This is a genomic window from Paraferrimonas haliotis, from assembly GCF_002282895.1.
In the GTDB taxonomy this organism is placed as follows: Bacteria; Pseudomonadota; Gammaproteobacteria; order Enterobacterales; family Shewanellaceae; genus Paraferrimonas; species Paraferrimonas haliotis.
Map to the genome: position 1 here is coordinate 56,783 of NZ_NRRB01000003.1, position 115,343 is coordinate 172,125.

The window sequence follows — 115,343 nt, forward strand, 5'->3', positions numbered from 1 at the left end:
GACACTGACTTCCTGAGTTTCTTCCTTGTTCGTCGTGCAATTGCAGCTACGACAAACTGAAAACCAACAGCATTCGGAGATATTATTTTTTGATCTGGGTGACCGAAATCAAGTGATAGTGGCTTTCTAATACCGAAATCCAAAGCATCGATGATAAGCTCTTTGGATCTCGCGTCTAGGGGAGCGTTCTCTGCTCGACTTTTAACTTCCGAAAGCAGACTAACGATAGCATCCTCACAATTCTCAATCCGTTTTACTGTTGACAACCTCCAAGACTCCCGAAGCAGATCTTCGTCAAATAGAATAGATAATTTGTGTATTAAAACGTATCTCAAGGGAGTCCAATATGTATCCCATTTGACAGCATCGTTTAACCCAGCATCAAAAACGGCATCGAAGAATATAACTAAGGCATAATCGAGTTTTTCTATAAAATAGTAGTCAAAATCGAACTTCATTTTTTTCTGGATTTTAATCAATAACGGAGCAATTTTTACCAAACCACCTATACCCAATATATTTGCATGAATTAGGTCATCATCGATTATATCTCGAATAGCATTGTGTTCGACGATACAAAGAGCATCTACGTTAGTAACGCTAGAAATTAGACCGTAGCTAAGCCTTGGTTGACTTTCATCAAATAAATTATTCCCAGTATTACCCGATTCATCAATGTGGAAAAACATACACTACCTATTCTGCCTAACGCCTTAAGAAGGGGCTGCCGGTTAGGCAGTCCCGCTTGCTTAACTTGTTATAGGGTAACACACGCATATTTCAGGATGGTAGTTATGAGCCAATAGCGTAGATTTGTTACTTGCTTGCAGAAAACGGGGAAAGAGGCCCGTATTGATCAGGTAGTACCTTAACTCCTGATTCTGCGAAATCAGCAAAGCCTTGTTGAACTTTAGATAAATACGGTTCAAACGTTGGTTTTAATTTAAATTTCAGAAACATCTTTCTAATTGGCGATGGGAACTTATGAAGTAAATCAGCCTGAATGCTAACTCTTAAGTTACTCTGCTGATCACTTACTGGAATAATACGAAATTTTACGGTGAGCTGTGGCTTGCCCTGCTTACTAACAAGTAGAATAAATCCCTCACCTGAAACCCATTCCAGAACTTCCCGTTTATACTCAAGGCCGCTGTAATATATCACGCTGTCATTGCACTCGACACCATCCCACTGTTCGGTAGGGTTTTCTTTTACAAAGGGGTGAAAGTAAACAAGGGCCGAGGGGCAAGATAAGATTTCCCAAGCCTTATCGGCTGGTACGGAGATCAGTTTCTCCGCAACTAAGTCTTCTTCGAGATCTAACATTTTTTGGAAAACATAGGGTGAGATCCAAATTGATCACTCTGCACCTGCTTACCCGTTTCTGCATAATAGGCAAACCCTTCAAGTATCTGAAAGAGGTACTGACTGAAAACAGGCTTCATTTTGAATTTGATCAAGAACCATCGAATCGGAAAAGGCCAACTTTTTATAAACTCAACACGACCAGTAATTCTCAAGGTACAGTGATTCTCATCTATAGGGATAATACGCCAGATTGCCTTATTCTCACGTTTGCCATTTTCTGTGACCTTAAGGTCATAGCCTTCACCTTCAAGCCAATTAACCACTTCGCGAGTAAATTCAAATCCACTGTTGTATAGCAAGTGATCTTTAGATCCCACTCCGTTCCAGCTCTCAGCCGTGTTAGTCTTTATGAAAGGGTGCCAGTGCATAAGTCCTTCGGGTGTAGATATAATCTCCCATGCTTTTTCTGGAGAAACAGCTATGGTCTTCTCTACATAAAATCCTTCATCGAAAGCAATCATAGGTTTAATCTTTAAATCTCCGCTTTGGGTTATGGCGAACTAGCCTTACCCTATAACGCCTCAAACACCGGCTTGGTGAAGTTGGCGGCTTTTTTGGAACAAAAAAGGTGACAGCTTTACCAAGTCCGCGTGCTTTGACTTGTTACATTTTTTACTCAATTAGTGGCACCCAATTACCGGAAACTAGCTTCTCTAGTTTACCCCATTGTGGATTGCCGGTATTTCTACCAACTACCCTTACTGGCTCAATCCTATCGCCTTGGCAGAACTCCATTGGATTTGAAATTTCTTGCCAATCTCCTGGCTTCACCCCGTAATCTTCTTCTGCGATTTCATAGACTATTTCCACTGAATCTTGAAGATAGTCAGCAGTTGCTGAAGAATCATGTTCATTGTCGTACTCGAAAATGTAAACACCGTCTTCACACTCGTAAAGCATGATACGTTTTACTTCTTCGTTATTTGATACCTTAGCGATCTTTCTCATACTGATAGAATGTAACAGCTTATTATATTGAATTCTTTGTAAAGTCCGTCGCGTTGGGTCGATTTTCCCACGTAACTTCCTCTACCCCTTAGTAAAAAGCCGCTTGGCTCTCTTTTATCTGCCCATATTTCATGAGCCTTGGTTGTTGTAAATGAGGTGGCTTGGCAGTTAACGCTGCTTAAGCGTTAAGAAACATCCCATTAAATCATACTTTTGGGCGATGTTCCTTGTTTGTAATCATGCCTTACCATTCTCTCTTTGTTTTTCTGAATATTAGCAATGACAAGGTGTTACAAATGAGTTCTTCACCCTTTATTAAATCCGTTCGTGAGGCTCTGCGTGTTCGTCACTATCGATTGGCGACAAAGAAAACCTACATTCACTGGATCAAACGCTTTATTCGTTTTCATAACTATCGTCATCCAAGTGAGATGGGTAACGCCGAAATTGAGGCGTTTTTAAACGACTTAGCCAACCGTTGTCAGGTGAGTTCTTCGACTCAGAATATTGCCTTATGTGCTCTTATGTTTATGTATCGACATGTTTTAAAGCAGCCGATAGAAGACTTAGCATATTCGTTCGCAAAAAAGCCTAAACGTGTACCAACCGTGTTAAACCCTCACGAGGTCAATTTAATACTGTCTCATTTAAGTGGCAAACACTGGCTAGTGATAGCGTTGCTTTTTGGCAGTGGCCTGCGCATCAATGAAGCCTTGCAGTTACGCCTAAAAGACATTGATTTCAGTAACATGACCATATTTGTTTATCGTGGTAAAGGCGCCAAAGATCGGATGACCATTTTACCGGTTTCATTGATAAATCAAATTAAATCACAAATGAAGTTTGCTCTAAAAATTCACCAAAAAGATTGCGAAGACGGTTTTGGGCTAGCCTCTTTGCCTCGGACATTAGAACGGTGCAGGAGTTATTAGGGCATGCGGATCTGAAAACAACTCAAATCTATACGCATGTTATTGGAAAGCGATACAGTTACGTGCAAAGCCCCGCTAATCAAATCGTCGCCCCCTTAAACAACAACGCTATTGACGATTTTAGCCACGCTTCCGCCCGCCCGAATCACGAGTAACGTCCATTGTTTGCAGATTTTTCCCTAAACATTGAACAACCTAACAGCTTTAACTGTGTATGGCTATAGCAGCAAAATTACCAGCCAACTTAATCGATTAAACTAAGATATTCCTGCTCAGATAACACAGTTACCCCTTTATCTTTAGCGGCATTAATCTTAGTCTCGCCCACTTTTTCGCCGGTCACTAAGTAGGTTGTTTTTCCGGTTACCGACTTAGCCACTTTAGCCCCAAGCGACTTGGCCTGCTTTTCCATGTCGCCTCTTGAGCCTTGCTGCATTGAGCCGGTAAAAACCACCACGGCATCGGCAATGGGCGAGTCGAGAGCTTCACGCTCCGATGCTTTCGGGGTAATCGCCAAGTTAAAGCCTAGTTCATACACTTTGAAGAACTCTTCTTTAATGTTTTTCAGCCCTTCCACAATCGCTTCTGCACTGATTTGCGCGAATCCGTCGATTTTCACCATCTCATCGGCGCTTAATTCAAACAAGTCTACAACAGAGTGATGCTGTAAAAGCTTTTCACAATTACCGCCGCCTAAGCGGCTCACGCCAAACGCCGACAAAAATCGCCAATCTTCGATTTGAATCTCTTTGCTGGCCTGCAATTGGTCAAATAGGTTTTGAGAGGTTTTTTCACCAAATCCGTAGCCTGCAAATTGATGGGCCTTAATTTGGTAAATTTCGTGAATGTGCTTTATGCCAAAGTTGCTCAGCTTCTCGATAACTTTAGGGCCAAAGCCATCGTTATTACCTAAGGTTTTGAAAAAATGAATAAGGGTATTTTCGGTTTGGGCCGGACAATCACTCTTGTTTGGACAAATAAGATGATCCGATTCCCATAGCAAGTGCGAGCCACAGCTTGGGCAGGCCTGTGGTAATTGAGGCTCAGCTTCTTTAATAACTCCCTCAATTTTGGGGATCACCAAACCACTTCTAACCAGCTCCACAACAGCGCCGGGGCCAATGCGCTTGGTTTTCACCATGTTGTAATGGTGAACCGTAACTCTGCTGATGGTTGCGCCGCTTAGTTTAGTGGGTACCAGCTCCGCCACCGGAGAAATGCGACCGGTTCTTGATGTTTGCGGAATGATATTGATCACTTCAACCTTGGCAGATTCTTCGTTAACTTTAAACGCAATCTGCCAGCGATGATTTTTTCTGGTGGCGCCCATGTGGGCTTTCAATGCTGGGTGTGTGGCTTCAAGAATTACGCCGTCAATATCAAAATCGACCGCGCTCCACATGACTTCAACAATGGACTCAAAGCTATCGATAATTTCTGAAAAATGGGCGGTTTTGTTTTCAATTAACGCAAACGGATAAAACACACAGGCGCCATCATCAATGGCTTTTTGAACGTTTTCGTCCACTTTCTTTTCGGCAATAATGGCCGCTTGAATGTTTCTCGAGTTTTCGAAGTGACCGCTAAGCTCTTTTTCAAAATAGCTCTTTTTAATGACGATCTCACCAGGGCCTAATCCTCTATCGCCATCATTGGCAACACGTAAACCACGCTCAAAGGCTCGGGTGATGTCTTGCCCTCGGTATCCGTCACCACGGGTATACAAAGTCGTGCCGTCATCAAATGCAGCGTAGCCATCAAGCTTAGGGGTTACTCTGAGCTCAATTTCGCTCTCGGGTACATTAATTTCCTGAGCGGCTTTTAAAATTCGCTTCAACCATTTCTCAATCTCTTCTTTCGAGTAGGCTTTCTCGGTTGACAGCATTCGTTGCGGCAGCGCTACCGTCTTAGCTTCTACAAGCGCCTCCGGCTCTACACTGTGCAGATAGGGGTGCGAAGGGTTAATGCTGGTGAGCATTGAGATATACAAGTCGTATTGCGCATCTGAAATGACTTGCATGCCCGCTCTGTACAAGGCATTTGACGCCTTTAAAACGGCAACCAGCTGTTGTGACTCTAATTCCGATTTTTTAAAAAAGCTAACCAATTCAGAAGCACTAACCTCTAACTCGAGCTGGTTAATCAGTTCTGCTTGTTCGTCGCTGAAGGTAATATCTAACATGATTAATGTACGGCTTTGCGAATGCGTTCTAAATAGTGAGCACGACTGGCATCATTCCAAGGATTGCGCTGCTCGTCGGTGACAACGCCATTTAAGTCGTCAGCCAGCTGTTGAGCGGCATTTAGCATGGTAGAAAAGCTCAGCTTTGCTTCCCCTTGGCATGGCAAAGTTAAAAACAACACCACACCATCGGTTTTAAACTGTTCCATATTATCCGGATCAAAGGTACCCGGCTTCATCATGTTTGCCAGCGAGTAAATGACTCGTCCGGTACCTGCTGGATCTTGATGACGATGGAAAATATTCATATCGCCAAACTTCAGTCCTAAAGTCAGTAAACATGGCAACAACTCAGAGCCGTGCAGCTGTTCGCCCGTTTGTGCCTGAACGTGCAACACCAACACATCGGTAGGCTCTGTAACCGTTTTTGGCGCTTCAGGCTTTGTTGCTTGTGGTGCAAGGTCATTGCTCGCGTTTTCGCTAGCGGCTGTTTCTGGAGAGGTTAAATTAAACTCGTCGTTATCAGGTAATTCAGAAGAGGCTGCTGAGGTTGCTTGCGTCGCTTGCTTAGGCCGAGGTTTCGACTTGGGTTTGCTGGTTGGCTCTTGGTTAGCAGCAGAAAGCGTCATTTCCGGCGTTTCTTCAAAACCGGCTAACCCCAATTGAACTTGATCTTCTGATTCTCGAGTCACCCCGCCTAGTGAGGGCTCATTGATGACTGGCTCAACCTCAACATCAACTTTGCCAATGTTCGGTTGTGACTGTGTTGTTGGCGTCTCATCAATCTCGACACTCGGCTCGCTTGCCTCCGAATTATTACTGCGGATCTTTACTTCGCCAACACCGTCCATATCGAAGCCATCGGCGTCTCGTTTGGTTTCAGATTGATAGCGGTCAATGCTTCGTAGCGGTTTGTCAGCCATCGGCTCGACTCGTTCTTTTTTATTGCTCCAATATCCGTGCAAAAGCACCCCAGCGATGGCGATTAACCCGATTATGATCAATACCAGCTGTAAATCATCGTTCATTGGTTGTCCTGTATACCGTTATCCTGCATCGGCGAAGGCGAGCGCTTCGTCAATATCAACACTAACTATTCGTGAGGCGCCGGCTTCATGCATGGTCACGCCTGTGAGCTGCTGAGCCAATTCCATCGTAACTTTATTGTGGCTAATGTAAACAAACTGAACCTCATTCGCCATTTGTTCGAGCAAGGCGCAAAACCGTCCGACATTGGCGTCATCTAACGGCGCATCGACTTCGTCTAACAAGCAGAATGGCGCGGGATTCAGTTTAAAAATTGCGAACACCAATGATAATGCGGTTAGCGCTTTTTCTCCACCGCTTAATAGGTGAATCGTGCTATTTCTCTTACCCGGTGGTTGCGCCATGATAGAAACCCCACTATTGAGCAAGTCGTCGTCATCCAATTGCAACCACGCCTTGCCGCCGCCAAACACTTGTGGGAATAAATCACCAAAGCCTTGGTTAATATTATCAAAGGTGTTTTTGAATTTACTACGGGTCTCTTTATCTATGGTTTTTATGGCGTTTTCCAGCGACGCCAATGCTTGGGTTAAGTCGGCATCTTGCTCGTCTAAGTATCGTTTTCTCTGACTTTCAGTTTCATACTCTTCAACCGCCGCTAGGTTAATAGGCCCCAGTCGCTCTACTTTGAGTTTAATTTGCTGCAGGGTTCGTTGCAGCGATTCTGGGGTTGCATCGGCATCAATCTCTTCAAGCAGCAAACTTAACTGGCTGGGGTGCGAGTAGTGCTGGTTAAGTTGAGCCAAATAGTTGTCTGCTTGAGTGGTCAAACTTGCCCGCTGCACGTCCAGCTCATTAAACTGCTCCGCCAACTGCTGCAATGCCTTACCGGTTTGCTCCTTTGTGGCCATCACTTGTTGCAATTGGCTTTGAGTTTGATGGTGATGCTGGCGTTTTTGCTCTGTGCTTTGTTGCGCCTGACTTTGCTGTGTCAGCAGTTGCTGCAATTCTTGCTCAAGGGCATCCATGTTTTCTTGAGTTGGCCGATTACGCTGCAGTTGCTGCAATGCTTCTTGGGTGCTCTGTTCAAGCGCGATGGCTTTTTCCAGCACCGGCTGCAAGGTTTCGATTTGGCTGGCAAGCTGCTGCTGTTCTCCGGTTACCGTGAGCAACTCGCGCTGAGCGCTGCGACTTTGCTGATTGAGCTCATCAAGCTTGCTCGCCAACGCTTGTTGCTGCTGTTGCTCGTTGACTACTGCTTGTTGGTGTTGTTCAAGCTCTAGGGCTAAGCCGTTGCTGGCCGTGCTGTTGTCAGCCAACGCTTGGGTTAAGGCGTCTATGTCCTGTTGCAGCGTCTGTTGTTTTTGCTGCTGCGCTTGTTGCTGTTCTTGCAGTGCTTGCTGTTGCGCTTGAGTATGCTGGCATTGCAGCGACAATTGAGCCTCTTGCTGCTGCGCATGTTGCTGCTGTTGCTGCGCCTGCTGGTATTGGCTATTACGCTGTACCAGCTGCTCGTTAAGGGTTTCGCGATGAGCCTGCGCTGTTGCAACCTCTTGCTGGGCAGCTTCTAATTGCAGGTTAAGCTCTTGCACACGGCTTTGCAGTGACAAAATATCCATGCTTTGCTTGGCCTTAAGCCGGAAACCCTGCCCCCAAATCTGGCCATCCGCTAAGGTAATCATTTGCTCTTTACTTAAGTTATCGAGCAGTGCTGAAGCCGCCTGTTCATCCTGGGCAAATCGCACCTGCGACAACCAAGGCAACAAGTTAATGCGGCTATTAATGCTAACATCGTCCTGCAGCGATAGTCGTTGCATGCCCTGCTCTGCAAAGGCCCCGTGTGGAGGCTGGCTATCGGAGTCAACAACCTCGGCGGTCATGACTTCACTCAATATCGCCGATACGGCTTTTTGCCACTGCGGCGCCACCTCAATGGCTTGATAAACCTGATAATTGCCGTCCGGGTTGGCGTCCTGCAACTGAGATTCCAATGCCTTATGCTGCCCTTTAAGCTCACTAAGGCGCGCCAACAAATCCCGCTCTAGTTGGTTTTGCTCGCTAATTTGATCCTGCACGTCGCTGATGTTGTCCGCCAGTATCTGGATTTCAAACTGGCCATCTTGATGCTGAGTTTGCGCTTGTAACAGCGCCGCTTGTTGCGCTTCAAGCTGTTGCTGCAGCGCCTCGATTTCATGCTCGTCTATCTGCGTCAACTCGCTGAGCTGCTGTCGCTTAGCTGTCAGTTGCGCCTGCAATTTGGCCTGCTCTGCGGTGAGCGTCATCTGCTGTTGCTGGACAGCTTGCAATTGCTGCTGCACACTTTGCAGCGTTGAGCTTTGATGCAGTGCACTGGCCTCTGTTAAGCGCTGGTTGAGTCTTTGGTCGCGTTTTTGCGCGGCTTCTAGCTTGGGTGCAAGCAGCTGCAATTGCTGTTGCCAGTCTTGCAGCTGTTGTTGCGACTGAGCTTGCTCTTGCTGAGCTTCTACAAGGGCTGACTGAGCTTGCTGGTAATCCGTTTGATAGCGCTCACTCGCTTGCTTCATGACAAACAGCTTTTGCTCTGCCGCATTGGCTTGCTTAGACAAAGAAAACACTTGTTGTGTTGAGTGCTTTTCTTGATCTTGATGCTCAGTAAGCTCACTTTGCAATTGAGTAATGGATAACTGGCTGCTGACTTGCTCCGCAGTTAACCGTTCTTTTTCTAAGCTCAGTTTACTCAGCTGTTGTTTGATGTCGTTAGTTTGTTCGTTACAGTTTTGCCATAACAGCGCTGACTGCTGTGCTTCCAGTTGCCTTATTTTGGCTTTGTGTTCTTTATAGCGCTGAGCCGCGTTGGCTTGTCGTTGCAATCGTGACAGCTGATTACCCAACTCTAAGCGAATGTCTGCTAATCGTTCTAAATTTTCGCGAGTGTGACGGATACGATTTTCGGTTTCTCGACGGCGATCTTTATACTTAGAGATCCCCGCCGCCTCTTCTATAAAGACTCTAAGCTCACGAGGTTTAGACTCAATTAACCGAGAAATCATGCCCTGTTCGATAATGGCATAGCTTCGGGCACCTAGCCCGGTACCCATAAACAAATCGGTGACGTCGCGCCGGCGACACTTTTTGCCATTCAAATAATACTGAGATTGGCCTTCTCGGTTAACGCTGCGTTTGATGCTGATTTCATTAAACTGCGCGTATTCCGCCGACAGGCGCTGATCACACTCTTCAAACACCAATTCAACCGAGGCTTGGCCAATGGCGGCGCGATGGCGAGAGCCGTTGAAAATGACGTCGGTCATGGCGTCGCCGCGCAAATGCTTGGCCGAGCTTTCCCCTAGCACCCAGCGCACCGCATCAATCACATTGGATTTGCCGCAGCCGTTGGGGCCAACGATGGCGGTAATCGCCTTAGGCAATTCAATTTTCGTTGGGTCCACAAAAGACTTAAAACCCGCAAGTTTTATTTGCTTTAAGCGCATGCTATCGAGTTCGGAGTTTACTAATTCTTATAATAAAGCCTTATCTTACCAATCACTCCAATTGTTGCAATCGACATCCTTTGAAATGCTTTGCAACGCTTTGTTACTTGATTAACCCACCGACCTGCTTGCACAATGAGAATCGGGTTAAACTCTAGGAATATGACTATGGAACGGGCAGATAGCCAAGCAACATCAGGCATAAACAAGGTCAGTGGCGTTAATTATTTTTTCTATGGCTTTCATTTAATTAAACAGCCAGGATTACGCACCTTTGTAATCATACCGTTACTTGTAAACGTAGTGTTGTTTAGTGTTGGCATCTATTTTGGTGTGCAGCGACTGGACATCTTGCTGACCTGGGTTGAGTCGCAACTGCCGGAGTTCTTAAGCTGGCTGAATTTCATTCTTTGGCCACTGGCGGTTATTAGCATGCTGGTGAGCATGTCGTTTGTTTTTAGCTCGGTAATGAATTGGATTGCTGCGCCTTTTAACGGACTGCTGGCAGAAAAGGTCGAGCAAAAGCTGACCGGCCAAACCCTTAATGATCAAGGCATGATGGCCGTTATCAAAGACATCCCTCGAGTGTTTGCCCGTGAGTGGCAAAAGCTCAAATATTATCTACCCCGAGCCATTTTGTGTCTGCTGTTGTTTTTAGTGCCTGTGTTTGGGCAAACCTTAGGCCCCATTATTTGGTTCTTGTTCAGCAGTTGGATGATGGCCATTCAGTACTGCGACTACCCCTTTGATAACCATAAAGTCAGCTTTTCTGATATGAAGTGGAGCCTTAAGCAAACCCGAGGCACCAGCGGCAGTTTCGGCATGATGGTGGCCTTGTTTGCCATGATCCCCTTTGTCAATTTTATCGTAATGCCAGTAGCGATTTGCGGAGCCACCGCCATGTGGGTAGACAAATACCGAGCCGCCTACGTAAATCAGTAACTCATTGTGATAATTATCATTCCTACTACAAGTAACTAAACAAACTATGCTTATAACTAAATAGCATATGGCATAAAAAACGGTTACTTTTAAAATAAGAATCAGGCCGTATGCTGGAGCATGTAAATTTAAGGAGCCGGACATGAGCAAAATTTTTGAAGACAACTCGTTGTCAATTGGAAGTACCCCACTGGTGAAACTAAACCGCGTAAGCGAAGGTCGAGTGTTAGCCAAAATTGAAGCGCGCAACCCAAGTTTTAGTGTTAAGTGTCGCATTGGTGCTAACATGATCTGGGAAGCCGAGAAACAAGGTATTCTAGGTCCTGGTAAAGCCTTAATTGAGCCGACCTCAGGTAATACCGGTATTGCGCTGGCGTTTGTGGCAGCGGCTCGCGGTTACCCTCTTACGTTAACCATGCCCAACACCATGAGTCTTGAGCGTCGTAAGTTGCTTAAAGCCCTAGGTGCCGAGTTGGTGCTCACCGAAGGCGCGAAAGGCATGAAAGGCGCCATTGCCGCCGCCGAAGAGATTTTAAACTCAGACCCGGATAAATACGTATTGCTGCAGCAGTTTGATAATCCTGCCAACCCAGAGATCCACGTTAAAACCACGGGTCCAGAAATTTGGAACGACACTGACGGTGAAGTGGATATTTTCGTTGCCGGTGTGGGTACCGGCGGTACCATTACCGGTGTCAGTCGATACATCAAAGAAGTGCAAGGTAAAGCCATTACCTCGGTTGCGGTAGAGCCTGTAGACTCTCCGGTGATCACCCAAGCCAAAGCGGGACAGGAACTCACCCCGGGACCTCATAAAATTCAAGGCATCGGTGCTGGCTTTATTCCCGGTAACCTAGATTTGGATTTGGTGGATGCTACCGAGCAGGTATCTAATGAAGACGCCATGGCCATGGCCAAACGCTTGATGAAAGAAGAAGGCATTTTAGCGGGTATATCCTCTGGCGCCGCTGTAGTAGCGGCGAACCGTTTAGCCAGCAAGCCAGAGAATGCCGGCAAAACCATCGTGGTTATCTTGCCATCGTCTGCTGAGCGCTACCTAACCAGTGCCCTATTTGCCGATGAGTTTACCGACCAAGAGTTGGTTCAATAGTCGCAATTAACACCCTACTAGCCGAGACTCGTTCTCGGCTTTTTTATGTAGCGAATCGCCTTCGCACCTTAGTCGTTATTGCATTATAGTTATTAAGCAAGCTGAGCACTTCCCAGTCGACTAACCCTTCTAAGGAGCAACCATGGTGCAGTTAACCCTAGCTGTTCTTGATAATGAGTTTACCGTTCATAGCTTCGATGAAAACCATCGACCCGACGCTGAAATATTTGAACAGGAGTTTTACTTTATTGGCAAAACCCAAGACGAACTGTCGGTGGTTGTTCCCTCAAGCCTGTCGCTAGCAAGCGATGCCCAAGAGGCCGGCTGGTGCTGTTTAGAAGTACTGGGGCCGCTGGGGTTTTCCATGGTGGGCATTATGGCTCGCTTGTCCACCACCTTAGCCGAGGTCAATATCAGCATTTTGGCCATATCCACCTTTGATACCGACTACCTATTGGTCAAAAAGAAGCGCTTAGCCGATGCCACCAAAGCCCTTAAAGCCAATGGCTATCAGGTGCTCGCAAAAAAAAGCCAGTATCAAGAGGCTTGATAACTGGCTTTCTGTAAAGCGACGCTCGCTTATTGGTCGACTTCGGCGTTGTGATAAACGTCTTGAACGTCGTCACAATCGTTTAGCATGTCCATGAATTTTTCAAAAACCGCCACATCGTCACCGCTCACCTGATGCATGTTTTGAGGCACAAAAGAAATCTCCTCCACATCAAACTCAACCCCGGCGATTGCGTCGGTTAACGCGGTTCTGGCTTTATTGAATTCTGTGTGAGGAACAAACACAGTAATCTTACCGGCTTCGCACTCAATATCGGCAACATCCACGTCTTCCATCATCAAGGCTTCAAGAACGGCTTCTTCATCGTCGCCGTTGAACACGAAGACCGCTTGATGATCAAACATGTGAGCAACCGCACCCGGCGCGCCAAGCTTAGCGTCATTTTTTACAAAGCACTGTCTTACTTCGGTAAAGGTACGCTTGTTATTGTCAGTTAAACAGTCAACGATAACCATACAGCCGCCAGGACCAAAGCCTTCATAGCGTGCCGTTGAGTAGTCTTCGCCGCCACCGCCTTTGGCCTTGTCGATTGCTCGATCAATCACGTGCGCTGGCACTTGGTCTTTTTTGGCTTTTTCTATCATACGACGCAGAGCCAAATTGCCGTCTGGGTCAAAACCGCCATTCTTAGCACATACGTAGATTTCCTTGCCGTAGCGGGAATACAGTTTGGTCTTAGCCCCTTGGGTTTTAGCCATGGACTCTTTTCGGTTTTGAAACGCTCTACCCATCTTAGTTTCTCGTCAATTAGTCGATAAAAATGTGTTCATTGAGTCGCCGCTCAATGGTTAAACTTGATAGTACTCTCGGTACCAATCAGCAAATTGCTTAAGCCCGTAAGACAACTCGGTTTTCGGTGAAAACCCGGTGGCTTTGGCGAGCTTATCCGTTGCAGCGTAGGTTTGATACACGTCACCTGGCTGCATAGGTTTCATATTTAACGTCGCTTTCTTACCCAGCGCGTCTTCAAGGGTATTGATAAAGCTCAGCAACTGAACCGGCTGATGGTTACCAATATTAAATACCTGATACGGTGCTGATGATACATCAGGAGCCAAGTTGCTGGAAAGTGAATCCGATGCCGAGACGGTAGGTATGCAATCCAATGTTGCACAAATGCCCTCAACAATGTCATCAATGTAGGTAAAATCTCGGCTCAAACGCCCTTCATTAAAGACGTCGATAGGCTCACCGGCCAGTATTTTCTTAGTAAAGCTAAAGTACGCCATATCCGGTCGACCCCAAGGTCCATACACGGTAAAAAAGCGCAAACCCGTGGTGGCTAAGCCATACAAATGACTGTAGCTGTGGGCCATCATTTCGTTAGACTTTTTCGTGGCTGCGTACAAAGATACAGGGTGATCGACTCCGTGCTCTTCGCTAAATGGCACTTGAGTATTCAAGCCATAAACCGATGACGACGAAGCGTACACCAAATGCTCAACCTGTTGATGACGACATCCTTCAAGCACATTCAGCGTGCCGTTAACGTTACTTTGCGTATAGGCTCTGGGGTTGGTGATCGAATAACGCACCCCAGCTTGTGCACCCAGGTGGACGACACGCTGAAATTGATAACGTTTAAACAAGCTGTCCATGGCGGCATCATCGGCCAAATCGATGCGTTCAAACACAAAGTTGTCGTGCCCTTGCAGTTGCGCTAATCGAGCTTGTTTTAACGATACCTCGTAATAGTCATTAAGGTTATCAATACCCACAACCTCATGCCCTTGCGCCAACAGTTTGGTCGCGAGGTGGTATCCGATAAAGCCTGCGGCTCCAATAATCAATATGTTCATAATCTATCGCTGCTTAAGGTGCTCGATAAGGCATCACGTTTTCAAAGTGGTACACAGGTGGCATCGACTCGGGCGCTTTGCACGTTTCTAACAACAAGGCTTCAGATACCAACACCCATTCTTTCGAGTGACGTTTTTCAATGGTGGGCAGCTGAGCGTCGTCAAAACAGCGGCTTAATTGCTTGCGACCACCTAAAATATAACGCTGAGGCTTTTGTTTCATCCACTGTGCTGCTGCCTCCACTTCAATGCTGTGATCCACTTTATAACTGAAGTGGAAAATTTCTCGTTGAGCAAACAAAAAGTGTTGCTCTCTAAAATCCAACACCAGCACATCGGCTTCTTTGGGTAAGGTCTGTAAAGCGTTCATACTCACTTCGGGGGTACGAACCGGATTAATTAAATGATAACCGGCAAAAGTATAATGCGCCCAAACCACAGCGAGCACTGCGTATACTCGATACAAGGCATTGTGATTACGCAGTAAGAAGATCACCACCAAGCAGCACAACGCCCAAGAGGTAAGCATAGGCCAAAGCGGACCGGCCAAATCTTGCACCGCCACTTGTGCCTTTTCGTTAACCATTAAAATGGCCAACGCAATCAGCGGGATAACCGCCAATAGGTAGCTCAGTCCGCTCAGCACTCGAGATGGCCATAGCTTGGCCATAATTAACGGCAACAGAGGTGCTAATGCCAAAGCCAGTATTGGTGTAAGAGGCGTCATGTAGACACCGCGTTTGCCCGGAGAGTATGAGAAAAACGCCAAGCACAACAGTAAATAACCCACCATCAATAGCCAGCGCTTATCACCCTCTTTTATCAACTGCACCATTGGCTTCACAGCAAATACAAGCAATATTGAAGCCGGCAACCAGAAAAACGGAATCACGTTGGTAAGGTAGTAATAAAACGGCTTAATATGATGCCAAGCGTTAGCGTAGCGCTCACCGGTTTGCTTGAACAAAATGTTATCGCGATACGCTTGAAACACCGGGTCATTACTGGCTTCCACCGTTAGGTACATGGGCACAAACCAAATGCTGCAGGCCAACAGCAAACACACGGGCCCCAGCAGCGTTTTCAGTAAGTTAGTAAACCCGAGCTCCCTAATTCGAGTGATATTAGCAATGGCAAAGGTTAGCGGCACAAACAAGGCCAATATGCCTACCCCTTTGGTTATCACCCCAAGCCCAGCAGCAAACCAGCCTAGGTAATAAAAACGCCAGCCGCCCTGCGTTAAATAGAAACGCAGAAAGCCATAAACACCTAAGATGATGAAAAAGGTAACCAGCGCGTCAATTTGAGCGGTTTTCGTTTGCAAGGTAAATTGCACGATAAAGATCAACAGCAGTCCAGCTTGAAAACCGGTTTGTTGATTCCACAAGCGTCGCCCTAAATCGTAGATTAACGCCACGACACCTAGACCCGAAAGCAAGGATGGCAACAGAAACGACACTTTCAGTGAGCCGGTTAACCAATACCAAGCGCCAATAAACCACATCAGCATCGGCGGTTTATCCGGATAGATCTCTCCCCCTCTAAACGGGAATAGCCATTGTCCAGACTCCACCATTTGTCGGGCGATTTGGGCAAATCGAGGTTCATCGGCTGGCCATGGATCCCGCAAGCCTAGACCCGCTCCAAGAACGACCAAGGCAATGAGCATTAGCACCCAGAAATTTTGTGGTGCGAAAAATTCTTTCGCTAGCGGCGAATCTTTGAATTGACCTGTTTGCATCCTGCTCTCTTAATCCTGCTTGCCGGTTAAGCCAGCCTCTTTTCTAATCAACCATAAGTTACGTATATAAACCACGGCTCCAGCGGACTGACCCACAATGAATACCGGATCTTGACGATGAATTGCATAAGCTAATAGCACCGCAGAGCCCGCTAACGAGAAATACCAAAACGCATGGGGAATAATGCTACGACGATTACGCTCGGACACGATCCATTGAACAATAAAACGGGCCGAGAATAAGGCTTGCCCAAGCATGCCAACCGCTAGCCAGATTTGTGCACTACTCATAGAATTTGTTTTACCTTAATCACTTTTGCTCGACGTTTTAGCCAAACCACGCCCAAAACGTCGACTAAGCCAACCCACAAACGATTCCAAACGCCATAGTTGCTGGTGCCTGCCATACGTGGACGGTGATTCACCGGGTGCACCATCATTTCGAAGCCTTGGCTTTGAATCAATGTCGGAATGTAACGGTGCATGTGGTTAAAATACGGCAAGGCCATATAACGCTCTCGGATAACAGCTTTCAAGCCGCAACCCGTGTCAGGGATGCCGTCTCTAAGCATCATGTCACGAAAACCATTGGCCACTTTTGAAGACACTCGTTTCACAATGTCGTCGCGACGGTTTACTCGATGGCCAATAACGCCAACCACTTGCGGGTTTTGCTCATGGGCGTTTTGAACACTGGCTAACATGCCCGGAATATCCGCAGGATCGTTCTGGCCATCAGCATCCAATACCACCAGCCATTGTCCGCGAGCAATGCGAGCGCCGCTAATGATTGCGGTGCTTTGGCCTGTGCTTTGTTGATGCTGGATGACGCGCAGATTAGCCATTCCGTCATCACGAATGGCTTTTAACTCGTCGAAGGTACTGTCGGTACTGCCATCATCGACATAAATCAATTCGTAGTCGATGCCATCGTCACAGGCACTGCGAATTTCGTCAATTAGCGGCTTAATGTTTCCGCTTTCATTTTTGGCTGGTATCACAATCGACAGAGTCAACGATTGAGCCTCGTGCGTCTTTGGAGCTTCTACGGACATGGAACGCCTTTGTATTAAATAAAAAAATCGGGGCATTATCCCGTAAATTAACTCGGTTTGCTAATCCAACCGCAAATAAGTGTCACAATTCCAGCCCTTGTGCTGTAAAAGCCGGCGTTCACGAATAATCTTTAAATTATTTTGTTCCACCGCTTGAGTGACCTAGATCACTTTGCAACAATAATAGACCACTTACCTAATAAGGACCGGCAATGACCACCCTCTATGGAATCAAAAACTGCGATTCGGTGAAAAAAGCGCAAAAGCAGTTCGATAACAACCAATACAGCTATCAATTTCACGATTTCGTAAAGCAAGGGCTATCGCAACAGATCCTTAATCAATGGTTGCAGCTAACCGATTGGCAGACCTTGCTTAACAAGCGTTCAACCAACTATCGACAACTTCCAGATGAGCTCAAGCAAGACCTTAACGAAGAAAAAGTCATACAACTTCTGTTAGAGAATCCTAAATTGGTGAAACGCCCAGTGATTGTTGGTGATAAAGGCATTTTAGTGGGCTACAACCAAGCCCAAATCGATGCGTGGATGGCCTCATGATTTCTCGTACCACGCAATTAGCCATAGAGCTGATTAATCGCCGCTCGGTGACGCCTGAAGATGCCGGTTGTCAAACCATGATGGCGGACATACTCAAGCCGCTAGGTTTCGATATTGAGTCTATGGTGTTTCATGACACCACCAATATGTGGGCTCGAAAAGGTAATGACGGGCCTGTATTTTGCTTTGCTGGGCACACCGACGTGGTGCCTACCGGTGATGTATCAAAATGGAAAACTGACCCCTTTAATGCTGAAATCATCGATGGTTATTTATACGGTCGGGGCGCAGCTGATATGAAAGGCTCACTGGCGGCCATGCTGGTTGCTACCGAACGCTTTGTCAACGAGCACCCGCAGCACAAAGGCTCTATTGCGTTTTTGATCACCAGTGATGAAGAAGGCCCGTTTATTAACGGTACCGTGAAAGTCATCGAGACCCTACAAGCTCGCAACGAAAGCATTGATTGGGCCTTGGTTGGCGAACCCTCCTCGACCCATAAATTAGGGGATATCGTTAAAAACGGTCGTCGCGGCAGTTTAACGGCTGAGGTCACGGTGAAAGGCATTCAAGGCCATGTAGCCTACCCTCACTTAGCCGACAACCCCATTCATAAAGCGGCTCCAGCATTGGCGCAGTTAGCTACCACACATTGGGACAGCGGTAACGAGTTTTTTCCACCCACCAGTTTTCAAATCGCGAACATTCATGCTGGCACCGGCGCACCGAATGTGGTTCCGGGAGACTGTTATGTACAGTTTAACTTTCGATACAGCACCGAGGTGAGCGCCGATGAGCTAACCCAACGGGTTGCACAAACCCTTGATCAGCACCAGCTGGATTATGACATTCAATGGACCTATAACGGCAGCCCTTTTTTAACCGCAAACGGCGAATTGTTGGAAGCCACGAAACAAGCCATCGAAGAAGTTACCGGCTATGCAACCGACCCACAGACCTCAGGCGGCACCTCTGACGGTCGTTTTATCGCACCAACCGGTGCTCAGGTTATTGAACTGGGGCCGGTTAATGCCACCATTCACAAGATTAACGAATGCGTTAAGGTTGATGATTTAGACGTATTAACAGACGTCTATCAGCGACTGCTGGAGAAGCTGTTGTGCTAACGGCTAAACAATTGCTAGGGCTGGACAACAGCCACCTGCAACGCCAAGGGGATTTGCTGTTAGAAGGCAACGCCCTAGCAAGCCTTAATCGCATGCAACAACGTGCGCTCGCCGATGGAATCCGTTTAACCGTGGCTTCCGCTCATCGCAGCTTCGATAGCCAACTGGCAATATGGAACGCCAAAGCCAACGGCCAAAGAGTGCTGCGCGACAAACAACATCAACCCATTGACTATGATTCGTTATCTAAGTCACAGCTGGTTGATGCGATTCTTATTTGGTCGGCGCTTCCCGGGGCCTCTCGCCATCACTGGGGAACCGATGTTGACCTGTTTGACTCATCCGCGATTGCTCGCAGCGAGTTACAAATGGTGGCTGGGGAGTACCAACAAGGTGGCCCTTGTTTTCCCTTAAGTGAATGGTTACAACAAAATGCTGCGGACTTCGGTTTTTATCGACCTTATCGCTCTCAAAGTAACGGGGTGCAACCTGAGCCTTGGCATTACAGTTACGCGCCCATCGCCACTCAATGTTTAAATGGCTGCGATTTGAGCGCCCTTAACAAGGTCATCAAAGATGCAAACATCACCTTACAAGACGAAGTGCTGGCAAAACTTGAGCACATACGTAAACACTATGTTCTGCAAGTGGATCAACCACCTTGGTGATAACACATAAGTTTTACTACACGGCTGTCATCGAACAACGTATAATTTTCAAAACAACAACGAGACTTAAAAAATGGCTTCCATAGAAAAATTGTTTGGCAACAATAAAGACTGGGCACAACGTACCATTAACGAAGACCCCGCATTTTTCGAAACCCTTGCCCAACAACAATCTCCTGAGTATTTATGGATCGGCTGCTCCGATTCTCGAGTACCAGCTAACCAAATCATCGATTTAGCCCCTGGCGAAGTGTTTGTCCACCGCAACATTGCCAATTTAGTGATTCATACTGACTTAAATTGCCTATCCGTGATTCAGTACGCAGTGGAAGTGCTTAAGGTTAAACACGTGATGGTGGTGGGTCATTACGGTTGTGGCGGCGTAAAAGCGGCATTAGACAATCAAAAATTTGGCTTGATTGATAACTGGCTAGGCCACATTAAGGACCTAATTCGAATTCATCAAAGCGATTTGGACAAGTTACCGGAAGATGAACGCTTTAATCGCCTATGTGAGCTCAACGTCATCGAACAGGTGGCCAACGTCTGCAATACTACCATTATTCAAGATGCCTGGGCCCGCGGCCAAGAGTTTCAAGTTCACGGCTTAGTTTACGGCATTGATAATGGCATCTTAAACGACTTAGGCGTTACGGTTTCACGCGAGCATTGGCAGCGAGCCTGTAGTGCAAAGGACTAACCCATGAAAACTGTTATTCTGATCCCGGCGCGCTTTGGCTCCACTCGATTCCCGGGCAAACCACTGACACTCATTAATGGCAAACCCATGATTGAGCGAGTAATTGAGCGTGCTAAGCTGACCAAAGGCGCCGATGCCATTTACGTGGCCACCGACGACAAGCGCATTGCCGACGTGGTTGAGAGCGCCGGTGCGTTTGCTGTGATGACGGATTCAGACTTACCCAGCGGTACCGACCGCATCAATCAGGCGGCACAACGGATTGGCCTTAACGACGAAGACATCATTATTAATTTGCAAGGCGATCAACCGGTGGTGGATCCCAACACCTTAGAGCAACTCATTGAGCTGTTCAAAAATCATCCGGGTGAGTTTGAAATGGCCACACTTGCCTTTCAAATCACCGACGCCAAGCAAATTGCCGATCCTAACCAAGTTAAGGTGGTGTTCGATAACCAGCACAATGCCCTGTACTTTAGCCGTTCCACCATTCCCCATGGCCGTGATCAAGCCGAATTCCCTGTGTATAAGCATTTAGGTATCTATGGCTACAGCGCGGGCTTTGTGAATACCTTTGCTCATTTGCCCATGGGCCGCTTAGAAAGCTTGGAGAAACTGGAGCAACTGCGCGCCTTGGAAAACGGCTATAAAATCCGCATTGCCATCAGTGGCATCGACTCCACCGAAGTCGACACTCCTTCCGATGTGCAACGAGCGGAACAAACGCTACAGTTAGGTTAACTTGGTATGATGTCGGATTGGGAAGTAGCGTTAATTATCGTCTTGGTAATTGGCGTAATCGCCAGTAACTTAGCCGTGTTAAAGTACTCGGCCAAGTTTAAGATGCCCCAGTTTGGTAAACCGAAACCGAAACCCAAAAAAAATACCGACAGCGAAGACAATAGCGCTAACGGGCCAACCTAACGCAAAACGCCGCTATTTCATGCGGCGTTTTTAATGACTGTCTTTTTCATAACTAGTTAATGTAGTAGCCGATAACTCGCCACTCACCATCGTCCTCTAACACTAAGGTCAAGGTTTCTATGGCGTTGGCTTTGTTGCTGTATTCGGTTGTGAATTGATAAATCATGTACTGACCATCAGCAACCCCTGGCAATTCGGTGGCAAATTTTGAAGCCTTAACTTCTCGACCAATTAATTCTCCTAAAGGCTCGCGAACCTGTGCTAACGACTGCTCCCAGGTAGCTTGGTCTATAGCCTGTTGGAAAAACGCCGCTGCATTTTGCCACGATGCTGCGTATTGTTGGCTATCCACTAGCGCAAGCCAATTGCGACCGTCTTGTTCCGCCATGACGTTCGCACTCTGTTGGTCTAACGGCATGGTTTCTGCCGTTGCTGTTGACATTGCAGTTATGGAGCTTGCCAAGAACACTATGGCAAATAAACTTTGTTTAACCATGGGTTAATCATCCTTTTTGTTTGTAAGATCGTGTTGATGAAGTTCGGTAAGCTGTTCAACAAACCAACTACCGGCGGGCCCTAACGATAGCCAACTCACTTCAACTGGCCAAACAACCGTATTAAAATCAATGAATTCGCAGCGCAACGCCACCAGCTCCCCAGCGTCAATCAGCGGGTTAATTACATGATCAGGCATCACAGCATAGCCGACCCCTTGTCGAAGCAGTGCCAAACGCTGATTAAAGTCTACACAACTAATTAAATTGGTGCCAAATCGTATCGATTTCAGTAATTCTTCATTAACGCTATGACCTGCAACGTCAATAATTTGTATGTACTGATTGAGATCCAGCCTGGTTAGCTCACCGCGTACACTCGCCAGCGGGTGTTGAGCGCTCGCCACCAATCGCCATTGTTGAGAACCACACTCAGCCGATTCAACCCCTGCTGGCTGTGAATACGGCGCGGGTCGAATAATGATATCCAGTTGCTGCTTGACCAAAGCTGACTCAACGTCGAAATCATCAGAATCCAGCAGCTTTAATTCCACCGCGGGATAGGTTTCAACCAGTTGTTGCAGTAACTGAGTCACATTCGCCGTCATGGCGTAAGGATGAATGCCCATCCTAAGGGTGCGTTCTTGGCCTCGCTGAAACGCTAACGCTCTGGTTTCTAGTGATTCAAGTCGAGGAATGATTTCTAAACAATGCAGATAAATTGACCGTCCAGCGTCGGTTAATTCCGGTGGTTTACCAGAGATGCGGTGGAACAATTCAATACCAAGGTCTGTTTCAAGGTGGGCAATCACTTGACTCACCGCCGACGTTGACTTGTTTAAATGCTTAGCTGCAAGAGAAAAAGAGCCTTGCTCAACGATGGCCAATAGAGTGAGCATGCGCTCAGCAGTAACTATCATGATTCCCTTGGCAATAATTATTATTAATCTTGAATAAACTCAGTCTACTACGCTTATTCTAACGGGAACAAGTAGCAAAAAGCCGCTCATATGAGCGGCCTTCTTTTGGGCAAAGGTTTTAGCTAATTGGCTAACTCTTTTTCCAATTGCTTAGCCACAGCATCAGGAGACGAGGTACCTCTTGCCAGAAGCCCATAGGTTCCTGGTATCACGAATAAGGTCAAGAAGCTGGATACTAAAGTACCAGTGAGCACCACGACACCAATAACCATTCGTGTTTCAGCACCCGCACCAGAGGCTAACACCAAGGGAATGGCGCCTGCTGCAGTGGTAATGCCCGTCATTAAAATTGGACGTAAGCGCTGACACGAGGCTTTTACAATGGCGTCATCAAACGACAGGCCTCTATCGCGCAACTGGTTAGCAAACTCCACAATTAAAATGCCGTTTTTGGCTGCCAGTCCAACCAGCATAATGATGCCAATTTGCGAGTAAATGTTGAGCGTTTGCCCTGTTAGCCACAGTCCCAGCAATGCCCCAAGCGTTGCCAGTGGCACGGTTAACATGATAACCAGAGGGTGAACAAAGCTTTCAAACTGCGCCGCTAACACCAAAAATACCACCACTAACGCCAGCAAGAATACGAAATAGATATCGCTACCAGACTCGTAATAATCCAACGATTGGCCTTTGTAACTGATGATAGCCTCAGCAGGTAAATGCTCGGCTGCCAGATTATTTAAGTAGGTCAGTGCTTCGCCTAGGGTATAGTCGTCGGCTAGGTCTGCCTCAAGCGTTATCGAGCGCAATCGATTATAACGATTAAGTCGACTGGCATCGGCAAACTCTTCGACACTCACCAAGTTAGATAAAGGAATCAGTTGTTTAGTACGGTCAGAGCGTACGTAAATGTTTTCCAAGTCGGTAGCGGTATTTTGGTTATCACGCTCACCTTCCACAATCACGTCATACTCTTCACCGTTGCGCATAAAGGTGGTCACCACCTTCGAGCCCAACATGCTCTCTAGAGTTCGACCTATGTGGCTAATGGATACCCCAAGCGATGCTGCCCTGTCTTTATCTATGACCACCCGCAACTGCGGCTTGGTTTCTTTGTAGTCAAAGTCCAGTCCTACAATGCCTGGGTTATCCTGCGCTTTTTCCATCATGGTGTCGCGCCATTGTACCAACTGCTCGTAGCTTGGCCCACCAATCACAAACTGCACCGGCTTACCAACCCCGCGACCAAAGGCTTGGCGCATCATTGGGAAGGCACGCACCCCGGCAAGGTCACCTAACCGACCGCGTATGTCGTTAATGATTTCGTTGGCGGGACGTCGTACCGACCAGTCTTCTAACACCACAATCGCCATGCCGTTAGAAAAGTCAGCCGCACCGCCCCAACCTCGTGGTGCTCGAATTAACAGACGTTTAATCTCACCCGCTTCAACCAATGGCATCAATCGAGCTTCCACCTCGTCCATATACTCTTTGATGTATTCGTAACTGCCACCTTCAGGGCCGTTAACGAACACAAACATGGAACCACGATCTTCTCTTGGCGCAAATTCTTGCGGCACTTCTTTGGCTAAATAGAAGGAGCTGGCAAACGCCGCTACAATCAGCGCAAGCATAATAAATGGATGCTTAATCGCTCGGCGAACGCCTTTCTCATACCAGTAAGTAAGCCCGTCCATGCCCTTATCGATGGCTCGAGTTAACCAACCTTCTTCATGGGACTTAAGGACTTTTGAGCACATCATTGGACTGAGCGACAGCGCAATAAAAGATGAGAACAACACCGCGGCACTCATAGCCACCGCAAATTCTTTAAACAACTTACCTAAGTCGCCTTCTAAGAAGGTAATGGGCATAAACACCGACACCAACACCAAAGTGGTGGCGATAATCGCGAACGAGACTTCTTTGGAGCCAAGGAAGGCGGCTTTAAGAGGCGACTCCCCTTCTTCGATGCGTCTGTGAATGTTCTCCAACATAACGATGGCATCATCAACCACCATACCAATGGCAAGGATCAAAGCCAGCAAGGTCAGTAGGTTAATGGAGTAATCCAGCGCATACAGCACGATGAAGGTACCCATTAGCGACACTGGTACCGTCAGCGCCGGTACTAACATAGCGCGCACGTTACCTAAGAATAGGAATATCACTAATATCACCATGCTCATGGCGATAAACAGGGTTTGATACACCTCTTTAACCGAAGCTTCAATGAAAACGGTAGAGTCGTATGAGCGCTTGATTTCCATTCCCGCAGGCAAGGTTGGATTTATTTCATCCACCATGGCGTTAATGGCGCGTCCCACATCCAGCGTATTTGCGGTGGATTGCTTGGCCACCCCAAGTCCAATCATGTTCTCGCCATTGCCGCGGAACATGATGCGACTCTCTTCCGAGGCGATTTCGACTCTGGCCACATCCCCAAGCTTCACTAGGTATCCGTCATCACCTTCAGCCAGTACCAATTTGGAAAAGTCTTGTTCCGTTGCAAAGGAGCGTTGCACCCGAACACTGAAATGTCGCTCTTTGGACTCAATTGAACCGGCGGGCAATTCAACGTTTTCGCTGCGAAGCGCCGCTTCCACATCCGTTACCGTTAAATTCCGAGAGGCCAGTGCTTGGCGGTCAATCCAAATTCTCATCGAATAAACTTTACCGCCACCCACACGAATGGTCGATACACCGTCTTGCACCGACATGCGATCAACCAGGTAACGGCGGGCGTAATCGGTTAATTGCAAGGTGTCCATGCGATCAGACACTAAGTTCAACCACATGATCACTTCGTCGCCACTGTTGGCTTTTTGCACCTCTGGTGGATCCGCTTCTTCCGGCAAATTATCAAGCAACCCAGAGATGCGGTCACGAATGTCATTAGCCGCGGCGTCAATGTCACGCCCCACTTGGAACTCTAGGGTGATGTCTGAACGACCGTCTCTTGAAGACGATGAAATGTGGCGGATGCCCTCAACACCAGACACTCGATTTTCAATGAGTTGGGTAATTCGACTTTCCACCACTGACGCTGAGGCACCTCGGTAATTGGTATCAATGGATACCACCGGTGGATCGATACTGGGGTATTCTCTTAGCGGTAAGCGGTCAAAGGCCACCAAACCAAAAGCAATCAATAATAAACTGAGTACCGAAGCGAATACCGGTCGCTTAACCGATAAATCCGTTAATATCATGGCCGCTTATTCCTTAGTAATCCAAGCTTCGGATTGAGTGGCATTGACTTTTTGCCCCATGCGCACCTTCATGGCGCCACGAATGACCACCTGTTGGCCTTCTTCAACACCGTCGACCAACTCCACGACACCCCGCTGTCGTATGCCAATTTTAACCTGTTGACGAGTAACCATTCCCGAGTCATCCACTAGGTATACGAAATGGTCGGCTTGATTAGGAATGATTGCAGATTCCGGCACTACTAAGGTTTGATGCTCGGCATTAATCAAGCGAACTTTCATTAACATACCGGGTAATAAGCGTCCGTCTTCATTGTTAATTTCAGCACGGATCATCACTGCCCGAGTCACGGGGTCAATGCGGCTTTCAATAGAGCGCACAATGCCATGAAACACATCGTCTGGGTATGCGACTGTGGTGGCTTCGACTTTTTTACCCGGTTGTAGATCGCCAAGAAAACGCTCCGGTACCGAGAAGTCAAGTTTAATGATGCTGATGTCATCTAAGTTGGTAATGCTTTGGCCTGTGGACACCAAACTTCCCAACGACACTTGACGCAAGCCCAAACGGCCAGCAAAAGGCGCCTTAATGGAGCGCTCTGATAATTCGGCTTGCGCTTGACTAAGTTTAGCGCGGGCGGTGTCAATGAGGGTTTGCAATCGGTCTCGCTCAAGCTCAGCAATGGTTTGGTTGGTCACCAAAGAATCGATGCGTTGAAATTCTCGAATGTGGTCCGCCAATTGAATCTTGGCTTCTTTCACCATCGCTTGTTGTTCATCTTGACGTAACGTTAGCAGCAACTGACCTTTAGCCACCATGTCGCCATCGTCGAACGCCAGTGAATCCACTTTCTCGGTCACCTTAGAGGTGATGGTTACCGACTCTTTTGCTTTAGCCGTGCCCAACGCTTCAACGCGATCTTGAAGTACCTGAGAGGCAACGGGCGTTACAACAACACTCACAACCGATGGGCCTCGCTTACCTTTAGCAGGAGCCGCCTCATCAGAACTAACATTAAGGTACGCAGCTACTGCCGCGGCACCAATTACAAGCAGAATTATTATTTTTTTCATGGTGTTCACGCCTACAATAAGTGGCTTAAGTTTACTAATTCGAGGTTGTTACGCAATAGATATTACAAAGGTTTACAATTATGTTGAATTCGTCAATTTTGGCCATAAAAAAACCGCAGACAAGGCTGCGGTTTTAAGGTGATGGTAGCGTCTAGCGACGGCTGTTTCGGTCTTCACCCATGACGTCTGAGAAGAACTGATAAATCTCATCCATGGTTTCGTTATCAAGCTTGTTGTCGGTGGCGTCAAACAGCTGAATTTGAGTTTTCTTGCTGTCGTCAGTATCGCTTAACTTGAATCGATATAACCCGTCTTCCAAAGGCATGGTCTCAGCGCCGAACATGCTCTGCCAGAAGCCCTCACCTTCACCGGTACGAGCGTAGTAAATACCGTTATTTCGGTCTCTGTCTTCAATGTCAAAGCCCAACTCAGGAAGTACTACCGCTAAACGTTCCCATGTGCGCATGTAATCCGCTTCAGCAATCCATACTTTATCGCCATCGGCATTGGCTATCATATCGATACTGATGCCAAGGCTATTGCGAATGGCTTCTGCTTTCGCATCTAAGGCTCGACGAGCACTTAAAAAGGCGACGGCATCGTTTAATACATCAATTGTGTAACGGCGTTTGTCTTCCGAAGTCAGTGCCGGTATCTCATCAACGCCATCAATAGACTCTTCATGTTCCACTAAGTCAATGGTGACCGAGCCGGTGCGACCGTGGGGACTTACGTCAATTGAAAAACGGTAACGCTGACGCAAAACGTATTCGTCGTTACTGCCTATCCAGCGTTTACGGAATTCTTCTCGGTTTTCGACCCAATCGGTTTCGATAATGCCGCTATCAATGTTGCTGGTTACGGTAGCCACATCATTTTGCTCAAGGTAGTCGCTAATGGCTTTATAGACTTCCTCTTTCAGGTCTTTGCGCCCAACCGCCTCGATGGTGACTTTCACGTTATCAACGCCCGACTCGACGTGAGTACCTTCTGCCGATGCGATAACTTGCAATGGCGGACGAATATCAAGGTCTTTACCTTTCGGGGTCGACTTGGCTTCTTCTGACAGGGGTGGAATATCAAATTCGCTACTGTACTGGGGTTCCTTTAACGGCGCGGGAACCACTAGACGTTGTGATTCCTTAGCTTCTAAATACTTATCGGAACCGCTGATTTGGCGACGTTCAATGGGCGTAGAACATGCACTGACTAAAAGCGTGAGCGCTAAAGCGGTAGTTACCTGCTTGATCATTAATTAACCTCAATTCCTGCCTGACGCATGGCGGCAAGGACCTGTTGATGATTTTGTTGTTGTAATTCTGTCAGCGGCAATCGTAATACACCGCAATCCATCAATTTCATTTGGTGAGCTGCCCACTTGACTGGAATGGGATTGGCTTCCACAAACAATGCTTTATATAGACCTATCATGGGTTCATTTAGTTCACTGGCGCGTTCCGCATCACCCTTAAGTGCAGCCTGACACATTTCTTGGAACAGTTTGGGTAGGATATTATTCACAACCGAAATTACCCCGTCGCCACCGCGCAGTATAAATTCTTTAGCAGTAGCGTCGTCGCCACTAAACAATAAAAAGTCCGATGGGCAGTATTTACGCAATTTACCCACTCGAGAAACGTCACCGGTGGCTTCTTTGATACCAATGATGTTATCCACCGTCGCCAACTCGGCAACCGTATCCGGCAACATATCGACGGCTGTGCGCCCGGGCACATTATATAGAATCTGGCCAACATCGCTGGCCGCGGCTATGGCTTTATAGTGCAAAACAAGCCCTTGAGGAGAGGGTTTGTTGTAGTACGGTGTTACGCTTAACATGGCGTCTAAACCTAGCGGATTCAAGGCTTTGGTGAGCTCCACCGCTTCTTCGGTTGCATTAGCGCCATTTCCGCCAATCACTTTTATTCGCCCGACGGCGAATTGAACCACTTTTGCCACCACCTCGACGTGCTGTGCTAGCGGTAAGGTGGCCGACTCGCCTGTGGTGCCTACCGCAACGATTGCCGTAGTTCCGGCATTAATATGAAATTCAACCAGTCTTTCTAGCGCATCATAATCGACACGACCGTCTGCCAACATAGGCGTAATTAACGCTACGATGCTACCCTTTAACATCTTTTTTCCTCGGGGAGTTTTGGAGCCATAATGTTACTTAGCGAATTTATCAAACACAAGGGTATAAACGATCTCATGTTCGCTTTTTATGGTAGCATGTGCCCACGCTAGAAATTATGCTCAAAAGAGAAACATTATGACTGAGTTTTTGGTGGTGACCGCCGTCGGTGCCGACCGCCCAGGAATTGTTAATCGTTTTACTCGGTTAGCCAGCGATTGCGATTGCAATATTGTCGACAGTCGCATGGCCTTATATGGCAAAGAATTAACCTTGAGCCTTATGCTCAGTGGTGATTGGGGAGCCATTACGCGAATTGAAAGTGCCTTGCCGGCCCTTGGGGTGGAATTAGAGTTTCATACCGTCATCAAGCGCACTACCGAACACACGGCTCAAGACTTTACCGCTAAAATGGAAATCAGCCTAAAAGGGCCAGACCGCTTAGGCACCATGAGCGAACTGACTCAGTTTTTTGCTGAACAAGAGCTGGAATTATCAGGGTTACGATCACTGGCGCTTAAAAACGGCCAACAAGAACTGCACTTTAGCTTAAATCTGCCACCACAAGCAGACAGTAATAAGCTTTCGCAACAGCTAGAAGAGTTAGCAACAAGCTTAAGTTTAACCTGCCAGATAACTCTGCTAGATGTGAGCGAGCAATAACCAACACGGCTGTTAGTTACCGTTGAGATAATCCAGCACAACCTGATGGTGGTCCTTGGTTTTAAACTTATCGAAAACCTTCTCCACCATCCCTTTCTCGTTAATGAGAAAACTAATGCGATGCACACCATCGTAAACTTTTCCCATAAATTTCTTTTCACCCCAGATTCCAAAGGCTTCGCACACTTGATGGTCTTCATCACCGACTAATGAAAAGTTGAGTGATTGCTTGGTTTCAAAGTTCTTTAATCGTTTGGTTGGATCTGGGCTTATTCCAATCACTTTGACATTTTTTTCAGCAAGTTCATCACGAGCATCACGTAACGCGCAGGCTTGTACTGTGCATCCAGGGGTAGAGGCTTTTGGGTAGAAATACACCAGCACTTTTTGACCTAAGTAGTCTGCAAGCGCTACTTGTTCGCCATTTTGATCAGGAAGGCTGAATTGTGGAGCACGAGCGCCCGCTTGTATTGGTTTAATCATTCGTTGACTCATTATTATTGTGATTGAGGTTAGCTTGAGTCTAACGTCAACTTTCTTTGAAAAAAAGTCAAAAAAAAGCGAACCGCTATGAGTTCGCCAAAATAGCTTAACTAGCTAAACAACATCTTTATATAGGGAGACAAAATCGCAAAGGCGATGGCCCACATGGTGACGAAAATAAATCGATCTAAATACGCCCATGCCTTAGGGTTGGTAAACACCGGAGCTAAGTAGCGGGAGCCATAGCTTAAGGTAAAAAACCAAACAAAGGACGCCAATACCGCACCTGCGCCAAACCAAGCGCGATCATCGGCATGAAATTGAGTACTTATGGAACCCAATAGCACTACGGTATCCAAGTACAAATGCGGGTTAAGCAAGCTGATGGCAAGGGTGGTTAAAACCGCCTTTTTGAGGGAATCCGCCGCTTTGCTTGAGTCGGTATCAATGGCCTGTGGCTTAAAGGAGGCTCGCAAAGCGTTAAAACCATACCAAAACAAAAACGCTGCACCGCCGAAACTGGCGGCGTGTGCTAATGCTGGGAAATTCATGATCAGTTGCCCCATGCCCATTACACCGGCGGTGATCATGATGGCGTCAATTAAGCTGCACAACATCGCAATTGGCATTGAGTGATTGCGCTTAATGCCCTGCTTCAACACAAACGCATTTTGTGCTCCAACAGCCATAATTAAGCTAGCTCCAATACCCATACCTTGTACAAATGCCACTGCCATGACGACCTCAACTCCAAACTGTGTGCTAATTTAGGCGACAGATTAGGTTGCTTTACAGATTAAGTAAAACTAATATTTTAGATACGGTATAAGTAAAACTTATTAAATATGATTGATTATCGAGGGCTGCAAGCCTTAGCAACCGTCATCCAAGAAGGCGGCTTTGAGCGCGCTGCCAAGGTGCTGTTTATAAGCCAGTCCGCAGTCTCTCAGCGAGTAAAGCAATTAGAAGAGCGCATGGGTGAGGCTTTGTTAGTGCGCTCTAACCCCATAGAGACCACAGCCGCGGGTAACCGATTGTTACGCCATTTTCAGCAAGTGAGCTTACTAGAAGCAGAATTGTCTCGCGAGCGCGGCGACGAGCTCTCGACGGCCAACAACAAAATTCAAATCGCGGTTAATGCCGACTCCTTGGCGACCTGGTTTATGCCCAGTTTGAATCAATTGTTTGAGCGCAGAGACTGGCTATTGGAGCTGGTAGTAGACGATGAGGCACGAACTCATAAACTGTTAAAAGACGGCAAAGTGATTGGTTGCGTGACCACTGAGTCACACGCGCTGCCCGGTTGTCGCAGCGACTATTTAGGCACCATGGAATACACCTGCGTGTGCAGCCGCGCCTTCAAAGACAAGTATTTTAGCGACGGCATGACGCAAGCCGCCATTCAAAAAGCACCAGCCGTACTCTTTAACGAGCGCGACGAATTACATCATAAATACCTATGGCAGCATCACAAAATGCCACCGGGGCAATGGAATTACCATCGCATTCCTTCGTCTGAGAGCTTTTTAGAATTAATAGTGAATGGCTTTGGCTACGGCTTGGTGAGCAAATTGCAATCCACTCCCCTGCTGCAACAACACCGATTACTGGAACTTGAACCAGAAAAAACCATGCTGGTGCCCTTGTATTGGCAGCACTGGAACATAAAAGCCCCACAAACCACTCTGATTTATAGGGCTCTTGCTGCCAGCGCTCGTAGGCATTTATTACAACAAATGTAACAATGCCTACTCGGCTGCCTTCATTTCTGTTGGCGGTCGTTCAACACTCGGCCAAGCATTAACAACCGCTCTCACCAGTGACGCCAGTGGGATAGCAAAAAAGACACCCCACACACCCCATAAACCGCCGAACACCAATACCGCGGCAATGATCATCACCGGATGCAGATTAACCGCGCCGGAAAATAGGATGGGAACCAATACATTGCCATCAAGTGCTTGAATAATGCCATAACCCAACATTAAGTAGCCAAATTCCGGACTTACTCCCCACTGGAAAAAGCCAACCAAAGCAATGGGAATGGTGACTAAGGTTGCCCCTACATAGGGCACTAATACCGATAACCCGGTCAGCACGCCTAACAACACCGAGTAGCGCAACCCCATCATGGCAAAGAAGATGTAGCTCACCACACCAATGATGATGATTTCCATGATTTTGCCGCGAATGTAGTTAAAGATCTGAACGTCCATTTCAGTCCACACTTTATTGGCCAGTTCGCGGTTATTTGGGAAAAAGCGGGTCACGTCTTTAATGAGCGATTCTTTGTCTTTTAGAAAAAAGAACACTAACAACGGCACTAAAATGGCGTACACCATTAACACCAATGCTTCCGCTGAGACTCCGGCCAAGCCTTTCAATACTTTTAAGACTTGTTGACTGTCGGCCATTGACTGCACTTCTTTCATAATGGCGTCGACGTGAGTCATGGAAATGTATTGCGGGTATTCCTGCGCTAACTCTTCAATGGAACGATAACCACTATCAATCATGTTCGGTAAATCACTGGCCAGCGATAACCCCTGATTCCACAGGCTGGGAATCAAGCCAAAGGTAATCACCATCATCACCAAAACAAAACCCAGTAAAACAATGGAGGCCGCCGCTGCTCTGGGTAACCCGACGCGCGTCATTTTATCCACCGGCCATTCCAATAAGTAAGCCAGCACCAAAGCCAACAAAATGGGAGCCAGTAGCGAGCTTGCAAAGTACAGCAGTAAAAAGCCGCCCAACAGGATAAACAGTAAGGTAATGGCTTGCGGATCGGAAAAATGCAGCTTGTACCAACTCTTGATCATCGACAACATGAAATTAGCGAAAGCTCCCTTAAGGTTTTGTAATTATTAATTCCAAGCCATGTGGCTTGCTTGTTTGAGTATATGGAATCTGCTTTTTTGTTAACAGGCGGGGAACATCCTGACACGAACCTGGGTCTGACAATAGTACGGTAATGTGTTCACCCGAGCTCATGCTCTTGAGCCTCAGCTTAACGGTTATTAACGGAATTGGGCAGGATTCTGATGTTAAATCCAATGGTTCCATGGTGTTCTCAATGCCTGATAATGTCGCTATTATCGAATGGAATGGCAAAAACCTCAACCGTTACACTTAAGTCGTCTAAGAAAGTCTAGCCCCGCCTAGGCGGTTAGCGTTACACTGTAGGGATATAAGAAGAGAATTAATGACTTGAAAAAATTTCCAATAGCTAAGTTAGCTAAAAGTGCTTTAGGGTGTTTAGTAGGGCTCTCCCTCAGTGGCGGTGTGGTAGCCAACTTCAAAGCCAGTGATCTCCCAGATTTAGGCACCGCAGCGGTAAACACCCTAACCATTGAAAAAGAAATGCATGTCGGTGATGCCTACATGCGAGTCATTCGTGGCTCGGCTCCGGTGGTTTCAGACCCGGTATTAAATCAGTACCTCACCGAGCTTGGGGATAAGTTAGTCAGTCACGCCCACAACGTAAGAACCCCATTCACCTTCTTTTTGTTGCGCCAAGATGACATTAACGCCTTCGCCTTTTTCGGTGGCCACATTGGTATTCATACCGGCTTATTCTTAAATGCCGACAACGAAGCGCAGCTTGCTTCGGTAGTTGCCCACGAGATTACCCACGTAACTCAACGCCACTTAGCCCGTTCCATGGAGGCCGCCAATAAAACCGGACCGGCAGCGATGGTGGGCATGCTTGGTGCGATTTTATTAACCATTGCCGCACCGCAAGCCGGTATGGCGGCACTTGCCACCACCCAAGCGCTGGCAACTCAAAGTAAAATTAACTACACCCGTGCTCACGAGAAAGAGGCGGATCGGATTGGCATGTCGTTGATGGTGGAAGCGGGGTTTGACCCTCAAGGCGCTCCGGATTTCTTTCAAAAGCTGGCTGCCCGCTATCGCTACTCAAGCAAGCCGCCGCAAATGCTGCTCACTCACCCATTACCTGAGTCTCGAATCACTGAAGCGAGAAACCGTGCCGCTAATTATCCTAAGCGGCGCTACAAGAATAACCTTGATTACCACTTGGCACGTTCGCGCATTTGGGTGCGATTTTCCCCAATTAGCCCCAAATCGGCGTTAGCCAAATACAACAAAGAACTGCGCACAAACAAGTATATTTTTGAAGAGTCTGCACAATACGGTAAAGCCTTGGCGTTGTTTAGCTTAAAACGCTATCAAGAATCCTCTGAGGTGCTTGATGCGTTACTGGCAAAAGACAAGAACAACCCCTTTTACATCGACCTAAAAACGGACTTGTTAATCGAGACCGATAACACCGATGAAGCCATTGAGTTACTGCAAAGTCGGTTGAAGCTCTCACCCACGAACCCAGTGCTGCTGGCCAACTTAGCCAATGCTTTTTTAGAAGCTAAACAACCAGAGAAAGCCATCTCAGAACTGCAAACCTTAGCGTTTCTAGATAAGCAAAGCACCCTGCCCTATCAGCTTATGACCGAAGCCTATCGGCAACTGGGAGACAAGACCAATCGCCACTTAGCACAAGCGGAGCTGATGGCGTTATCGGCCAATTATGACGGTGCCATTGATCAGCTAAATTACGCCTATCAATTAACCCGAAATCAACCGCTGGAAACCGCCAGAATTGAAGCGCGGTTACGCCAATTTAGAAAAGCAAAAAGTGACTTTGAAGAGCTATAACTAAGACTTTGAAGAACAATAATAAAAAGGAATCACAATGACCACGGTTACTATCTATCACAACCCTCGTTGTTCTAAGAGTCGTCAAAGCTTGGCGATAGTTGAGCAATTAAGCGATGATATTGAGATTATTGAATACCTTAAAACGCCCCCCACAGCTGCCACCATTGGCTCACTGTTGACCATGCTCGACATAAATGCACGAGCGCTGATGCGCACCAAAGAGTCTGAATATAAAGAACAATCCTTAGCCGAAGTCACTGATGAAGAGCAGTTAATTCAGGCCATGGTAAACACGCCTAAATTGATCGAACGCCCGATTGTTGTCGTTAATAATAAAGCGGTTATTGGTCGTCCTCCTGAGCAGGTTCAGGCACTGCTGGAGCAAGAGCTATGAGCAGTTTGAGCCTGATGCGATTGTGTCGTATCGGCTATTTGGCCTTTTGCGCGTTAGTCATGGGCTATTTTGTAAGCCGCAGCGATTACTCTTGGGTGTTTATTGCGTTGTTTATAGCCCCTTTGCTGCTGCCGCTTAAAGGCATCATTGAAGGAAAGCCCTACACCTACGCCTGGTGTGGCTTTATTCTAAGTCTTTACTTGTGCCATGGCTTAACGTTAGCCGTTGTCTCGAGTGACCTGCGTGTCTTCGCCATTATTGAGTCGGTTATGGCGCTAATATTGATTGCCGCTATGAGCTATTTCGCGCGAATGCGAGTACGAGAGTTAGGCATTTCATTGAAACAAATAAAAGCGAATCAACAAGCTTAAGACTGCTCATTAAGGGTAGCAATCGGAGGTAAGTATGAAAAACCACATTATTGCAGCGCTATCAATTTGGCTACTGAGTGCCTGCGGTGGCTCAGACGACGGCGACGCCGTTCAGCCTCCGATTAATGACAACGATCAAATTGAATTTATTGGGGAAACCTCGGGGAATCTGGGCCAGTCACTGGCTATTTGGGCATCGGTTGAAGGGCAATTGAGCCGTAACTTAAGCTACCAATGGCGTCAAACCGCCGGTCCACAGACATTTATTGCGGATCCCAAAAGCCCTATTGCAGCGGCAACCTTTAACCAAACTGGCAACTATGGTTTTGAAGTCACCATAACCGACACCAGTGGTAATCGCATAACCGACGAGGTGATGGTATCGATTAATAACGACGCTCAGAGCATCAATGTTAATCGTGACCACATGGTGGCTCAAGGCAACAAGGTGTCGTTGAGACTGTATAGCGATGCCCTGCCAAGCAACGTCACCTGGCAACAAACCGGTGGCCCTTCGGTGGATCTGCTGTTAAATGCTGACCAAACCCTCGCCACCTTTGATGCCCCTGATGTTACCAGCGATACGCTATTAAGCTTCTCGGTTTCGGCACAAGTAAACGGCACCACCAGTGAAGATAGCGTACACACGTTAGTGACCGCGGAGCAAGGCATTACCACACCTTATCAAGTATTCGAGGATAGAGTGGCGCGCGTATATGCCTACAAGCAAGACTCTCCCTACGCCGCCAATTTACCCCGCTGCATCTACTCGAACCAAATTCCAGAAGGGTTTTGTAACATTGAAGATATTCCGCTGATTGGAAACGGTCAAAGCGCGCCAAGCCTTGACGACATTATGGACAAAGTGATTGTTAGCCATGATTGGATGGGAGAAAACTTCGAAGCCTTTTTAACCAATTATGACAGTAGTGGCGATCTAAAGCGCTTGCTCGGGGCCACCAGTGCAATCGTTATCAGCTATGATGTACGGCCGTCATTTTACTGGCCTGGAACCGCGGCAATTCACCTCGACCCGGAAGACCTATGGCTGACACCAGAGCAGCGAGATACCATTAACGAAGCGCCAGACTATCGAGCAGATTTTGGTAACGAGCTGCAGTTCCTGATGATTTGGCGATACGTAAAAGGTCAGGATTACGCCTCACGTTTTCGCCCAAGAGAAGCCCGAAGCAGTCGTGCGATGGCTGAGCTAGAGCCCGATTTAGCGTCGTTGCTTTACCACGAATTAGCTCATGCCAACGACTATTTGCCACCCTCTGTCCACGCCTCGATTCAAGGGCCCAGTTTGTGGGACGACATCGCTAGACGCTTAAATAACGGCACCATCATTTCTGATCAAATCAGCCGCGACTACCCTCTTGCCAGTCAGCAAATGCTCGATTTAGCCGCGGTTCGGTTTGCAGGACAAAGCCCCAATGCAACCCAAAAAGCGTATCAGCCCAGTGACGTTACTTCCTTCTTTGAACCGGACTCAGCCACGGATTTCTACAGTTACTCCAGCACCCGTGAAGATACGGCCATGATGTTTGAGGAAGCCATGATGGCCCATCGCTACAACATTCGCCGAGACGTTGCCGTTACCAATTCACCGGAAGTAATTAACAGTGCCACCGTCATTGTCGATTGGGGACAACGAGGCCGAGTTGGTGAAGATAAAATGCAACAGCGAGCCAGCGCCACCATTGCCGCTTTTTTACCGAATCTTGATGCCAATGCTGTGATTGCCGGACTTGCGGATCCGGTGCCGATGCGCAGTGGCGACAGCTGGATTGATAATTTGAATTTGTCCGGCGTAAGCTCGAACGCTCGCCAGTTGTCGAGCCGCATGACGCCGCCGTTAGAATGGGAGCCAAGGATCCAAGTCGGCCGTCACTAACCCTTACTCGCCTAACACGGTTTAATAGCGTCTCAGTTGAGGCGCTATTTTTTTTGCGAAACCTCAGCGAAACACTAGCCTCTCACCAACTTTACTTGTTAGATTAACAGAATAAAAACAACAACAGCGATATCGCAACATACCGGTGAGGCGTCAGATGTATTGCAGTATTTTTTCAAGGCACGGTTTTTCTAAACTCACTTTTGCGGCGTTAGCTTGGGGACTGTCAGCTGCTGCCATAGCCCAAGTGACTGAAAATATTGACGCCACCATCCAAAGTGATTTAGCCGGCGATCTCGCGCTCGCCAGCTTAGTCCACGATAAAGATACCCTAAGCCTTGGCTTTAAAAGCTTCGACCCCAACCGCTATTTACCCATTGATGACGACAACATCGGCTCCGCCGAGTCCATTCAATTACAAAGTGAACTGACCACTATTACCTTGCCCTACACTTGGGAGCTGTCCAATGAAGGCCTGGGCTTTACGCCCTATTTGAACGGTCGCCTAGGCTTACTGGAGCGACGCAATAACGTTGCCTTGTTTGATGACACTAACATTCCAAAAGATCGCCGCCGAATCAGCATTTACAGTGGTTATTTTGGCGGTGGAGGCATTTGGCAGGTTTCAGACAGTTGGAGTATTGACGCCTCTCTGGGCGCTTTTTATCAACGCTATGAAAATGTCTACCGCTATGGTTCAGACGCCAGTGAAGCCTTTAAGCCCATTATTGATGGCTATATCGCTAATTTCGATTTAAACGTATGGCAGTTAAATCCTGCCATAAGTGCGCAATACGATTTCACTTGGAACGACAACCTGTTGCAATATCGCAGCCGTCTCAGTTATAACCGCGGCCGCAGCTTTGACACAGACCTAGATGCCCACGACTTCACCATTAATAGTGCTTCGTGGCGTAACAGCCTGTTTTATTTCCACCCCTTTGGTGACGTGTTAGGGTTGCCGTCTACCGGCATTGTAGGCTTATCTAGAATCGATCTTAAAGGCGACGTAAGTCGCAGTCTCGATACCGGCGCCTTTTATGAGTTGCATTTAGACTACCGAGTCGACATTAAACCCTATGGCTTTGACCTGTTCGACAACCTCACCTTTGGCTTGCTCATTAACTATGGCTCTAGCTTAAAAGGGGCCAGCTTAACCTTTAGCTTTAACGACTAACCTATAATGTGCTTTGCCGCCTGCCTTGCGGTCAGTATGCAACTGGACAAAAAGGTACCTTCAAGGGAGCGGCGTCCACTGATGCCGCCACCGCCAAAACCGGCCGCCTCTCCAACACTGTAAAGGCCCGGTATTGGTGTTTGGCCATCATCAAGCACCTGACTTTGCAAATTGGTTTGTATACCCCCTAAACTTTTACGACTGATAAAGCGCAGACGTATGGCAATTAAAGGCCCGTTCTTAGGGATTTGAATGGGGCTAGGTTTGCACGTACGTAAACGATCGGGGCGCCACTGTCGAGCGTGATTAATTCGACGAATCTGATCGTCATTTTGAAGCGCCGGCTTGGCGGCCAACTGTGCATCGAATGCATCTAACTGCTGCTGCAACACGTGTGCCTTAATGGCGTTATTACCTGTCAGCTGATTCATTTTATCGGTTAATTCACTCACGCTATCGGCGCAAATAAAGTCGTCAGATTCCTCCAACATTTGTTGAATGAGCTGTTGATTACCAAACAGCACATCCCGGAAAAAAGATAATTTACGCTTATCTCGAATGTTGGGGTTGTGCTCGGATCCAGAAATGGCTAATTCTTTCATGGCAATGCGCTTATTTAATACGTGCCACGTGTAGCCGTAGGGTTGTTCATTAACCTGTCGACATAAATCGTTGGTATCAAATCCGGTTATCAATGGCATGGGGCCTATTCGTTCTCCCAAGGCATTAACCCACAACGCAGACTTACAAGGAATGAGACTTAAACCATGCCCTGGAAAATGGGGCTTTGGATGGGCAATACCCGCGGCATAATTCCACATTTTATCCAGGTGGGTTAACTGCCCTCCTAACCGACTTACTTCGTCATGCACTTGGCCATCGGCATCGGGGCTGGCACCGTTTAAAATATCCGCCGGCATTGGCCCTTGATCTTTAGGCCAGTTTTGTTGCACTCGCTCAACCGAGCCGTTGATACCGCCACTAGCCACAACGAGATTCTTTGCCTTTACCCGGTAGGTTTCACCGTCATCGGGTTCAATAAGACACTGAAAGCCGTCATCAAGCTGTTCTATAGTGCTGGCTTGGCAAGCAAACCTTAGGCTCACTAACGTTTGAAATTTTGGCTGGCACAGTTCCTCTAATAAGCCTTCCACCAGCCCTTGACCGGTTCCCCACAAAACGTGATACCTCGGCAAGCTGTTACCGTCGCCGTGTAAGCCACGCTCAACCCAGTTAACCGCGGGCATGAATTCAAAGCCCTTTTTCTTTAGCCATTGATACACCATGTCGTTGCTGTGGTTTACGTAGAAGTCGGCCCAAGCTTTTGGCCAAAAATCACTTTGGGAAAAACCGGCAAATGAGCGCCAATCAGCCAACGCTCGCTGCGGAGTATCGCTGATGCCCATTCGCTGTTGCAACTCGGTGCCCACCAGCGCCATGCCGCCAAAAGCCCACCGAGCTAGGCCGCCACTTTGACTGGCCTGTTGCTTCTCCACCAACATTACTTGCCGTCCCGCCTGAACTAACTCCAGTGCGGTCACGATACCTGCGATACCACCGCCAATGATTAACGTTTCGGTTTCTAACGTGGTATTTAATTTCTGCATGAAAAGCGAACGTCCTTATTGATCATGACTAACAGATTAACAGCTCGCAACGCCCTTGTTAACGCTCGTTAAGCCATGCAAGCCAATCTTTTTCAAAGGTAAGCATTTGCTGATGTCGCTTGGACTCTTGATGCTGTGCCCATTCTTGTTGAGTCAACATAGGGCCGCAGCGGCACAGGCTACAAAAACGAGCGCCAGCATAGCGATTTGCTGTCACCTGCTTTGCCAGCAATGGCGATGGTTTGGCGGCAAAATAGTAGCTTTTAGCCAGAGTCTTTTTGACAAATTTATCTCGGTCTACGTTCCGAATTCGGTAATTTGGGAAGGCATCAAGGTCAAAGTTTAACCAACCAAGATACGGCATCGACAACCCATGATTAAGACTACCTTCAATGTTCCAATGACAATAAGGCTTTACATCTTTGGAAGTAATAATGGCCACCATCGGGCCATTAGGATCGAGAAAATACTGCTTAGAATGACGCAAAAAGTGGTGCAAGAGCTGCCGGTTCAGCAAGTTGCTACTGTACTGATGTGATGTCAATTTGCGCCGACTGGCCTGAGCGGTAATCAGTGGGAACTGAAATATCACCGCATCGAAGCGCCCCTGCAGTGTTTTTGGAAATTGTTCAGGCTTGTTGATATCAAGCCCCGGGTAATACTCTTGTTTATTCTCCTTGAAATACTGAGTGTACTGATGGCGGTATTTAGCTATGACTTCTGACTCTGAATCTAAGCTCGATGCCACAACGGTGGCGACGCTTTGTTGCTGAGCTAAACAGTAGCTAAAGGACAAATCTCCGTCGCCTATGGTAAGCACACGCCAATGGGGTTCTAAAAACATAACACTCTTTATTCAAAAATATTTTGATAATAAATCAATATTTACCCTATTTATTAGAGAAAGCTAAGGATCTACCATAGCAACATCGAAATAAGGAGCTAACCATGACACAGTTAACCATAGTAGCCAACATTGTTGCCAAGCAAGACAAGATCGACTTGGTTAAGCAAGCGTTAATCAAACTCATCGACGTTACCCGTGAAGAACAAGGTTGCATCAACTACGACCTTCATCAGGACAACGAGAGTCCTGAGCATTTCATGTTCTACGAAAATTGGCAGTCTCGAGCACTGTGGCAACAACACATGAACAACAAGCACTTAGCGGAATACATGGCCACCACTGAAGGGGCTGTAGAAAGCTTCACCCTCAATGAAATGACACATATCGGCTAACAAGTTACACACAGATGCAGGCCACGCTCTGTACACTGTCATCAATCACAAATTTGGAGCATATTATGACTCACCCTATTATTGCTGACCTAGAGCAACGTTACACTGCCAAGCGTTGCGACGCGACTAAACGCATTCCTCAAGAACAACTGGACGTGCTTTACGAAGCCATGCGTCTAAGTGCCTCTTCTATTAACTCGCAACCTTGGAAATTCATTGTGCTCGATAGCGATGAAGCCAAGCAAAGAATGCACGACAGCTTTGCCAACAAGTTCCAGTTTAACCAACCCCACGCTAAAGCTGCATCACAGGTTATTTTGTTCGCTTATAACCCAAGTTACAAACGTGAAGACTACGCTAAAGTGGTAGATAAGGGCATTGAAGATAAGCGCACCAAGCCTGAAGAGCGCGAGCAAGCCTTTGCCGGATTCGCCTTTGCAGAGCTTAACACCGATGAAAACGGCGACACTTCAAATTGGACTAAGGCGCAAACCTATTTAGCGCTTGGTAATACCTTGCACGTCTTAGCTCGACTGGGTATCGACTCCACCACAATGGAAGGAATTGATAGTGAGTTAATTGGCGAACTGTTTAAAGAAGAGCTGGGCGGCTATGTGTGTGAAGTGGCCCTTGCCATTGGTTATCACGATCAAGCAGACGACTATAACAAGCCATTGCCAAAATCGCGTTTGGCCGCTGAACAGGTGCTACAAGTACTGTAAGTAGTGGTCTTATAACCCTGCTTGAGCAATAAAGGTTAAACAAAACGTCGCAATTCACTCTGCCGTGATTGCGACGTTTTTGCTTTTTTGATGAATTAATCCACCAGTTGGTACTGACTGCGCAACACCTCGATGATTTCTTGGCGCGGGTTATCGCTCAGGTGCAACGGTCGACCAATGATTTTCTCCGCAATTTCAACGTAGGTTTTAGAGACTTGCATTAACACGCTTTGCGGCAATTCGTTATCCCGAGCCAGCGCCGAGCGCTCTTGCATGCGGTCTTTATTCAGCAAAATGTCTGGATCTGGAAAGTGGTTTAACAACAACTGTCTGAAGTCTTCTTTGCTGTTCTCGACCACTTTGCCGTCTCGATACGATTCACCGTCCCAAATGCGGCTCGAATCCGGCGTGCCCACTTCGTCCATGTAGATTAGCTTATCTTCTCCGGCGGCATTAGTAACATAGCCAAATTCAAACTTAGTATCGACAAAGATTTGGTCAATGCTTTGCAATTGCTCAGATATTAAATCGAACCCTTGTTGCAGCAAGCGCTCATAAATTTCAATGTCTTGAGACGATTGAAAGTTAAAGGCTTGGTAATTGTTGACGATGTCCTGACGGCTAATATTAACATCATCCACTTCTGGCACTCCTTCAATGCCGGTTAAAATGCCTTTGGTGGACGGGGTCATTAACAACTGCTTGAGTTTACTGTCTTTGGTTAGCCCTTCTGGCAAAGTGATGCCACAAAAATGCCGCTCGCCGTTGGCATAGGCGCGCCACATAGAGCCGGTGATGTATTGGCGACAAATGGCTTCTATCATCACTGGCTTGGCTTTTTGGACTATCCATACAAAGGGGTGTGGAATATCAAGAATGTGGCTGTCGGCGAGTCCCTGCTCTTTAAACAAGGCAAACCAATGATTGGATATGGCATTAAGCGCCGCGCCTTTGCCTGGAACGCCTTTAAGACCGCCCTCACCGTGCCAAATGCAATCGAACGCCGAGATCCTGTCGGATATCACCATAATGGCCAACGGCGCATCCGCTGCCACATCGTAGCCTTTTTCCTGAATTAAACGGGCGCTGTCCTCTGGTGTTAGCCAATAGACTGAGCGCACTTTACCGCTGTGGACTGGCTGATTTGTGCGAATCGGGAGATCATTATTTACAGCTAATACTTTGTCGGCAAGACTCATCGTTGACGCATTCCTATTTGGAGTTAATGTTGGAAAAACGAGAAAGCGAGATTGTAGCAGATGGCTAAGTCAGCGAACAGTTACAAAGATAAGGTCTCTTTGATGAATGGAATGGTGAGCTTGCGCTTATGAACCATTGAGGCTTTATCGAGCTTATCAAGAACGTCGAACAGGGTTCGCATGTCGCGATTTAAACGATTCAACAAAAAGCGACCGACATCGTCCGGCAGCGTTAATCCCCGTTGCTCGGCTCTTGCAGCCAAGGCCGCCAGTTTTTGGGTGTCGTCCAACGGGTGCAATTGATAGCTTAATCCCCACTGCATGCGCGACATTAAATCCGGAAGCGTGAGTGGCAAGGCTTTGGCGCTGCAATTAGCGCTCACCAGCAACGTGGCTTGTTGCTCTCGGATGCGGTTAAATAAATCGAACACCGCTTCTTCCCACAGCGGATTACCACAAATGCTGTGAATGTCGTCAAGGCACACCAAGTCAAATTGTTCTAGGCCTTCAAAGACCGCGGGCGATAAACTTGAGTGAATGGCCAGAGGTACATAGAAACTGCGACGCTGTGCATCATTTGCAGCAGCGCAGGCCGCGTGAATTAGGTGAGTACGACCGCAGTTTGGCTCTCCCCACAGATAAACGTTCTTTTCACCCAACCCCATGGCCATTTGACGCAACTGATGAATTAACTCATCGTTTTCTACCGAATGAAAGCTGGCAAACGTCTCATCGTCGGGCAAATGTACCGGTAACGACAATTGTATGGGAGATGAATTACTCATTAGCCTCGCCAACGGTAGTATAAATGCTCCAACGGTGCGGCTTCCATGGTTTGCTCACCCTGTTGCTGATTGGGCAACTCAAAGCTTGGTTGCAAGTTTGAAGGCGCATCTTGCTGTTGCAATCGTCCATCGAGGGAAAGTTGCTGCTGCAGCTCTTGTGTCGACCCAAACAAGTCTACTCGATAGGTGATTTGACCATTCTCCATCGAGTTCATTGTTAACCCCTTGGTTAACGCCAATGACTGTAAGTACTTTTCCAGCTCAACCATTGACGCGAGCTGAGAAACGTTGGCAAACGACAGCAACACCTGCCCAGCGGAGGCTTCGCCTGCCACCGCATAACGGGATACGTAAAACGCCGTGATGGCATCCATCATTTGGGCGATGGCTTGCTGCTTATCAGACGCCTCTTGTTGAATTTGCAGCACCGACTGGACAAAGCCACTGGCGCTTACTTGCTTAGGATACAGGCTGAGTTGATAGGTGATGCCACCGGCAAAAGACTGCACACTTGCCATCGCGAAGAAGTCGGTTTGATAGCGTTGACTGGCGTTGGCCACCGCGTCGGCAAACTGACCTTTAATGTCGTTTGCGCCAATGGCAATGCTGTCATCTAAGTCCATTAAAGGCAGCAATATTGGCAGCCCTGCGGTGTCAGAGCGGCTTAATAACTCTTGGCTTGCTTGCGAGGTGCTGCTATCGGCCACAATTGATTGCAGTCCTTGCTCATCTTCATCCAGCAACCAGATCAAGGTAAGCGGTCGTTGCGCTCCCCAAACCGGCTGTTGTGCTTGGCGCAGCAAAGCCTCAATTTGGGTGATATCAAAGCTCATATTGACCATCAGCTGGCCATTTAGGTCTTGATAACCGAACTGGCGTACCAAGCTGCGAGGTGCGTTGGCTCTACTGCTGATTAACGGATCTTTAAGCGCTTCAAGGCTGCCGGAATTTTTAAGGATAATTTGCTGAAACCCTTGTTTAAGAGCCGCATTCAGCTCGGCTTGAGAACGGGAGTTGACCGATACTGAGGTTTTATCTAAATCCCTAACTTGAACCGCATAGGCTGTGGGCATCCACAGCGCAAACATGAGCCATACGCCAATAACCGCTTTCACCGTATTCTTCAACTCCGATTATCCTTATTTGGTGCCAAAAATCTTATCACCGGCATCGCCAAGTCCTGGCAAGATGTAGCCATCTTCATTAAGGCGATCGTCAATGGCTGCAGTATACAACTCTACGTCTGGATGTGCAGCCTCAACCGCAGCAATGCCCTCGGGTGCAGCCACTAACACTAACAGTTTGATGGTTTTACATCCACGCTCTTTTAAAAGGTTAATGGTTTCAACCATAGAGCCACCGGTAGCAAGCATTGGATCTACCACCAAGGCCAATCGCTCATCGATGGCACTGGCTAATTTTTCGAAATACCACACCGGCTCCAGTGTTTCTTCATTACGGTACATGCCCACAACACTGATTCGGGCACTGGGTATGTGCTCTAGAACACCGTCCATCATTCCCAAACCGGCGCGCAAAATTGGCACCACGGTAATTTTTTTACCTTTGATTTGCTGGACGTCAATTGGCCCATTCCAGCTGTCAATGGTTGCGCTTTCTACGGCTAAATCAGCGGTGGCTTCATAGGTGAGCAAACTACCGACTTCTCCGGCTAATTCTCTGAACTGTTTGGTGCTGATGTCACCTTTACGCATTAGGCCAATTTTGTGCTGAACGAGCGGGTGCGTGACTTCGACAATTTTCATTAATAACTCCAAAAAAGAAAGCGGTTAGCAACGAATGCAGAAAAATTAAAAACGCAACAAAGTAGCGAATTGGCAACATGTTACCACTTTCCTTAATCTTAGGGCTTTTTTTCTCAGGTTTTACTTTTGAGCTAGCTCACAAGCTGGTAGTATATGCGCGCAAAAATCACAACTTAGCCAAGCTGCGAGGAACCTCCGTGAGCGCACCAAGTCAATTAAGTTACAAAGATGCTGGCGTCGATATTGATGCTGGAAACGCCCTAGTCGATAACATCAAATCCGTCGTTAAAAAAACCCACCGTCCTGAAGTATTAGGTAATCTAGGTGGTTTTGGCGCGTTATGCGAGCTGCCTACCAAATACAAACACCCCGTTTTAGTGTCAGGAACCGATGGGGTCGGCACTAAGCTGCGTTTGGCCATTGATCACAACAAACACGACTCGGTGGGAATCGATTTGGTGGCCATGTGCGTCAACGATCTCATAGTGCAAGGTGCTGAGCCTCTGTTTTTCCTAGATTATTACGCCACAGGTAAACTGGATGTCGCAACCGCCACCAGCGTTGTAAGTGGCATCGGAGAAGGCTGTCAGCAATCGGGCTGTGCTCTTATCGGTGGTGAAACCGCTGAAATGCCGGGCATGTATGAAGGCGACGATTACGATTTAGCCGGATTCTGTGTGGGCGTTGTTGAGAAAGAAGGCGTTATCGACGGCACTAAAGTAGCTGCGGGAGATGCGTTGATAGCGCTTGGCTCCAGCGGGCCTCACTCTAATGGCTACTCACTTATTCGTAAGGTTCTGGAAGTCTCTGGTGCCGATCCTCAGCAAGCGCTCGATGGCAAACCGCTTATCGACCACTTGCTTGAGCCTACTCGCATTTATATCAAACCATTGCTGAAATTAATTGAGACCATGCCTGTGCATGCCATGGCGCACATTACCGGTGGTGGTTTTTGGGAAAACATTCCACGTGTTTTACCGGATAACGCTAAAGCCGTGTGCAAAGGCGACTCTTGGCAGTGGCCGAGCGTATTTAATTGGCTTATGGAGCACGGCAACATTGCTGAAGACGAAATGTATCGCACCTTTAACTGCGGTGTTGGCATGATCGTAGTGGTTCCAGCTGAATACGCCGAACAAGCCGTCGAGCAATTGCAACAGGCGGGCGAAAACGCGTGGCATATTGGTCACATTGCCGCTCGAGATGGCAACGACGCCGCGGTGGAGATCATCTAGAATGAAGCCAGCACGGATAGCGGTGCTTATTTCAGGCCACGGAAGTAACTTACAGGCCATTATCGATGCAAATACCATTGGCAATATTGATGTTGAGCTGGTTGCTGTTATCGCCAATAAGGCCAATGCCTATGGATTGCAACGAGCTGCTAAGCATCATATCCCTGCTCATACCGTTGAGGCGAAGCCAGGCGAAACTCGGGAGTGTTACGACGCTCGTTTGCAAGCGGTACTCGATGACTGTCAAGCGGACTTCATTGTTCTTGCCGGTTTCATGCGCATACTGAGCGATGCCTTTGTTGAGCGTAACTTAGGTAAGATGGTGAACATCCATCCATCGCTATTGCCGTTATATCCAGGCCTTAACACACATCAAAAGGCCATTGATAACGGCGATAGTATTCACGGTGCAAGCGTTCACTTTGTAACGCCGAAACTGGATTCTGGGCCGATTATCCTGCAAGCACAGGTGCCGGTTTTTGCCGAGGATGATATCGAGTCACTTGCCGCTCGTGTCCACACTCAAGAGCATACCATCTACCCCTTAGTCGTCCACTGGCTAAGCCAAGGTCGATTGCACTACCAAGGTGGACATGCGGTGTTGGATGGACAGGTGTTAGCTTCACAGGGCTACGCCAACGACGACTAAATGACGTCAGTTCAATAAAAACCACGCATTGCGTGGTTTTTTTATGAGTAAAACTCACGCGCAATTGTTAGGCATTTGTTCAATATGCTGGCAAAGTAACCTAAGGCCTATATCAGTTGTTGGAGTTAAGCGCATGTGTTCAATTTTTTCCATCCTAGACATTAAGTCTGATCCTCAAGCATTACGGCAAGTTGCGTTAGAGATGTCCAAGCGCTTACGCCATCGTGGTCCCGATTGGTCAGGGATCTACGCCGGCGATCGCGCCATCTTAGCGCACGAACGCTTAGCCATTGTAGATATTAATAATGGTGCGCAACCCTTATACAGCCAGGACGGAGATTTGGTGCTCGCGGTTAATGGCGAAATCTACAACCACCGAGAACTAAAAGCATCTTTAGGAGACCGATATCAATACCAAACCGACTCAGATTGTGAGGTCATCCTTAGCCTGTATCAGGAATATGGCGTCGATTTCTTAGATAAGCTTAACGGGATTTTCGCCTTTATTTTGTATGACATTAAGGCCGACCGTTTCGTTATCGGTCGGGATCACATAGGCATCATTCCCTTGTATACCGGCTTCGACGAAAAAGGAAACTTTTACGTAGCCTCTGAAATGAAAGCCCTAACCCCAGTCTGTCGTACCATCAATGAATTTAAGCCTGGACACTATCGCGACAGTAAAGAATCTTCAGCGCAAGCCTACTATCAAAGGGATTGGCGGGATTTCGAAAACGTCGCCAACAACTCCGCCGATGTATCAGAGCTGGCCGATGGCCTAAAGCAAGCAGTAAAACGGCAACTGATGTCCGATGTACCCTATGGCGTATTGCTTAGCGGCGGCCTAGACTCCTCCATCATTTCCGCCATCACAAAACAGTTTGCCGATAAACGCATTGAAGATGACCAGCAATCAAAAGCTTGGTGGCCGCAATTACACAGCTTTGCCGTTGGCCTTAAGGGTGCCCCGGATTTAGCCGCAGCGCGTGAGGTTGCTGAGCATTTGAATACGGTTCACCATGAAATTCACTTCACCTTTCAAGAAGGCCTCGATGCCTTAAAAGATGTGGTTTATCACCTAGAAACCTACGACGTGACCACCATTAGAGCGTCAACTCCTATGTATCTAATGGCTCGCAAAATAAAGGCCATGGGCATTAAAATGGTGTTGTCAGGCGAAGGCGCCGATGAGCTATTTGGCGGCTACTTGTATTTTCATAAAGCCCCCAACGCACAAGAGTTTCACCAAGAAACCGTGCGCAAACTGGACAAACTGCACATGTTCGACTGCGCTCGAGCAAATAAAGCGATGGCCGCTTGGGGACTGGAAGCAAGGGTGCCGTTTCTCGATAAAGAATTTATCGACATTGCGATGCAATTTAACCCCGATGCCAAAATGATTAAAAACGGTCGCATTGAAAAGCAAGCCTTACGGGATGCATTTGCTGATATGCTTCCCGACAGCATTGTTAAACGTCAAAAAGAACAATTCAGCGACGGTGTCGGTTATTCATGGATCGATGGACTTAAGACACAAGCAGCGCAATTGGTGTCTGAGCAAGAGCTGCAAAACGCGCACTTTAAGTTCCCGCACAATACACCCGATACCAAAGAAGGTTACTTATATCGAAGCTTATTCGAAGAGCACTTTCCGCAACCCAGTGCCGCCGAGTGCGTGCCCGGAGGCAAATCAGTGGCCTGCTCGACCCCCGAAGCTCTCGCTTGGGATAGCTCGTTGAGCGAGCTCACTGACCCCTCAGGTCGCGCAGTCAAAAGCATCCACAACGACGGCTACTAGCCATTAGTCTATTGGGGACGTACCCCCTGTGGATAAACCGCCATTGGGGACGTACCCCATCGCTTTTTTACGAAATGGGGACGTACCCCCTGTGGATAAGCGGGGTACGTCCCCTTGGGACATTTTGACGCAATTATTTCTACTTTAGCTGTGTTTAAGCGCTGCAACTTCTTATAAACTCGAACTTATATCTTTTGCTACTTGGCGTTTTTGCTTATGAAAATAGATACTAAAATCGTTACTGCCGGTCGTTCGCAGAAATGGACGAAAAACACAGTTAATCCGCCAGTAGTGCGCGCATCAACTGTTGTATTCAACAATACTGATGAGATGCAACACGCCACCCTTAATCGGGCCAATAAGGTGATGTTTTATGGCCGCCGCGGTACCGATACTCACTTTGCTCTGCAGCAAGCCATTAACGAACTTGATGGTTACGCGGGTTGTGCGCTCTACCCTTGCGGTACTGCAGCGATTGCCGGGGCCCTGCTGGCGTTTTTGGAGGCGGGTGACCATTTACTGATGGTAGACAGTGCTTATGAACCCACTCGGGATTTATGCGATAAGTTATTAGCAAAGATGGGCGTAACAACCACCTATTACGACCCCATGTTAGGGGCTGACATTGAAACCCTCATCCAGCCAAACACCAAAGTGATTTTTACTGAATCACCTGGCTCGGTCACTATGGAAGTGCAGGATTTACCCGCCATCGTCGCAGTGGCCAAGCAGCACGACATCATTGTTATGTTGGATAACACTTGGGCCAGCCCTTTGTTATTTGATGCCAAAGCCCACGGCGTCGACATTTGTATTCAAGCTGCCACCAAATACATTGTTGGCCACTCCGATGTCATGCTTGGAACGGCGTCAGCCACCGAGGCGCTGTGGCCGCAATTGCGGGAGCAAAGCTACTTACTAGGCTATTGCATATCGCCAGACGATGCTTACCTTGCCATGCGTGGCCTGAGAACTTTAGGGGTAAGAATGCGTCAACATCAGCAAAATGCATTGGAAGTCGCCAACTGGCTCGCGAGCCGAGAAGAAGTTGATCACCTCCGCCACCCGGCGTTTGCCAGCAACCCCGGCCATGGCTTCTTTGAACGAGACTTCAGTGGCAGCAACGGCCTGTTCAGTTTTGTTCTTAAAAGAGGCAGCAAAGCGGCAACCAACGCCATGGTTAATGGCACTAAGCATTTTAAAATGGGGTACAGCTGGGGTGGGTTTGAAAGCTTAATTTTAGCCAATCATGGCGTGGTCAACCTTAGAACCGCCACCCAATGGCAGCAGCAAGGCCCTCTGATACGCCTTCATATCGGCCTTGAGGATCCGAGCGATTTAATCGCTGATTTAGAGGCGGCGTTTGACCGTTTTAACTCAGTATCTTAAAGCCACTGCCGTCGCTGGGCTGCTTAGGTTAGATAAGCTAGCCCAGTAATTGGCGGAATTTTTCTCTTAAGATATCCCGCAACAACAACACCGCCGGCGTGACTTGTTTGCGACTTGGGCTCATAAGGTGCAGATCAACCGCCGGTGCATAGTAGTTACTCAGTAACCGGACCACCTTGCCGTCTCTCAAGTCGCTAAGCATATCTAAACGAGCCTTAAATGCGATGCCTTTGCCAGAAACCGCCCATCGATGCACGACATCGGCATCGTTAGCGCTTCGATTACCCATCACCTTCACTTTAAAGCGTTCAACTCGTCCACCAACATCTTGATGCAACTCCCACAGATCAAATCGACGCTCATTGACTTCAAAGAGAAGGCAATTGTGCTGCAATAATTCATTGGGATGGGTCGGCATGCCAAAACGAGCAACATAGCTCGGCGCTGCGCATAAGATTCGATCAATGTTGGCCAGTTTAAAAGCCACCATGTTCGAGTCCTGCAACTGACCATAGCGGATGGCTAAATCGATTCTGTCTTGATAAAAGTCTGCTAGGGAGTCACCAATAACCAGACTGATGCTGAGATCAGGATGCGCCTCCATGATTTCATCCATCCAGCTCAAAAACAGGTTTCTGCCTAAATCTGAAGGCACCGATATCCGTAACTCGCCTGCAACTTTGCCTTCTAAAGCATTGATGGCATTAAAGCCTTCGTCCAGATTAGCCAGCGCTTTTCGACAATACATTAAAAAGCGTTCACCTTCGGCGCTTAACCGCAATTGCCGAGTTGACCGAATAAACAAGGCAGTGCCCAGTTGCTTTTCCAATCGTTTAATCGCGGCACTGGCGGTGGCGGTGGTTAAATCTAACTGCTGCGCGGCTCGAGTGATACTGCCACTATCGGCAGTTTGAACGAACAGTGCCAAATCGCTTGTGTTCATTGTCAAAAATATTTTGATTAAGTATTGAGTATTACTCTATTTATAACACGGTTCAACTGAATAATAATAGCGTCATACTCAATTTCTAATCTATGATTCTTAGCAGACTAACCATAAAGGAATTTCTATGAAAGCCGTCGGATACCAGCAAAATTTACCCATTTCACACACCGACTCCCTCGTTGACATTGACTTGCCTCAACCACAAGCCCAAGGCCGAGATATCTTGGTTAAAGTTGCCGCGATTTCCGTAAACCCCGTGGACACTAAGATTCGGGCCAATGTTGCAGCTGACGCTGGACAGCACAAAGTCATCGGTTGGGATGCGGTTGGCGAAGTCGTGGCCGTAGGCCCTGAAGTGAAGCTGTTTAACGCCGGTGACAGAGTATGGTATGCCGGTGACTTAACCCGCCCAGGCTCCAATGCCGAGTATCAGCTGGTTGACGAGCGCATTGCCGCCGTTGCTCCATCAAGCTTAAGTAACGCCGAAGCGGCAGCCCTGCCATTAACCGCCATTACCGCATGGGAATTGCTGTTCGATCGCTTAGGCTTAACCCCTCAATTGAGCGAAATCAACAACGACTCAGCAGCAGAGCTTGGCGCGCCGAAACCGGTCATACTCATTGTAGGCGCCGCAGGTGGTGTTGGCTCAATCTTAACCCAACTTGCAGCCAAGTTAACCGACGCCACGGTAGTAGCCACCGCCTCTCGCCCAGAGACGGCTGATTGGGTTAAAGAATTAGGCGCCGACATCGTGATTAATCATCACCAGCCCATGCTAGAGCAATTACAGCAAGCCGGCTTAAGCTCGGTCACTCATGTCGCCAGCTTAACCCATACCGATGACCATTTAGATCAGCTGATAGAAGCGTTAGCGCCCCAAGGCAAATTGGCCTTAATCGATGATCCGCAACAAGACATCGACATCAAGAAGTTAAAGCGTAAGTCGCTGTCGCTGCATTGGGAATTCATGTATACCCGTTCCATGTTCTCGACCTGGGACATGCAAAAGCAGCATGAACTACTGACCCGAGTGGCAGAGCTTATCGACGGAGATGTTCTACAAACAACCCTTGGTGAGCACTATGGACGCATTAACGCTGAAAACCTAAAGAAAGCGCATGCGCTTTTGGAGTCCAACAAAGCCATGGGCAAACTGGTGCTCGAAGGGTTTTAAACAAGCCGCTTACTAACAGCAAAAACGGCCTAAGCAAAAAGTTGCCAGGCCGTTTTACAGTTTGCTCGACTCTTTACAGGTTACTTGGCCATCCTGCTCAACAATCAAAGTCAACAACTTACCCAGTTCATGGGGACGGACCCGACCGCACCTTCCGCTTAGCTGTTGTCCTTGGTTAAGCGTGATCAAATAGTGATACTGGCCCGGCACTTGTATCTTTGAGTAGAAAATACTGACGTTCGACTGAGATGGAATATCGCTAAAGGAAACCCGGCTTGAGGGCAAGTTGACAATGACTTGCTCAACGCTGTGCTGAGTAAGGTTGACCACTCGTATTTCTGGAGTGTCGGTTGTATAAACAAAGTACACCACCCCAAGGCTTGCCAGCACCGACGCCACTATGATCAACAGCTTTTTCAAAGAATAACTCCTTTTAATGCCGACGCAACCAAAACTTAGCCGCATCTTTATTAAAAGGAGTGTATCTTACTTACATAAATCAGTGCTATTTAGTTACCACAAATATTACTGATTTTATGTAACTCAGCTTCTGCGCCACCAAAGGCAAACGCTCCACTGTCGCTTACGTAGTAATAAACAGCGCCATTCGGGAACATGACAATGCCTATACCACCATAGCCTGACATGTACGGCACCCACGAGCCTTCTGGGCATAAGGCTGATGAACGCTGTCCCATGTCGTATGTCCAAACCCCATTAATGTAGGTGGACTCGCTACCATAGGTTTCAAGGCCTAAATCGCCTCCAACCAATTTCATATCATCCATGATATTCGGATCCAGAACCTGTTGACCGTTAATCACGCCATTGTTGTTGATCAGCAGCGCCAGTTTAACCATGTCATCGGCGTGCCACGTCATGCCGTGACTCCAATACGGGTCATTCGGGCTGCCTTCTGTGCGAACCGTTGTGTAGGTTACCGGGCTCAATTTCAACGGCTTATAAACCTCATCCACTAATTTGTCGAACAAATCACCCTGGATATAGTTGTCCATTGCAACACCGGCAATGTAAGTATCCGAAGAGTGATAAGAGAAATGAGTATTAGGAGCCGACTTGCGGATATAGCGTTCGCAGGCGTGAGCAATTTTATCATCATGAGTAAAGGTTAAGAAAAACTCATTAACCACGGCGGTGCTGCCCTCATCGCCCTCATAAGAAGACAATCGATAGTTACCCGTCGCCATGTCCAAAGCATTTTCAACCGATACGTCAGACCAAATCGAGTCGGTACCGTTAATGTTATCCTGACACTCGCTGACATTGCTTGAAACCATAATGTTTCTTGCGGCACTGTCTTGCTGAGTCAGCAATGCAAAGGCAAAGTTAGCCACCGCGGTTTTCGCGGTTGAATAGGAAGGTAAACTCATGACTTCGCAAAATGGATAATCACCATAACGCGTACTGCACGTCGCAGCATAATGCACACCCTGGTAATAAACACCGTGAGTCGTCGGTGCCGATTGTTGCTCACTGGCGATATTGGCCACATTTACATTGGCATTCGGGTAATCCGTCGCCAATTCACTGATGGCTTTAGTAGGAATGCGACTAGCTACTTCTGCTTCATAATCAGCAATAATCGCCGTTGCACCCGCTACGTTAGCTGGCACGTATTGAGCATCCACCAAACCCCACAAATCGTATTGAAAATAGAGACAGGTTTCACCGCCAATCTGAACCGCGGCATTAGTGATGCTGCCATCATCTTTAAAGGCAAAGGTAATAATGCCGGTATGAGTACAATTGGCTTGATTTTCCTGTAAAGCAAAAGGAATGGCCGCTCGACTGTAACCATTGTCCGAGGTTTCGTTCCACACCCTACCCGGCTCCAAAATATAGTTCCAATCCTGATAATCCGGTGCGCCAATGTTGCCACTAACGATGAGTCCCCGTTGTTTCGGAATAATATGCGAGCCTACCTGCACGAATTCAAAATCAAAAGCGGGCAAGGCGTCAGGGCTGTTGTAGTTGCCTGCTTGTCCACGCCCTGAGGTGCGTTCATTAAAATTCATGGTGGTTGGGTTGCCATTGTTTAACACCAACCGACCTTGAAAGGTATTACTCGGCTCCGCGGCATTTGACGAGTCGGCATTAAGCTCAGAGGTGCCGTGAGAATAATGCGAAAAGTCCATCATATTGAGGCTATTACCGTTTAATACCGCCAAGCTCAGCTCGCTTCTAGCAAGGTTACCGTTACCACTAAACTGATGTAATTCGCCAGAAGGTTGTGGTGGCTCAATCACTTCGGAGGCACCCGTGCCCACCAAAGGCAGTGATATATCAGCATCGTTGTTAACGATCAGCATATTGGCGTTAAAGGTTTGCGCTTGTGTCGGCGCGAAGCTCACATCAAAGCTGCAAGCTTGCTGTGGGCTTACAGTGGCATTACTGCAGTTGTTATTGATTAGGCTAAAGGGCGCGCTCACCCCATTAATTGCACTGATTTGCAGATCAGCGTTACCAGCGTTCGATATCAAGAACGACTTGGTCGCCGATTCACCAATAACGACACTGCCAAAACTGCCGTTACCACTAAGCTCTGCAGTAGGAAGCGGGGTTCCAGCACCAATAATACTGATGCCGTCTGCGTAGCAATAATCTGCGGCAGAGCCGGTTTGAACGTAACGAATGTAGGTCATTCCGCCGTTGGTGGTGGTAGTCGCTGAAGAAAAAGTGCCGTTATCTTGATTTTTATTGAGGTTAATCAACGACGCTCCCCAATTCACCCCATCTTCCGATACGTACACATCGCAAAAGTTATTGGTTTCCAAACTGGTGGCAGCAAGCTGAACGGTGACGCTGCCGTCCGCATTAAAACTGCGTTGCGCCGTCGCGCCACCTTTTAAACGCATGGAGTAATTGCCAATGGCCTTATTGCTATTAATGGCGACGGTTCCTGTGGTTGTCCAGCCATCAAAATTACCGTCTTCAAAATCTTCAATGGTATCGGCGTTGGCTGCAGAGGCGCTTACCAATACAGCAACCGTTAGCGCAATTGTTGTTATTTTTATCATAGTTAACCCACTTGTTATTCGAATAGTTTCCTTCGATAGACATTCGTTCAAAGTTCCGTTGAACGATAATGCAAGTGTTTAACACGTGTTTTTAACGTGCCTCAGCATCAGGATATCAACTTCCTAACCCTTGAATAGAACCAGATGCTTAGGCACGGTGGTGCCAGATGAAAAAGCGCTTAACAGCAATTGGCAGCGCAACACTTACCAAGCGAACGCTCACCACGTAACTGCCCTAGGTAGGTGCTGTTAGACAAGTAATATCCCACAAATTTTTCCTCGAAATCATCCGCCACCGACTGCTCGGCAATGCCGGTTTTCATCAGTCGCTGCTGCCACGCAGTTACCTTGCTAAAGCCTTCTAAGAAGTCGAAGCCTGCGCAGCGTTTAATGATCTCAAATCGATGCAAAATGGGTAACCAAGCAATATCAACCCAACCGAGCTTCTGCCCACTAAAGAAGCCTTCTGCAGGCAGTGCCTTCTCGAGTTTATTAAGCGTAACCCGCAGCTTATCGTGCCGCTCTTGCAATGAAGACTTTGAGCTGGCACTCATTGCACCGCATTGAGGTAAGTAGGTTTTAGCCGCTAAATAGCCCCAAGCTCTTGCTAAAGCTCGCTGCTCTGCAGAATCACCCATGTGTTTGATGTCAGATACCTCTTCGAGATATTCAACAATGGCTTCCGACTCAAATAGGGCGGCGCCATTATCGGTAATAAGCACTGGAACTTGTCCGTTTGGAGAGACATCCAAAAACCATTGCGGCTTATCAGACAAACTGATGTATTCCACATCGTAAGCAATACCTTTTGCTTCTAATAACGCGGTTACCCGTTGTACAAATGGACAAATTTTAAAACTGACTATTTTCATTGTGTTTCACCTTACGTGTTCATTTACCCATAAGACGAAGCATCGATAAAAAAGACGAAAAAAACTTAAAAATAATTAGCAGTTTTTACACTGACTGTTGCGAGGATGATAATCCATTAAGCGACCGCTGCTGTCTAAATCGTAACGGCAGCAGTGTTCGTATAGGCGTTTGAGTTGTTGGCGAGAGGTTTGCACCCGTGATTTTAAGGTGGAATATGGGATGCCATGTTGCTGGGCATATTCTTTTTGAGAGACGCCTTCAATGTCAATCGCTTGCAGCAATTGAGCGCTCTCTTCAGGCAAGCCTTTTAGAAAAGTGCCAATACAACGGCTTAACTCGTGAGTTATTGAGGGCTCATCTAGCTGGGCTATGAGTTCAACATCATCCGTGTGATGGAGGTTCTTTTGGCGTCGATAGTAATCAACAAGCGTATGGTTTGCGATTTGAAATAGCCAAGGTTTTAAGCGGGTTATATCTTCTAACGAAGATAGTTTGTCATAGCTTTTTAATAAAATATCTTGCAGCAGATCGTCGGCATCGGCGTGATTGTTTACCTTACTGTTTAAAAAGGCCCACAAACTTTGGCGATACTCGTTCCACACTTGTTCAAATGATAGAGTTTTCTCAGTCATACCCAATCATTATAGACACACCTGTGTGGGTACCCAAAGATGACCATCATTCGGCGTTCCATAAAGCTTCGAAGGCACTTGCTTTTCATACAAGGCTGCTATGTACAGACACATAATGGCACCGAGTGCGTCTTCATTCTCTTTGAGCGCTTTGCCTTTTAGGCTGGCAATTTTTTCAGTAGTTAGATTGTTCTTAAAAAAGGGCGGGATAACGAGTTTTAAGACCGGTGATTGCTCGAGGCGCTGCAAATAACCCGCAAGACGAATTTGTCCCACTTTCTTATCATTCACTTTGCCCGACTTATATTGCAAACGTTCACTTAATCCAAAACATTCTATCATTGCTGGGCTTTGGGCACACTCTACCTGCCAACGCAGACCGTCAAACAAGCTAAAGCCGTCCACTTCAAGACCACGAGATAACTGAACCGAAGGAGCATCTGGATAGAGGGTTAAATTAGCACTGGTAGCGGTGGTTTTGCGATCGGCATAGTCTCGATTAATCGCTCGTTCACATTGCCTTTGCCCCGTTTCGTTATTAATAACTAACGGTGCATCTACCGCAATCCCTCGCACCTTTGGAAGTGAGCGCACGTATCGCAAAACCTCTTCAAGGCTAAAAAGTGCCGGCTCAACAGCCTGCAAGATTAACGTGTCGTTTGAAAGATCACCTACTGCGATTGCGGAGGGGTTGTTATCTCCCTGCCAGGCTAAATCGATTCCAACGAGTTTCACTTATCCATCCTTGGGAATTAAAGATGCTAAAAAGTTACCGGAAATCAATGCCATTTAAAACCTTTAATTGCGAATATGTGAACACAAAGTGAGTCCAAAGGGGTAATGGCAATTCGGTTATCTTTAATGAACAAAGGGTTTGCAATGAAGCCGATACCAGCCTATGACACCACTGACAACAAATATTAATTCCAATACCATGCCTAACGGCGTTCCCAGCATTACGTTGTGTACAAGCCAAATAAATGAGCCTGAAGTCATTAGTAAACGCATAGTCTGATCGTCTTTATGAAACGAGCCTAAGGTCATTAATACGGTGCCGAGCAATCCGATTAAGCTCAGCACACCAATAAAAGTAGCCATACAAATTGCACTACTGATTGCGATTGATACGTAGGCAAGCCAAGAGTATTTCCAGCGGGCACAAATTAAAAAGCGCAGTGAGGAAAACCAAAAGATATAGGCCGCTGTTGGTTGTTCAAGAAGGTAAAAATGAAATCCATTAAACAGGCAGCTAATGCTCAACAACAGCAATAACCGATTGGGGCGTTTGAGCTGCATAGCCACACATTCTAAAACGATGGTGACTAATACCAGCAGTTGAGACAGTAGAAATGGAGACATTAAGTGCGACATAAAAAACGCTATGGTACTTGATTTAGACGCTCCAATCCGTTGCCTAGCTCTCAACTAAGCAACTCGACTCAAAAGGTTCTTTCTCTACTCCGCATACACACATAAATTATAAGGTATTCAATTAAGCTGTGTTGTAGAACACTCTATGGTTTGTTTTAAACAATGCATGACTCTCGTCGCAACCTTGCTATATTGATGTACCAAATGATCGCCCTCGGTGGCATTGTGGTAGACATTATTGTGCCGGCACTGCCAGATATTCAACGGGCGATGTCAACCAATCCGGCGCACACCCAGTGGGCATTTGCCGCGGCTATGTTTGGTTTTTCCTTGGGTCAAATAGTCGCGGGTTTCATTGTTGACAGATTTGGCCGCAAAACACCTATGGTGATTGGGGCTGTGAGCTTGTCGGCAAGCCTTTTATTAGCTGCTTTTACCCCGTCTATTGACGTTTTGATTGCTATTCGCTTCATTCAAGGGCTTGCCGTTAGTCTTGTGGCCGTGGGTGGTCGCGCAACCATTAGAGACATTTATCAGGGGCAGGCCTACCTGAAAGCGGTGAATTGGATCACCATATCGTTCGCGGTTGGCATCACCTTCTCGCCGCTAATCGGTGGCTACATCGATAACCATTTCGGTTGGTCGGCCATCTTCGTTTCACTGGCACTGTGGGTAGCTATTGGCAGCGTTTTAATGATTGTTTTCTTTAAAGAAACATTACCTGTACGTCAGTCACTTAAGTGGCAACAAGTTCAACAAACAAGTAAGCAGGTGCTGCTAAATAAAGCGTTTTTAACAACGGCTTTGTTGTGCGGCATTTTTTATAGTGTATTGCCGGTATTTAACACCTATTCGCCTTTTCTGGTACAAAAAACACTGGGTTACAGCGCCGTGGCATACGGTTACCTCGCACTATTATTAGGGTGTAGCTGGTTACTCGGAAATGTGGTTAACCGCTTCACTCTGCACATTCCTATCCAACGTAAAGTGATCGCTTCAATGACCGTTTCTATTTTGGCATTAGTGATTGGTATTGACTATCAGGTGAGTAACGGACTTACGCTGGAAGCCTTTGTAGCTCCCATGGCGGTGCTCATTTTTTCCTTGGGCATGTTATTTCCACTGTTCTTGGCTACTGGGTTGGCGCCCTTTAAGCATAATGCTGGCGTTGCCAATGCGTTTTTATTCGCACTTTGTTGGGGAACTACGGCTGTGTTTTCCGCCGTTGTACCGCTCTTCCCGCATAATAACCCAGCTGCACTCATGCTATTTTTCATCCTGCTATTGATCATTTCCATACAGCTCAGTCGCACAACATCTAACGCCGTTATCGCTTAGAATGCAAAAAGGGCATGGTATCCATACCACGCCCTTTTTACACATTTGCAGGAATTTTTAACGCGAGTTAGTGAATGGTCACGCCCTTCACAACTTCACGGAACGACTCTCTATGGCAAGAGCCGCAAGCTTGATCACGAGACAGTGCTGGGTAAACAAAGCCATTCATCATCAAATCATCATTGTTTTTCGACAAATCAATCTTGAAGATATGACCTTTAACGTCACCCAGGCGAACCGTGTCATCGCCACCTAGCGCTGGCGACACATCGTTGTAGATGGCGCTTTTAGCGGTATCAGGCATGTGACAAGTGGTACAAGCAACATTCGCGTGGCTTGGACTCTTAGGCGCTTGCTCTGTGTGACAGTTGGTACAAGTTACGTTGAATGGGTTGCTGTCTTGACCTTCAGCGTCGCGGTTTACCACAGTTTTATGTGGGTTGTGGCAATCGGCACAATCAACGCCAGCAGCGAAATGTTTACCCATGCCTTCACCGGTTTCAGGGTGAGGTCCAAACAACTCATCAACGGTCTGGTGGTGCTTACCAAGGCCATATTTATCCGCAACAATGCGACCAGCGTGAGTTACTGGGTTATCAGGGAAGGCTTTGTTAAACGGTGACAAGTATGTACCAGAGGCAGAGTCAAATTTACGCTCACCATCACGAGTGTGGCATTCACCACAATGCACGGGTAGACCAAAGCCCATATCATCGGCAGACAGCTGCTCAAGCGTACGAGGCTGGGCGCGCAGCGTAATGTTCAGTTCACCTTTTGGTAAGTGATGAGGAGTGTTGGCAATGGCTGTCATCGTTGCAACGTGCTCATGACCCGCACCGTGACAAGCTTCACACTGAACACCGCTTAGCTCCCAAGTACCGCCAACGCCATCAAGGCCCCATTGACGATTAGGGTTCAAATCAGCATCGTAACGCTTGTATCCAGTGTTGTGACAGTTACCACAACCGTAGGTATGACCTGGCTTCAACTGATTACCGTCAGCATCTTGAACTTCACCGGCCTTATAGTTACCCCATTGATTCGCGGCACCTTCTTCAGCTTGGTTATTAAACTGAACCCCAGTACCGGCAACCACGTAACCGTTTTCATCGCTCCAACGAGCTTTCCAGTGGTAACCACCAATTAAGTAAGGTACATCGGCGTACGACGCAGGAATATCGGCATTTTCAATGCGAGATTCGCCATTTTGATGACGTTCCAGCAGCTGCGCTAAGCGACCGTCCATTTCATCTTTAGAGAACGGATAATCCGGCAGTTCACCGTTGGTAATTTCGTTAATTTTAAAGTTATGCCCATGGTTCAAGAAGCTGTCGTGGCCGGCGTGGCAACCAAGACAGGTTTGAGTGCCCATGTAGGCAACGTCCATGCTCACAGCATCAACCGTTACAGTTGCGGTTGCTTGGGTTTGATCCATACCATCGCTCAGTGCATAGCTAACGCTGATTTCGCCACTTTCACTTAAGCTTGGGTAATAACTGATTTTATCGCCAAAAATAACAGCTTGACCGCTTGAGGCTGAGATGCTGTCCGCAACCAAAGTAATGTCGTCGCCATCGGCATCGCTTGCCGCCGCTAACACATCTAATAACACTACATTATTGGCTTGAGTGGAAACAGCAACCTCACCGGCTACTGGGGCGTTATTTTCTGGGGTGCTGGGTGCATCATTGTTATTGTCATCACTACCACAACCAGCCGCTAACGCTGATGCAATCATGACGGCTAATAACTTAGCACTATGACCTGTTTTCATTTTCTACTCCCTGCATGATTAGTCATGCTTACTGAATTCGCACCTGTAATCGATGCTTTATAAATTTTCGGGAGCGATAATGGGTTTAATAAGAATGTGATGCTAGATAAGTAAAATTGACAACATGATTATAGCTGTCAATTTTTCTTATCATAATGGTTGCAAACTATAGTCATAGCGGCTTTGCTAGTTTTGCTCGCTAAATAAGGAGGCACACAGCTTTTTGCCTTCAGTTGTCAGAAAGTAGACCTTACTCTCACTTTGTTCGACAAGTGAAGCTTGTTTGAGTTGACGAATGTGGAAATTGAAACGAGTATGATTGTCCACTTCCACCAGTCGGCACAGGTCCATAAACCTAAGCCTTTTGTGCACCATAAGCTTCAATAACGTTTGTCTGCGAATCGGGTTGGCCAAGGCGGCAAACACTTTATCGGCTTTCTCGCCGGCTAAACTTGGCGGCGTGGTTCTTTGGGCATGAACCCGTTTTAACGTCATCACTAAGCTTTCTAAATCAAAGGGTTTAGAGATGAACTCATGGGCACCTTTTTTCATGGCATCGACGGCGGTGGCTACCGTGCCAAATGCGGTAGAAATGACAATACCGATATTGGGCTGCGAACGGACAATATTGGAAATGGCTTCAATGCCGGTTGCACCTGGCATGATCATATCCAGCAATGCCAAGTCAAAGCGGTCGTTTTCCGCCGCTTCGATGGCCTCTTCGGCATCCACGCAAGCGTACACATCAAAGCCTTCCATTTCTAATGCCTCCACCAGCGTTTGTCGAAGATCATCGTCGTCTTCCGCTAACAAGAGTTTCAGATTCATACAGCCTCTCCTGAAGGCAAGCAAACAGTCACTAATACACCTTGTTGTTTATTTTCCATGAACAATTGACCAAGGTGCTGTTCGATAATTTCTCGGCTAATACTGAGCCCCAGCCCCGTGCCCTTACCGGCACTCTTGGTGGTGAAAAATGGGTTAAACACCTTATCCAAGATGTGCTCACTGATGCCACTCCCTTGGTCGCGAATCTCAATGCGAACAAGACCTTCGCTTTGAGCGGCAACGATGCTTATGTTGCCGCCTTGGTCACTGGCGTCCATGGCGTTTGTCAAAAGATTAATTAACACTTCTTCCAGCGCCACTTTATCCCCTTCAACGACCAATTCTGCTGACACATCCGTAAGTATGTGAAAATCTCGAGCACGATAGGCTAATAGATCCAGTGCCGAATTAACCAAGGTAAGCACCTGAAGACGTTGAGGAGACGCCGACTCAGTGCGCGCAAAGGTAAGCACCTCTTGAGTAATGTGGTTGGCACGAAGTAGGCTGCGCTTTATGCGAGATAATAGTTGCAGATGCTCTTCGTTATCGGATTTCTTCTTTAACACATCCAACGCTAAGGTTGCGTTAGCTAACGGCGTTTTGATTTCGTGGGCAATACCAGCTGCCAGCTGCCCCAAGCTCGCGATCCTATCGTTTTGCATGGCCTTTTTTAACTGCGATTGAATTTGCTTTTCCCGTTCACTATCAAATACTTTTAATGCCTGCAGTAAGAACAGCAGCAGTAAAATCGCCATGAAGCTTCGAAGCATTGGCACCCATAAACCGTACTCCCCTTTTACAAGGCCTGCGGCGATGCCATATCCAATTAGAGCGAAACCGCTGTAGGCGAAATAGCGCCCACCCAAACCGCTTTGCTTCTTTAGGTTTAAGCCATAACGAATGAGCAGCACGCCTGCAGTGAAGGACGCTCCAAAGCCAAATACCAGTCGTGTAAAAACAGCGCTTTGACTCAGATAACGATCCACGCTCAATACTTGCCAATGGAATAACATAACCGCGACGTAAATGCCTAAAACACATAAAGTCAGTGCCTTAAACCACTCTTTATGCTTAAGTTTATTAACGTCCAACATGGCCCATGCAAACCAAACCATCGCAAAGTATGACACCGCCAACTTGAGTACGCGCCCGCCTTCAGCCAACATCCAGTTAGATTGATCGAGGGATTCCTGCATCAATAGCCAGTACATTTCTGACCATTCGTGCACGCCGTGCACATAGCCAAATGTCGCCAATGCAGGTAACGCACTGGCAATGGCTAAGTTTGAAAATCTAATATTACGGAAGGTAATGGCCGCTCCGATGGCAAAAAAGGCCAAACCGTAAATTAAGTAAATAATGAAAATGGCAGTTTGATTCATAGCGTGAAATATACAGATTTGAAAGTCTCAAAACTGTGAGGCAGAGAATAGCTTAGAAAGAAAACCCGGCCGTTTAAGGTAACCTAGCTAATACTTTGTGAAAGGCTTCTCAAAATGCTGCTATGGCTATACCCATAAAAAAGCCGCGGCACATGGCCACGGCTTGATAGCAGCACTTAGGCTTACTAACCCTGTCCCCAGGAATCTCTTAGCCCAACGGTGCGGTTAAACACCAGCGCTTCGGCGTTAGAGTCTTGGCTGTCAGCACAGAAATAACCCTCTCGCTCAAACTGGTACGCTTGCTCACTAGGTGCGTTGGCTAAACTCAGTTCAGCATAGCCTTTTTTAACCACTAAGCTGTCTGGGTTGAGTGCTTCTTCGATGTCTAGTCCATTCGGGTTAGCCACTTTAAACAAGCGATCGTACAACCTAAACTCAGCCGCTTGTGCATGGGACGCTGCTACCCAGTGAATAACACCGCGCACCTTGCGCCCTTCCCGCGGCTCAGGGTTTTTGCCGAGCGTATCTTTGTCGTATTGACCGTAGATAGTGGTGACATTGCCGGCTTCATCGGTTTCAAAGCGATCAGCAGAAACCACATAGGCATTGCGCAAACGCACCTCGTTACCCAGCACTAAACGTTTGTATTTCTTATTCGCTGACTCTTTAAAGTCGGCTCGATCAATCCAGATCTCTTTCGAAAACGGCAGCTGGCGCGTACCCATTTCCGGTTTATTAGGATGCAACGGAGCTTCGATCATTTGTGGGTCGCCGTCCCAGTTCTCAATGACCAATTTAATCGGATCCATAACCGCCATTGCTCGTGGTGCATTGGCGTTTAAATCGTCACGAATGCAGGCTTCCAACATGCCCATTTCTACCAAATTGTCTTGCTTGGTCACACCGATTCGTAAACAGAACTCACGAATAGAAGCCGGTGTATAGCCGCGACGACGCAATCCAGCAATGGTTGGCATACGAGGGTCATTCCAGCCACTCACCTTACCTTCTTCCACCAGTGCACTGAGCTTACGTTTGGACATCAAAGTGTATTCAAGGTTTAAGCGGGAAAACTCATACTGATGTGGTCGTGCTTTAATGGAAATATTATCCAAAACCCAATCGTACAAACGCCGGTTATCTTGAAACTCTAGAGTGCACAGCGAATGAGTGATGTTTTCGATGGCATCTGAGATGCAGTGGGTAAAGTCGTACATAGGGTAAATGCACCACTTATCTCCCGTTTGATGATGATGGCTAAACTTAACACGGTATAACACCGGATCGCGCATTACCATGAACGGCGACGCCATATCAATTTTAGCGCGTAAGCAACACTCACCTTCCTTCATCTCGCCGGCACGCATCTTCTCGAACAGGGCAAGGTTCTCTTCTACAGAGGTATCTCGATAAGGCGAGTTTTTGCCTGGCTCTTTTAAGGTGCCGCGGTACTCTCGCATTTGTTCGGCACTCAAAAAGTCTACATAGGCCAGTCCTTTTTCTACCAGCTCAATGGCATAGCCGTGCAAGCGGTCGAAATAGTCTGACGAATAACGGATATCGCCATCCCATTTAAAGCCCAACCAGCTAACATCCGATTGTATTGAGTTAACGAAGTCGATGTCTTCTTTTTCAGGATTGGTATCATCAAAGCGAAGATTACAAGTACCTTGGTAGTCTTTAGCAATACCGAAGTTCAAGCAAATAGATTTAGCATGACCGATGTGCAAATAGCCGTTAGGCTCCGGCGGAAAGCGCGTTTTTACGGCATTGTGTTTGCCCGCGGCCAAATCGGAATCAATGATGTTGCGAATAAAATTGCTCGGACGGTTTTCAGAGTCCACAGCGCTCATACGATATCCCCTTACTGTTAGGACAGCCCTAGTCGTATACTTCTAAGATAGCCGTGTATAATCCTACATTAGCCGCTTAGTTACAATAAAAAAGCCACCCTTTAAGGTAGCTTTTTGATCCCCGTAGCCCTAGTGGCTAACGATTGACGGTTAACCTTTGGTCACTATCATGGTTGGGATAATTTGTTGCTGTTCTTTACCTTTCTTTCGAAGCCACAAAAAGTAACTGCTAAAGACGACAACTATCAAACTTAGAGCAATGCTGGCCTCAACCGGCTGAGCACTGAAGTTAACGATTTGATAGAAGCCCGTGGCTGAGCCATAAGCCAGCATAAAGGTCCATGTTGCTGCAAACGCCGCCCATTTTTTACCAAACTCCGCCACCAAAGCACCGATTGCGGCCACGCACGGTGTGTACAGCAAAATGAATAGCAAGTAGGCAAACGCAGCGCTGGTGGAGCTAAAGCCATTTTGCAAATTAGTAAAGGTGGTCATTTCCACTTCTAACTCTGTGGCTTGCTCGTCTAAATCCGTTACGTCGCCAATATCCACCGACATTGGATCTTTTGGATCAATACCCAGTAAATTTTCCGGAATGGTGGCGAACGCTTCTGCTAACGACTCGCTCAACGGTGCTATCTCTTCATCGGCAGATTCGTGTGAATAAAGACTGTTCAAAGTACCAATAACCGCTTCTTTAGCGAAGATACCCGTCACAATACCCACCGTTGCTGGCCAATTGTCTTGACTCACGCCCATAGGTGCAAAGACTGGTGTTACGGTTTGACTGACCACGCTCAGTACCGACTCATCGGAGTCTTCGTGACCGAAGCTGCCGTCAGTACCAATGGAATTAACAAAATTTAGCCCAGTCACAACGATGACAATGGTTACACCGGCACCTTTAATAAACGCCTTGGTGCGTTTGCCGGTGCGTTTCATAATGGCTTTAAATTTTGGCAATTCGTAACTGGGCAGTTCCATCACACTGCTGCTGCTGTCACCCGGTAAGATGGTGTGACGCAGCATTAAGCCGGTGCCAATGGCGGCAAGAATACCGAGAACGTACAGCAGAAACACGAGATTCTGACCTTGCTCTGGGAAAAACGCCGCGGCAAATAAGGCATATACCGGTAATCGCGCACCGCACGACATAAACGGGGTCATCATGCCAGTCACGATACGTTCGCGCTCGTTCCCTAAGGTGCGAGTGGCCATAATTGCCGGCACTGAACAGCCAAATCCAACAATCATTGGAACGAACGCCTTACCAGGTAATCCAATTCGCTTCATCAAACCGTCGATAACAAACGCCGCTCGTGACAAGTAACCTGAGCTTTCCATCACCGATAGCGCCAAAAACAACGCGGCAATCACCGGAATAAACGTAGCAACGGTTTGAATACCGGCGCCAATACCGCCGGCGACAATAACGTTTAACCAATCTGGGAAGCCTAGCGTCGTCATTAACGCGCCGGCGTGGTCTACAAAAATAGCGCCCGCAGCAATATCAAAGAAATCAATAAAGGCCGAACCGACGTTAATGGCGAACATAAACATTAAATACATGGCCAACAAGAAGATAGGCACCCCTAATATCGGGTGTAAAACCACTTCGTCGATGCGATCCGTCATGGTTCGAACCTTGCTGTCTTTTAGTGCTTGCTCGCACATCCCCTCAACAGCTTGGTAGCGCGCAGTCGCTAAGGCTAAGTCGGTATCAAAGCCCTTCTCGCTTAATTCCTCGCGAATCCGATCACCTTGCTTACGTTGTGCCTCATTAGTCGCCATCGCCGAGGTTGACGGTTGCGCAAGTACCGATAACAAACTGCCACGACTTTGCTGTTGCTGGTATTCACCGGCTAATTGTTGGATTGCCTCTTCAATGGTATCGCCGTAATCAATGCTAAAATCACTGTCGCAATCTAAACAATTTACCAATTCAACCACGTGCTGCTGAATGTGTTTTATATCATTCGGGTTTTTGGAGTTTGCAGAAATAACCTGACAACCAATTGCACGACTGATGGCGCGCTCATCGATTGCGATTCCCTGCTTGCTGGCTACGTCAATTTTATTGATGACCACCAACATTGGAATGTTTAGCTCAAGCAGTTGCACGGTTAAATAAAGATGACGTTCGAGATTGGTGGCATCAACCAGATTGATAATGGCGTCCACCTGTTGATCCGCCAAAAACTGTTGGGCAATGACTTCATCGAGGCTGCCCTGATTATCAGAACTTGCAGGAATAAGATCGTAAATCCCGGGTAAATCCGTTAAATGTATCGATTGGCCCGCAAGTTGAAACTCACCTGTTTTCTTTTCTACCGTTACACCAGACCAGTTACCAACGTGCTGATTGCCGCCCGTTAAGGCATTAAAAAGTGTCGATTTACCCGCATTCGGATTACCCACGGTTACACAGTGGAAATGCTTTCCAGATTTCAGTGCAGTTGGGCTATCGCAATGACAATTCGAGGCCATTATTTACACTCCTCAACAAAAATGTTTTCGGCTAAATCTTTTCGTAAACACAACAAGCTTCCTCGAATCTTTATCTCGATATTTGAACCCAGTGGCGCTCTTCGAATCACTTGAACTCGACTCTGCGGAGTAACCCCCATGGATAACAACTTGCGCTTGGTGGCGCTAGGCAACTGCTGCCCTACTATGCTGCTGATAATGGCTTGCTTACCGGAGCCTAGCTCGCTTAACTTCATGCTTACCTCAAAAGATAACAACGATGTCTCTGAATAGCCGCTAGTCTACCCAAAGGATTTGAGCAAAAACTTAATCAAGATCATGTTTACGATTAATAATGAGAATAATTTTCAATTGTAACCAAGGCGCTTTGCCTAAGTTATTAAGCCCACTTCAAAAATGTTACCCAAAACGCTCCAAATAAGGCGTTATGTGACGCTTTTGTGTAAGCAGGCAACAAGTGAGCGCCTTTGTTTTTTTGTGATCACCTTCACACTTTTCTAGAAGCCCGAACACAGCAACTCCCTCCTTATCACCTTTTTAACATTCTCGACCTGCAAAAGGTCGCTTTGGCGCGTGATCAACATCACAAAACCTGACATTTGGTGAGGGTATTCAAACAATTGTTTTATATACTTATATCAGCATGTTACAGCACCATAATTCCTAACGTCGCTACATTAGAGCTCTCTAATAGATGTTGGTTAAATGTTGCGTCGCTGTAACCTCTGTGGGGTGAAGTGTATAGAGCTGGCATACCTATAATTAAATAGCTTGATAAGGCTCACAAAACGTCACCATAGAAACTGAAGTAATGCTGAGGAATCGATACCCTTAGCGGTGGAAATTTTTCCACATAATTTTTGATGACCACGCCTGATGAAACGTCGCCATCGAAAACAAAAAACTATGCAGGGAACAAACATGAAAACACACTTCAACTTTAATCTCGCCGCTAAGGCGTTGTTAAGTGCTGGTGTATTGTCACTCGCTCTATCTGGCTGTGGTAAAGACGGCAAAGACGGAGAAGATGGCAACCCAGGTGAACCTGGTGGTCCAGGTCCGGTAACCATCGACATTCAAGATGCCACTAGCCTTAACGCTGCAATCTTAGATGCGCAAATCAATGATGGCACCATTACCGTAGATTTCGATCTTACCAATGCCAATGGCGTTGCCGTTTCTGGCCTTAAAGAGCTAGAAAATATTAACGGTCTAGGTTTTGGTATTGCTAAGCTTACCGAACTGCAAACGCGCTCTCGCCCGCTACCGGGTTACGCGCCAAGCGCACCAAGTGCCACACCGATGAAAGGTACTAAGAGCCTGCAATGGACCAGTTACATTAACAACATGGTCCAACCGGTTCCGCCAACAAACACTGATGGCTTCCCTGCCGATTGGGACCAGCATCAAGGTGCTCAGTTCCAAGCAAACATTGAATCAAGCTGTAAAACGGCTTGTATCGAACAGCTTGAAGAAGCGGGTCACTACCGTTATACCTTCTCTAAGAAGATTAACGAATACAGCGACATTGAAGTCATTGATACCAGTTTCGATGGCGACCTCGTTCACCGTGTAACCATGGAACTTGCGGTTACTCGTGGCGGTCCTAAAGAAAAATTGATCAATACTTTTTATGACTTCATTCCTAGCACTGGCACCGCAGCCCCTGCTGATGAAAGCCGTAACCTAGTTTCTTTGAAAGAGTCTTGCATTCGTTGTCACTCAGATGACTACGATCACCCATGGGCGCCTAAGTTGGTTCTACACGGTGGTAAGCGCTTTGAAATCGAAAACTGCGTAGTGTGTCACACCACCTACTCTGGTGATCCAGAAACCGGTGCAACCATCGACTTTGGTTCTATGCTTCACCGCATTCACAAAGCCAACTACTTCATGGTTGGATACGGTGGCAGCGGTCATGACTATTCAGACGTTACCTTCCCAGCTGAGTACAACGCATGTCAGGCGTGTCACATTGAAGGCGAAGGTGCTCCTGCACAAGCGAACTTCTACAACTTCCACCGTCAAGAAGCCTGCCTAAGCTGTCACGAGAAATACGCGCCAGCAGATTGGGACGGCACCGCTCGCGGTTTATTCCACTACGCTGATGCCGATGGTAACTATCAGTTCGAAAAAGCGTGGGCAGAAGGCTGTAACTCTTGTCACGCCGACTCTGACAACCCCATTGGTGCTACTAAGTTCCACATGGCGACTCAAACGGCTCGCATGAAAGCGGCTGAGATGTTCGCTCTGGAAACTCGCAACGGTACCTTTACCCGTGATGGCCAAGGTATCGCTACTGGTACTCTAACCTTCGAGCTTAAGTTAACCAACCCATCGGACGATAGCGTATACGCTCAAGCGCCGAATGAAATTGCTGAGTTAAGCAAATTACCGATTCGCGTATACGGCAATGGCGAACAAGACTATACCTTCCCTGGTGACCTAGATACCAATGGCAACAATGTTCGCTTCGATGTGATTGCTGAGCTAAATAAAGGTGACAGCAGTGCCCTGAGCGTTGCTGATGGCCAAGATGGCTTCAAGGTATACACCTTTACAGGTGCTCAACTGAAAGACACCGACGTAGCCAACCTAACCTCGCACCTCGAAGTTTGTGCAGAGAAAGGTGGCGAAGCCATTGATTGTGCAGCGACTGATGACCAAGGTCAGCCAATTAAGCCTGTGATCGCTAAAGTGCTAACTCCAGCCATCGGTGTTGGTCAAAATGCTCGACGCCTAGTGGTTGATGCCGCTAAATGTCAAAACTGCCACGAAGGCCAACTGAACACCTCGAAGACTGGTATTCACCAAAATGTCCCAGAAATGGGCTGTGGTACTGCATGTCACGATGTAAGTGAACTCAGTGGCAACTTGCAAGACGGTACTTGCCTAAGCTGCCATAATGCAACTACCTCTACTCATCACTTAAGTTGGGGACATGTTCTAACTCTTAATCAAAGTCTTGATTTCAAGGTGTTAGCGCATACATTGCATGCCAGCAAACGTGCCGACAAGATTACCTATCCTAACCACTACGCTAACTGTGCAAGCTGTCATGATAAAGGTCAGCTTACTATGGGAGATACCGCGAACCAGCTAGCCCTAGTGGTTGCTGAAACGGATGGTAGTAAAGTCCAAACTGAAATTTCGCCAATAGCGTCAACGTGTGGCTCATGTCACGAAGGCCACGGCGGTAGCAGCTTTAAAGCGCACGTAGAAAGCAACGGTGGTGTTTACTACGCGCCAGTTGGCACATACGTACCAGGCGATGAGACCTGTGCAGCTTGTCACGCAGAAGGTAAAACCTTAGGTGTTGATAAAGTTCACCCGACTCAGTACTAACTAGGCACTTACGGGTGGGGCAAATGACCCCGCCCTATGATTATTAGCAATTTGGCTCTCACTGATTGACATAAAGTCACAGTAGACAAGAGCAAAAATTGCAGGGAGTTATAATGAAATTTCATAAATCCGAACTGAAAAAACTAGTTCTAGCTAGCATGATTTCAGCGGCGCTCGTTGGCTGTGGTAGCGATGGTAAAGACGGCGATCCAGGTGAACCTGGTGAACCAGGTCGCCCAGGCGGTGATCCAGCCACTTCTATCGAAGTATTGAACTTGGCCATTGATCAAGTTAAGTACGAAGATGGCCAACCAACCATTCAAGTATACGCTTCTAACGAAGAAGGTAAGCCCGTTGTTGGTATTACCGGTATGGGTATGGTTATCGCTCAACTAACACCACAAGGTGTCACCTCTCCTGGCGACAGTGCCGAGTGGGAACGCACCGGCCGTGTATCAGGTGCCGATAACTATGTAGACCAAAAGAACGGCTACTACACCTTTACTCCTGATCTCAGCGCGTTCGACGAGCAATTAACTCAACGTTTCAACGTATACGCTGGCGGTGAAGGCAAAACCTTAGCCGATGGTGTTACTGAAGTTCCTCGTCGTGAAATCGTTGCAGACTACAATGGTCAAGGTGGTGCAGCGCACTACACCAAAGACATCGTTAGCCACGAAGCATGTACCGCCTGTCATACCGAAGGTACACCGTTGACTCGTCGTCACGGCAGCTACGAAACCAACGAAACCTGTGCAACCTGCCATAACGGCTCATTCCGCACTGAAACTCAGTGGAAACACTTAGTTCATAACATTCACAACACCACTAAGAGCTTTACCGACAAATATGGTAATGATTACACTGGTGAGAAAGCTGAGCACTTATTACAAAATAACTGTCAAAGCTGCCACGTTGAAAGTGAAGAATTAGCCGAATGGGGCAACTGGACACGCGTTCCAACCATGGAAACTTGTTCAAGCTGCCACGATATCGATTTCAAAGCCGGTCAAGGCCACACTCAACAGTTAGATAACTCTAACTGTGTTGCTTGTCATAACCCACAGTGGACTGAAGAGCTTCACCTTCGTAAAGCCATGAACACTGATGCAGTGGTTAAGCAAGTAGGCATGTCGGTAACACTTGAGTACGTTGCTGACGACACAAACCCTGATACGGTTAACATTGTTGTTAGCTTAAACGATATGGATGGCAACGATATTGACGCCAGTTCTGTATTGAACAAAATCAAGCGCGTAGAAACCATCACCAACGTTGGCCCTAACTTCCCTGTCATGGGGTACAACGCTAACCCAGCGAATGGCATTGAAAAGAAAGTAACCATCGACTTGGTTAAAGATGGCAAACTAGACCCATCGGCTACCATTGAAGATGGCAACATTGTAGCCAACACCGGCGCCCTACCGTTTGGTGCTGGCGATACTGACACTGCGTTTACCTTTGTAGGTTTGGCCATGTGTTCTGATGCCGACATGCTGGTTGATTGTGCCGCAGACGGTACCTCTGAATACACAGGTATGAAAGCCGACTTAGCCCACGTAACTAAATCGGGTGATGCGCCAGCTTTGCGTCATATTGATTCTGTGAACTTCGCTTCTTGTACGAACTGTCACGGCGACAACTGGCAAATCCACAAAGGATACCACGCTGGTTTCGTTATGACCGAAGAGCAAATGGGTCGCGAAGTAAATGGTGAACTGCGTGTGGGTACCGATGCCTGTGTGACTTGTCATACGCCAGAAGGTACTTACGCTCCAGGCAACAACGGTGCTTGGGAAATGAAGATTCACCAAACGCACAACGGCGAAGCCATTATTAAAGATTGTGCTCAATGTCACGACAGCTTTAATACCGCGGCGTTCGAAGACAAAGGTGCAATTCGCATGGCTAACGGTTACACCACGCCACGCACCGCAACCTGTCTATCGTGCCACAGCGCCGATTCCATTGGTCACGGTCTTGAAAATCAAGGCGCCATCGTTGAAGGCGACTTCACTCAAGCCAATGATGCTGCGCAGTCTGAAACTTGTTTCTTCTGCCACGATTTATCGACCACTGATCACACACGGATCAAAATGTAATTGACGATGGGGAGGTATCACCTCCCCTAGTTAGCATGGAATTGGGAAGATAATGATGAAACATAAAAATATAATGGTCTCTATCTTGTTTGGAGCATTGGCATTTGCCGGTGTTAACCAAGCAGCGGTAGCGGCAAAGTGGGACGACAAAATGTCGCCTGCGGAAGTTGAGAAAGTACTGGAAACAAAGTTTGCGGAAGGTAAATACTCTCCTAAAGGTGCCGACTCTTGCATGATGTGTCACCGCCGCTCAGACAAAGTTAAAGCGATTTTTGACAACGTACACGGTAACCCTGATAACCCTAAAGGCCCAATGGCTGGTTTACAATGTGAAGCCTGTCACGGACCTCAAGGATCGCACAACCGCGGTGGCCGCGAGCCAATGATCGCATTTGGTGATAATTCGAGCCTATCAGCAGAGTTGCAAAACTCAGTTTGTATGAGCTGTCACAAAGATGACAAACGTATGGCTTGGAATGGTGGTCACCATGACAATGCCGACGTTGCTTGTGCATCATGTCACCAAATTCACACTGCATCCGACCCGGTCTTGTCTAAGCAAACCGAAATGGAAGTGTGTACCAGTTGCCACACTCAACAAAAAACAGACGCTCTTAAGCCAAGTGCTCACCCGCTAAAATGGGCTCAAATGGTTTGTAGCGACTGCCACAACCCACACGGAACCTTGAGTGACGCCGACCTGGTAAAGCCCAGCATTAACGAAACCTGTTACGAATGTCACGCGGAAAAACGCGGTCCTAAATTATGGGAACACGCGCCAGTAACAGAAAATTGTGTTTCGTGCCACAACCCTCACGGGAGTGTTAACGATGCAATGCTTAAGACTCGTGCACCACAACTGTGTCAACAATGTCACGCAGCTGATGGACACGCGAGCAACCCATATCTCGGTGGCAACAACAACGCCTTCACCGGCGGTCGTAGCTGTATGAATTGTCACAGCCAAGTGCATGGTTCAAACCATCCATCTGGCAAGTTGCTGCAGCGCTAACAGGGAGAGTACAAGATGAAATTTAAGCTCAACCTCATCACTTTGGCGCTGATTGCACAGCCTGGCCTTGCCATGGCAAGCTTTGACTTAAGCCAAGCCAATACCGAGAAAGTAAAGTTCGACAAGTGGGAATGTAAAGCCTGTACCGTTGAACAAGGTGCGAGTGGCGACGTGAGTATCGGTGCCGGTGGCGCGGATTTCAATGACGTCAACAGTATGAACAACTTCGGTGTTGAAGATAACTACTTTGGCCGAGCCGATGCCGACGTTACCTACACTCGCGGCGCTCATCGTGCGACTTTGGAAGCCAACGAACTTGGCACAGAGCGTGGCGACATTACCATTAATGCCGGTAAGCAAGGCGTAGCCAACCTAGAGGTAGGTTTACGTCAAATTGCCACCTACAATGATGACGTAAGAACCCCGTATTCAGGTAATGGCAGCGACAACTTAACCTTGCCTGATAATTGGGTGCCTGCGGGTAACACAGGAGACATGTCGCAGCTAAGTGCTAACGGTGTTCGCCTGAAGCAAAAGCGTCAAAAGGCGTTCATTGGTGCAGAGTACCAAGGTGAAAGCTTGTGGAGCACCTACGTTGACTACAGCCGTGAAACTAAAGAAGGATTAAAAACCACTTCAGGTGCGTTCTTTAATCAATCAATGATGTTAGCGGCACCGGTTGATTACACAACCGACAGCGTAGAAGCCGGCGTTCGCTTGAAAGGCGACAACTGGTTTACCGCTATTAGCTATAATGGCTCTCGCTTTACCAACGAGTACTCATCACTGACTTTTGATAACGCCTTTTTGCCGACCTTCGGTGGCCAAACGCAAGGTACCATGGCGCTGGACCCTGATAACCAAGCGCACACGGTATCGCTCATGGGTCAATACAGTCTTAACAGTACGCACTTCTCCGGTCGTGTGAACAAGACTCAAATGACTCAAGACAGCGACTACGTTACTCAAAATTACCGTTACGATGTACCGGTATCGTCACTCGATGGCAAAGTCGATCTAACTCAAGCGAATTTCAAGGTGACTTCTCGCCTTAATCGGCAATTGCGTCTGCACGCTGCTTATGACTACAGTGATCGTGAAAACAAAACGAATACTGAGCAATATACTCAAATCAGCATCGACAACGTCAATGGCCGTGTGGTTGAGAATGTTCAATATGACATTCGTACTCAACGCGCTAAATTAGGTGCCGATTATCGCATCATTCAAGGTCTTCGTGCCGAAGCAGGTTACGACTACCGCAAAGATGAGCGCAGTAATCAAGACCGCGAAGAGACTGAAGAGCATACCGGTTGGGGTAAATTGCGTTATAACGGTTTTGAACGCTGGGACATGTGGGTAAAAGGCAGTTACGGAGAGCGTGATGGCTCTGAGTTCCTAGCCAATGCTTATACTTCGAGCGAGAATAACCCTCTGCTTCGCAAGTACTATTTAGCGGATCGCAAACGCACAGCGACTGAGTTACGCGTTAGCCACACACCAATCGACAGCCTGACGCTTGATGCTGGCTTCCGCTACGCTTACGACGATTACCACAATACGGCAATCGGCCTAACTGAAGCAGAAGATAAATTCTACGACATCAATGCGAACTACCAGATTTCGAAAGGCTTAAACACTTACGCCTTCTTCTCTGGCCAGCAAATCAACTCCGAGCAAGCCGGCTCAGCCAACTTTGGCGCGCCTACTTGGTATGGAGAAGTTGAAGATACCATTAAGACCTATGGTGCCGGTATCAGCAAAACTGATTTGATGGAAGACAAGCTTCGCCTGGGTCTAGATTATAGTTATGCTGACTCGAACTCAGATACTAAGGTAACCAACGGTATACCAAGCAACTACGGTGATTACTTCGCTAAAGTACATAACCTAAATGCTTACGCTGCTTATCAGATTACTGAGAAAGCCAGCTTACGCGTTGATTACCGCATGGAGAAGTATCAGGATACCGACTTCGCCAATGCAGGAACCAGCCAAGATACCATTTGGAACGTTGTAACCTTTGGCGATCAGCGCCACGATTACACCGCTCACATGGTGTTCTTGAGCGTAAACTACAAACTGTAGTTCGACTTAAGCTAAAAAAGAAAAAGGGGCCTGGCCCCTTTTTTTGTTCTTAGAAAAGGGGCCAGGCCCCCTTTTTGGTAGCTACTAATCATTCTTGGCAATCTCATCAGCGATTTCACAGGCGACGTCGGCTTTGGATTCCTGGGCCATAATCGCTCTATCGGAAGACAATGCGACCGCAGCGGTCCCTGCCCTTAATAACGTTTCATTGTCGTCGTTGGAATCGGTTTGCAGTTCTTGATGAGATTCTATGCGGGCGATCAAGGTGAACGCCATCCAAACTCCCGCGACTCCGAAGATAACCGCGCCTAGCGCTTGCCCGATAAGCACCCCTTCTGCACCACCGTACAGTCCACCGAAGTACACAAAGGGAATCGTACCAAGCGTCGCTTTTCCTAAATTAAACATGGTGGAATATTTCGCCTTACCTAAGTTGTTAAACGACGCATTGGCAATAAACAGCGCGCCATTAAAGATAAAGCTAATGGCTACAAACTGACTGAAGAGCTGAATGAGCGCCGCGGCATCGCCATCCACATTAAACACCTGTGCGATTAAATCGTGAGTCATAAATAACAAACCACAAACCACCACCACGTATATCACGCAAAACTTGAGCGCGTCTTTCAGGGTTTGCCGCACCCGAGACAACTCTTGAGCACCGAAGTTTTGCCCAATAATCGGCCCAATAGCGCCACTGAGCGCGAAAATCATGCCAAAGGTTACAGGAATGACTCGGCCGATAATGGCCCACCCAGCGACATAGCCATCCCCGTATTCTGCAATTGCTTTAGTAACAAAACCATTTCCAATCGGTGTCGCTACATTAGTAATGATTGCCGGCCCTGCGATGGCCATGATTTTGGAGACGTCTTCAAGAAAATGTGAACTTACAAACTTTCCAACCAATTGGTGCTTAACAAAGACACCGTAAGCTGAAATACCCATCACCGCGAAGCGAGCACAAACCGATGCAATAGCCGCCCCTTCAATACCAAGACCAAGGCTAAAAATAAAAATGGGATCCAATACCGCGTTAACCCCACCACCTGCCAAGGTTGAGTTCATCGATAGTTTGGCATCCCCCACCGCTCTTAGCGCTGCACCAAGTGCCATTGCAAGGGAGATAACCGGCATGGACGGAACCAATATCACCAAATAGCTTGCCGCTAATTCGTGAGTAAGCCCGGTTGCACCAATAAGCGTTAACAGTTCATCAATATAAACGAAAACAACTGCGGCAATGGCTACCGTTAAAATTAGGGTTAGCACAAGTGAGTTAACCAGCAGTCGTGTGGCACTGTCTTTTTCTTTTGCGCCGATAGCGCGTGAAACTAGCGCACCAACTGAAATCGACAACCCGATTCCTACAGATGTGGTGAAAAAGGCTATGGTGCCTGCATAGCCAACCGCGGCTGCTAAGTGCTCTTCACCTAATAAACTGAGAAAGAATAGATCCAGTAAATCAACCAGAAACAGCGCAGTAATACCTACTGCAGCGGTCGAGCTCATGACCACAATGTGGCGCATTATCGAGCCAGAAACAAATTTTGCCTGAACCATAAAGGAATCTTAGTATTTTTCAAAATAGTTAAGTATTATCGCTAGAGTACAACAAAATGATAACGAACAATTAAACTTTTTAAGGTAAATTTTATGAGCAAAGCTGTTTCTGCCGTTGTTTGTGCAGTACTACTGTCTGTTGTTTGCTCTGGTGCTTACGGCAAACCTCGAGGCGACCAATGGACCTTGGGCATTGGCGCCTTCTGGGCCGAATTGGATTCTGAGTTGGACGCACGATTTGTGGGCTCTAACAAGATTCGTCACGTCGACCTTGAGGACGATTTGAATCTCAAAGAATCAACGGTTTCTCCCTTCATCGAAGTGAGCTATCGGTTAGATGAACGACACGCATTTTCACTTAACTACATTAACCTCAATCGCAGCGGCACTAATTCTGGCATAACCAAACCCTTTGATTTTACCTTTGACGGTGTCGATTACACGGTTACTGCCGACGCAACTTTGCGAACAAAACTTGATATCGATATTTTTCAACTGGTTTATGGTTATACCTTTTATCCAAGTGATAATACCATGCTCGCCTTAACTGCAGGCATGCATGTTATGCGCTTTGGACTAGCCTTTAGTGGTGATATTGCCCTAATTAACGAAGACGAAAGCGGTGATCGAGTCACCATTCCAATTGCTGAAAATGAAGTACTAGATGGCAAAGCAACAGCGCCCTTGCCGGATTTCGGTTTATTCGCTACCTACGACTTCGGTGATGGTTGGATAGCACTGGCCAATACCCAATATTTTGCCATTAGCCTCGACGACTTTAGTGGCTCGCTTATCGATGCACGACTGGAGTTCTCTAAGCAAATTACTGACCGTTTAGCGGTTGGTGTCGCCTATCAATATTACAATGCGAATGTCGACAGCTTCGGGTTATTGGCTGATTTAAGCGTGAACTTTAATTACTACGGGCCAGAGTTGAGTATGCGTTATTTCTTCTAGAGTTTACCTTGTAGAATCTCTTCCACCAGCGTTGGCACTGTTTGCGAAGCAGGGCCAACCCTAACTTCTTGAAAGTGACTGGCGGTTAACGACGGCTCTAAATTAAGCTCAATGGTTTTAGCGCCAACACTCTGCGCAATATCCACAAATCCCGCCGCAGGGTAAACACTGCCACTTGTTCCAATGGCGACAAACAAGTCGCATTGAGCTAAATCCGTTTCAATTTGTGCCATACCAAGCGGCATCTCACCAAACCAAACAATATGGGGACGCAGCGGGTAATGGGGAATACAGCAGGTACAAACATTGTTGTCAGACAATGGTTGTTGCATTGGGAACACTTGATGACTCACAGGGCAACGCACTTTGCTCAATTCTCCATGCATGTGAGTGATGCGACGAAATCCGGCTCGCTCATGAAGGTTATCAACGTTTTGCGTCACCAGATGGACCCGTCCAGCAAACTCTTGCTCTAAACGCGCTAACGCCAAGTGAGCTGCATTCGGTTGGACATCGCCCTTATTCAACTGTTGCCAACGATCGTTATAGAATTGGCGAACTTTTTGAGGATTGGCTTGGTAAGCTTGCGGGGTCGCTACTTCCTCGATCGGGTGCTTCTCCCACAACCCATCTTCTTCTCGAAACGTTCGTAATCCCGATTCCGCTGAGATGCCTGCCCCAGTTAATACCACAATGCGTTGCAACATATTCTATCCCTATTTGGTTAGGCACCCATTGTGGCGAAAAATGTCATCCATGTGAAGCATAAAGCGAATCCACCATTAAAGGCTTTTAGTTTTAATCTTTTTCTTTATAATGAATGCACTAGTTGGCTCGTGCCTTCATGCACCACAACCACAATAAAGAGATGGAATATGACCGACGGAAACCAGGCCCTCAAAAAAGCCGGCCTGAAAATTACTTTACCTAGAATCAAGATCTTAGAACTGCTTGAACAACCAAACAATCAACACATCAGTGCCGAAGATCTGTACAAGCTACTACTGGATCAAGGTGAAGAAATCGGACTCGCTACCGTCTACCGTGTTCTTAACCAGTTTGATGATGCGGGCATTGTTACTCGCCACCACTTTGAAAGCGGCAAAGCGGTATTCGAGTTATCCTCGCAAAAGCATCACGATCACTTGGTGTGCTTAGATTGTGGTCGCGTTATAGAGTTTTCAGACAACGTCATTGAAGAGCGTCAAAATGAAATAGCGCTCAAACACAACATTAAGCTGTCTAATCACAGCCTATACTTGTATGGCAATTGCACTAACAGCGAGTGCGACCATCAAGACTAAGTGCTTGAAACAAGATGAATCGAGACGGCCTTAGCTTCGCTTAAGGCCGTTTTTTGTTCCTGTACCCAATGAAATAATCGCTAAAGGAAATACCATGGCAATGCTCGGCAAATACAGTTTACTCCCAATAGTAGAAGAAACCCCACAGGGTCTTTATCTTGACGGAGGTGAATTAGGAGACGTGTTATTACCCAATCGCTATGCACCGAGTAATGCCGCTATTGGCGACAAACTTCAGGTATTTATTTACTTAGATTCCGAAGACCGCCCTATTGCCACCACCGAAAAACCGTTGGCTTGCGTCGGTGATTTTGTTTCCCTAAAAGTCGTGGACGTCAACAAAGCCGGTGCCTTTTTAAACTGGGGCTTGGCCAAAGATTTACTGTTGCCATTTAGCGAGCAACTTCGCCCCATGGAGCCGGGTCAACGCGTATTGGTGCATCTTTATCAAGACAAAGCCTCCAGCCGCATATGCGCAAGCGCCAAATTGAACAAGTTTCTGGATAAAACCCCGCCTCCATATAAGGTTGGCGAAAAAGTGGACCTTATCATAGGGACGAAAACCGACCTTGGTGTTAAGGCTATTATCAATGGCGAGCATTGGGGGGTTATTTTCCATTCTGAGGTTTACCAAAAGCTTCACCCCGGCTTAAAAGTGACCGGTTATATTCAAAAAGTACGCCACGACGATAAAATCAATATCACCCTCACCGAGCCTGGCTATCAAAAGATTGATGGAATCGCCAAGAAGGTGCTCGAAACGCTTACCAACAACGATGGCTTTATGGCCATCACCGATAAAAGTGATCCCGAACTCATTAAGCGCGTATTCGGGGTAAGCAAGAAGTCGTTTAAACAAGCCATTGGCAATCTATACCGACAAAAATTGATTCGAATCGAAACGGACGGCATAACACTCAACAAATAGGACCTAGGTCACACTTTTAAGGTATCAGTGTCACACATAAGATGGCGTGCTTCTCGGCTTTAATAGATAGCAATAGAACCCTTTACAGTTAGCTTCAAAAGTTAGATCCATCGCTCACTTTAAAGGCGATTCTCTTGCTAAACTATACGGGTAAATTGGTAAGACCAATTTACCTATTGCCAAAAAGGCTTTTATTAGCAGAACGAATTGTGTGACGCTTCGCTGACTATTAAGCGTAAAACCGCCTCATTGTCTCGTTGCTGCTAAGGTTACTATAACGAACGCATAAGAATGCGTTCTAACAACCAAGGTAAAATGTGATGACAGTTAATCAAGAAGTGTTTGCAAAAGCTTGGCTCGGATTTAAGCCAGGTGACTGGAAAGAAGCCGTTAATGTTCGTGATTTTATTCAAACCAACTACACCCCTTATGAAGGTGACGAAGCATTCTTAGCCGGCCCAACGCAAGCAACAACTGACTTGTGGAACCAAGTCATGGAAGGCATTAAGCAAGAAAACCGTACCCTTGCTCCTGTCGATTTCGATACCGATGTGGTTTCGACAATTACTTCACACCAAGCCGGCTACATCAATAAAGATTTGGAGACCGTTGTTGGCCTTCAAACCGACGCCCCATTAAAACGTGCCATTCTTCCAAACGGTGGCGTACGCATGGTTGAAGCATCTTGCAAAGCCTACGGTCGCACCCTAGATCCAGTAATCGCGAAAACCTACAGCGAATACCGCAAAACACACAACCAAGGCGTGTTCGATGTATATACGCCTGATATTCTGCGTTGCCGCAAGTCCGGTGTATTAACTGGTCTTCCAGACGCTTATGGCCGTGGTCGCATCATTGGTGACTATCGCCGCGTAGCCTTGTACGGTATCGATTTCTTGATGCAAGACAAGCTGAATCAGTTCCACTCCCTACAAGCAGACTTGGAAGCCGGTGAAACCCTTAAAGACACCATTCAGTTGCGCGAAGAAATCGCGGAACAGCATCGCGCCTTAGGCCAGCTAAAAGAAATGGCAGCCAGTTATGGCTTTGATATCTCTCAGCCTGCCACCAATGCCAAAGAAGCGGTTCAATGGACTTATTTCGCCTACCTAGCGGCGGTTAAGAGCCAAAACGGTGCTGCTATGTCTCTAGGCCGAGTAACCAGCTTCCTAGACGTATATTTCGAGCGTGACCTTCAAGCAGGCACCATTACCGAAACCGACGCGCAAGAGCTTATGGATCACTTCGTGATGAAGCTGCGCATGGTACGTTTCCTACGTACACCTGATTACGATGAGCTATTCTCTGGCGACCCTATTTGGGCTACCGAATCGGTCGCAGGTATGGGACTGGATGGCCGTACTCTTGTAACTAAATCAAGCTTCCGTGTTCTTCACACACTGTACAACATGGGCCCAAGCCCAGAGCCAAACATTACCGTGTTATGGTCTGAGCAATTACCTCAAGGTTTCAAAAAGTACTGCGCTAAAGTATCCATTGATACCAGCTCTATCCAGTATGAAAACGATGACCTAATGCGTCCTGACTTTAACAGCGATGACTACGCCATTGCTTGTTGTGTTAGCCCTATGATTGTCGGTAAGCAAATGCAGTTCTTCGGCGCTCGTGCAAACCTGGCAAAAACCATGCTTTACGCAATCAACGGCGGTGTGGATGAGAAGTCAAAAGCTCAAGTAGGCCCTGTTGCTGATAAAATTACTGACGAAGTACTTAACTATGACGATGTCATGCAACGCCTTGATACGTTGATGGATTGGTTAGCAACTCAGTACATTACCTCGCTGAATGCCATCCACTACATGCACGACAAATATGCCTACGAGTCCATTCAGCTTGCATTGCACGATCGCGATGTTGAGCGCACCATGGCATGTGGTATTGCCGGTTTGTCCGTTGCCGCTGACTCTTTGTCTGCCATTAAATACGCTAAAGTATCGCCTGTTCGCGACGAAGACGGCATTGCCGTTGACTTCAACATTGAAGGTGAATACCCGAAATTCGGCAACAACGACTCCCGTGTTGATGACATCGCCGTTGAGTTAGTTGAAAGCTTCATGAGCAAGATCCGTAAACTGAAAACTTACCGTGACGCCACTCATACTCAATCAATTCTTACCATTACTTCAAACGTAGTTTACGGTAAGAAAACTGGTAACACGCCAGATGGACGCCAAGCCGGCATGCCATTTGCGCCAGGTGCTAACCCAATGCACGGTCGCGATGAGAAAGGTGCGGTAGCGTCGTTAACCTCGGTTGCAAAACTGCCGTTTGCTCACGCTAAAGACGGTATTTCATATACCTTCTCTATTGTACCTAATGCCTTAGGTAAAGATGAAGATGGTCGTCGCGCTAACCTAGCCGCCTTGATGGACGGTTATTTCAAACACGATGCCAACATCGAAGGTGGTCAACACCTCAACGTCAACGTACTTAACCGCGAAATGCTATTGGATGCTGTAGAGCACCCAGAAAAGTACCCTCAGCTGACCATACGTGTGTCAGGGTATGCGGTTCGTTTTAACGCCTTAACGCCGGAACAGCAGCAAGACGTTATCACCCGTACGTTTACCGAGTCGATGTAGTTCTGATGCTGGGTAGAATACATTCATCAGAGTCCTGCGGTACCGTTGACGGCCCAGGTATCCGATTCATCGTATTCATGCAGGGTTGTTTGATGCGCTGCCAGTATTGCCATAACCGAGATTCATGGGATCTGCACGATGGCAAACTGGTCAGTGTCGACGACTTAATGCAACAAATATCCAGCTATCGACATTTCTTCGAAGCCAGCGGCGGCGGTGTTACCGCCTCTGGCGGCGAAGCCATGCTTCAAGTGGACTTTCTGTTCGAGTTGTTCAGTGAAGTGAAAAAGGCCGGTTTGCACACCTGCCTCGATACTAATGGTTTCGTACGTAAGTACACTCCAATGGTCGATAAGCTGTTAGACCAAACCGATTTGGTATTGCTTGATATCAAACAAATGGACGATGACAAACACATCGAACTGACTCAGGTGAGCAACAAGCGCACCTTAGCATTTGCTGAATATTTGGCCAAGCGTAACAAGCCAACATGGATACGATATGTGGTGGTAGAAGGGTTTACCGACGATGTAGCGTCTGCCAAACAGCTTGCAGACTTCATTAAGCCAATGCAAAACATCGAGAAAGTGGAGCTGTTGCCCTATCACGAGTTGGGCAAACACAAATGGGAGGCCTATGGTGAAGCCTACCCACTCTCTCATGCAAAACCACCGTCGGCTGAAACCATGCAGGCGATTCAACAAGTATTTTTAGACGCTGGCATAACCGCCAGCTATTAAAGCTCGTCGATGAACTCTTTGTCTAAGCAAGACAAAGCCTGACTCAAGATGCAAGCAAGATCCAGATAACTGGCGCCGTACCGAAAAGGCGGTGCTTCATGGCCGGCGTCTCGCATTTTTTGTTGCAGTTGCTGACACCAGCTATAAACCGATAACGGTAAAGGGTGGCGCGCTCGCCATCCTAGCCAAACAATGCCTTGCAAAGGCAAGCTTAAAATCAATAACGCAAGCGCGAGCGCTTGTGGTAAATGCGACAAGCTGTGGTACCCAATATGGCCACAGGCTGCCAGTACGGCAACGCCCGGCAGTACACGGGTCGCAAAGCGAGTGGCCGTAATGATGCGGAACTCGGGAAATTGACTAGCCAATGCTTTATGCATAGGCCAAATGTCCATATAGCGCTGGCCATCGCGCAACAGTTTGAAGAATTGGTTCATGCAGCCAAGTTTAACACGGAAACCCCGGTTTGGGATGGCGCTAGCACACTGAATTTATTGGCTGTTTGTCGAGAGCAGCCTGAGATTACATTATTTAAATGATAAGGTTAGAAAATGAGCAACAATCTGGTTTTAGTATTAAACTGCGGCAGCTCCTCGCTTAAATTTGCAGTGCTTGACGCCGAAAGCGGTGACGATTTGGTTTCGGGACTGGCAGAGTGTTTCACTCTTGAAGACGCTCGCATTAAGTGGGCTGCCAATGGTGAGAAGCAAAAAGCTCAATTAGCCCCCTTCTCTGCTCACCGCGAAGCGGTTGAATTTATTGTTGAAACCATTCTTGGTGCCGATCCTACGCTGGCACAAGGTATCAAAGCCATCGGTCACCGTGTGGTTCACGGCGGTGAGAAGTTTACTCGCTCCGTCATCATTGATGAGAACGTAATCAAGGGCATCGAAGAGTGCGCAACCTTGGCCCCACTGCATAACCCAGCGCACCTAATTGGTATTCGCGCCGCCACCGCATCTTTCCCGAATTTGCCACAAGTAGCGGTGTTTGACACAGCGTTCCACCAAACCATGCCAGCGCACGCATACACCTATGCGTTACCACAAAAGCTTTACCGCGAGCACGGTATCCGCCGTTACGGCATGCACGGTACCAGCCATCGTTTCATCACCCAAGAAACGGCTCGTTTGCTAAACAAAAACGAAACAGAAACAAACCTCATTTGTTGTCACCTCGGCAATGGAGCCTCAGTGGCTGCGATTAAAAATGGCCAATGCGTTGATACTTCAATGGGCTTAACGCCACTCGAAGGACTCGTTATGGGGACTCGCAGCGGCGATTTAGACCCGTCAATTATTTTCCATTTAGTGGATCAATGTGGCTATACCCTTGAAGAAGTGAACACTATGCTCAACAAGCAAAGTGGATTGCTCGGTATCTCTGAATTAACCAATGACTGTCGTGGCATCGAAGAAGGCTATGAGGAAGGTCACAAAGGCGCTACCCTAGCCCTCGAGATTTTCTGCTATCGTTTGGCTAAATACATTGGCAGTTATGCCGTTCCACTCGGTCGTATCGATGCCTTGGTGTTTACCGGTGGTATTGGCGAAAACTCCGATGTGATTCGCGAAAAAGTGTTGAACATGCTCAGCATTTTTGGCTATCAAGTAGAGCAGCAAGCCAACCTTGACGCTCGCTTTGGTAAACAAGGCACCATCACTAAAGCCGGCTCTCCAGTCGCAATGGTTATCCCAACGAATGAAGAGTGGGTAATTGCAGCTGACGCTATCAAACTGATTTAAGCGGAGTAACATCATGGCTCGTAATATTATTCTCGTTCCCGTCGGCTCAGAGGTTGGCTTAACATCCGTCAGCTTAGGAATGGTTCGCGCACTGGAGCGACAAGGCATTAAAGTTCAGTTCTTTAAGCCAATATCGCAACTTCGCGAACACGACTATGGACCAGAGCGGTCCACCACCATTTTAGCGACATCCCCCACCATTGCTCCACTAGAGCCATTTTCAATGGATCACGCAGAGCAGCTCATTGGTAACAATGAAATGGACGTATTGCTCGAAGAAGTCATTGCCCGCGCCCGCAGTGCAGTGAGCAATTGTGAAGTGTTGCTGCTTGAAGGCCTTGTGCCGACCCGCTCACACCCTTATGCCAAGTACATTAATGAAGCCATTGCTAACGCGTTGGATGCAGACATCGTATTTGTTACCTCAGGTGATGGCGCTGATACCTCTGACGTATCGGCTCGTCTGGAAATGGCCTTTAACACGTGGAACGGTCGTAAAAGCTCTCGAATTCTTGGCACGATAATCAATAAAGTCGGCGCACCTGTCGACTCACCGTTAAGCCCTCAACCGAGCGTTAACGCCGTTTATGATCACAACAATCCGCAAATTATCGCCGCGGATAACGATTTTAAACTGGCAGAGCGCTGCCCGGTTGAACTGATTGGCACAATTCCATATCACACCGATATGAAAGCACCTCGAGCTTCGGATTTGGCGAAACACTTAAACGTGCAAATCATCAACGCCGGCGAAATGAATTTACGCCGCCTGCGCAGAACCTCAATCTGCGCTCGCTCTGTTCCGAACATGATCGATCAGATAACCGCAGATACCTTAATTGTGACTCCTGGGGATCGTTCTGACATTCTAATTGCAGCCTGCTTAGCCGCCATGAATGGCGTTAAGTTAGGCGCCATATTGCTCACCGGTGGTTTGCGTCCAGAGCCTCACGTGATGGCGCTTTGCGAACAAGCTTTCGTAACTGGATTACCGGTATTTTTGGTGCAATCGAATACCTGGCAATCGGCGTTACACATTCAAGATTTTAATCACGAAGTACCCGTTGATGACTCGGTCAGAATCGAGTTTATGCAAGATTACGTCGCAAGCCGAATCGACAAGCGCTTTGTTGATAAAATTGCCCATGGCAGCGAGCGAGCCCATCGTCTATCGCCCAGCGCATTCCGTTATCAATTAACCGAATTAGCCCACGCCGCCAACAAAACCGTGGTGTTACCGGAAGGCGACGAGCCACGCACTGTGCAAGCGGCCGCTATTGCCGCTGAGCGCGGCATCGCTCGTTGTGTGTTGCTTGGCGACCCACAAATTATTGAGCGCGTAGCTGCGGCCCAAGGGGTCACTTTAGGCAGTGGCGTGGAAATTATTGACCCAGAAACCATTCGGGCTGATTACGTCAAACCTATGTTGGAGTTGCGTAAGCACAAAGGCTTAGAAGAAGTGATGGCCAATGAGCAGCTTAAAGATAATGTAGTGCTAGGCACCATGATGCTTGAGCAAGACAAAGTGGATGGCTTGGTATCGGGTGCGGTTCATACCACAGCCAATACCATTCGCCCTGCTCTTCAGCTGATTAAAACGGCGCCCAACTCCAACTTAGTGTCTTCTGTATTCTTTATGTTGTTGCCGGACCGCGTCTTAATCTACGGCGACTGCGCCATTAATCCCGATCCGACCTCTGAGCAATTAGCAGACATCGCCATTCAATCGGCGGATTCCGCGAAAGCCTTTGGTGTTGAGCCTAAAGTTGCCATGATCAGTTACTCGACCGGCTCCTCAGGCTCTGGCTCCGATGTCGAAAAGGTTCGCCAGGCCACTGAACTGGCTAAAGAGCGTCGCCCCGATCTCGTGATTGATGGCCCGTTGCAATACGATGCAGCGGTAATGCCAAACGTTGCGGCATCTAAAGCACCTAATAGCCCAGTAGCGGGTCAGGCAACCGTGTTTGTATTCCCAGACTTAAATACCGGTAACACCACCTATAAGGCGGTTCAGCGTAGCGCGGATCTGATCAGTATCGGTCCAATGCTGCAAGGTTTACGTAAGCCGGTGAATGATTTAAGCCGCGGGGCCTTGGTTGACGACATCGTTTACACCATTGCGTTAACGGCCATTCAAGCGCAACAAATGGAAAGCTAATAGGGCCTTCCAAACAAAAAAGCGGCTCTTGCGAGCCGCTTTTTTTATCACCCATGAATGACTTAAGCACGGTTAACTGATATTCATGTCAATTAATCGAGCAATATCTTCAGCGGTGCGTTCAATGTTATCGGCGGCGTTGGTAAAGCATTGCTCGAGTGTCATGGAAGCCGGTACTACATCAAACACCGCATCGATGCCGTGTTCATAAACCGCATGGCTACCGTCGCCAATACAGCCACAAATCGCCACCACCTTTTTATTGGCTTGCTTGGCAATTCGCGCCACACCCACAGGCGTTTTACCGTAGACCGTTTGTGCGTCAATTCGCCCTTCTCCTGTAACCACTAGATCAGCATCAATGACTTTTTCAGACAAGGAAACCGCATCCATAACGATGTCGATACCAGGACGCAATTGGGCGTTAGTAAAACCCAACATGCCCGCTCCCATACCACCTGCTGCACCGGCACCCGGTATTTCAGCAACCGCGACCTTTAAATCTTGCTCAATGATTTCAGCAAATCGTTGCAGCGCTTGGTCAAGTTGCTTAACCATGCGATCGGTAGCGCCTTTTTGCGGGCCAAATACGGCGCTCGCTCCTCGCGCTCCGCACAGAGGATTGTCAACGTCACAGGCCACTTCTATTTGCACCTGAGCAAGGCGCGGGTCCAATTGACTCACATCAATGCGAGCTAGGTTCGCCAGCTCAGCACCACCGGCCCCCAATAATTTGCCGTCCTTATCGAGAAACTTAGCCCCTAACGCCGCTAACATGCCACGACCACCGTCGTTGGTAGCACTGCCGCCTAAGCCTAATATCAGCTTAGTAACGCCAAGATTAAGTGCATCACTGATAAGCTCGCCGGTGCCAAAACTGGATGTTAGTAGCGGGTTACGCTTCGATGGAGGTACTAAATGCAGGCCAGACGCTTCCGCCATTTCAATAACCGCCGTTTGGCCATCGTCTATGATGCCATAGCGGCCATTGACATAGTCCCCCAGAGGCCCGCGAACGTCCAGTGATTGCCACGTCCCCTTGCGCGCATCCACCAGCGACTGCACGGTACCCTCGCCGCCATCCGCCACCGGTACCAGCTCAAAGCTAGCCTGTGGCCACACTTTTTTCATGCCCGATTTGATTGCTGTAGCCACCTCCATGGCGGTTAAGCTTTCTTTGTATGAATCTGGGGCAATCACAATGTTCAAAACGTTATTCCTCTCTACAGCAATACAAGGCTAAATAGGTAAACCACCAGCATCGCCGTTACCCCTTGTACTAGGGTTGCCATGGTGTGGGCTTGGTACGCCAGTGATACTTTCATTTTAGAAAACTGCGATACCACCCAGAAAAAGCTGTCGTTTGCGTGAGAGACCGTCATTGCACCGGCACCAATGGCCATAACCGTTAATAGTCGTCCCATTTCTGAATCTAACCCTAATTCTGGCAATAATGGCGCCACCAAAGCCGATGTGGTTACCAGCGCAACCGTCGACGAGCCTTGAGCCGATTTAAGGGCAGCCGCTACAATGAATGGCATGAAAATACCTATTCCGAGTGCTGACAAGCTTGAGCCTAAGGTGTCGCCAATTGGCGTTGCCTTTAATACCGCGCCAAATGCACCTCCAGCACCGGTAATTAACAAAATTGGCGCTGCAACAACTAACCCTTCGCCGATGCGCTTAGAGAATTGCTCGACTTTATCATTGCCTTTTAATAGACCCGTGGCCACAAACAGCCCCACCAACAGAGCATTAAGAGGTTGTCCAAAAAAGGCAAAGGTTTCAGCCAGCGCTCCTTCGCCAAAAGGATGAGATGGGAAATTGGCAATGGAACCGAGACAAATCAATAAAATAGGTACAAAAATTGGGGCAAATGCCATTACTGGAGAAGGCAGTGTTCCGTAACTGGCTTTAATTTTTTGATAGTCTGCTAACACCTGTTCTGGTGTCTGCTCGTCTTCTTCATCGCGTACCGTGTGCTTAAATCGATTAGCCCAAATCAGTCCTGCGATGGTGGCAACCAAAGCAATAACTGCACCCATCGCAATCACGATCCCTAAATTAGAGCCAAGCCCTAAGTTGCCCGCTGCAGCAATTGGGCCTGGTGTAGGAGGAATAAAAGTATGAGTCGCGTACAAGCCACACGCCAAAGCAACACTCATCGCCACCGGAGACACTGTCATTCGTTTTGCCATGCTTTCTTTTAATGAATTTAGAATAACGAAGCCAGAGTCGCAAAATACTGGGATGGACACAATGTAGCCAATGATGGCCATGGTCAGTGTTGGATATCGATCCCCTAAACGATCTACAACCCAGTCTGCCATGGTGATAGCAGCGCCACTCTTTTCTAGAATAACGCCAATAATGGTTCCTAATACGATAACCAAACCTATGTAGCTAAGAATGCCTCCAAAGCCTGAAGCAATCACTTTAGCGATTTCTAACGGCGCTAATCCATAGGCAAAAGCGGCAATATAAGACGCTATGAGTAAGGTAAAAAAAGCATGAAGTTTAAATTTAGAGGTGGCGATAACAATAAAACCAATTACCGCCAATAAAATGAATATCAAGTCCACGGTGCAAGCTCCAAGTTGGCATGTGTTGATAGTTTAGAGAATCCAAATCAAAAAGCGGCCATATACTAAGGCAAAGCTAATTTACCGACACCTATTTAAAGTATCAATTTTAGTAACTTTACAACTTATTAACCGTTCGCTTAAAACTTGAACCAAAAAAAAGTTTCTAACAAAATTCCCAAAAATTTCTTGACAGCATGACCTAAAAATCAAATATCGTTTTTTTAATTATTAATTACAAAGAGTTACAAACATCAAAAAAACTCGTCAACAAACTTGTCCACAGATTCTGTGGATAACCTTGAGCTGATTTTTCAGCATTGGCTGCAAAAATTCGCTAAGCAGAAATACAACAAAACTTGCACATCATGGTGCGATTACTTTACCTTCGCGTCGTGGATCGGCGCTGCCCTTCCAACCGGATGGTGTTCGTTTTATGGCTTGAATGCCAGAATTGAGCGGCACTACCCTTACTTTATGACCTTTTGACTCGAGCGCAGGTTGCAAGGATTCAAGTGCCGTCCCTCGTTCTAAGGCTGTGTAATCGTTTCGGTTAGTAATGCGAGGCATCGCCAACACATCCTGAAGCGGCATCTGCCAATCGACCGATGCAATGATGGCTTGAACCACATAATTGATAATGCGACTGCCGCCAGGAGAGCCTAAGGCTAATAGTGGCTCACCTTCGCTATCAAACACCATGGTAGGCGCCATTGAGCTCCTCGGACGCTTTAACGGTTGCAGCCTATTAGCCACCGTTTCATCGTTACTGCTGGCTGCCAAAGTAAAGTCTGTGAGTTGGTTGTTTAAGAGAAAACCTTGCACCATGATGCTGCTGCCAAAGCCCATTTCAATGGAGGTGGTCATTGACAATATATTACCGTATTGGTCACGAAGCGTTAAATGGCTGGTTGAAGGTAACTCCATCGCACTTGGCGCGTTGACGCCAAGTGCCGGCAGGCCCGCGCTGGCTTTACCCATGTCTTTATTAACGTCTATCAATTGCCCACGTTGCTTTAAGTAATCTGATTTTAATAATGATGACACTGGAACTGAGGTAAAGTCTGGATCGGCTATGTATTGATTGCGGTCCGCGTAGGCCAGCCGCGATGCTTGGCTAAATAGATGAATAAACTGAGGATCATCGATTTGATAATCGCTGAGTTTATAGGGTTCTAGCAGACTCAGCATTTGACCAATGGTGGTTGCACCGGAGGACGGTGGTCCCATGCCACACACCGAATAGCTGCGGTATGGGTGACAAATGGGTTGGCGCCACAGAGCCCGATAGTTGGCAAGATCTTCAAGCTGCAAGCGTCCGGGATAATCCGCATCCTGCTGAACCGCTTTTACAATCGCTTTCGCGGTTTTGCCTTGGTAAAAGCCCGCTGGGCCGTAGTTAGCAATCAGGGTTAACGACTGAGCCAGCTCTGGATTTTTCTTCAAACTCCCAACAGCAATAGGCTTACCGTTCGGTAAAAAATAGTCAGTAGCGGTCGAAGGTCGACGTAAACCTGGGTGAATATCGGCGGCCACTAATTTATGAAGTCGTGGGGAAACAAGGAACCCCTCTTGCGCCTGAGTAATGGCCGCTTGATAATTATCGCGCCAAGGCAGTTTGCCAAAGCGTTGGTGAGCTTGCCACAACCCTTGTACCGTGCCGGGAACCCCTACCCCTCGCCCACCAACAATGGCTTGGTGCCAAGTGCTTGGTTTACCATCAGATTCAATGAATTGGCTGGCATCGGCTAATTTTGGCGCAGTTTCTCGAGCGTCAAGAGTCACCAATTGCTTAGCTTGATTGTCCCACATAAGTAGAAAAAAGCCGCCACCGATGCCGGATGATTGCGGCTCGGTCAAGGTCAGCATCGCTTGCGCGGCAATGGCTGCATCGATGACACTGCCACCTTGTTTTAATTGTTGTGCTGCAGCCTGTGATGCCAACGGATTGGCTGTTGTAGCAAGCCAGCTGTTGCTCGTTAGAGTGCGCTGATGGGTTAACCCGGTAGCGGCCTCAGGCTCTCCGACTTCGATGGCTGCGATTGCAGACGAAGTCGCCCCATAGATCCCGATTAATACCAGTACCGTTACCGCCAATCCCTTCACAAGCTCACCTTAGATAAATCCTATTGTTTCAGAGTATTTTGTGCAGCTGAAACGAAAATAGCAACCCAAAGGTTGCTATTTATAAAGCGTAAAGGTCTCGCTCTGCTAAGCGCTTGAGCGCTAAGGCAAACCCAAATTTAGTTCGCTTTTTGTACACCGGTTTTTAGGTGAATTAAGTAATACGGTAAACGTTTATCGAAGCTCATCGGCTTATACTCCAAAGAATGTAACTCTTGATGCAATAATAGCCTAAAACCCAGATGAAAGCTTACAGTTTTGTATTTTTTTTGAAAGTTTTACTGTTCATTAGCATTTACACTGCCCAAAAATTAAACAATCAGTAACTTAAGTCTTATTATTTGGTAACACTTTCATTGAAAGTTACAATCTGATGATTTTCCGTTATCCACTAAAAGGGGTTATGCTTATTGATTAACCCTGAAAAAAGGAACCTATCCATGTCACCCGCAACGCTCGCGTTACTAATACCCATCATTGCTATTGCCGGCGGTATTTTACTTAAGGCCTATCGCACCCACATTGCTCACAAACAAGAGTTAATGCAGCATGAGATTGAAATTAAAGGAAAAGCATCGCAACAAAAAGTAGCAAATTTAGAAGAGCAAGTCGCCCAACTTACCCAGCGCGTGGTAACTTTAGAGGCACTAGTAACCGACAGCCGTTATCAATTGCAAAAAGACATCGACGCCTTGTAATCTTGCTACCGCTTTAACGGTTAGTCATCAAACCGATACAGCAACACTTTTAGTGAACGTTCAGGGTCTATGTCTGCAAATACCTCTGGATTAGCAATACGCTCGATGAAGGTGAGTTTTGGTGCCAGCGAGGTCACTTGCTCTTTAATGAAGGCGGACCCTAAATCTGGGGCGTTTAAACACAGCAACAGATAGCCGCCTGAATTCATTAATTCAGGCAGGCGACGAATCAGTTTAGGGTAGTCTTTAGTGGCAATGAAACTGCCTTTTTGAAAACTTGGGGGATCCGCCACGATAATGTCGTAACCGCCAAATTTTTTAAGCTTTCCCCAACTTTTAAAGATATCATGACTCAAAAACCGAGCACCGCGCTCGATGCCATTTAGCTGATGATTCTGCTGTCCAACCTTAAGCGCACCACGACTCATATCAATGTTAACCACAGATTTAGCCGCCCCAGTCAAGGCCACGCATGAAAATGCACAGGTATAAGCAAACAAGTTAAGTACATTGGCACTTTTAGCATGCTCAAAAAGCCATTGACGACCTTTTGCCATGTCTAAAAAAAGGCCATGATTTTGATTGGACATTAGTTGAACCTGATAGCGACATGGCCCTTCTCGAACAATATGCTGAGCAGGCACTTCACCGCAAATCAGTTGCGTAGTTGACTCTCCAGAAGCTCGACATTGATAAACCAAATTGAGCTGCCGTTCACTGAACCGGTGAGCAAACTTTTCCGACACGGCTTCAATGACCGCGCATTTATCTTGCTCACTGAGCACTTTAAAACTGGTCAGTAGTAATACTTCAGGAAACCAATCTAAACACAGATGATTTAACCCTTGGTATAAGCCGCCACGACCATGAAATAAGCGTTGTGCCTGATCGGTATCTAACAGGTTATCAATACTGTTAACTAATGGCGAAATCATGATGGCTTGTGCTCTTGTTCCACCTTATGAAGGTCGCCATCACCACCGAGCAACACAGCAAACCATCGTCCGCCTTCGCTGCTTTCTAAAATGATTTTGACCATCATGGTTAAGGGCACCGACAACAACATCCCAGTTGAGCCTAATAGCCAGCCCCAAAATATCAATGACAGGAACACCACCAAGGTACTCAACCCGAGTCCTCGCCCCATAAACTTAGGCTCAACAATATTACCCATCACGGTATTGCTGCCCAAATAAAGTAGCGCGGTTAAGCCGGCTGCTGTTGGTCCGAGTTGTACTAACGCTAATACCACCGCCGGTACAGCAGCGATAATACTTCCTATGTTTGGAATGTAGTTAAACAGAAAGGCCACCACCGCCCATAACAAGGCGTAGTCAACACCAATTAGCCACAAGCCGGCTCCAACCACACAACCGGTGGCTAAGCTGATCAGGGTCTTTATCACCATATAGCGATTAATGGACTCTAACACCTCATCAATTTGCTGCAATCGCATGTCGGGATCATTGAACGCGTAGTGCACTTTTTTCGCTAAGCTCGGTGCTTCGTAAAGCATAAAAATAACGGTCAACACAATAAGAAATAGATTCGTCATGACGTTACCAACACCTGAAAGCATATTGGTTGCCAGCGACATGGCTTGGCCAGGATCGAAATAGCTGACGACTTGCTCGCGAGAGACCTGAATATTATTGCGCGCTAACAGTTCGAAGAACCAAGCGAATTCGCTGAGTAGCTTTTCTCGGTAAACCGGTAATTGCTGAGTAAATTCATTGATGGAGCTGCCCACAAGGCCAGCTAGCCAAAGCCCCATTAATACCGCAAAACCAACGATCACCAAAATTGCGATGCCTTTCGGTACTCGCCGCTCGGTCATTCGAGTAATGATTGGGTTACAAATAATGGCAATAAAAGCCGACAAGATAAAAGGAACCAGCATTGCGCTGGCGCTCTTAATACCCGCTAATATAACCACCAAAAACGCAAGAATGGCTAAAGTCTTAAACGAAACGCTTTCTCGGCTGACGGGAAGCATAGTATTGATAATTCCTTATTTTTCGATCCCAAAGTGGTTCAAGCTCGTATACACTGCTTATCATAAGTGGAAAAAAAACAAAGAAAAAGTATGCAATCAGATAAAGCCATTATTCGTATTAAAAACCTTCGATTACGCACTTACATCGGCATCAACCCCGATGAAGTAAAAAACAAACAGGACGTCGTTATTAATGTTGTGATTGAGTATTGTGCAGACAATGCTCGTGAAAGCGATAATATGGATGACGCCTTGAATTATCGAACCATCACCAAAAAAATCATTCCATTGGTGGAAGACAATCGTTTTTACCTTTTAGAGAAACTCACCGCTGACGTACTCGCTATTGCCAGTGAGCACCCTTGGGTCGAGCGCGCCAGCGTTGAAATAGACAAGCCGCACGCTCTGCGCTTTGCTGACTCGGTTTCTCTGCAACTAAGCTTTGATAAACACCAACAATAGCGAGCGCTGTTATGCAAGTATTGATAACCGGAGCCACTGGCTTTATTGGGCGGGTCGTCGTCAAGCGATTACAAAAACACGGCCACCACATCACTGTGGTGAGTCGAAACTTAAACAACGCTGAAAGCATACTCGGCAAAGACGCTGTGTATTTACAAGATTTAACTCAGCTGAAGAATTTAGACGATTACGATGCGGTTATTAATCTAGCGGGAGAGCCTATTGTTGATAAAGCTTGGAGTGCTAAACAAAAACAACGAATCATAGACAGTCGTTGGAACATCACTGAAAAGCTAACGGATTTAATTAACGCCTCAGCCAATCCTCCAAGGTGCTTTATCTCTGGCTCAGCGATTGGGATTTATGGCAGCCATGACCACCAATGGCTTGACGAGAACGCTGCGCAAAACGACGACTTTGGTCATCAAGTATGCCTAGGCTGGGAGCAAAAAGCGCTTGCAGCACAATCGCAGCAGACTCGTGTGTGCGTAATACGCACCGGCTTAGTTTTAGGCCGTGGCGGTGGTTTGCTCGGAAAGATGCTGTTGCCATTTAAGCTGGGACTGGGCGGTCGCCTAGGCTCAGGTCAACAAGGCATGAGCTGGATCCACATCGATGACTACGTCGATATGCTGTTGTTTTTAATGTTGGAAACCGAGGCTCACGGCATTTTTAACGGGACCGCTCCGAATCCAGTATCCAATCAAACCTTTACTCAATGCTTAGGTAAAGCGTTAAACAGGCCTACTGTGTTTCCGGTTCCGGCTCTGGTGTTAACGTTATTGCTTGGGGAGCGCTCGAGCATGTTGCTCGAAGGCCAATTTGTCATCCCCAAAGCGGTTAGTGAGCTTGGCTTTGCTTTTAAATACAACAACCTAGACAGTGCGCTAGCGGATATTATCCGCTAGCTCTTTGATGTTAACTGGCTCTTAATAGCGCTGCACATTGCTGACTGAGTAGATGACGGCAGCGCCACCAACCCAATACCGCCACCACCACAGCGCCACTGATGGGCGACAACAACCACCAGTGCCAGTGCATTTGATTGGTTAATTCAAACACCTGGGTTTTCAATAACCACAACGCGACTTCAGCCACAATCACCGCCAGTAATCCAGCGAGTGCTCCCAGTAAACCAAACTCCAGCGCCGTCGACCATCTAAGCAGTCGACCAGGGGCGCCCATGGTTCTTAACACCGCCAATTCTCGAGTTCGCTGTGACATGCTGGCCTCAGTTTGTGCCAACATCACCAACGCACTGGCACAGACCACCAGCACTAACACCAAACTCAACGACAAGGATACTTGGTCAACGATCTGGCGCATTTGCTCAACAATGGCGCCCACATCAATAAGCGACACCGTTGGGTAGTCTCTCACCAACTCAAGCAACGATGCTTGTTGATGATCCTCTAAATAGAACGAGCCAATGTAGGTGGCAGGAAACTCTGCCAACTTCTCTGGGGCGAAGATTAAGAAAAAGTTAGGTTGCAAACTTTCCCACTGCAACGTGCGCAAATTGGCGACGGTTACCGTGACTGCTTGGCCATCAATGGTAAAGGTTAATTCATCCCCCATTTCGATGCCCATTCGTTTGGCAAAATCTTCTTCTATCGACACATCATCAGGAGCGCTTGACCACTGTCCTGCAACGATTTCATTGTTGGGTGGCAGTGAGCTCTTAAAGGTTAAATTAAGCTCGCGACCAACTCCTGAGCGGCCTTCCTGCTCACTTTCTTCATCCATGGGTGTGGAGTCGCCGCTGCGACGAATCAATGGCTCACCATTAATGTGGCTCATGCGACCTCGGATAACTGGATAAAGGTCGGTGTGCTCGATGTTACGCTCTTGGAAGAAGCCGGTAATCGGCTGAGTTTCATCCGGCGCGATATTGACCAAGAAGTAGTTTGGGGTGCGCTCTGGCAATTGCTCTTGCCAGTCAGCCAATAGGTCTTGTCGCAATGCCAAAATGGTGAGCAGCAATACCAATGCGGTACTAAAACCCACCAAATGCACTGAGTTTTGTCGGCCTCGGCGCCGCAGAGAAGCCAGTGCCAATTGCAATGGGCTGGCCACGCTCAAGCCAATGCTGTGGCCTAAGCGAATAAAGCCAAGACCAACAAAGAGCAACAATAAACCCATTAATAAAGCAGTCGCCACCACGATAAGAGTTAGCGACAGGCTGCGGCTGTACAAATAGCCTAGGGTCGCCATGGCTATTAAACTGAGCAAACCGTTTAGCCAAGCGCTCCAGCTGACCCCTTCCAATTGACGCTGGATCACACGCAATGGCGGAATTGCCAACAATCTTAGAATTGGGTAAGCAGAAAACATAAAGGCGCTAAAAAAGCCGGTGACTATGCCCAACACAATCGGACGAGTTGCCGCAGGTGCACTGGCCATAAGCTCGGGTGGTAACCACCGCGATACCAGAGAATCCAGTCCAGCGCCCATGATCAAACCAAACACCACCCCCACTGAGGTCACTAACGTAAGGTGGGATACAAAAATGAGTTTGATTTGATTAGCACTGGCGCCAAAAGTTTTTAGCATAGCCACTACGTCGAAGTGACGTTGGCAATAGCGATTGGCTGCAATGCCAATGGCGGCACACGCCAACGCGATTCCCAACAAGCTTGCCAATAACAAAAAGCGCTCGGCTCGACGAATCGAGCTGGCGATGGGTGACTCGCCACTGCGCACATCTTGCCAGCGCTGCACGTCGCTAAGTTGCGGTTTAATAAAGTCATCAAACTGCTTAAGCGCTTCAACGCTGCCTACAAATTGGGTGCGATAGCCAACGCGGCTGCCCGGTTGTACCACGCCCGTTGCTGCCACTTGATCCATGGTAATCAGCAGCACAGGCGAGGCGCTAAACAAACTTAGCCCGCCGTCTGGCAGTTTACTAATTTCTTGAGTGAGGGCAAAACGACTTTGACCAAGCTCAATGCTGTCGGGGTTTCCCAGTAAAGCTCTAATACGACTTTCTGCCCAGGCCTCGCCATTACCCGGTAAGCCTTGCGCGGTGCCACTGGCCAAATCAATGCTGCCCTTGAGTGGGTAGCCGCTTTCCACGGCTCGCACTTGCACCAACAGCATTTCATCGTCAGCAAAGATGACCGAATTAAAGCGCATGCTGCTGGTGTAGCGAAGTCCCAGCTCATCGGCTTTAGCAAGCCATGTGGGATCGATGGGTTGCGATGCAGCAAAAATGCGGTCAGCGGCAATGAACTGACTGGCCTGCTCTGAAATAGCCGCTTGTAAGCGCTCGCTCACCCGTGATAAACCACTGACCGACATCACCGCCAAGGTAATCGCCAGCAGTATCAACACCAATTGCCCTTGAGTAAACTCTCGACGGAATAGCCGCCAAGCGATGGCAAAATCCATGGCTTACTCTCCTACCGCAATGGGCGTTTGCGTCAATTCAATCAGGTGGCCGTCTTCCATTTGCACCTGACGCTGACAACGCATGGCAAGCTTTTGGTCGTGTGTAACCAGAATTAAGGTAGTGCCTTGAGCTTGGTTGAGCTCAAACAGCAAGTTGGCAACTCGCTCGCCATTGGCACTGTCGAGGTTTCCTGTAGGCTCATCGGCAAACAACACCTTAGGTTGACTAATAAAGGCTCGAGCTAGTGCAACTCGCTGTTGCTCACCGCCGGACAGCTGCTTAGGCAAATGGTGCAAGCGATGGCTAAGGCCCACCTTATCTAACCATTGCAGGGCTTTTTCCTTTGCGTTTTTAAGACCTGACAGCTCAGCTGGAAGCATGACGTTTTCCAGAGCCGTTAAGGTATCCACCAACATAAATGACTGGAATACAAAGCTGGTTTTTTGTTTTCGCAACTGCGCTTTTTGCTCTTCATCGAGATTAGAGAGATCCACCCCATCAATACTGACGTTTCCAGAGCTAGGGGTGTCTAATGCTGCGATGATACCCAGTAACGTAGATTTGCCTGAGCCGGAGGGTCCAACTACCGCCAACGATTCACCGGACTTGACATCAAGGTCAATGCCCTTGAGTATTTTTAGAGGACCTTCTTGGGTTTCAACCTGTTTAATGAGCTGAGAGACTTTAATGACACTATTTATCACGACCAAACGCTTCCTTTTGATTATCAGCTTGCTGTTATTACCTTTATCTTGGGCTAAAGCGGCCACCATAATGATCGTTGGCGATAGCCTCAGTGCCAGTTATGGCATGCCTGAAAATAAAGGCTGGGTTTATTTATTAGAGCAAACGATGCCACAACACCAATGGATCAATGCCTCAAGTAGCGGCGAGACAACCGGCGGTGGTTTACGACGTCTAACTGGCATACTAGAGCATCAGAGCCCAGATGTAATCTTTATTGAGCTTGGCGGTAACGATGGGCTGCGAGGTTTCCCGCCAAAGAAAATGAAAAACAACCTGGAGAAAATGGTGGATTTGGCTAAAAGCAGCGGTGCTAAAGTATTGCTCAGTGAAGTGATCATTCCGCCGAACTATGGGCCGCGTTACTCAAGCCTGTTCACAAAAGTGTTTCAAGAAGTTGCAGAAGAGAAAGAAGTTGAATTAGTACCCTTCTTCATGCGCCAGATCGCCATTGATCCTTCGCTCATGCAACAAGATGGTATTCACCCTAATCAAAAAGCGCAACCCATTATCGCCGATATCATGCGCCCCTATTTCGAATAACCACACTAAGGGGACGTACCCCATTTCACACACCATGCGAAATCAAAGGGTTACAGCATAGGGGTACGTCCCCTATGGGAGCAGGTACAAAAAAAGCCGTAACAATCGTTACGGCTTTTTTGGTGGAGCTACGCGGGATCGAACCGCGGACCTCTTGCATGCCATGCAAGCGCTCTCCCAGCTGAGCTATAGCCCCATCATAATGATGGCGTCCCCTAGGGGATTCGAACCCCTGTTACCGCCGTGAAAGGGCGGTGTCCTAGGCCTCTAGACGAAGGGGACCCTGGACTTTCATCAGTTTACTTCGGATGGCGAAGTGGCGTCCCCTAGGGGATTCGAACCCCTGTTACCGCCGTGAAAGGGCGGTGTCCTAGGCCTCTAGACGAAGGGGACCCATGGACTTTTCATCAGTTTACTTCGGATGGCGAAGTGGCGTCCCCTAGGGGATTCGAACCCCTGTTACCGCCGTGAAAGGGCGGTGTCCTAGGCCTCTAGACGAAGGGGACCCATGGACTTCTTAAAAACTAACTTGGTGGAGCTACGCGGGATCGAACCGCGGACCTCTTGCATGCCATGCAAGCGCTCTCCCAGCTGAGCTATAGCCCCTCAGGTTAGCTTTTCACATTTAGGTTTCGCAAGCTGCGTTCCCTTAAGTGCGAGGCGCATTCTATGCAGCTTGCGAATTAGAGTCAACCCATTTTTTACGAATTTGCTCTAGCTGCTATAAAATCGAGCGCTTTGCCGATTCTTTCAACAGATTGTTGCTGCCCAATAAGCTCAACAGTAACATCTAACGATGGCGACTGCCCTGCTCCGGTTACCGCTACTCGTAACGGCATACCAACCTTACCCATACCCACTTCCAACTCGGCAGCTGTGTCTTGAATGGCTTGGTGTATCGCTTCAGCATTCCACTCCGTTAACGCTGCAATTTTTGATTGCACCAGTTCAAGCGGTTGCTGCGCTACCGGACGTAAGTGTTTTTTCGCTGCAGTCGCATCGAACTCACTATAGTCTTCATAGAAGTAACGGCTGCTGGCCGCCAACTCTTTTAAGGTTTTAGCTCGTTCTGATAGCGCCGAGACAACTTTACTTAGCTCGGGACCATTGCTGAAGTCAATTTGCTGGTCAGCCATATGCCATTCTAAATGCTTAGCAACATAGCTAGGATCTGACTCTTTAATATAGTGCTGATTCAACCAAAGCAATTTTTCAGTGTTAAACGCCGATGCCGCTTTGTTAATGGCATCAAGACTAAACAGCTCGGTCATTTCTTTAACAGAAAATATTTCTTGGTCGCCGTGAGACCAACCTAACCGTACTAAATAATTCAGCAGCGCTTCTGGTAAATAGCCGTCATCGCGATATTGCATAACGCTTACCGCTCCATGACGCTTCGACAATTTAGCACCGTCGTCGCCTAAAATCATAGCCACATGAGCATACTCAGGCACTGGAGCACCTAAAGCCTGCAGAATGTTAATTTGACGAGGGGTATTATTGATATGATCTTCACCGCGAACAACATGAGTAATGCCCATGTCCCAATCATCAATCACCACGCAGAAGTTATAAGTTGGCGAGCCATCGGTACGTAAAATAATGAGATCATCAAGCTCTGAGTTATTCACCTCAATGCGCCCACGAACATGGTCGTCAAACACAACAGAGCCGGTCTGTGGGTTTTTAAAGCGAATAACATGTGGGACGTCTTCGGGCTGGTTGACTTTGTCACGACAGCAACCGTCGTAACGTGGTTTCTCACCATTGGCCATCTGTTGTTCACGCAACTCGTCTAAGCGCTCGCGAGAACAGTAGCAACGATAGGCTTTATCTTCGTCTATCAATTGTTGAATCAATTCTTTATAGCGGTCAAAGCGCTTGGTTTGATAGTAAGGTCCTTCATTCCATTCTAATCCCAACCATTGCATACCTTCCAAAATGGCATCAATGGCTTCTTGGGTTGAACGTTCTAAGTCGGTATCTTCGATTCGAAGTACAAACTCCCCTTGGTTTGCTTGGGCGTAAAGCCAAGAATACAGAGCTGTACGAGCACCGCCTACGTGAAGAAACCCTGTTGGGCTTGGCGCAAACCGAGTTTTAATGGTCATGATCTGTCATCTACCTATATCTATTGGCCAACCAACAAATTGATGCTTGGCTAATGAGTTAATTTTGCAGCCACACAGTCTAACAGCGCTTTGCTATAAAAGCAGCAGTTACCGCCATAGGTCGTGATCAAAGCCGCTTTCAATTTTCGTGATCCAAACAAAACTGTGTGCAAAAACTCGGCAACCGATAGCTTAGCTAAAAAATATTGTTTGACTCTCCAGCCCACAAACCTATAATACGCTCCGCAATGACGACAACGAGGGCGATTAGCTCAGTTGGGAGAGCACCTCCCTTACAAGGAGGGGGTCACTGGTTCGAGCCCGGTATCGCCCACCACTCGTTTTCGATATTGCAGACTAAGCACCAAGTGGGCGATTAGCTCAGTTGGGAGAGCACCTCCCTTACAAGGAGGGGGTCACTGGTTCGAGCCCGGTATCGCCCACCACTCGTTTTCGATATTGCAGACTAAGCACCAAGTGGGCGATTAGCTCAGTTGGGAGAGCACCTCCCTTACAAGGAGGGGGTCACTGGTTCGAGCCCGGTATCGCCCACCACTCTGCAGACTAAGCACCAAGTGGGCGATTAGCTCAGTTGGGAGAGCACCTCCCTTACAAGGAGGGGGTCACTGGTTCGAGCCCGGTATCGCCCACCATCCTTTGCTTTCGCAAGTTGCATTTTCTCAAAGCTTAACTAAATTCAAAGAAAGACTTTTTTGAAGTGGTTTTGTCATGACTCATATCAGCCAATCAGCGTCGCTACTAAGCATTAAGAAATACCTAAAGATGACCCATGGCCTTACCGATATGGAAGCCACCCAACAAGCGGATGAAGTTTATTCAAACCTCACTGAAATGCGCAATAAGGGCTTTATTGAAGGTTGGTATTTCGATGACCACGGCCATTTAGAACTTGAGCCCACCTCCTCGGTACTGAATCAAATTCAATCCGTTATAAAATAACCGGTCTATTTTCCTTCCGTTATTTACAGACTAACGCCTGTGTGTAACAGTAAGCCCCTGTTTCCTCGCTCAAGTTACCCATGCATTCTAACCCTCAAACTCGCCTAGCTATCACACTACTTATCACCTTAATCAGTGTTTCCGGTATCGCATTGCCCTACCCAATATTGGCACCTTTATTTCACCATTCTGAACACCCTTTGTCTCAGTTTGCAGGCTTACCAAGTGAGCTGTTATTTGGCATCGCATTGGCAATTTATCCATTGGGTATTTTAATTGGTGGCAGCTTTATTGGTGCCCTATCCGATAGCTATGGACGCCGCAATGTACTCGCCATCACGCTAACTGGCTCTACGCTTGGTTATGCCATTACCGCTTATTCGGCTGTCAGTGGTAGCTTTGTGCTGTTTTGTTTAGCGCGATTTTTTACCGGTATTTGTGAGGGCAACCTAAGCATTGCTCGCGCCATAGCATCAGACCTACACCCGCAAATTGATCGCGCTAAAAGCTTCTCTTATTTAAGCGCCACCAATTACGCTGGTTATTTAATCGGACCACTCATTGGCGGGTATCTAGTAGGCTTTGGAATCGATTGGGTCTTTGGATTAGCCGCTGCAGCCTGCTTCATATGTGCCCTGCTGTGTTTGCTGTTATTGCCCCAAGACAAACCGCAACACAACCATCAGCACAGCCGTTCAAGCTTAACTCTGTTAAAAGAAAAGCCTATTTTAAATTTCTTTATACTGTATTTAAGCCTAACAACCGGGGTGTGCATTTACTACGAATTTTACCCGCTGTGGTTAGTGATAAAACTCGACTTTACCCCTATAGACATCAGTTGGGCAACGGTTTGGATCACCAGTGTAATGATTGCAGCCGCTTTATGGCTTTCACCACGACTGCCTAAGCTTATGAATTCCGCTCAAGCCAGTACATTGGGTATGGCGGCATTGGCCGCCTCCTTGTTCATGATGGCTCTTGCACCTGCCAGCAGTTATGGGGTGTGGTTTGCCTTAATTGGTATCAGCATCGCAATCTACAACACCCATTTACCTTTGTATCTCGCTGAAAGCTATCCGGACAAAGGTCAAGGTGGACTCATGGGACTCATGACCACCACCTTTTGTCTCGGTAACATCATCGCCGCCGCTATTGGCAGTATCGCCGCAATGATTGGCGTAGACTTGGCCATTATAGCCGCCGCACTTTTGGCCTTAGTTGGAGCCGTGCTGTTTGTTGCTATGCGCCCGCGTCAGCCTGCTGCTCCGGAGCTGCCATAGCAAAGGCCGACAACTCACAACAGCGGCCATAAATTGCTTCTATCAAGGGGTAAGGGCTAAGATCGATGTTGAATCGTTTTGCATTATAGACTTGAGGGATTAAGCACACATCGGCAAAGGATAACTGGTCACCAAAGCAATACTGGCCACTGTATTGTTGCAACATGGCCTCAACGGTTTCAAATCCTACGCTCACCCAATGTTGATACCACTGACTTTTCTGCTCATCGCTAAACCCTTGAGCTGACATATATTTCAATACGCGCAGGTTATTTAACGGGTGGATATCACTGCAGATGGCCGCCACCATAGAACGGACGATAGCCCGCTCTTTTGGATCAAACGGCAATAAGGTCGGAGTGGGATAAGTATCTTGCAAATACTCCAGTATTGCCACGGATTGCGCCAATTTTAACCCTTCTCGATCGGTAAACGTTGGCACCAAATGGCTCGGATTGATCGCTAAATAGGCGTCACCGTGTTGCTCGCCGCCATTTTTAACCAAATGGACAGGTATGTGTTCAACATCTAAGCCTTTGTAGTTCAGCGCAATTCGAACTCGATAAGCGGCACTCGAACGCCAGTAACCGTATAATTTATTCATCCTAAACCTCTGCCCTGTTAACCCTTGTTTATTTGATATTCTCGCAACTTATTGGCGATAGCGGTGTGCGACATGCCCAGCTTTTTCGCCAACTTCCGCGTGGAATTATGACTGGGATACAAACGCTTGAGTATGCTGGCCTCAAACTGTTTAACCGCTTCATCCAGTGTCCCTTCGAAGTCATTATCCAGATAACCATAGCCTCGCGCGTATTGAGGAAGTTTTAACAGTTCCGAGGTTATCGATGCATTATCATTCGCGCTTGAAACAGCACGGAATATGGCGTTTTTCAACTGCCTAACATTACCCGGCCAGGCGTATTCCTGCAGCACTTGTAAGCAGTCTTTGCTAAACCCATTAGCACGCTTATTGAGCTGTTTGCTGTAATGATTAACGAAGTATTCTGCTAACGGCACAATGTCTTGCTGGCGTAATCTTAACGGAGGCAATTCACAGGAAACTTGGTTCACCCGATAGTACAAGTCTTTTCTAAAACCGTTGGCGTCAATTAACTTATCAAGGTCAGTCTTAGCCGTGAATATCAAGCGCACGTCGGCCTTGCGGATACTGCTATCGTTAACCGCTTGGAACTCTCCGGTTTGCATATAGGCGAGTAACTGCCCTTGCCCTTCCTGTGACAATTCGTCTATTTGACTAATCAACAGGCTACCGCCATCGCACTGGCTTAACGCTCCATGGGTTAACTTCCCTTGAGAATCAACCTCACCGAATAAGATTTTAAGCTCCTCGATACCGCTGATAGCCGCGCAGCTGACCACTTTAAATTTGTGTTCTTTTCTAAGCGAGGCATCATGAACGGCTTGAGCGACAACCTCTTTGCCCGTACCTGTCTCACCGGTCAGCAACAAAGGCGCGTCAATTTGGGCAAACTTTCTAAGCTGATCAATAACTTGCTGCATTAACTCGCTGTGCGCAATTAGCTTTTCGAAACCGGCTACCTGCGCTTGCAATGCATTAAATTGCTGCCCAACCCGCTCCGGGCTTTTCATCACAACTACCGCACCGGCTAAGATAGAGTCCCCCTCTTCATTGGGCAAATACACTGGCAAGGCTTCTACTAAGTAATCGAGCCCGGCCACCGAAACCCGGGTTGCTTGCGGCAAAACTTCGCTTTGAGATAACCAACGACCAAACGAAAACCCTTGTACCCAGTGATTAATGGGCTCATCTAGCACTTCGTGCTCCGCCATGGCTAACACATTCAGCGCCGAGTCATTAAGTATACTAATTCGGGATTTTGCATCGATGGCAAACACCGCGTCAGGCAGTGTTTTTAACAAAGTTTTAAGCGCGTAATGTTCTCGTTCAGAGGGCATAAAAGGGATGGTGCGAACATCGAGGACACCGCTCACTTTGCGGATACGCGGCAACAACTCACTGAGCGCATCAAAGTTGAGATCTGCAAATTGCATGTACAAATAACCTAGTGAGCTGGCATCAATACCTTTTAGGTTAATTTCATACTTTTCAAGAATTTCTAGAATATCTTTGGCTAGCCCTACCCTATCTTGGCAGGTTACTTCGAGTCGCATAAGGCCGTCCCATTTATCGTTTTTGGTGGTCGGGATGGCCTATACGTTAATCCGAAATGAACTGAGTGGCAAGGATTCTTTACAGCAATTTATCGGTTTTTGCAGCCATAATAAAATCGTTTTTGTGCAAGCCACCAATGGCGTGTGTCCACCAAGTGATGGTGACCTTTCCCCACTCCGTTAAAATGGCCGGATGATGAAATTCTTCTTCAGCAAGCTCAGCGACTTTATTACTAAACGCAAGGGCCAGCTTGAAGTTTTTGAACTTATAAACTCGCTCGAGTTGCATCATGCCATCGCGAATGGGCGTCGACCATTGTGGAATAAGCGGCATCAACTGCTCCAATTCTTCGGCTGTAACTTGTGGTGCGCCTTTTTGGCAGGCTTCGCATTTTAATTCAGCGATATCAGTCATTATTAGTTCCTTAACTGGCTTTGTTATTCGTTTTTTCAGGAAACAGCGGTGAATGCATGCCTAGCTTCATGGCATCATTAACCGCGGCCATGATATTGGTGTTGGCAATATCAAATAAATTATCAAACTCATCTAAGCAAAAATAAACCGGCTGCATAATATCGATTCGATACGGTGTTCGTAGCACATCGATTAAGTCAAACGGCTTACGAATCGGCTCGTCGCTTAACGCGTATAAGGTTTCCCCAGGCGAGCTCAGAATGCCGCCTCCATATATGCGGGGCTTATCCGCCCCTTTTAGCAAACCAAACTCTACCGTAAACCAGTACAGACGAGCCAGAAACACCCGCTGTTCCGGAGTGGCATTTAGGCCGAGCTTACCATAGGTTTCAGTGAAGAAGGCGAACGCCGAATTCGTCAACAGTGGGCAGTGACCAAAAATCTCGTGAAACACATCCGGCTCTTGCAGATAATCAAAATCTTGGCGACGACGAATAAATGTTGCCACCGGAAACTGTTTATTGGCCAATAACTCAAAAAACTTTCCAAATGAGATGAGCGCCGGAACCGGAGCCGTTTTCCAGCCCGTGGTTTGCATCAATACCTTATCGATATCAACGAGCTGTGGAATGTTATCTGTGGGCATAGAAAGGGTCTCAATGCCTTGCATATACTCGTCGCACGCTCGTCCCGGCAAGTTATCGATTTGACGAGCGTATAGCTCTGACCATATTTGATGCTCAGAGTCTGGATAATCGATTCGACCATCGTTTTGTAACGGTCGAGCTTGATATTGACTGCTTTTGCTCATGTTAGGCTCTAAATAAGAATCGTTGTTATGTCGTTTATCTTATTCTCTTCCTAAAAAACCTTAAGCGTTTAGCGAAAAACCGCACTTAGGCAGCTGTAACCTTTCCTTTACATTTGATTATTTTCATCTCTAAAAACAGCGGCCTGCTCTTGCTCATTCGTTCGAATCGAGCCCTTCCCTGAGAGGGTTTGTTTAGACAAGTCGGCGAGTTTTGCCAGCAGCATTTTTTGGGTTGTCGCCAATTTCGGACTGTTTTCTTTGGTAAAGGGTAAGGGCCGGCACAGCGTCATTGCTTTGTGACCAAGTCGAGCCGTTAGTAAGCCGCCCCCAAGCCCCTGGGCAACTCGCGCCGACAATTTCCCGGAAAGCTCTACCGATAAGAATTGACTGCCGAGCTCAGTGGCCATTTCAGTGGCCCCAGCATAAAGAATGTTCTGCACTATGCCCTTTACTAAGCGTAAGCGGCTCCAATAACCCAGCTCCACTGAGTACGCCATGGCTACGTCATTAATCATGCGTTGATTACGCCACAGAATCAGCCCCATATCCAATACCGCTAATGGGCTCGCGGCCAACAATACTGCCGCTTCTCCGGAGTATTTAGCCACCAATTGCTGAGCTTCTTTATCGGCACTGCGAACCACACTGTCTTCATACAGTGCCAATGTTTGCGCATCGTTATGATGCGGCTTATACCACTGATTAAACTGCTCTAACGCCTGTGGGTAGCGCATACTGAGCGCTTGTTGTGACAACCAGACTTGCGCTTCACCTTGTTGATTGGTTGCCTGCATACGCTGCGCCGCCGAACGGCTGCTTTCTAAGCGTTTTAACTGCCGTAGTTTACGAAATTCTCGCCAGCCAAAGCGCCCTAGCAAGGTTAGGCCTAATCCGCAAAATGCGGCATATAAGCCAAATCGCCAAGGACTTTGCTGCCAAGCCTGCAGTAATACGTCCACGCTGTGCAACAGCAGCAATGCAACCAACACACACAAAAACAGCTTAGTTAAGCGGGATACCCGAGTTTTAGTGCCCGACAATGCCTGAGACAAACCAGACTCTGCCTGCGTATTCGATGTCTCTTCAGGCGTTAACGCCGAAACTTCTGTGCTGTTAAACGTTTTCGGCTGTTCAAAGTGTTGCGCTGGCGCTTGTTCAACCTCAAAATACTGCGGCTTACTTGGTTTATTCATATCAGTTTGTCCCCAAGCAGCTGCTGTAACAGCGCATCAATGCCAAGTTGTTCCGCTTTGCCATTGTCCAAAGGCTGAGGTTGAAGCTGTAGAAAATCAAACTGCCCTTGTTGCCAAAAGCCTTGATCTTGCCAATTAGTAGGCAAAGCACCAGGAAACACGTTGCGAAGCTCATCGCCTTCTGGGCGGCCTTTAATCACACTCAAGGTTTGCCCTTTATGCTTCACTTTTGCGTCTTCAGAAGCTCGAATCGAAGCCAATACTTGTGTATAAACACCGCTGCCCTTTAACAGTGCATTTTGCTTACTTTGTATCAACATGCCGTCAAGCAAGGCCAATAAGGTATGTCGCTGATCGTAAGTGACGTGGTCTGCTTTGCTGGCAGCGATCACCAGCTTATCGATTTTAGGGATGAAAATTTGCTTAAGCCAATGGCGTTCACCATAATCAAAGTGTTGCATAATTTCTGTTAGCGCTTTGACGGTATCTTGCATTTCCGACTGACCTTTGGCTAACGGACTTAAGCAATCCACCAGCACTAATTGGCGATCAAAGTGGCTAAAATGGTCGCTATAAAATCGTTTTACAACCTCGCTGCGGTAGCGCTTGTAACGAGTTTCTAGTTTCTGATACAAAAGCGCGTCATTCCTGTCATCAACGCTTGGATGCTCTAACAACCACGGAAAAAAGCTTACCAGCGGCGTTCCCTCTAACTCACCGGGTAACAATAATCGACCAGGTTGCAAATAGGACAAGCCTTTATCCTGCTTGAGCGTTAGCAATAATTCTCGATATTTCGCACTTAACTGAGCAAGCTCATGATCACTGCTGGCGTTTTGCTCAGCCGCGCCTGCAAGTTTGGTTTTAAAGGCTGAAACAGCGTATGGCTCACTTAACTCTAATACCTGTGCCATAGAGAGGCTCCACTGGCGGTAATCCATATTTAGCATGGGTAAATCCAGTAGCCATTCACCGGGGTAATCGGTGATGTCTAAGTAGAGGGTTTGCTCTTTGGCAAGCGCAGACCACAGCGGATGATTACTACGATATTTAATGGCAAGGCGAATTTGAGAAATGTTGCGAGTGGATTCGGGCCATTGCGGCGGTGTATTGGTTAGCTTTTGCAGTGCGCCTTGGTAATCGAAACTGGCCACATCAAAATCCGGCTGTGGCTCTTGCTTTACGGAAATTAAACGGCCTTCTCGAGCAACGTCCCAGAGCGGCAAACGACTCGGTGAGGCATTTAAAAGTTGATTCACTAAACCGGTGACAAATGTGGTTTTACCTGCACCGGACAACCCCGTCACCGACAGCTTTACATTACTATTTAAACTGCGAATCGCCAGTTGCTGTGAGGTACTAGCGATTCTTTTGAGCCATTTATCAGTATTCAAAGATTATCAATCTCTCTTTTCAAATTATAACTGTCTGAAATTACATGCGACTCTAACCGTCTTAACTTCAGCTCCAGCGCACGAAAATTGGCATTAATGTCTCTCAGTGCTTGCTTAGGCGGTTCACCGGCTTGCCAAAGCTTTTTCTTTACTTCTACATTACCCATTTCAGTGGGTGCGATATCCACCGGTTTTTTATCGAGAACGGCCCATGCGGCGATGTACAGCACCAAAGGTAATCCAGAGAACCAACCCAGCAAAAATGTTGATAATGCCACGACCCGTACCAACCAAACTTCTAGATTAAAGTACTCAGCGATGCCGGCACAAACGCCGGCTATTTTGCCGTTAACCGGGTCGCGGTATAGCTCTCGTTTGCCATTACGTTCAGTCATGCTTGTTCCTCCACTCAGGGCTCTCGGCATCAAGGATCGCCTCTAGGCTGTCAATGCGTTGCGCCATTTTATCGGCCTTAACGGCCAACTCATGAAGTTGTTGATACTCTTCCTCGGTCAATCCTTGGCCTACCTGGCGCTTACTGCGGTAATGCAATATGAGCCAAATAGGAGCGACAATTAACATAAACAGCATCAACGGCGCCATTAAAATTTCTAGATTCATAGTCAGCTCCCTTTAGTCCTACGCGGCTTATGCTTTGGTTGATTTCTTGGCTTTAGCCGCAGGCTTTTTCATTTTTTGCTTAAGCGCTTCCAGTTCAGAGTTAATTGAATCTTCCGCTTCAAGTGCTGCGAACTCGTCCTGTAAAGACTTACCACCTAAATCGTAAGAATCCACTTCAGCTTCGATTCCGTCGATGCGTGACTCATATTGGTCAAACTTATTCATCGCGTTATCAAACTTACTTGAATCAAGCTGTCGCTTCACGTCCAATCGTGAACTAACCGCTTTCTTGCGCATTAAAATTGTCTTTTGCCGTGCTTTTGCATCTTCCAACTTCTCTTGCAGCAAATTGATTTCTTCTTTCAATTTGGCAATTTGCTCTTCCACCGCAATCAAATCGTTTTCCATAAGCGTAACCGCGTCGGTCACCTTTTGTTTTTCAATTAATGCGGCTTTTGCGAGGTCTTCGCGACCTTTTTCTAACGCAAGTTCAGCTTTGGCATGCCAGTCTTGAGCCATGGACTGCATGCGTTCAATCTTACGTTCCAGATCTTTCTTATCAGCTAACACTCTAGCAGAGGTTGAACGCACTTCTACCAAAGTATCTTCCATTTCTTGAATGATTAAGCGCACCATTTTTTCTGGATCTTCCGCTTTATCAAGCAATGCAGAAATGTTCGAGTTTATAATGTCGGCAAAGCGAGAAAAAATACCCATAATTGATTCCTCAAGTGTTTATAAAAATGTGGCTAAACTCATTGGAGTCGTAACCCTCTTGTCCAAGTAATACATCTTCCGTGCCAACTTTCTTCGTTCATCAGAAAAGCCCGCCACAGTTGGCTTTAAAAATACTTCTTTACTTCAATTGATTAAGTTCACTATTATTAATTTCACCACTTATTAATAAAAAAGACTAATTTTTCGCATGCCATCAAGATTCCAACCCGACAATTTGCTTGGCGAGTCGCAAGCTTTCCATCAAGTGTTAGAGCATGTATCTCAAGTTGCGCCGTTAAATAAGCCGGTTTTAATCATCGGCGAACGCGGAACCGGTAAAGAGTTGATAGCCGAGCGTTTGCATTACTTAAGCAAACGTTGGGACGAGAATTACGTCAAACTAAACTGTGCGGCTCTTAGTGAGAATCTTCTCGAAAGCGAACTGTTTGGTCATGAAAGTGGTGCATTTACCGGTGCGAGCAAACGTCATCAAGGTCGATTTGAACGGGCAAATGGCGGCACCTTGTTTCTTGACGAATTGGCTAATACCTCAGCCTTGGTGCAGGAAAAATTACTGCGCGTTATCGAATACGGTGAATACGAACGCGTCGGTGGTTCGCGCACCTTGCAAACCGATGTGCGTTTAATTTGTGCCACCAACGAAGATTTACCGCATTTGGCCAGTAACGGTGAGTTTCGAGCGGACTTGCTCGATAGGCTGGCCTTTGATGTGGTAACACTGCCACCTCTGCGCCACCGACCGGAAGACATTTTATTGCTAGCGCAGCATTTTGCCGTCAACATGAGCCGTCAACTTAAGTTGGAGATGTTTGCTGGATTTAGTGAGAAAGCCAAAAAAGTATTGTTAAGCTACGAGTGGCCCGGCAACGTTCGTGAGCTTAAAAATGTAGTGGAGCGGTCGGTATATCGCCATAATAATGAGCTCATTCCCGTCAACAGCATCGTTATCGACCCGTTCGAGTCCCCTTATCGTCCTAAGGTCAGTCCTCAACGAACACAAACGGCTATAGCAACACCTCAAGAAACCCCTGCAGAAACCGCAGAGGCGTCATCATCTTCTCAGACTGCAGGCAACGAGCAACAGTGGCATGCGCCAAATTTGCCTCTAGACCTGAAACAACACATGCAAAGCTATGAAATAGACCTGTTACAATATGCGTTAACCCAAAATCAATTTAGCCAGAAGAAAACCGCACAAGCCTTGGGACTTAGCTACCATCAACTACGGGGCATACTCAAGAAATATCAACTGCTTGAGAAAAGCTAACAGCAATTGTCACAGCCGCTCACTAATTGGTAGACTTAGAGCATTGACCCAACTTAAGTGCACAAGCTGAATGGCGCGTAAAACAACAATATTTACCCTTTTGTTACTCTTGCCAACCCTATTGGTTGGCGGATGCAGTGACGATCCGAACGCCATTCCAAGTGGATTGGTGTATTGTTCAGAGGGTAACCCCGAATCGTTTAATCCACAGCGCGTCACCTCTGGTACCACCATAGATGCCACCTCCCATCAACTTTATGATCGCTTAATCACCTTCGATGCTAACCATAATTATCAACCGGCATTAGCCACCGACTGGAGCGTATCTGAAGACGGATTAACCTACCGTTTTCATCTGCGACAAGGGGTGGCGTTTCACAGCTCTGACGATTTCAAACCGAGCCGATTTTTCAACGCCGACGATGTCTTGTTTAGTTTTGATCGCGTTCGGCAACTGGATCACCCGTTTTACCCTAAACAGCGCAGTAATTTTCCATTTTTCGAGTCGGTTCAATTCGCTCAACAGATCCGTCATATTAAGGCCATTTCTCCGTATTTAGTGGAATTTAAGCTTAAGCTTCCAGACGTTACCTTTTTAGCTAACATTGCCACCGATTTCGCGGTGATACTCTCGGCACAATA

106 protein-coding genes and 9 tRNA genes (2 of these 115 running past the window's edge) are annotated in these 115,343 nt (G+C 47.4%); 49 read left to right on the forward strand and 66 right to left on the reverse strand.

What is annotated here, in order from left to right; genetic code table 11:
- The 4 genes from CLC91_RS06930 to CLC91_RS06945 all read right to left on the reverse strand — a co-directional run.
- Positions 1-689: the 5' portion of a DUF3800 domain-containing protein gene (locus CLC91_RS06930; RefSeq protein ID WP_095498206.1), read on the reverse strand. 478 nt of this gene lie to the left of the window's left edge; the window shows 689 of its 1,167 coding nt (coding positions 1-689); it begins with the start codon at positions 687-689; its stop codon lies beyond the left edge, outside the window.
- 127 nt (positions 690-816) lie between these two features.
- Positions 817-1,326 (reverse strand): hypothetical protein, encoded by a 510-nt coding sequence (locus CLC91_RS06935; RefSeq protein ID WP_095498207.1) that lies wholly within the window; start codon positions 1,324-1,326, stop codon positions 817-819.
- A complete protein-coding gene (locus CLC91_RS06940) occupies positions 1,320-1,829 on the reverse strand; it encodes an SRPBCC family protein (protein ID WP_095498208.1) in 510 nt (169 codons plus the stop codon). The genes CLC91_RS06935 and CLC91_RS06940 overlap by 7 nt, the downstream gene beginning before the upstream one ends.
- Positions 1,830-1,980: 151 nt before the next feature.
- Complete coding sequence (locus CLC91_RS06945) at positions 1,981-2,316, reverse strand: hypothetical protein (RefSeq protein ID WP_095498209.1); 336 nt, start codon at positions 2,314-2,316, stop codon at positions 1,981-1,983.
- 296 nt (positions 2,317-2,612) lie between these two features.
- On the opposite strand from CLC91_RS06945, the gene CLC91_RS06950 reads away from it, so the two are divergent.
- Together CLC91_RS06950 and CLC91_RS15220 are read left to right on the forward strand one after the other, a co-directional pair.
- A complete protein-coding gene (locus CLC91_RS06950; protein WP_348524026.1) occupies positions 2,613-3,248 on the forward strand; it encodes a phage integrase N-terminal SAM-like domain-containing protein in 636 nt (211 codons plus the stop codon).
- Entirely contained in the window at positions 3,185-3,403 is a 219-nt protein-coding gene (locus tag CLC91_RS15220) for a tyrosine-type recombinase/integrase (protein ID WP_408634216.1), read from the forward strand. Before CLC91_RS06950 ends, CLC91_RS15220 begins: the two co-directional genes overlap by 64 nt.
- Positions 3,404-3,492: 89 nt before the next feature.
- Here CLC91_RS15220 and CLC91_RS06955 read toward each other — a convergent pair whose 3' ends face one another.
- From CLC91_RS06955 to CLC91_RS06965, 3 genes are read right to left on the reverse strand one after another with little or no spacing between them, the layout of a single operon-like run.
- Positions 3,493-5,430 (reverse strand): BRCT domain-containing protein, encoded by a 1,938-nt coding sequence (locus CLC91_RS06955; protein ID WP_095500192.1) that lies wholly within the window; start codon positions 5,428-5,430, stop codon positions 3,493-3,495.
- 2 nt (positions 5,431-5,432) lie between these two features.
- Positions 5,433-6,458, reverse strand: a complete 1,026-nt coding sequence (zipA, locus tag CLC91_RS06960; protein WP_095500193.1) for a cell division protein ZipA — start codon at positions 6,456-6,458, stop codon at positions 5,433-5,435.
- 18 nt (positions 6,459-6,476) lie between these two features.
- Positions 6,477-9,887: an AAA family ATPase gene (locus CLC91_RS06965; protein ID WP_095500194.1), complete on the reverse strand. Its 3,411-nt coding sequence runs from the start codon at positions 9,885-9,887 to the stop codon at positions 6,477-6,479.
- Between the two features lie 168 nt (positions 9,888-10,055).
- Between CLC91_RS06965 and cysZ the strand changes: the two genes are divergently transcribed.
- The 3 genes from cysZ (at position 10,056) to CLC91_RS06980 (ending at position 12,490) form a co-directional block, all read left to right on the forward strand.
- On the forward strand, positions 10,056-10,829 hold the full coding sequence (gene cysZ / locus CLC91_RS06970) for a sulfate transporter CysZ (protein ID WP_095500195.1): 774 nt from the start codon (positions 10,056-10,058) through the stop codon (positions 10,827-10,829).
- Between the two features lie 142 nt (positions 10,830-10,971).
- On the forward strand, positions 10,972-11,940 hold the full coding sequence (gene cysK / locus CLC91_RS06975; RefSeq protein ID WP_095498215.1) for a cysteine synthase A: 969 nt from the start codon (positions 10,972-10,974) through the stop codon (positions 11,938-11,940).
- Positions 11,941-12,085: 145 nt separating this feature from the next.
- A complete protein-coding gene (locus CLC91_RS06980) occupies positions 12,086-12,490 on the forward strand; it encodes an ACT domain-containing protein (RefSeq protein WP_095500301.1) in 405 nt (134 codons plus the stop codon).
- A 29-nt stretch (positions 12,491-12,519) separates the two neighbouring features.
- On the opposite strand, the gene CLC91_RS06985 is transcribed toward CLC91_RS06980, so the two are convergent.
- From CLC91_RS06985 to CLC91_RS07005, 5 genes are read right to left on the reverse strand one after another with little or no spacing between them, the layout of a single operon-like run.
- On the reverse strand, positions 12,520-13,242 hold the full coding sequence (locus CLC91_RS06985; protein WP_095498216.1) for a YebC/PmpR family DNA-binding transcriptional regulator: 723 nt from the start codon (positions 13,240-13,242) through the stop codon (positions 12,520-12,522).
- 57 nt (positions 13,243-13,299) lie between these two features.
- Entirely contained in the window at positions 13,300-14,310 is a 1,011-nt protein-coding gene (locus CLC91_RS06990; protein ID WP_095500196.1) for an NAD-dependent epimerase, read from the reverse strand.
- A 13-nt stretch (positions 14,311-14,323) separates the two neighbouring features.
- Entirely contained in the window at positions 14,324-16,051 is a 1,728-nt protein-coding gene (locus tag CLC91_RS06995; RefSeq protein ID WP_095500197.1) for an ArnT family glycosyltransferase, read from the reverse strand.
- 9 nt (positions 16,052-16,060) lie between these two features.
- Positions 16,061-16,342, reverse strand: a complete 282-nt coding sequence (locus CLC91_RS07000; protein WP_095498219.1) for a lipid-A-disaccharide synthase N-terminal domain-containing protein — start codon at positions 16,340-16,342, stop codon at positions 16,061-16,063.
- Positions 16,339-17,106 (reverse strand): glycosyltransferase family 2 protein, encoded by a 768-nt coding sequence (locus tag CLC91_RS07005; protein ID WP_095498220.1) that lies wholly within the window; start codon positions 17,104-17,106, stop codon positions 16,339-16,341. The genes CLC91_RS07000 and CLC91_RS07005 overlap by 4 nt, the downstream gene beginning before the upstream one ends.
- 212 nt (positions 17,107-17,318) lie before the next feature.
- On the opposite strand from CLC91_RS07005, the gene CLC91_RS07010 reads away from it, so the two are divergent.
- The 6 genes from CLC91_RS07010 to CLC91_RS15110 all read left to right on the forward strand — a co-directional run bounded on the left by CLC91_RS07010 (position 17,319) and on the right by CLC91_RS15110 (position 21,085).
- Entirely contained in the window at positions 17,319-17,666 is a 348-nt protein-coding gene (locus tag CLC91_RS07010; RefSeq protein ID WP_095498221.1) for a Spx/MgsR family RNA polymerase-binding regulatory protein, read from the forward strand.
- Positions 17,663-18,793 carry a succinyl-diaminopimelate desuccinylase gene (gene dapE, locus CLC91_RS07015; protein ID WP_095498222.1) on the forward strand — a complete coding sequence of 377 codons (1,131 nt, stop codon included), beginning with the start codon at positions 17,663-17,665 and terminating at the stop codon, positions 18,791-18,793. Before CLC91_RS07010 ends, dapE begins: the two co-directional genes overlap by 4 nt.
- A complete protein-coding gene (locus tag CLC91_RS07020; RefSeq protein ID WP_233132592.1) occupies positions 18,787-19,461 on the forward strand; it encodes a M15 family metallopeptidase in 675 nt (224 codons plus the stop codon). Before dapE ends, CLC91_RS07020 begins: the two co-directional genes overlap by 7 nt.
- Positions 19,462-19,534: 73 nt before the next feature.
- Positions 19,535-20,161 (forward strand): carbonate dehydratase, encoded by a 627-nt coding sequence (can, locus tag CLC91_RS07025; RefSeq protein WP_095500198.1) that lies wholly within the window; start codon positions 19,535-19,537, stop codon positions 20,159-20,161.
- Positions 20,162-20,164: 3 nt separating this feature from the next.
- Entirely contained in the window at positions 20,165-20,902 is a 738-nt protein-coding gene (gene kdsB / locus CLC91_RS07030) for a 3-deoxy-manno-octulosonate cytidylyltransferase (protein ID WP_095500199.1), read from the forward strand.
- Positions 20,903-20,911: 9 nt separating this feature from the next.
- Positions 20,912-21,085, forward strand: coding sequence for a DUF2897 family protein (locus CLC91_RS15110; protein WP_095498572.1), 174 nt, complete (start codon positions 20,912-20,914; stop codon positions 21,083-21,085).
- Positions 21,086-21,137: 52 nt separating this feature from the next.
- Here CLC91_RS15110 and CLC91_RS07040 read toward each other — a convergent pair whose 3' ends face one another.
- From CLC91_RS07040 to dapA, 6 genes are all read right to left on the reverse strand, one after another.
- Complete coding sequence (locus tag CLC91_RS07040) at positions 21,138-21,581, reverse strand: DUF4019 domain-containing protein (RefSeq protein ID WP_095498225.1); 444 nt, start codon at positions 21,579-21,581, stop codon at positions 21,138-21,140.
- A 3-nt stretch (positions 21,582-21,584) separates the two neighbouring features.
- Positions 21,585-22,499: a LysR family transcriptional regulator gene (locus CLC91_RS07045; RefSeq protein WP_095498226.1), complete on the reverse strand. Its 915-nt coding sequence runs from the start codon at positions 22,497-22,499 to the stop codon at positions 21,585-21,587.
- 122 nt (positions 22,500-22,621) lie between these two features.
- Positions 22,622-25,711 (reverse strand): efflux RND transporter permease subunit, encoded by a 3,090-nt coding sequence (locus tag CLC91_RS07050; RefSeq protein WP_095500200.1) that lies wholly within the window; start codon positions 25,709-25,711, stop codon positions 22,622-22,624.
- A 6-nt stretch (positions 25,712-25,717) separates the two neighbouring features.
- Complete coding sequence (locus CLC91_RS07055; protein ID WP_095498228.1) at positions 25,718-26,785, reverse strand: efflux RND transporter periplasmic adaptor subunit; 1,068 nt, start codon at positions 26,783-26,785, stop codon at positions 25,718-25,720.
- A gap of 151 nt (positions 26,786-26,936) precedes the next feature.
- Positions 26,937-28,037, reverse strand: a complete 1,101-nt coding sequence (bamC, locus tag CLC91_RS07060; protein ID WP_095498229.1) for an outer membrane protein assembly factor BamC — start codon at positions 28,035-28,037, stop codon at positions 26,937-26,939.
- Positions 28,037-28,921 (reverse strand): 4-hydroxy-tetrahydrodipicolinate synthase, encoded by an 885-nt coding sequence (gene dapA / locus CLC91_RS07065; RefSeq protein ID WP_095498230.1) that lies wholly within the window; start codon positions 28,919-28,921, stop codon positions 28,037-28,039. The genes bamC and dapA overlap by 1 nt, the downstream gene beginning before the upstream one ends.
- A 136-nt stretch (positions 28,922-29,057) precedes the next feature.
- On the opposite strand from dapA, the gene CLC91_RS07070 reads away from it, so the two are divergent.
- Positions 29,058-29,582 carry a glycine cleavage system protein R gene (locus CLC91_RS07070; RefSeq protein ID WP_095498231.1) on the forward strand — a complete coding sequence of 175 codons (525 nt, stop codon included), beginning with the start codon at positions 29,058-29,060 and terminating at the stop codon, positions 29,580-29,582.
- Positions 29,583-29,594: 12 nt separating this feature from the next.
- On the opposite strand, the gene bcp is transcribed toward CLC91_RS07070, so the two are convergent.
- Positions 29,595-30,065 (reverse strand): thioredoxin-dependent thiol peroxidase, encoded by a 471-nt coding sequence (gene bcp, locus CLC91_RS07075; RefSeq protein WP_408634217.1) that lies wholly within the window; start codon positions 30,063-30,065, stop codon positions 29,595-29,597.
- A gap of 110 nt (positions 30,066-30,175) precedes the next feature.
- Positions 30,176-30,802, reverse strand: coding sequence for a LysE/ArgO family amino acid transporter (locus tag CLC91_RS07080; protein ID WP_095498232.1), 627 nt, complete (start codon positions 30,800-30,802; stop codon positions 30,176-30,178).
- A 108-nt stretch (positions 30,803-30,910) separates the two neighbouring features.
- On the opposite strand from CLC91_RS07080, the gene CLC91_RS07085 reads away from it, so the two are divergent.
- Complete coding sequence (locus CLC91_RS07085) at positions 30,911-31,807, forward strand: LysR family transcriptional regulator ArgP (protein WP_095498233.1); 897 nt, start codon at positions 30,911-30,913, stop codon at positions 31,805-31,807.
- A gap of 6 nt (positions 31,808-31,813) precedes the next feature.
- Here CLC91_RS07085 and CLC91_RS07090 read toward each other — a convergent pair whose 3' ends face one another.
- Positions 31,814-32,896, reverse strand: a complete 1,083-nt coding sequence (locus tag CLC91_RS07090; RefSeq protein WP_095498234.1) for an AI-2E family transporter — start codon at positions 32,894-32,896, stop codon at positions 31,814-31,816.
- A gap of 19 nt (positions 32,897-32,915) precedes the next feature.
- Positions 32,916-33,131: a sulfurtransferase TusA family protein gene (locus tag CLC91_RS07095; protein WP_095498235.1), complete on the reverse strand. Its 216-nt coding sequence runs from the start codon at positions 33,129-33,131 to the stop codon at positions 32,916-32,918.
- A gap of 144 nt (positions 33,132-33,275) precedes the next feature.
- Here CLC91_RS07095 and bepA point away from each other — a divergent pair, with 144 nt between their 5' ends.
- The 5 genes from bepA to CLC91_RS07120 all read left to right on the forward strand — a co-directional run bounded on the left by bepA (position 33,276) and on the right by CLC91_RS07120 (position 38,584).
- Positions 33,276-34,742 (forward strand): beta-barrel assembly-enhancing protease, encoded by a 1,467-nt coding sequence (bepA, locus tag CLC91_RS07100; RefSeq protein WP_233132593.1) that lies wholly within the window; start codon positions 33,276-33,278, stop codon positions 34,740-34,742.
- 37 nt (positions 34,743-34,779) lie between these two features.
- Positions 34,780-35,139: an arsenate reductase (glutaredoxin) gene (gene arsC / locus CLC91_RS07105; protein ID WP_095498236.1), complete on the forward strand. Its 360-nt coding sequence runs from the start codon at positions 34,780-34,782 to the stop codon at positions 35,137-35,139.
- Positions 35,136-35,510 (forward strand): DUF2069 domain-containing protein, encoded by a 375-nt coding sequence (locus CLC91_RS07110; RefSeq protein WP_095498237.1) that lies wholly within the window; start codon positions 35,136-35,138, stop codon positions 35,508-35,510. Before arsC ends, CLC91_RS07110 begins: the two co-directional genes overlap by 4 nt.
- A 34-nt stretch (positions 35,511-35,544) precedes the next feature.
- Positions 35,545-37,407 carry a PKD domain-containing protein gene (locus tag CLC91_RS07115; protein ID WP_095498238.1) on the forward strand — a complete coding sequence of 621 codons (1,863 nt, stop codon included), beginning with the start codon at positions 35,545-35,547 and terminating at the stop codon, positions 37,405-37,407.
- 157 nt (positions 37,408-37,564) lie between these two features.
- Positions 37,565-38,584, forward strand: a complete 1,020-nt coding sequence (locus CLC91_RS07120) for a Solitary outer membrane autotransporter beta-barrel domain (protein WP_095498239.1) — start codon at positions 37,565-37,567, stop codon at positions 38,582-38,584.
- Here the strand turns inward: CLC91_RS07120 and CLC91_RS07125 are convergent.
- Positions 38,581-40,191: an FAD-binding dehydrogenase gene (locus CLC91_RS07125; RefSeq protein ID WP_095498240.1), complete on the reverse strand. Its 1,611-nt coding sequence runs from the start codon at positions 40,189-40,191 to the stop codon at positions 38,581-38,583. The two genes, CLC91_RS07120 and CLC91_RS07125, sit on opposite strands and share 4 nt — an antisense overlap.
- Positions 40,192-40,249: 58 nt before the next feature.
- A complete protein-coding gene (locus CLC91_RS07130; RefSeq protein WP_095498241.1) occupies positions 40,250-41,035 on the reverse strand; it encodes a class I SAM-dependent methyltransferase in 786 nt (261 codons plus the stop codon).
- A gap of 104 nt (positions 41,036-41,139) precedes the next feature.
- Here CLC91_RS07130 and CLC91_RS07135 point away from each other — a divergent pair, with 104 nt between their 5' ends.
- On the forward strand, positions 41,140-41,430 hold the full coding sequence (locus CLC91_RS07135; RefSeq protein ID WP_095498242.1) for a putative quinol monooxygenase: 291 nt from the start codon (positions 41,140-41,142) through the stop codon (positions 41,428-41,430).
- Positions 41,431-41,495: 65 nt separating this feature from the next.
- Positions 41,496-42,152, forward strand: a complete 657-nt coding sequence (locus CLC91_RS07140; protein ID WP_095500201.1) for a nitroreductase family protein — start codon at positions 41,496-41,498, stop codon at positions 42,150-42,152.
- Between the two features lie 95 nt (positions 42,153-42,247).
- On the opposite strand, the gene CLC91_RS07145 is transcribed toward CLC91_RS07140, so the two are convergent.
- The 4 genes from CLC91_RS07145 to upp form a co-directional block, all read right to left on the reverse strand.
- The gene (locus tag CLC91_RS07145) at positions 42,248-43,351 is read right to left on the reverse strand and encodes a phosphoribosylaminoimidazolesuccinocarboxamide synthase (RefSeq protein ID WP_095498244.1); all 1,104 of its coding nucleotides are present in this window, start codon (positions 43,349-43,351) and stop codon (positions 42,248-42,250) included.
- A gap of 80 nt (positions 43,352-43,431) precedes the next feature.
- Positions 43,432-44,136 carry a DnaA inactivator Hda gene (hda, locus tag CLC91_RS07150; RefSeq protein WP_095498245.1) on the reverse strand — a complete coding sequence of 235 codons (705 nt, stop codon included), beginning with the start codon at positions 44,134-44,136 and terminating at the stop codon, positions 43,432-43,434.
- Positions 44,136-45,263: a DUF2066 domain-containing protein gene (locus CLC91_RS07155; RefSeq protein WP_143812005.1), complete on the reverse strand. Its 1,128-nt coding sequence runs from the start codon at positions 45,261-45,263 to the stop codon at positions 44,136-44,138. The genes hda and CLC91_RS07155 overlap by 1 nt, the downstream gene beginning before the upstream one ends.
- Positions 45,264-45,275: 12 nt before the next feature.
- Entirely contained in the window at positions 45,276-45,902 is a 627-nt protein-coding gene (gene upp, locus CLC91_RS07160) for a uracil phosphoribosyltransferase (protein WP_095500203.1), read from the reverse strand.
- A gap of 197 nt (positions 45,903-46,099) precedes the next feature.
- On the opposite strand from upp, the gene purM reads away from it, so the two are divergent.
- The 4 genes from purM (at position 46,100) to CLC91_RS07180 (ending at position 50,973) form a co-directional block, all read left to right on the forward strand.
- On the forward strand, positions 46,100-47,137 hold the full coding sequence (gene purM, locus CLC91_RS07165; protein ID WP_095498575.1) for a phosphoribosylformylglycinamidine cyclo-ligase: 1,038 nt from the start codon (positions 46,100-46,102) through the stop codon (positions 47,135-47,137).
- A gap of 1 nt (position 47,138) precedes the next feature.
- Positions 47,139-47,786, forward strand: a complete 648-nt coding sequence (gene purN, locus CLC91_RS07170) for a phosphoribosylglycinamide formyltransferase (RefSeq protein ID WP_095500204.1) — start codon at positions 47,139-47,141, stop codon at positions 47,784-47,786.
- A 133-nt stretch (positions 47,787-47,919) separates the two neighbouring features.
- A complete protein-coding gene (gene asnB / locus CLC91_RS07175) occupies positions 47,920-49,584 on the forward strand; it encodes an asparagine synthase B (RefSeq protein ID WP_095500205.1) in 1,665 nt (554 codons plus the stop codon).
- Positions 49,585-49,800: 216 nt separating this feature from the next.
- A complete protein-coding gene (locus CLC91_RS07180; protein WP_095498250.1) occupies positions 49,801-50,973 on the forward strand; it encodes a cystathionine beta-lyase in 1,173 nt (390 codons plus the stop codon).
- A gap of 37 nt (positions 50,974-51,010) precedes the next feature.
- On the opposite strand, the gene CLC91_RS07185 is transcribed toward CLC91_RS07180, so the two are convergent.
- A complete protein-coding gene (locus CLC91_RS07185) occupies positions 51,011-51,916 on the reverse strand; it encodes a LysR family transcriptional regulator (protein WP_095498251.1) in 906 nt (301 codons plus the stop codon).
- A 127-nt stretch (positions 51,917-52,043) separates the two neighbouring features.
- Between CLC91_RS07185 and CLC91_RS07190 the strand changes: the two genes are divergently transcribed.
- Positions 52,044-53,093, forward strand: a complete 1,050-nt coding sequence (locus tag CLC91_RS07190) for a zinc-binding alcohol dehydrogenase family protein (protein ID WP_095498252.1) — start codon at positions 52,044-52,046, stop codon at positions 53,091-53,093.
- Positions 53,094-53,147: 54 nt separating this feature from the next.
- Here the strand turns inward: CLC91_RS07190 and CLC91_RS07195 are convergent, their stop codons facing one another.
- From CLC91_RS07195 to CLC91_RS07220, 6 genes are all read right to left on the reverse strand, one after another.
- Positions 53,148-53,513 (reverse strand): hypothetical protein, encoded by a 366-nt coding sequence (locus CLC91_RS07195; protein ID WP_095498253.1) that lies wholly within the window; start codon positions 53,511-53,513, stop codon positions 53,148-53,150.
- Positions 53,514-53,602: 89 nt separating this feature from the next.
- Positions 53,603-56,131, reverse strand: a complete 2,529-nt coding sequence (locus CLC91_RS07200) for a choice-of-anchor D domain-containing protein (RefSeq protein ID WP_095500206.1) — start codon at positions 56,129-56,131, stop codon at positions 53,603-53,605.
- A gap of 179 nt (positions 56,132-56,310) precedes the next feature.
- The gene (locus CLC91_RS07205) at positions 56,311-57,003 is read right to left on the reverse strand and encodes a glutathione S-transferase family protein (protein WP_095500207.1); all 693 of its coding nucleotides are present in this window, start codon (positions 57,001-57,003) and stop codon (positions 56,311-56,313) included.
- A 75-nt stretch (positions 57,004-57,078) separates the two neighbouring features.
- A complete protein-coding gene (gene sigZ, locus CLC91_RS07210) occupies positions 57,079-57,636 on the reverse strand; it encodes an RNA polymerase sigma factor SigZ (RefSeq protein WP_095500208.1) in 558 nt (185 codons plus the stop codon).
- A gap of 9 nt (positions 57,637-57,645) precedes the next feature.
- A complete protein-coding gene (locus CLC91_RS07215; protein WP_095500209.1) occupies positions 57,646-58,371 on the reverse strand; it encodes a DUF429 domain-containing protein in 726 nt (241 codons plus the stop codon).
- A gap of 123 nt (positions 58,372-58,494) precedes the next feature.
- The gene (locus CLC91_RS07220) at positions 58,495-58,995 is read right to left on the reverse strand and encodes a YgjV family protein (RefSeq protein WP_158220711.1); all 501 of its coding nucleotides are present in this window, start codon (positions 58,993-58,995) and stop codon (positions 58,495-58,497) included.
- 174 nt (positions 58,996-59,169) lie between these two features.
- Between CLC91_RS07220 and CLC91_RS07225 the strand changes: the two genes are divergently transcribed.
- Complete coding sequence (locus CLC91_RS07225; RefSeq protein WP_095500211.1) at positions 59,170-60,345, forward strand: MFS transporter; 1,176 nt, start codon at positions 59,170-59,172, stop codon at positions 60,343-60,345.
- A gap of 67 nt (positions 60,346-60,412) precedes the next feature.
- On the opposite strand, the gene CLC91_RS07230 is transcribed toward CLC91_RS07225, so the two are convergent.
- The 6 genes from CLC91_RS07230 to CLC91_RS07255 form a co-directional block, all read right to left on the reverse strand.
- Positions 60,413-62,119, reverse strand: a complete 1,707-nt coding sequence (locus CLC91_RS07230) for an Ig-like domain-containing protein (protein WP_095500212.1) — start codon at positions 62,117-62,119, stop codon at positions 60,413-60,415.
- A gap of 186 nt (positions 62,120-62,305) precedes the next feature.
- Positions 62,306-62,947: a response regulator gene (locus CLC91_RS07235; RefSeq protein WP_095498261.1), complete on the reverse strand. Its 642-nt coding sequence runs from the start codon at positions 62,945-62,947 to the stop codon at positions 62,306-62,308.
- Complete coding sequence (locus CLC91_RS07240; protein WP_095500213.1) at positions 62,944-64,329, reverse strand: sensor histidine kinase; 1,386 nt, start codon at positions 64,327-64,329, stop codon at positions 62,944-62,946. Before CLC91_RS07240 ends, CLC91_RS07235 begins: the two co-directional genes overlap by 4 nt.
- A 185-nt stretch (positions 64,330-64,514) precedes the next feature.
- The gene (glnS, locus tag CLC91_RS07245) at positions 64,515-66,182 is read right to left on the reverse strand and encodes a glutamine--tRNA ligase (RefSeq protein ID WP_095500214.1); all 1,668 of its coding nucleotides are present in this window, start codon (positions 66,180-66,182) and stop codon (positions 64,515-64,517) included.
- Between the two features lie 150 nt (positions 66,183-66,332).
- Complete coding sequence (gene feoB, locus CLC91_RS07250; RefSeq protein WP_095498264.1) at positions 66,333-68,669, reverse strand: Fe(2+) transporter permease subunit FeoB; 2,337 nt, start codon at positions 68,667-68,669, stop codon at positions 66,333-66,335.
- Positions 68,669-68,905 carry a FeoA family protein gene (locus tag CLC91_RS07255; RefSeq protein WP_095498576.1) on the reverse strand — a complete coding sequence of 79 codons (237 nt, stop codon included), beginning with the start codon at positions 68,903-68,905 and terminating at the stop codon, positions 68,669-68,671. The genes feoB and CLC91_RS07255 overlap by 1 nt, the downstream gene beginning before the upstream one ends.
- A gap of 685 nt (positions 68,906-69,590) precedes the next feature.
- Here CLC91_RS07255 and CLC91_RS07260 point away from each other — a divergent pair.
- From CLC91_RS07260 to CLC91_RS07275, 4 genes are all read left to right on the forward strand, one after another.
- Positions 69,591-72,014, forward strand: a complete 2,424-nt coding sequence (locus CLC91_RS07260) for an OmcA/MtrC family decaheme c-type cytochrome (protein ID WP_158220712.1) — start codon at positions 69,591-69,593, stop codon at positions 72,012-72,014.
- 110 nt (positions 72,015-72,124) lie between these two features.
- Positions 72,125-74,116, forward strand: a complete 1,992-nt coding sequence (locus CLC91_RS07265) for an OmcA/MtrC family decaheme c-type cytochrome (protein ID WP_218833165.1) — start codon at positions 72,125-72,127, stop codon at positions 74,114-74,116.
- Between the two features lie 73 nt (positions 74,117-74,189).
- On the forward strand, positions 74,190-75,128 hold the full coding sequence (locus CLC91_RS07270; protein ID WP_233132600.1) for a DmsE family decaheme c-type cytochrome: 939 nt from the start codon (positions 74,190-74,192) through the stop codon (positions 75,126-75,128).
- 15 nt (positions 75,129-75,143) lie between these two features.
- Positions 75,144-77,216, forward strand: coding sequence for an MtrB/PioB family decaheme-associated outer membrane protein (locus CLC91_RS07275; RefSeq protein WP_095498268.1), 2,073 nt, complete (start codon positions 75,144-75,146; stop codon positions 77,214-77,216).
- An 84-nt stretch (positions 77,217-77,300) separates the two neighbouring features.
- Here the strand turns inward: CLC91_RS07275 and CLC91_RS07280 are convergent, their stop codons facing one another.
- Positions 77,301-78,779, reverse strand: coding sequence for an MATE family efflux transporter (locus tag CLC91_RS07280; RefSeq protein WP_095498269.1), 1,479 nt, complete (start codon positions 78,777-78,779; stop codon positions 77,301-77,303).
- A gap of 93 nt (positions 78,780-78,872) precedes the next feature.
- Between CLC91_RS07280 and CLC91_RS07285 the strand changes: the two genes are divergently transcribed.
- On the forward strand, positions 78,873-79,736 hold the full coding sequence (locus tag CLC91_RS07285; protein ID WP_095498270.1) for a hypothetical protein: 864 nt from the start codon (positions 78,873-78,875) through the stop codon (positions 79,734-79,736).
- On the opposite strand, the gene cobB is transcribed toward CLC91_RS07285, so the two are convergent.
- Positions 79,733-80,443, reverse strand: a complete 711-nt coding sequence (cobB, locus tag CLC91_RS07290; protein WP_095498271.1) for a Sir2 family NAD+-dependent deacetylase — start codon at positions 80,441-80,443, stop codon at positions 79,733-79,735. The two genes, CLC91_RS07285 and cobB, sit on opposite strands and share 4 nt — an antisense overlap.
- 168 nt (positions 80,444-80,611) lie before the next feature.
- Between cobB and fur the strand changes: the two genes are divergently transcribed.
- The 4 genes from fur to pflA all read left to right on the forward strand — a co-directional run bounded on the left by fur (position 80,612) and on the right by pflA (position 85,311).
- The gene (gene fur, locus CLC91_RS07295; RefSeq protein WP_095498272.1) at positions 80,612-81,040 is read left to right on the forward strand and encodes a ferric iron uptake transcriptional regulator; all 429 of its coding nucleotides are present in this window, start codon (positions 80,612-80,614) and stop codon (positions 81,038-81,040) included.
- Between the two features lie 94 nt (positions 81,041-81,134).
- Positions 81,135-81,968: a CvfB family protein gene (locus CLC91_RS07300; RefSeq protein WP_095498273.1), complete on the forward strand. Its 834-nt coding sequence runs from the start codon at positions 81,135-81,137 to the stop codon at positions 81,966-81,968.
- Positions 81,969-82,288: 320 nt separating this feature from the next.
- Complete coding sequence (pflB, locus tag CLC91_RS07305) at positions 82,289-84,571, forward strand: formate C-acetyltransferase (protein WP_095498274.1); 2,283 nt, start codon at positions 82,289-82,291, stop codon at positions 84,569-84,571.
- A gap of 5 nt (positions 84,572-84,576) precedes the next feature.
- Positions 84,577-85,311, forward strand: a complete 735-nt coding sequence (gene pflA, locus CLC91_RS07310; RefSeq protein WP_095498275.1) for a pyruvate formate lyase 1-activating protein — start codon at positions 84,577-84,579, stop codon at positions 85,309-85,311.
- Here pflA and yfbV read toward each other — a convergent pair.
- Positions 85,308-85,748, reverse strand: coding sequence for a terminus macrodomain insulation protein YfbV (yfbV, locus tag CLC91_RS07315; protein ID WP_095498276.1), 441 nt, complete (start codon positions 85,746-85,748; stop codon positions 85,308-85,310). The genes pflA and yfbV overlap by 4 nt on opposite strands.
- Positions 85,749-85,862: 114 nt before the next feature.
- Between yfbV and CLC91_RS07320 the strand changes: the two genes are divergently transcribed.
- Both CLC91_RS07320 and pta read left to right on the forward strand, forming a co-directional pair.
- Positions 85,863-87,056, forward strand: coding sequence for an acetate kinase (locus tag CLC91_RS07320; protein ID WP_095498277.1), 1,194 nt, complete (start codon positions 85,863-85,865; stop codon positions 87,054-87,056).
- A gap of 13 nt (positions 87,057-87,069) precedes the next feature.
- Positions 87,070-89,214, forward strand: a complete 2,145-nt coding sequence (gene pta / locus CLC91_RS07325; RefSeq protein ID WP_095498278.1) for a phosphate acetyltransferase — start codon at positions 87,070-87,072, stop codon at positions 89,212-89,214.
- Between the two features lie 72 nt (positions 89,215-89,286).
- On the opposite strand, the gene CLC91_RS07330 is transcribed toward pta, so the two are convergent.
- From CLC91_RS07330 to ggt, 3 genes are all read right to left on the reverse strand, one after another.
- Positions 89,287-90,414 (reverse strand): glycerate kinase, encoded by a 1,128-nt coding sequence (locus tag CLC91_RS07330; protein WP_332889011.1) that lies wholly within the window; start codon positions 90,412-90,414, stop codon positions 89,287-89,289.
- Positions 90,415-90,437: 23 nt separating this feature from the next.
- Positions 90,438-91,796, reverse strand: coding sequence for a GntP family permease (locus CLC91_RS07335; protein WP_095498280.1), 1,359 nt, complete (start codon positions 91,794-91,796; stop codon positions 90,438-90,440).
- Between the two features lie 366 nt (positions 91,797-92,162).
- Positions 92,163-93,902 carry a gamma-glutamyltransferase gene (gene ggt / locus CLC91_RS07340; RefSeq protein WP_233132594.1) on the reverse strand — a complete coding sequence of 580 codons (1,740 nt, stop codon included), beginning with the start codon at positions 93,900-93,902 and terminating at the stop codon, positions 92,163-92,165.
- A gap of 458 nt (positions 93,903-94,360) precedes the next feature.
- On the opposite strand from ggt, the gene CLC91_RS07345 reads away from it, so the two are divergent.
- On the forward strand, positions 94,361-94,618 hold the full coding sequence (locus CLC91_RS07345; RefSeq protein WP_095498281.1) for a hypothetical protein: 258 nt from the start codon (positions 94,361-94,363) through the stop codon (positions 94,616-94,618).
- A gap of 20 nt (positions 94,619-94,638) precedes the next feature.
- Here CLC91_RS07345 and CLC91_RS07350 read toward each other — a convergent pair whose 3' ends face one another.
- The gene (locus CLC91_RS07350) at positions 94,639-95,550 is read right to left on the reverse strand and encodes a class I SAM-dependent methyltransferase (protein WP_408634222.1); all 912 of its coding nucleotides are present in this window, start codon (positions 95,548-95,550) and stop codon (positions 94,639-94,641) included.
- Complete coding sequence (locus CLC91_RS07355) at positions 95,550-96,614, reverse strand: AI-2E family transporter (RefSeq protein ID WP_095498283.1); 1,065 nt, start codon at positions 96,612-96,614, stop codon at positions 95,550-95,552. Before CLC91_RS07355 ends, CLC91_RS07350 begins: the two co-directional genes overlap by 1 nt.
- Before the next feature lie 90 nt (positions 96,615-96,704).
- On the opposite strand from CLC91_RS07355, the gene folX reads away from it, so the two are divergent.
- Positions 96,705-97,076, forward strand: a complete 372-nt coding sequence (folX, locus tag CLC91_RS07360; RefSeq protein WP_095500215.1) for a dihydroneopterin triphosphate 2'-epimerase — start codon at positions 96,705-96,707, stop codon at positions 97,074-97,076.
- Positions 97,077-97,087: 11 nt separating this feature from the next.
- On the forward strand, positions 97,088-97,984 hold the full coding sequence (locus tag CLC91_RS07365; RefSeq protein ID WP_095498285.1) for a TIGR01777 family oxidoreductase: 897 nt from the start codon (positions 97,088-97,090) through the stop codon (positions 97,982-97,984).
- Positions 97,985-97,994: 10 nt separating this feature from the next.
- Here the strand turns inward: CLC91_RS07365 and CLC91_RS07370 are convergent, their stop codons facing one another.
- Both CLC91_RS07370 and CLC91_RS07375 read right to left on the reverse strand, forming a co-directional pair.
- Positions 97,995-100,466: an ABC transporter permease gene (locus tag CLC91_RS07370; RefSeq protein ID WP_095500216.1), complete on the reverse strand. Its 2,472-nt coding sequence runs from the start codon at positions 100,464-100,466 to the stop codon at positions 97,995-97,997.
- A 3-nt stretch (positions 100,467-100,469) separates the two neighbouring features.
- Positions 100,470-101,171, reverse strand: coding sequence for an ABC transporter ATP-binding protein (locus CLC91_RS07375; protein WP_408634218.1), 702 nt, complete (start codon positions 101,169-101,171; stop codon positions 100,470-100,472).
- Between CLC91_RS07375 and CLC91_RS07380 the strand changes: the two genes are divergently transcribed.
- On the forward strand, positions 101,155-101,754 hold the full coding sequence (locus CLC91_RS07380; protein ID WP_095498578.1) for an arylesterase: 600 nt from the start codon (positions 101,155-101,157) through the stop codon (positions 101,752-101,754). The two genes, CLC91_RS07375 and CLC91_RS07380, sit on opposite strands and share 17 nt — an antisense overlap.
- A gap of 120 nt (positions 101,755-101,874) precedes the next feature.
- Here CLC91_RS07380 and CLC91_RS07385 read toward each other — a convergent pair.
- From CLC91_RS07385 to gltX, 6 genes are all read right to left on the reverse strand, one after another.
- Positions 101,875-101,950 (reverse strand) — tRNA-Ala (locus CLC91_RS07385).
- 10 nt (positions 101,951-101,960) lie between these two features.
- Positions 101,961-102,036, reverse strand: a tRNA-Glu gene (locus CLC91_RS07390).
- Positions 102,037-102,071: 35 nt separating this feature from the next.
- Positions 102,072-102,147, reverse strand: a tRNA-Glu gene (locus CLC91_RS07395).
- Positions 102,148-102,184: 37 nt separating this feature from the next.
- Positions 102,185-102,260 (reverse strand) — tRNA-Glu (locus CLC91_RS07400).
- Between the two features lie 24 nt (positions 102,261-102,284).
- Positions 102,285-102,360: transfer RNA gene (locus tag CLC91_RS07405), tRNA-Ala, on the reverse strand.
- Between the two features lie 95 nt (positions 102,361-102,455).
- Positions 102,456-103,865, reverse strand: a complete 1,410-nt coding sequence (gene gltX, locus CLC91_RS07410) for a glutamate--tRNA ligase (protein WP_095498288.1) — start codon at positions 103,863-103,865, stop codon at positions 102,456-102,458.
- Positions 103,866-104,126: 261 nt separating this feature from the next.
- Between gltX and CLC91_RS07415 the strand changes: the two genes are divergently transcribed.
- The 6 genes from CLC91_RS07415 to CLC91_RS07440 all read left to right on the forward strand — a co-directional run bounded on the left by CLC91_RS07415 (position 104,127) and on the right by CLC91_RS07440 (position 106,105).
- Positions 104,127-104,202 (forward strand) — tRNA-Val (locus CLC91_RS07415).
- A gap of 33 nt (positions 104,203-104,235) precedes the next feature.
- Positions 104,236-104,311 (forward strand) — tRNA-Val (locus CLC91_RS07420).
- 33 nt (positions 104,312-104,344) lie between these two features.
- A tRNA-Val gene (locus CLC91_RS07425) sits at positions 104,345-104,420 on the forward strand.
- Between the two features lie 22 nt (positions 104,421-104,442).
- Positions 104,443-104,518: transfer RNA gene (locus CLC91_RS07430), tRNA-Val, on the forward strand.
- Between the two features lie 76 nt (positions 104,519-104,594).
- Positions 104,595-104,825 (forward strand): hypothetical protein, encoded by a 231-nt coding sequence (locus CLC91_RS07435; protein ID WP_095498289.1) that lies wholly within the window; start codon positions 104,595-104,597, stop codon positions 104,823-104,825.
- Between the two features lie 80 nt (positions 104,826-104,905).
- Complete coding sequence (locus CLC91_RS07440; protein ID WP_095500217.1) at positions 104,906-106,105, forward strand: MFS transporter; 1,200 nt, start codon at positions 104,906-104,908, stop codon at positions 106,103-106,105.
- On the opposite strand, the gene maiA is transcribed toward CLC91_RS07440, so the two are convergent.
- From maiA to pspA, 9 genes are all read right to left on the reverse strand, one after another.
- The gene (gene maiA / locus CLC91_RS07445) at positions 106,065-106,709 is read right to left on the reverse strand and encodes a maleylacetoacetate isomerase (protein WP_095500218.1); all 645 of its coding nucleotides are present in this window, start codon (positions 106,707-106,709) and stop codon (positions 106,065-106,067) included. The genes CLC91_RS07440 and maiA overlap by 41 nt on opposite strands.
- Before the next feature lie 17 nt (positions 106,710-106,726).
- Positions 106,727-108,262 (reverse strand): sigma 54-interacting transcriptional regulator, encoded by a 1,536-nt coding sequence (locus tag CLC91_RS07450; RefSeq protein WP_095500219.1) that lies wholly within the window; start codon positions 108,260-108,262, stop codon positions 106,727-106,729.
- Between the two features lie 79 nt (positions 108,263-108,341).
- Positions 108,342-108,677, reverse strand: coding sequence for a 4a-hydroxytetrahydrobiopterin dehydratase (locus tag CLC91_RS07455; RefSeq protein WP_095498293.1), 336 nt, complete (start codon positions 108,675-108,677; stop codon positions 108,342-108,344).
- A 10-nt stretch (positions 108,678-108,687) separates the two neighbouring features.
- A complete protein-coding gene (gene phhA, locus CLC91_RS07460; protein WP_095498294.1) occupies positions 108,688-109,488 on the reverse strand; it encodes a phenylalanine 4-monooxygenase in 801 nt (266 codons plus the stop codon).
- A gap of 107 nt (positions 109,489-109,595) precedes the next feature.
- Positions 109,596-110,681, reverse strand: coding sequence for a TIGR01620 family protein (locus CLC91_RS07465; protein ID WP_095498295.1), 1,086 nt, complete (start codon positions 110,679-110,681; stop codon positions 109,596-109,598).
- Positions 110,678-112,075, reverse strand: a complete 1,398-nt coding sequence (locus tag CLC91_RS07470) for a YcjX family GTP-binding protein (protein ID WP_095498296.1) — start codon at positions 112,073-112,075, stop codon at positions 110,678-110,680. The genes CLC91_RS07465 and CLC91_RS07470 overlap by 4 nt, the downstream gene beginning before the upstream one ends.
- Entirely contained in the window at positions 112,072-112,470 is a 399-nt protein-coding gene (gene pspC, locus CLC91_RS07475) for an envelope stress response membrane protein PspC (RefSeq protein WP_095498297.1), read from the reverse strand. Before pspC ends, CLC91_RS07470 begins: the two co-directional genes overlap by 4 nt.
- A complete protein-coding gene (gene pspB, locus CLC91_RS07480; protein WP_095498298.1) occupies positions 112,463-112,696 on the reverse strand; it encodes an envelope stress response membrane protein PspB in 234 nt (77 codons plus the stop codon). The genes pspC and pspB overlap by 8 nt, the downstream gene beginning before the upstream one ends.
- 27 nt (positions 112,697-112,723) lie before the next feature.
- Positions 112,724-113,413, reverse strand: coding sequence for a phage shock protein PspA (gene pspA / locus CLC91_RS07485; RefSeq protein WP_095498299.1), 690 nt, complete (start codon positions 113,411-113,413; stop codon positions 112,724-112,726).
- Between the two features lie 208 nt (positions 113,414-113,621).
- Between pspA and pspF the strand changes: the two genes are divergently transcribed.
- Positions 113,622-114,701 (forward strand): phage shock protein operon transcriptional activator, encoded by a 1,080-nt coding sequence (pspF, locus tag CLC91_RS07490; protein ID WP_095500220.1) that lies wholly within the window; start codon positions 113,622-113,624, stop codon positions 114,699-114,701.
- 70 nt (positions 114,702-114,771) lie between these two features.
- Positions 114,772-115,343, forward strand: partial view of an ABC transporter substrate-binding protein gene (locus tag CLC91_RS07495; protein WP_095500221.1) — the 5' end (the start) only. It continues 1,099 nt past the right edge of the window; 572 of the gene's 1,671 nt are visible here — the first part of the coding sequence; its start codon is at positions 114,772-114,774; its stop codon lies off the right edge, out of view.

Coding starts and splice junctions, on each gene's coding strand:
- hda (WP_095498245.1), bottom strand. CDS start 44,136: ATGAGTAATTCATCTCCCATACAATTGTCGTTACCGGTACATTTGCCC.
- CLC91_RS06995 (WP_095500197.1), bottom strand. CDS start 16,051: ATGCAAACAGGTCAATTCAAAGATTCGCCGCTAGCGAAAGAATTTTTC.
- zipA (WP_095500193.1), bottom strand. CDS start 6,458: ATGAACGATGATTTACAGCTGGTATTGATCATAATCGGGTTAATCGCC.
- CLC91_RS07300 (WP_095498273.1), top strand. CDS start 81,135: ATGGCAATGCTCGGCAAATACAGTTTACTCCCAATAGTAGAAGAAACC.
- CLC91_RS07045 (WP_095498226.1), bottom strand. CDS start 22,499: ATGATAGTTACTGCTGAGCGCATGCTCACTCTATTGGCCATCGTTGAG.
- CLC91_RS06945 (WP_095498209.1), bottom strand. CDS start 2,316: ATGAGAAAGATCGCTAAGGTATCAAATAACGAAGAAGTAAAACGTATC.
- gltX (WP_095498288.1), bottom strand. CDS start 103,865: ATGACCATTAAAACTCGGTTTGCGCCAAGCCCAACAGGGTTTCTTCAC.
- bamC (WP_095498229.1), bottom strand. CDS start 28,037: ATGATCAAGCAGGTAACTACCGCTTTAGCGCTCACGCTTTTAGTCAGT.
- upp (WP_095500203.1), bottom strand. CDS start 45,902: ATGAAAATTGTCGAAGTCACGCACCCGCTCGTTCAGCACAAAATTGGC.
- CLC91_RS15110 (WP_095498572.1), top strand. CDS start 20,912: ATGTCGGATTGGGAAGTAGCGTTAATTATCGTCTTGGTAATTGGCGTA.
- CLC91_RS07240 (WP_095500213.1), bottom strand. CDS start 64,329: ATGAATCAAACTGCCATTTTCATTATTTACTTAATTTACGGTTTGGCC.
- CLC91_RS07440 (WP_095500217.1), top strand. CDS start 104,906: ATGCATTCTAACCCTCAAACTCGCCTAGCTATCACACTACTTATCACC.
- CLC91_RS07230 (WP_095500212.1), bottom strand. CDS start 62,119: ATGAAAACAGGTCATAGTGCTAAGTTATTAGCCGTCATGATTGCATCA.
- pspF (WP_095500220.1), top strand. CDS start 113,622: ATGCCATCAAGATTCCAACCCGACAATTTGCTTGGCGAGTCGCAAGCT.
- CLC91_RS06990 (WP_095500196.1), bottom strand. CDS start 14,310: ATGAACATATTGATTATTGGAGCCGCAGGCTTTATCGGATACCACCTC.
- CLC91_RS07205 (WP_095500207.1), bottom strand. CDS start 57,003: ATGAAAATAGTCAGTTTTAAAATTTGTCCATTTGTACAACGGGTAACC.
- CLC91_RS07355 (WP_095498283.1), bottom strand. CDS start 96,614: ATGCTTCCCGTCAGCCGAGAAAGCGTTTCGTTTAAGACTTTAGCCATT.
- folX (WP_095500215.1), top strand. CDS start 96,705: ATGCAATCAGATAAAGCCATTATTCGTATTAAAAACCTTCGATTACGC.
- feoB (WP_095498264.1), bottom strand. CDS start 68,669: ATGGCCTCGAATTGTCATTGCGATAGCCCAACTGCACTGAAATCTGGA.
- CLC91_RS07255 (WP_095498576.1), bottom strand. CDS start 68,905: ATGAAGTTAAGCGAGCTAGGCTCCGGTAAGCAAGCCATTATCAGCAGC.
- dapA (WP_095498230.1), bottom strand. CDS start 28,921: ATGTTAAAGGGTAGCATCGTAGCGTTAATTACGCCTATGTTGGCAGAC.
- CLC91_RS07000 (WP_095498219.1), bottom strand. CDS start 16,342: ATGAGTAGTGCACAAATCTGGCTAGCGGTTGGCATGCTTGGGCAAGCC.
- cobB (WP_095498271.1), bottom strand. CDS start 80,443: ATGTTGCAACGCATTGTGGTATTAACTGGGGCAGGCATCTCAGCGGAA.
- pspB (WP_095498298.1), bottom strand. CDS start 112,696: ATGAATCTAGAAATTTTAATGGCGCCGTTGATGCTGTTTATGTTAATT.
- CLC91_RS07455 (WP_095498293.1), bottom strand. CDS start 108,677: ATGACTGATATCGCTGAATTAAAATGCGAAGCCTGCCAAAAAGGCGCA.
- CLC91_RS07465 (WP_095498295.1), bottom strand. CDS start 110,681: ATGAATAAACCAAGTAAGCCGCAGTATTTTGAGGTTGAACAAGCGCCA.
- CLC91_RS07095 (WP_095498235.1), bottom strand. CDS start 33,131: ATGGAACCATTGGATTTAACATCAGAATCCTGCCCAATTCCGTTAATA.
- CLC91_RS07370 (WP_095500216.1), bottom strand. CDS start 100,466: ATGGATTTTGCCATCGCTTGGCGGCTATTCCGTCGAGAGTTTACTCAA.
- cysZ (WP_095500195.1), top strand. CDS start 10,056: ATGGAACGGGCAGATAGCCAAGCAACATCAGGCATAAACAAGGTCAGT.
- kdsB (WP_095500199.1), top strand. CDS start 20,165: ATGAAAACTGTTATTCTGATCCCGGCGCGCTTTGGCTCCACTCGATTC.
- yfbV (WP_095498276.1), bottom strand. CDS start 85,748: ATGAACCAATTCTTCAAACTGTTGCGCGATGGCCAGCGCTATATGGAC.
- CLC91_RS07090 (WP_095498234.1), bottom strand. CDS start 32,896: ATGTTGTCGATGATCAAGAGTTGGTACAAGCTGCATTTTTCCGATCCG.
- CLC91_RS07260 (WP_158220712.1), top strand. CDS start 69,591: ATGAAAACACACTTCAACTTTAATCTCGCCGCTAAGGCGTTGTTAAGT.
- CLC91_RS07220 (WP_158220711.1), bottom strand. CDS start 58,995: ATGTCTCCATTTCTACTGTCTCAACTGCTGGTATTAGTCACCATCGTT.
- sigZ (WP_095500208.1), bottom strand. CDS start 57,636: ATGACTGAGAAAACTCTATCATTTGAACAAGTGTGGAACGAGTATCGC.
- CLC91_RS07055 (WP_095498228.1), bottom strand. CDS start 26,785: ATGAAAAAAATAATAATTCTGCTTGTAATTGGTGCCGCGGCAGTAGCT.
- CLC91_RS07275 (WP_095498268.1), top strand. CDS start 75,144: ATGAAATTTAAGCTCAACCTCATCACTTTGGCGCTGATTGCACAGCCT.
- CLC91_RS06985 (WP_095498216.1), bottom strand. CDS start 13,242: ATGGGTAGAGCGTTTCAAAACCGAAAAGAGTCCATGGCTAAAACCCAA.
- CLC91_RS07050 (WP_095500200.1), bottom strand. CDS start 25,711: ATGATATTAACGGATTTATCGGTTAAGCGACCGGTATTCGCTTCGGTA.
- CLC91_RS07110 (WP_095498237.1), top strand. CDS start 35,136: ATGAGCAGTTTGAGCCTGATGCGATTGTGTCGTATCGGCTATTTGGCC.
- CLC91_RS07270 (WP_233132600.1), top strand. CDS start 74,190: ATGGTCTCTATCTTGTTTGGAGCATTGGCATTTGCCGGTGTTAACCAA.
- pspA (WP_095498299.1), bottom strand. CDS start 113,413: ATGGGTATTTTTTCTCGCTTTGCCGACATTATAAACTCGAACATTTCT.
- CLC91_RS07235 (WP_095498261.1), bottom strand. CDS start 62,947: ATGAATCTGAAACTCTTGTTAGCGGAAGACGACGATGATCTTCGACAA.
- CLC91_RS07080 (WP_095498232.1), bottom strand. CDS start 30,802: ATGGCAGTGGCATTTGTACAAGGTATGGGTATTGGAGCTAGCTTAATT.
- dapE (WP_095498222.1), top strand. CDS start 17,663: ATGATTTCTCGTACCACGCAATTAGCCATAGAGCTGATTAATCGCCGC.
- CLC91_RS07285 (WP_095498270.1), top strand. CDS start 78,873: ATGAGCAAAGCTGTTTCTGCCGTTGTTTGTGCAGTACTACTGTCTGTT.
- CLC91_RS07005 (WP_095498220.1), bottom strand. CDS start 17,106: ATGTCCGTAGAAGCTCCAAAGACGCACGAGGCTCAATCGTTGACTCTG.
- CLC91_RS07190 (WP_095498252.1), top strand. CDS start 52,044: ATGAAAGCCGTCGGATACCAGCAAAATTTACCCATTTCACACACCGAC.
- CLC91_RS07365 (WP_095498285.1), top strand. CDS start 97,088: ATGCAAGTATTGATAACCGGAGCCACTGGCTTTATTGGGCGGGTCGTC.
- bcp (WP_408634217.1), bottom strand. CDS start 30,065: ATGATTAAACCAATACAAGCGGGCGCTCGTGCTCCACAATTCAGCCTT.
- CLC91_RS07040 (WP_095498225.1), bottom strand. CDS start 21,581: ATGGTTAAACAAAGTTTATTTGCCATAGTGTTCTTGGCAAGCTCCATA.
- CLC91_RS07130 (WP_095498241.1), bottom strand. CDS start 41,035: ATGTTTTTAGAACCCCATTGGCGTGTGCTTACCATAGGCGACGGAGAT.
- fur (WP_095498272.1), top strand. CDS start 80,612: ATGACCGACGGAAACCAGGCCCTCAAAAAAGCCGGCCTGAAAATTACT.
- arsC (WP_095498236.1), top strand. CDS start 34,780: ATGACCACGGTTACTATCTATCACAACCCTCGTTGTTCTAAGAGTCGT.
- purN (WP_095500204.1), top strand. CDS start 47,139: ATGAAGCCAGCACGGATAGCGGTGCTTATTTCAGGCCACGGAAGTAAC.
- CLC91_RS06965 (WP_095500194.1), bottom strand. CDS start 9,887: ATGCGCTTAAAGCAAATAAAACTTGCGGGTTTTAAGTCTTTTGTGGAC.
- CLC91_RS07120 (WP_095498239.1), top strand. CDS start 37,565: ATGTATTGCAGTATTTTTTCAAGGCACGGTTTTTCTAAACTCACTTTT.
- pflA (WP_095498275.1), top strand. CDS start 84,577: ATGCTGGGTAGAATACATTCATCAGAGTCCTGCGGTACCGTTGACGGC.
- CLC91_RS07345 (WP_095498281.1), top strand. CDS start 94,361: ATGTCACCCGCAACGCTCGCGTTACTAATACCCATCATTGCTATTGCC.
- CLC91_RS07145 (WP_095498244.1), bottom strand. CDS start 43,351: ATGAGTCTTGCCGACAAAGTATTAGCTGTAAATAATGATCTCCCGATT.
- can (WP_095500198.1), top strand. CDS start 19,535: ATGGCTTCCATAGAAAAATTGTTTGGCAACAATAAAGACTGGGCACAA.
- CLC91_RS06950 (WP_348524026.1), top strand. CDS start 2,613: ATGAGTTCTTCACCCTTTATTAAATCCGTTCGTGAGGCTCTGCGTGTT.
- CLC91_RS07085 (WP_095498233.1), top strand. CDS start 30,911: ATGATTGATTATCGAGGGCTGCAAGCCTTAGCAACCGTCATCCAAGAA.
- pflB (WP_095498274.1), top strand. CDS start 82,289: ATGACAGTTAATCAAGAAGTGTTTGCAAAAGCTTGGCTCGGATTTAAG.
- asnB (WP_095500205.1), top strand. CDS start 47,920: ATGTGTTCAATTTTTTCCATCCTAGACATTAAGTCTGATCCTCAAGCA.
- CLC91_RS07200 (WP_095500206.1), bottom strand. CDS start 56,131: ATGATAAAAATAACAACAATTGCGCTAACGGTTGCTGTATTGGTAAGC.
- glnS (WP_095500214.1), bottom strand. CDS start 66,182: ATGAGCGCTGTGGACTCTGAAAACCGTCCGAGCAATTTTATTCGCAAC.
- CLC91_RS07125 (WP_095498240.1), bottom strand. CDS start 40,191: ATGCAGAAATTAAATACCACGTTAGAAACCGAAACGTTAATCATTGGC.
- phhA (WP_095498294.1), bottom strand. CDS start 109,488: ATGAGCAAAAGCAGTCAATATCAAGCTCGACCGTTACAAAACGATGGT.
- CLC91_RS07435 (WP_095498289.1), top strand. CDS start 104,595: ATGACTCATATCAGCCAATCAGCGTCGCTACTAAGCATTAAGAAATAC.
- CLC91_RS06935 (WP_095498207.1), bottom strand. CDS start 1,326: ATGTTAGATCTCGAAGAAGACTTAGTTGCGGAGAAACTGATCTCCGTA.
- CLC91_RS06940 (WP_095498208.1), bottom strand. CDS start 1,829: ATGATTGCTTTCGATGAAGGATTTTATGTAGAGAAGACCATAGCTGTT.
- CLC91_RS06955 (WP_095500192.1), bottom strand. CDS start 5,430: ATGTTAGATATTACCTTCAGCGACGAACAAGCAGAACTGATTAACCAG.
- pspC (WP_095498297.1), bottom strand. CDS start 112,470: ATGACTGAACGTAATGGCAAACGAGAGCTATACCGCGACCCGGTTAAC.
- CLC91_RS07010 (WP_095498221.1), top strand. CDS start 17,319: ATGACCACCCTCTATGGAATCAAAAACTGCGATTCGGTGAAAAAAGCG.
- CLC91_RS07070 (WP_095498231.1), top strand. CDS start 29,058: ATGACTGAGTTTTTGGTGGTGACCGCCGTCGGTGCCGACCGCCCAGGA.
- CLC91_RS07450 (WP_095500219.1), bottom strand. CDS start 108,262: ATGCGACTCGAAGTAACCTGCCAAGATAGGGTAGGGCTAGCCAAAGAT.
- CLC91_RS07185 (WP_095498251.1), bottom strand. CDS start 51,916: ATGAACACAAGCGATTTGGCACTGTTCGTTCAAACTGCCGATAGTGGC.
- CLC91_RS07380 (WP_095498578.1), top strand. CDS start 101,155: ATGACACTATTTATCACGACCAAACGCTTCCTTTTGATTATCAGCTTG.
- CLC91_RS07135 (WP_095498242.1), top strand. CDS start 41,140: ATGACACAGTTAACCATAGTAGCCAACATTGTTGCCAAGCAAGACAAG.
- maiA (WP_095500218.1), bottom strand. CDS start 106,709: ATGAATAAATTATACGGTTACTGGCGTTCGAGTGCCGCTTATCGAGTT.
- CLC91_RS07320 (WP_095498277.1), top strand. CDS start 85,863: ATGAGCAACAATCTGGTTTTAGTATTAAACTGCGGCAGCTCCTCGCTT.
- CLC91_RS07115 (WP_095498238.1), top strand. CDS start 35,545: ATGAAAAACCACATTATTGCAGCGCTATCAATTTGGCTACTGAGTGCC.
- CLC91_RS07280 (WP_095498269.1), bottom strand. CDS start 78,779: ATGGTTCAGGCAAAATTTGTTTCTGGCTCGATAATGCGCCACATTGTG.
- CLC91_RS07225 (WP_095500211.1), top strand. CDS start 59,170: ATGCATGACTCTCGTCGCAACCTTGCTATATTGATGTACCAAATGATC.
- pta (WP_095498278.1), top strand. CDS start 87,070: ATGGCTCGTAATATTATTCTCGTTCCCGTCGGCTCAGAGGTTGGCTTA.
- cysK (WP_095498215.1), top strand. CDS start 10,972: ATGAGCAAAATTTTTGAAGACAACTCGTTGTCAATTGGAAGTACCCCA.
- CLC91_RS07180 (WP_095498250.1), top strand. CDS start 49,801: ATGAAAATAGATACTAAAATCGTTACTGCCGGTCGTTCGCAGAAATGG.
- CLC91_RS07140 (WP_095500201.1), top strand. CDS start 41,496: ATGACTCACCCTATTATTGCTGACCTAGAGCAACGTTACACTGCCAAG.